We start from the raw sequence: 115343 nt of genomic DNA, 5'->3' as shown, positions 1-115343 counted from the left end.
CGCCAGATCCGCAACGCCTGTTCCGGTACTTCCTTCGCGGCGGCCTCGAGATTGTCCTCCAAGCGTTCACTCCAGTGATCGAGCGTGCGCGCGTAATGCAGGCGCAGGCTTTCCACGTCGACGATCTCCAGCCCCGCTTCGCTGATTTCGGCAGAGATCATCGACAGGTGCGGCAGCTCGCCGTTGGGGAATACATACTTCTCGATGAACTCACCGGCGCCACGACCGACCGGACGACCGTCGGTGTGCTTGGCGGTGATGCCATGGTTCATCACCAACCCGCCCTCCCGCACCGCGCCGAACAACGTCTTGCAGTACTGCTCGAGGTTGGCGTGGCCAACATGCTCGAACATGCCGACGCTGACCACTTTGTCGAAGCGACCGTCCTGGGGCAGGTCGCGGTAGTCCAGCAATTGCAACTCGACCAGATCCTCCAGGCCTTCGGCCTTGACCCGTTCCCGAGCCAGTGCCAGCTGCGCCTTGCTCAGGGTAACCCCGAAGACTTTGGCACCAAACTCCCGCGCGGCGTAACGCGCCAGACCGCCCCACCCGCAACCGACATCCAGCAAATAGTCACCCGGCTGCAATCGCAGCTTGCGGCACAAGTGGCGGAATTTTGCTTGCTGGGCCTGTTCGAGGGTTTCATTGCCCGTCTCGAAATAGGCACAGGAATAGGCCATGTCGCTGTCGAGCCACAGCTGATAGAACGCGTTGGAAAGATCGTAGTGATAGGAAATCGCCTTGGCGTCGGTTTCCTTGTCGTGGAGCGAGCGAACCGGCTGGTTGTCGGCGTCATCCTCGATCAAGGCCTGGCTCCATTCATCGCAGACACGAATGACTTCGTGAATCGAACCTTCGAGTTCCAGTTTGCCTTCGACGAAGGCCGCTCCTAGCGCATCCAGGCTGGGATGGGTGAATTGCGCGACCATTTGTGGGTCCTTGACCACGATCGTGACACTGGGGTCGTCACCCAGTGAAAATTCATGGCCATCCCAGAGCCGCAGCCGAAGCGGTAGATGCAGATTCTGTAAGGCCGGTGGAAGTTGCGCGAGCATGAAAAATCCCCCTTGTTTCAGACGTCTGAAAATGAGGGTAGACCATCATAGAAAAATAGCAGGCTATCGAATTTATAGCCTTTCTCTATCACCGTCCCAAATTCACTCCTTGTGCCGGGTACTGCCAGTATGGGTGCGCCCTCTTCAACAGAGACTGCAAGGGTGACGCACAGTTCGCCAAGGGTTATCCAACGGTTCCCTTCGCTTGGATTTTCAGGAGTGGCTCCTGGAACCGCAGCAATCGCCCTGCATTACCTAACACTAGCAGGGTACTGAGATTGTGCAGCAGCGCGGCGATCATCGCCCCCGCCGCGCCGAGCCAGCCGAAGGCGGCAAAGGCGACGATTGCCAGCGTCCAGCCCAGGCCAATGATCACGTTGACCTGCAATGTGCGCCTGCATTGGCGGCTCAAGCGCACGCAGGTGCCAAGGCGGCGCAGGTCACTGCCGATCAGCACGATGTCTGCCGACGCCAGGGCGATGTCGGCACCGCCTGCGCCCATTGCAACGCCGACCACCCCGGCCTTGAGCGCCAGGGAGTCGTTGATGCCATCGCCCACCACCATGGGGCGGAACCCATGGTCGATTTCGGCCATGACCCGTTTGAGTTTGTCTTCAGGGAGGGCCTGGGCTTGCAAGTCGCCGATGCCGACATCCCGGGCCAGCGTCGTGGCCACGCTCTGGCGGTCGCCGGTCAACAGCAACTGACGTCCCAGGCCCAGCTCGCGCAGCTCGGCCATGGCAACCCGCGCCTCCGGCTTGACGCTGTCGGCCAGCAACAGCCAGGCGAGGAACTGCCCGTCCAGGGCCAGGCCGGCAATCGGGCCGTCGTGCTCCGGGACCGCTGACGTTTGAATGCCCAGTTGTGCAAACAACTCCGGCCGCCCGAGCGCCGCTTCGCCCTGGGCGGTCATCGCGACCACCCCCAACCCCTGGCGCTCATGGATGTCCGTCAGCGCCAGGCAATCTTCCTGTTCCACCAGCCCCGCCAACGCACGACTGACCGGATGACTGCTGGCCGAACCGAGGCTGGCAGCCAAAGGCAGCAGGAACGATGCATGAGCATCCTGGGCATGTTCGATGGATTGCAGACGCAGGACGCCGTACGTCAGAGTACCGGTCTTATCGACAACCAACGACGTCAGGTCCGCCAGTTCTTCCAGGAAGGCCGAGCTGCGGATCAGGATCCCGTGGCGCGCCGCCACCGCGATCCCGGCAATGGCGGTGGCCGGCGCCGACAGCACCAACGCACAAGGGCAGGCGGCGACCAATACCGCCAGCATCGCCTGGGCATCGTTGGTCACGAACCAAGTCACCGCCGCCAGCAACAACACCAGTACCAGGTAACTGCCGGCGTAGCGTTCCAGCAGGCGAGTGATGGGTGGCTTGGAGCGTTCGGCGTTTTGCATCAGGGCGATGACTTTGCCCAGGGTTGATTCTTCGCCGGTCCGGGTCACTTCCAGGCGCAGCAGGCCATCCAGGTTGATCGCGCCACCAAAGACATCAGTACCGACCACAGCCTCCAACGGCACCGACTCACCCGTGATGGGCGCGGTGTCGAGGCTGGCCTGGCCGGATAACACCCGACCATCGGCCGGCACCCGATCGCCAGCGCGCACCTCCACGACATCGCCGGGCTGGAGTGTCGCGTTGTCGACATCGATGATCGAACCGTCGGCCTGCACCTTGCGACCTTGGCTGCGGGTCAGTTGGCCAAGGGCATGGATCGCCTCCTGGGAGCCAATGACGCTGCGCTCTTCCAGCACATGCCCGAAGATCATGATGATCGGCAACAACGCCGCCGTCAGCAGATCGCCGGTGGCCCAGGCACCGAGCATCGCCAGGGCGATGAGTTGGTCGGTAATCCCGTGCAGGCTTGGGTAACGCAAGCTGTACCAGGCCGAACGCATCACCGGCACCGCCACCAACAGCGAGGCGAACCCCAACAGCAGTTGGCTGACACCGCTCTGCTCCGGCGACCAACCGCGCCATACCAGGCCCAATGCGAGCAAGCCGAGGGCGAGCATCGCCAAGGTCAGTTGTCGGGCGGCGATGCGTTGTTCCGTCGAGGACAACATCGGTGCAGCGCTGGTTTGGGCGGTCATTGTCCGGCTCCCTGGATGATCAGGCGGGAATCGTCTTTCGGATCGACCGTGGTCACTGAACCGGCCTGGCGAAGGATGGCAGGCATGCGTTCGCGATACAGGCGCAGCAACATCTGCGGATCGCTGCCTTGGGTCTTCGCCAAGCCGAGCACCGTGGCCGTGTCGGCCGAAGCCTTGGCGAGTCGTTCGCTGGCCTGGGCATGGGCGACTTGCACTGCACGGTCGGCATCTTGGCGGGCGACCTGGCTGAGTTTTTCGGCTTCGGTGCGCGCGTTGGCCACGGCTTTATCGGCCTGCTGGCTGGCCGTCAGCACCGCGTTGAAGGCACTGACCGCCGGCCCCGGCAAACTCGATTGCACATCGACCCGCACCACTTCGATACCCAACCCCTGCCCCGTCGCCGCCAGGTCAGCCAGGCGTCGGTTAAGCCCCTGCACCAGATCGCCACGCAAGCGTTCACGGCGTTCAGCCGCCTGGCTGTCGCTGCCCATCAGTTCGGGGCGAGCCACCAGAATGGTGTCCAGGTCCCGGGCTGCAGTCAGGGCCACGGCACTGCGGGTCGCCAACCGGTCCAATGCCGGCAGGACATGTTCACCTTGCAAGACGAAGGAATAAGGGTCGGTGACTTTGTAGAACACCCGTACATCCAGTTGCACCACGCCGGCATCACCGGTCAATAAATAACCAGAGCCGGCCAACGCATCGCTGACCGGCGTGGCGAAACTGGCAACACGATCGGCTTGCAGGGCCTCATCCGAGCGCAGCAGATTTTCCACACGCCGCTCAAGCACCCGATCCGCAGCGGGCAGCAAGACCACTTGTTCCACAGGACGAGGCCACGCCAACAAGAGGCCGGCATTCTGAATGCGATCCAAGGCGCCAAAGTGCAGCACCACCGCACGATTCTGCGGATCGATCTGCCGCACGTTGGAAAAGACCCAGGCCAACGCCGCCAGCACCGTGACGGCGTAAAGCGCAAGAAATGCCAGGCGTCCGGCCTGGATCCACGGACTGGATAACTCGTTTGTTCCACGTGGAACCAAACTCATGGCTGTGTTCCACCTTTGCCGTCCACGGAAATTGGACCGTCCACCAGGACACGGAATGGCGCCGCATCGGTGCGCAAAATCAGCTTCGTACCTGGGCTGACAATGGTGCCCAAGGTGTCCAACGAACGGAGCAGGTTGTAGAGCTGCGGGGAGCCCGCGTATGCCCGGCCATAGATCTCGGCCGCTTCTACCCGCGACTGTGCTTCGATATCCGCAGCTTTCACCGTGGCATCGGCTTGCAAGACTCGCGCATCACGCTCTGCGGCGGAACGAATCTGTGCCGCTTCGCGTTTGCCGATGGCGGTGCGTTCGGTGGCGATGGTCTCACGCTCGGCACGCATGCGATCCACCGTCGCCGTCAGCGTCACCGAGGGCAAGGTCAGGCGCTCAACGCCAACTTGCAACACGCGCACGCCATAAGTGGTGAGCAACTGTTGATCGATCTGCTGACGCAGCTGAGCTTCGAAATCGGCGATGCGCACTTGGCTGGCGTCGGTGTTGACCAGGTTCGCCAGGTCAAAACTGGCGGCGGTGGTTTCCAGCGCCGAGCCGACGAAGGTGCGAATCTGCCGTGCGGCTTCGTCCGGTTGGTTCTGCACCGCGCGCATGAAACGCTGCACGTTTTCCGGGTCACCCTGCACCTGCCACGCCACGTAGGCCTGGACGATGATCCGCAGGCCATCACGGGTGCCGACATCCTGCAAGCCGCTGGACGTGGTGCGCAACCGCAGGTCCACCGGGATCGCCGCCTCGAACGGCGCCGGCCAGCGCCAACCCAAGCCAGGTTGCAGCAGCACCCGCGCCGGATTACCGAAACGAGTGATGACCGTGGCCTCCCCCGAGCGCACTTGCACCAGGCTTGCGGCCGCAATGGCAAACGCCACCAGCAACGCCGCCCAACCCATCCGCCGCCACGGGAACGGACCGGCCTGCTGCGGATCGCCATGATGGTGGTGATGATGACCATGGTGATGACCGGCGTGGTCGTGGTGATCGTGTGAAGAGGACTGGCTCAATGGGCAGCTCCTGGCGGGACAGGGTTACGCGGCGACGCGGGGTCTGCCGGCAGCGTGAAGGTACGCAAATCGATGGTCGGCGCGTTGCCGCTGCCGCCCAGGCGATGATCGAGAATCAGCAACCGGGCATTGGCGAGGCCCTGGCTGAGTTGGCCCAGATAATGCTCCAGCACAAAAGCGTGCCCCGCCGTGGCGTAGGCTTTGCGGTCGGCACTGAAGCGCAGGTCAGCGGCCTGGGCAGTCGCGTTGATTTCCCGGGCGGTGGCCGTGGCTTGGTCATGGGCGACGCTGGCTTGCAATTGCGCCTGGTTGGTCTGTTCCGCCGCCGCGCCGCGCTCTCGGGCGATCAATGCCTGCGCGCCGATCTGCGCCGCCTGCACGCCGTGGTAGGCATTGGCCGCACCAGCCGGTGGATGAATCGCCTCCACAACCGTCGCCAGGATTTCCACACCGCTATCGAGCGATTGCAAATCAGCCTGGACGGCGCGACCGATTTCGTCGGCGAGGCTGACACGGTCCGCGCCCAGCAAACCATCCAGCGTGCGCGACGCAAACTCATGCACCAGGATGCGGCTGGCGGTGCTGCGGATCAGCGTCGGCACATCGGCGCTGTTGTAGGTCGCCGCCAACGCCGCGGCGTCGGTCAGGCCGATGCGGTAGACAAAGCGCACGTCCATGTTGACGATCTGGAAGCTCTGCTGGTCGGCACGACGACTGGCAATGACCTGGGACTTGTCGTTCACATGGCTGGCGTCCCACAACCGATTGGCGATTGCCGGCGCCGGCCCCTCCGCCGGTTCAGCCTCGACCACTGCCCGACTCTCCGCGACGCTAGTCGCCAGTTCATGCACAACACCATTCTCGACGTTGAGCACCCTGCCCCACGGCCAAGGCAACGCGACATGCAAGCCAGGGCCGAACACCTCCACCGGTTTGCCAAAGCGCTCATAGATGCCACGCCCCTGCAGCGGCACTTCGTGCACGCCCGTCAACAACCAGCCCACCAGCACCACCAGTGCCAACACCGGCAAAAAAGCCCGGCGCATGTAGCTGAAGGCCCAGATCTGGCGCAGGTCGATGCCAAAACGGTTGTGCAGTTCATGTTGCAAGGCCAGCAACGGTTGCGGCGGCCAGCGCAGCAGATCGGCGATGACACTGCGGCCCAGCAGCGTCGGTTCCAGGGCGTCCCGGCGCGGGATGAATAACGACAGCACCGCACGCAGCAAAAACTCGGCCGCCACCACGCCCGGCAACAGCCCCATCAGCACGGCCAGGCGCATCGGCCAGATGGACGTTTCTGCGGCGAACAACAAACACAAGGCGCCGAGCACCAGCACGATGATCGCCACCCGCGTCAGTTGCGCCAGCGACGGCGCTTCCGGCCATTCCACCGGAGATTGCTGGGCCAATTGCCGCTCGAACACCAATAGTCCGAACGCCAACAACAACGACAACACCGCCCCCACACTGGCCGAGACACCGAGGGCTGCAGCCGGCAGTTGCAAATTCCAGGCTTGCTCCAGGCCCAGCAATACCAGCACTGACCACCCGGCCAACCACAACGCAGGCGCACCGATCTGTTTCAGCAGGCCGACTCCGCGAGCGCCAATTCGCTCCAGCAGCCGCTCATACCAACCCAGGTTATCAATAGGCTCGTTTTCCGCAGGCAGGTTATCCACAGCTGGCAGCAGCGCGCTGCTACGCCATTGCGTGACCCACCAGGCCGATTGCAAACCCGCCACCAGCACCAAGAGTCCCGCGCCTTGGCTGACCAGCAAAACCGGCCATAGCGAGTGTGGCGAAAACACCCCGATAAAAAACGCCAATACCAAGCCCAAGCCCGCCGCGCTTCCCAGGCCGAAGGCGATCTGCTTCAAACGGCGCCCCTGAAACGACGCGCGCTGAAAACGCGGCCATTCGGCCACCTGTGCCCCCTCGACATCAAGATCGACTTGCATACCACCCCAGCACTCGTGGCGATCAAAATCTGGGCCCGTGGACAGATGCCACCGACGCTTCGTTATATGCCGTTACCTTATAACGATTCCTGTGAAATTTCCGTTTTGAATTCTTCATGCCAAGGCCTGCGCCGGCCTCTTGACTTAAGCCTTGACCGAAATCTCTGGAAACGCTCATATTACGTACATAATTTTTTATCAGGCCAAGCGGGAGAACAGCAATGAGCAACTACGACGTGATCATTCTGGGCGGCGGGCCCGGCGGGTATAACGCGGCGATTCGGGCCGGGCAGTTGGGGTTGAAAGCCGCCTGTGTCGAAGGCCGAGCCACCCTGGGCGGCACCTGTCTGAACGTCGGCTGCATGCCCTCCAAGGCCTTGCTGCATGCCTCGGAGCTGTACGAAGCCGCCACGGGAGCGGAATTCGCCAACCTGGGCATTGAAGTCAGCCCCACCCTCAACCTTGCGCAAATGATGAAGCAGAAGGACGAAAGCGTGGCCGGCCTGACCAAGGGCATCGAGTTCCTGTTTCGCAAGAACAAGGTCGACTGGATCAAAGGCTGGGGCCACATCGACGGGCCCGGCAAGGTGACCGTTACCGGCGACAATGGCACCAAGACCCAACTCAGCGCCAAGGACATCGTCATCGCCACCGGCTCGGAACCCATGCCCCTGCCAGGCGTGACCATCGATAACCAGCGCATCCTCGATTCCACCGGCGCCTTGTCCCTGAGTGAGGTGCCCCGGCATCTGGTGGTGATTGGCGCCGGCGTCATCGGCCTCGAATTGGGTTCGGTCTGGCGGCGCCTGGGTGCCCAGGTGACCGTGGTGGAATACCTCGATCGCATCTGCCCGGGGGTGGACGGCGAAGCGGGCAAGACCCTGCAACGGGCCCTGGGTAAACAGGGCATCCAGTTCAAGTTGAGTTCGAAGGTCACCGGAGCCATTCCCTCGGCCAGCGGCGTGCAACTGCAGATAGAGCCGGCGGCGGGCGGCGAAGCACAGACCCTGGACGCCGATTACGTACTGGTCGCCATCGGTCGTCGGCCTTACACGCAAGGGTTGGGGCTGGAGAACGTCGGGCTGAGCACCGACAAACGCCGCATGCTCGCCAACCAGCATCACCGGACCGAAGCGCCCGGCGTCTGGGTCATCGGTGATGTGACGTCCGGACCGATGCTGGCCCACAAGGCCGAGGACGAAGCCATGGTCTGCATCGAACAGATCGCCGGCAAGGCCGCCGAGGTCAACTATGCGCTGATTCCCAGCGTCATCTACACCCGTCCGGAACTGGCCAGCGTCGGCAAGACCGAGGAACAGCTCAAGGCCGAAGGCCGTGCCTACAAGGTCGGCAAGTTCCCCTTCACCGCCAACAGCCGAGCCAAGATCAACCATGAGACCGAAGGGTTCGCCAAGGTCCTGGCCGATGAACGCACCGATGAGATCCTTGGCGTGCACCTGGTAGGCCCGAGCGTCAGTGAGATGATCGGTGAATACTGCGTGGCCATGGAGTTCAGCGCCTCAGCCGAGGACATCGCCCTGACCTGCCACCCACACCCTACCCGCTCGGAGGCTTTGCGCCAGGCGGCGATGAATGTGGAGGGGATGGCGACGCAGATGTAGGGACACGCCCCACTGGCGATAACACCCCCACCTGTGGGAGCGAGCTTGCTCACGATGGCTGCATTGCAGACGCTACAAAGGCGTATGTAATGGCCTCATCGCGAGCAAGCTCGCTCCCACAATGGGTTATTCAGCTTAGCTGGCCGATATCCGCGCCTTGCGCCGGCGCCGGCTGATCAGCCCCAACGCCACCGCTACCAGCAGCACGGCCCCGCTCACTTCCAGCCAACCCTTGTAAGGTCGCAGCGTCGAGCGTATCGGGTCCAAGGCCTGGGTCACGTAGCGTTTGTTCGCCTTGCTGAAGTCCGGTTCCTGGCATTGATGACCGAAATCCCCGGCCCAATCCACATACGGACCTTCCTTCACATAGCGTTGATACAGCGCGCTTTGCTCCTCAAGGCTGGAGTTGTAGCCCACCGCTTTGCACAACACCGCCGCAAACGCCTGGCTGGTATGCGGCAAATAATCCGCCGCCTGGCTCGCCAGCGCCGTGGCGACAAACCGATAGTGATAACGCATGTCCGGCTGCGCCGCGCTGGCCTGCTGGCGTTGCACTTCGCCTTCGGCCACCAGCGGCCCGACCTTCAGCTCAACCGGTTCCAGGCTGTAGTTGCCGCCCAGGCTGGCGTAATCCGGCGCCATCTCATAGCCGAGCAACTCCATGCCCCATTTGCGCGCCATCCAGGACGCATTGAAATAGGCCTCGGCCCGTCGGGTTGGCCACCATTTGGACTCCGCGTCCTGGCGCAATTGCCCATAGGCGCGGGCCTTGTTCTGCAGGTCCGCGTTATCGAAATAAGCCGGTGCCTCATCAAAGCGCCCTTCCCTCAACAACCGACGACCCAGCAGATTGCGCAGGCTCGCAGCCACCGGCAGCGGCACGTAGTTGTCCCGATCCTCCTGGCTCAACGCCGGTGGTGCCGGGACTTGGGCGTCGACGTACTGCTTGAGCTCATCCACCGTCAGCACACGCTCGGCGACTGCGGCGGCGTCGTACCAATAATTGCTCTGGCCGCGATAGAGCTGATCGAAGGCTTGCAGGTAATCGCCGCGCTGCAAGGCCAGGATCGCGCTTTCACCTTCGACCCGGCACTTGGGCTGCACCGACTCGAAGTTCCAATCCGGTGTCCGCCGGCTGCCCCAGGATTCATCGTTCGGGAAAGCCTGGGCAGCCTTGGCATAAGCCGCCGCTGCGGCCACTTTGTCGCCGTCGCGCAAGGCCAGCTTGGCACGCACCCACCAGGCCAGGCCGGTGTCGGCAGCCTTTTGCACAAAAGCCTGGGCACTGGCGTAATCGCCGTGCTGGTAACTCACCGCCGCCAAACGGTCGGCATCGTCCAGGTTGTCCCGGGCGTTGGCTTGCAACAGTTCGAACAGCCTTTTCTCGCCAGAGGGTTCTTCACCGTCCCACCAGCCGACGCGGCTGAGCAGGTAGGCGGTGACCAATCGCTGCACCGCCTTGGACTTGAGCAGCTCGCTCAAGCGCTCATCCGGCTGGACGCTCAAATCACCGGCCAATTGCAGCAACGAGCTGTAGCCCACCGGGGAGCCTTGCAGGTTCTGGATCGCATACAGGCCGATGGCACTGTCCCAATCGTCAGCGGTGTAGGCCACCCGGGCTTCTTCGCCAAGGCTGGCGATGCCCAGTTCCAGCGGATCGCTGAAGCCGGCAATGCTCAACTCGCGGGCCTGGCGAAACGCCGCTCGCGCCTGGTCCTGCAAGACTACAGGGTCGCCGCTGCCGGCCTCGGTGCTCACGGCGAACAACGCCCGGCCGAGGGAATACGCGGCCCATGTGCTGCGCAACCGACGTTGGTCGGCCGGTAACGCCAGCAATTGCTGGAACGCTTCCACAGCGCGCTGATGCTCACCGATGTTGAAAGCCGCCGCGCCAATCGCATACAGGCGCAGCTCATCAGGCAGGTTGGCCGCTTCGGCTGCCACCTGGTCGACATCGGTCAGGGCCCGCAGGCGCTCCACCACCGCTTGCTGCGGCGGGGTCAGGCCGATCTGCTCGGCCTGGTTGCGTTGTTCAACGTAGGACGGCGGGTCGTCATAGCTGTAGTCCGGATTGCGTGTCGCGTCGGTGGCCGGCTTGAGCCCGGCAATCGCCTGACCGAGACGGCTGACCTCGAAGCGAAAGCTGCCTTCGGGTAATTCGGCCAGTGACTGGGCGCGGTTATCCAGCAGGCGCATCGGGAAATCCGGCCCGCAGGCCAGCGCTGGGCCCAGCGGCAGGCAAAGGCTCAGACACAGTAGGTGACGAGGCCACTTACGGGTAAACATTGAAACCTCCTTGGTCAATTTTCGTACAGCGCGCCCAGCCGATTGCCCGTTGGCTGCCAGCAGCCAAGCGGCCTTCCTGAATGCGGGTGAAGGTAAGCAGTCCGGGGGTTTGTTGCAACGTATAACCGGCCAAGGCATCGACGCCGTCACACGCGCCGACAGCCAGCGTCAGGCGCTGGGGCCAGGGGCTGTCGAGATTGCCTTGGTTAACCAGGCGGATATCGTACAAACCACCCTGTTCCCCCCACTGCAACGCCAGGCGACTGTCCAGGCTGTCTCCCCGGGCGACGGCGCCGAGCGTGGTCAGGCTCCACGCCCGTCGGTCGCCGGCCAGCGGCAGGCGAAACCAGATCAACCCAGCGAGATGCTTCGGCGGATCGGCACGCAAATCTGCCGCAAGCCCGGCCACTTGTTGCGGATCGGCCAGCAACTCCCGACGCTCGCCACCGCGATCGATCGGCACTTCGCTTTCCACCACCGGCACGCCACTCTCCTGGGTCAGCAGCGCCACGCCGTACGCCGGCAGGGCCAGATAAAACGGCCGTGTGGTGACGTCGCTCCAACGTTGCGCCCAGTGCCGGGCCTGTTTCGGATCGAACAATCCCTGCCTTGGGTCGCTCACCGCGTGGACCTGCAGCACGCTGCTGTCCACCCTTTCCAGCAACCCCGGCAAGGCGGGGCTGTCGAGCCAGGCCGGTAGCGCGGTAATACTTAGCCGCACATTGGCCGGCAGGGCTTGCCGCAGTTGGCCGAGGAACTTTTCATAAGCCGGCAACCGTGCGTTACCGGCATCGTGGTCGATTTCTACCCCTACCGGGGTCAGGCCTTGGGCTTGCCAATCGCCCAGCACCTGCTGGATCTGCGCGATCACCTCGTCCTGGTCCAAAGCCTTGAGCTGCCCGTCCAGGCGAATCACAGCGATCAGCGGACGGCCATCAGCCTTGAGCAAAGCCGGATCGATCCGCGCACGGCTCCAGCCCGCTCCGGGAAAAGCCTGCAACGCCAGCACCCGCAGGCTGGAGAAATCGCCCTGGCTCTGGCGCAGCGCCGGCTCGTGGGCCTTTGTCCATTGACGCTGCCAGATATACAACTGTTGATCCAGGGCTGGGGGCGGCGGTTGTTCGCAGCCCGCCAAAAGCAACACGGCGAGGGCCAGGGAGAGCCGGAAAAGAAAAGTCATGAAGCCTTACCGCGCGCAAAAGATGTGCAGATTAACGCCGTGCACGTCATTGTGGGAGCGAGCTCGCTCGCGATAGCGGTGTATCAGTCAATCTATAGGCGGCTGAACCAATGCTATCGCGAGCAAGCTCGCTCCCTCAGGGTTGAGGTCTACCAACGTCATCAAGGCTTACGCGCAATAATCACCTGACTCTTGGCCACCACCGCGTCCAGCGCCTGCTTGATTTGCGCACCGCGCGGTGAATTCAGCACGGTTTGCCAGGTGTCGGCCCAATGATTGAGCAATGGGTGGTCGGGGTTGCTGAAATCGACCTTGGCCTCCCAGAACAACAACATCCACATCGACCAGTAGAAACCGTATTGGCTGTGGCTCAACACCGTAAGCCCGGCCTCGCTGACCATCGCCTTGAACTGCTCTTCGCTGATGATGCGAATGTGGTTGGGCTTGCGGAAGTACTCCGGCGCGGCGATGTCCTTTTGCAGGTCTTCGGAGCTGGGGTGCGGCACGCTCAACAGGTACAGCGCACCGGGCTGGCCGACCCGTACCAGTTCGGCAAGGAACTGCGCCGGGTCGTCGACATGCTCGATGACTTCGGTGGACACCACCCGCGTGGCCGTGGCGTCGGCAATGGGCAGCGGGTTGCAGTCGGTCACGTGGCACTCGACTTCGCGCGCGGGGGTGTCGCTCAAGCGCTGGCGAGTGGCCTCGACCTTGGCCGCGTCGATGTCGGCGATGATGATCTTCGCCCCGCGCATCGCACAGAAATGCACGTTGCCGCCGTCGCCGCACCCCACGTCCAGCAGCGTGTCTTCAGGGGTCACCGGGAACCCGGTGAACAGCTCGCCGGTTTGCTGGTTGAACCAGCCGCTGAGCATCGCATCGTGCAGCCCGAGCATATACGGGTCGACCTTGTCGGCGACCGGCTCAGCGGGCGCGGGCGTGCCCGTGGTGAGTTTCTTCAAAAGGCTCAGCATGACGGGGCTCCAGAGACAGGAAGGACGGTTCGGGCGGCGGCCAGGCGTTCAACCAGTTGGGCGCCACGATTGCGCATGGGCATTTCGACCCAGCGGTAGTTGAGTTCGCTCAACAGCCCGATCAGCGACAAGGCACAAGCCAGGGCCAGCCAGGGATGGCTTGCCGGGTCCGGCGAGCCCAAGGGGGCGAAACGAAACCACAACTCGCGCAACAGGAAAAACACCGGGATGTGGATCAGGTAGATCCCATAGGAACGACTGCCCATCCAGGTCAGCGCCGTTTTAAAACGGCTGCGAGGCAACAGGTAATCCCGATCATACGAGGCCACCCAGACCAGCACGGCACTGAGCACTGCAATGACCCCGAGACGGTAGAACGACAAATTGAAGTGCTCGGTCGCGATCCAGGCCATCACGCTGCCCAGGCCCACCACCAACAGCACCCCCAAGGGCGGGCGGCGCAACCATGTGGGCTCGAACCGCCAGTAGCTGGACCGCAGGCTCCAGATCGACAACAACACACCCAGCGCCAAGGCATCGGTACGGATCACCGACAGCCACAGCGCCCGCCAGGTGAAAAACTGCACCAGCACCACCGCCAATAGCACCCAGACCAGATAGCGGCGCGAGACAAACACCAGCAGCGGCAGGATCAAATAGAACTGCTCTTCCAAGGAAAGCGTCCAGTACACGAAGCTTGCGCCGTATTCATAGTGCATGAACGCATCGGCAAAACGCAGGTTGGCGAACTGCAGGAAACCGGCCAGGGTCGCCTGCAGGTTGGCCTGCACGCTGCCGAACGCCCCGGAGCGGTTCAGGAAGAACACCGCGAACAGCACCAGCAGCAGCCAGAGCCAGGCCGACGGCAACAGGCGAAACGCCCGGCGAATCCAGAAATCCCGGGTGACGATCCAGAATGGCCGAGGGCTGTCGCAGCGACGCAATTGCGGGATCAGGCTGCGTCCGATGACGAACCCGGATATCGCGAAGAACAGATCCACGCCCCACCACAGTTGGAAGCTGTCGGCCAGGGCTGCCAGGCCCGGCCATCCGCCAGGAAACGGCATGCCTTGCAGGTGATGGAACAACACGCCCATCACCGCAACGGCGCGCAGCAGCTCGATGTCCATGATCCGCTTGCTGCTCATGAAGTGCTCCCGGAGAAAGGATCGGGTTTACGCGCGATGATGACCTGGCTCTTGGGCATGAACCGGTCCAGCACCTGCTTGATCGCCAGGCCGTCAGGTTGCGTCAGCAGGTCCTGCCAGAGGCTCGCCCAACGCTCCATCAACGCAGGATACGGCGCCTGGATGCGGTCGCGCACCGCACCTTCCAGGTCCCGGCCAGCCGCCTGCTCGCTGGCCCAGAAGAAAATCATGCCCATGACCCAGAAAAATCCGCTGGCCTGGCGATGCTCGATTACCAGCCCGGCCTCCTCCACCAGCGCGGCAAATCGTTCGGCACTGAAAATCTGCACATGGTTGGGTGCTTGAAAGTAGCCCGGCGGCGCGATGCCTTGCTGCAAATGCTCGCCCACCGATGCCGGCACGCTGAGCAAATACTGCGCCCCTGGCCGGCCCATGCGCACCAGTTCAGCCATGAACGGCTCCGGCTCATGGATATGCTCGAGCACCTCCATGCAGACGATCTTGTTCGCACAGCCATCGGCCAGGGGCAGCGGCAGGCTGTTGCTGACCAGGCCCAGGAAAGGCGCACCGGCCTGGGCCTCGACCTGGCGGGCCAGGTCGCGCACCTTGTCTTGTTCGCTGTCGGTAAAGATCACGGAGGCACCCTGGCGCATTGCAAACAGGGTCGCCACGCCTTCGCCGCAGCCGACATCCAGCAAGGTGTCGTCGGCCGTGATGGCAAAGCCTTTGAGCAATTCACCGGTTTCACTGCAAAACCAGCCGTCGAGCAGCGCGTCGTAGAGGCCGGCATCCCGGGGCGAAACGGCCACCACCGGCGGTGGCGAAGGTTCCACCGCAGGCCTGAGCCCGGCCAGCCATCGGCGGATCATGACTCCTGCGCGTTCCGGCGCCGCTCAGGTATGGCTTCGAAAAAAACCCGCAAACGCTGCTCGGCGTTGGCCTGGCTGCAGAACTTCTCCAGGCTGCGCACGGCGTGGGCCGACATGCGGCGATAACGCTCGGGGTCGTTTTTGGCCACGTCATAACTGGCGCGGTAGGCCGAACACAGCGAGTCCCAATCGGTGACATAACGCAGGGTCCGGTACGCGGCACGGGGGTCGTGGGGCCAGGCGGTCAACTCCTCGGTCGACTCCACCACAAACGCATTGTCGTGGTCGATGTAGTCGGCCATCGCTGTGTTCAGCGGCGCAATCGCCGGACGGCCGCAGGACATGAACTCCATCAACGGCAGGCACTGCCCTTCGCCATAGGAACTGTTGACCACGTATCGGGTGGCTTCCACCAGCCGCTCGTAATCCGCGTCCGCCAGGTATCCATGTATCAGCACGATGCGGCAGCGGTACGACTGGTTCTTGTAAACGTGATGGAGCATGTCGGTGAGCGCGGCAGTGACGTCGTGATGCGTCAGCTTGAGCACTAGAGTCGCGTCGGAAACGTCGCGGAACGTCGCGCAAAATGCGCTGATCATGTCCTTCCAGTTCTTGCGGCCGTCATAAGGATTGAACACGGAGGTATAGATCACACCGTCCAGGAGCAACTCGCAATCCTGCGCCGGGCCGTCCAGCACCAGCGGCGTACCCGCCTGATGCACCGGCGGACCATAAGGCCGCAGGTCGGTGGTGCGGCTGTCGATCAACAGGCCACGCAATTGCAGGCGCATGTGCTCCACCGTCGGCCGCTGGGCCAGCACCGCGCCGCGCGCCGCAAAGCGGTCCCACACCGGCGCCGCGATGGCAGTGATGGGGAAGTCCTCTCCCATCACTTCACGAACGGTTTTAACGGTGAAGCTGGAGTGGGTAATCGCCATGCCGGTTGCGCCCAGGACCACCCGCCAGTCGTGCCGCGGCTCGCCCTGCCAGCTTTCGGTAGGAATGGTGCTGAACTCCCAGGCGAACACCGCAACTGTCGGGCAAGCGTAGTGGGCAGCAGTACGATGAGGGGGGGAGAACGACAGGAATACGCAATCCTCGCCACGCCCCAGGCAATCGGCGTACAGCTGATCGACCTCGTCGTCAGGCCGAGTCACTTCGACGACCCGCCCCAGCCGCTCCAACACCGGGCGAAACTCCTTGAGCACGAAGTAATAGCTGTACTCGGGCTTGCCGAGGTTTTCCAGAATGTTGCTCTGGTTGGTTTCCGAATAAATGATGATCAACATGAGGCGGTACCTGCCTGGAGCACCAGCGGCAGCCCTTCGTCACAGCCGGGCACAGCCAGGAAATCCGCCAGGCGCTGCTGCACCGGGGTGAACGCGCAATAGCGGCGCATCCGCTCGTTCGCGGCAACGGCCATGGCCTGGTAGGCCTGCGGCTGGTGCTTCGCCATGGCGTAGCTCTGCTGGTAGGCGAGTTTCAATGAGCCCCAGTCGGGCCGATGGCGCAGGGTGCGGTACAAGATGCGCGAGTCTTCCGGCCAGATGGTCGGTTCGCGGCTGGACTTGACGATGAAGGCCACCTCGGCGTCGATGTAGTCGCGCATCGCCGTGTGGTCCGGTGCGATGACTGGGCGGGCGCAGGACATGAACTCCATCAACGGCAGGCACAGGCCTTCGCAGCGGGACGCATTGACGTAGAAACTCGCCGCGCCATACAGCCGGGCGAATTGTTCGTCCTCCAGGTAACCGTGCATCACCACCACCCGGCAACTGAACGGCGACAGCTGGGACAGCAGCGTCAGCAGCTCGACGTAGTAGGTCGACAGGTCGTTCTGAGTCATTTTCAGTACCAGCGTGGCGTCCTCGACATCGCGCAGGGCCCAACAGAATGCGGTGATCAAGTGATGCCAGTTCTTGCGACCGTCATCGGGGTTGAACACGCTGACGTACACCACCCCGCTGACGTCGGTCTCCACCACCTGGCTGGTGTCCGGCAGGACGGCCTGGGGATGTTCCGGTGGCGCGGGCTCTGGAATGGGTGCAGGAACAGGCTCTGGAACGGCCTCGACGATCACCGGCGGCGGTGCCGGCCCCCTCAGGATCCTGCTGATCGCAACGCGTATCGGCACCGGTATCAAGTCGCGGACCGCTTCGCGATACCAGCACACCAGGTTGTGCTTGAACAGCCACACAGGGCCCTGCTCGTTCTTGCTGGTAAACGCGCGAATCATTTCACGCAGGTAATGGCGGGAAATGAATGCCCGCCGCCGCCAAGTCAGGGGCGGCGGCTCGATGATTGGTTCGGGTTCGGGCTCCGGTTCGGGCTCCGACGCCTCTTCGAAGATCGGCGCGATCAAGCCGTCCGCCGAAAGCCCGAGAGGCCGACTGTCGATGATGCAGCCCTTGATCTGCAAGGTCGTTCCCGGGTTCACCGGCAAGCCTGGGTGTTGCTCACGAACCGCCGCGAAACGCTCCCACAGCGGCGTGGGCAATACCAACACCGGGAAGTCTTCGCCCAAAGTTCGACGGATCGCCTCGGCCGTGTGGCTGGACAGCGTAATCACCCGACCATGACGGGCCAGCGTGCGGCTCCAGTCATGGCGCAGGTCGTCGTCCCAGTGCTCGGCCGGGATCGAATCGAACTCCCAGGCCACCACGCAGACCATCGGACAAAGCAGGCCCAGCGGCGTCTTGTGCGGAGGTGAGAACGAAAGAAACAAGCAGTCCTGCCCGGCCGCCTGCAACGTTTGGTAAAGCGGATCGACCTCGGCGACCGACGACACCACATGCACCGGCCCCAGGCTTTCCAGCACGGGACGATAGGCCTTGAGCACGAAGTAATAGCTGTACTCAGGGCGACCGAGGCTCTGGCTGATGGAGTGATCGTTTACGTCCGAGTAAAGAATGAAATTCATGGGATCCCATCATGGCACCGCCGTCCCGGCAGCCCCACTTCATGACGGTCGAGTCACGCATCGAGCCGGCCCGGGGCCGCCACGCGTCGTTCGTCTTGCTACCCGTCTCGTTCTTGTTTTTTTGTGGTCCCGCCCCTGGGCTCATCTCGAAGATCGAAACCTGGGACAGTGTGACGAGGGGCATTCTAAACACATCCACCAAGGGTTCGTGAACCGCTCGACGTGAATAAACCAGCTATAAATATGAGAACTGACCGGTCACGGTTTGCGCTGTTGAAATTGCGTTGAAATTGGCCCAGATTGGCAACCAAACAACTACAACAAATGCTTCTCCAGGCTGATCGTTGCGTGATTTTTCCCCGATCTTACGGAAATTTCCCACTCGGTTCGCACTAGACGAAGCAACCGTCAAAGGGGGCTGGTGCTTGAAAAAACGTCTGTTCGTTACGGGCCTCAGCGGTTTCGTTGGACGTCACCTCAAATCTCGACTGAACGGTCATGATTCGGCGTGGCAGGTGATGCCTGTCGCTGCCCGCTACGACCTGATGGATGCCAAGACCCTGGAAGGCCTCTGGCCCGAGATTCCCGACGCCGTGATCCACCTGGCGGGCCAGACCTTTGTCCCCGAAGCCTTCCGCGATCCGGCACGCACCCTGCACATCAACCTGCTGGGCACCTTGAACCTGCTCCAGGCCCTCAAGGCCCGGGGTTTCACCGGGACATTCCTGTATGTCAGCTCCGGTGATGTCTATGGCCAGGTCAGCGAAGACCACCTGCCGATTACCGAACTGCAACTGCCCTCCCCGCGCAACCCGTATGCGGTGAGCAAGCTGTCGGCCGAACTGCTGAGCCTGCAATGGGGCATGAGCGAAGGCTGGCCGGTGCTGGTGGCCCGCCCGTTCAATCACGTCGGTCCCGGGCAGAAGGACAGCTTCGTCATTGCCAGCGCCGCCCGGCAAATCAGCCGGATCAAGCTGGGCCTGCAACCGGCTCGGCTGCAAGTGGGCGATATCGACGTGACCCGCGACTTCCTCGATGTCGGCGATGTGATTTCGGCCTACCTGGCCCTGCTGGACAACGGTGCCCCGGGACAGGTCTACAACATCTGCTCGGGCCGCGAGCAGAGCATTCGCAGCCTGATCGAACAACTGGGCGATATCGCCCAGGTCGACGTGCAACTGATCCAGGACCCTGCGCGCCTTCGCCGCGCAGAACAGCGTCGCGTCTGTGGTAGCCCAGCCAAGCTACGACAGGCCACCGGATGGACGCCTGAAACAACAACACAACAATCCTTGCGGGCGATCCTGTCCGACTGGGAGATACGGGTACAACAAGAATGAAAAGTGCATTGATCACAGGGATCACCGGTCAAGACGGCGCGTATCTGGCCAAGTTGCTGCTCGACAAGGGTTGCAAGGTCCACGGCCTGGTGGCGCGACGAAGCAGCGACTCGCGCTGGCGGCTGCGAGAGATGGGCATCGAACAGGACATCGTTTACCTGGACGGTGACATGGCCGATGCCTGCTCGGTGCAACGGGCCGTGATCAAGTCGGCGCCGGACGAGGTGTACAACCTGGCCGCGCAAAGTTTCGTCGCGGCCTCCTGGGACCAGCCGGTGACCACCGGCATCGTCGATGGGCTGGGGGTCACCCACCTGCTCGAAGCCATTCGCCAGTTCAGCGCGCATACGCGCTTCTACCAGGCGTCCACTAGCGAAATGTTCGGCCTGATCCAGGCCGAGCAGCAGGACGAGCACACCCCGTTTTACCCACGCAGCCCCTATGGCGTGGCGAAACTGTACGGCCACTGGATCACCGTCAACTACCGGGAAAGCTTCGGCCTGCATGCCAACAGCGGCATCCTGTTCAACCACGAATCACCGCTGCGTGGCATCGAGTTCGTCACCCGCAAGGTCACCGATGCCGCTGCGCGCATCAAGCAGGGCAAGCAGCAGGAGTTGCGCCTGGGCAATATCGACACCAAGCGCGACTGGGGCTTTGCCGGCGATTACGTCGAGGCCATGTGGCTGATGTTGCAACAGGACACCCCCGACGATTACGTAGTGGCTACCGGCGTCACCACCACTGTGCGCGAGATGTGCAGGATTGCCTTCGAACACGTGGGCCTGGACTACCGTGACTTCGTCAAGATCGACCCGGCGTTTTTCCGCCCGGCCGAAGTCGAAGTGCTACTCGGCAACCCGGCCAAGGCACAACGCGTCCTGGGCTGGAAGCCCAGGACCGACCTCGACACCCTGATCCGCATGATGATGGATGCAGACATGAAACGCGTCGCCAAGGAGTAGGCCATGCTCATTCCCGTGATTCTCTCCGGCGGAGCCGGGACGAGGTTGTGGCCGGTGTCCCGCGAAGACCACCCCAAGCCCTTCATGCTCTTGCCCGATGGCCAGTCGCTGCTGGGCAAGACCTATCGGCGTGCCGCGGGGTTGTTCGACGGCCAGGGCGACATCGTCACCGTCACCAATCGCGAGTACTACTTCCAGAGCCGCGACCACTATCAAAGCGCCCACCTGGAGCGTCATCGCGGTCACTTCGTGCTCGAACCGACGGGCCGCAACACCGCGCCGGCCATTGCTAGCGCCGCGCTCGCGGTGCAGGCCCTGCACGGTGACGACGCGATCCTGGTGGTCATGCCTGCCGACCACCTGATCCAGGACGAGGCCGCCTTCCAGGCCTCCGTGGCGCACGCCGTGGAACTGGCCAAAAACGGCCACCTGGTGACCTTCGGCGTATTGCCCTCGGCGCCGGAAACCGGCTTCGGCTATATCGAACGGGGCAAGCCCCTGGATACCAAGGGTGCGGCCAAGGTTGTGCGCTTCGTCGAAAAACCCGACCTGCAGACCGCCACGCAATATCTGGAAAGCGGCCGCTTCCTGTGGAATTCGGGGATGTTCTGCTTCTCGGTCAAGACCCTGCTGGCGGAGCTGCAAGCCCACGCCCCCGAGCTGCTGGAACAGGCACGCGCCTGTGTCACGGCCAGTACGGCGGTGGAAACTTCAGGGTGTGTGCAGCAGGAACTGTCCGCGGCACATTTCGCCGAAATGCCAGACATCTCCATCGACTATGCCCTGATGGAGCGCTCCGCCAATGTCGTGGTGATTCCCGCGGCATTCGACTGGAGCGATATCGGCTCCTGGACCGCCGTCGCCGGCCTGGTGCCCGCCGACGGGCAAAACAACCGCGCCACCGGCGAGGCCCTGTTTATCGACAGCCAGAACAACTTCGTCCAGAGCGACGGCCGCCTGGTGGCCGCCCTGGGCGTGGAAAACCTGATCATTATCGACACCGCCGATGCCGTGCTGGTGGCCCATGCCGACCGCGCCCAGGATGTTCGTCGCGTCGCCCGGCAACTCAAGGACAAGGATCACGAAGCCTATCGCCTGCACCGTACGGTCAGCCGCCCATGGGGCAGTTATACCGTGCTCGAAGAGGGTCCACGCTTCAAGATCAAGCGCATCGTGGTCAAGCCTGGCGCTTCGCTGTCGCTGCAAATGCACCATCATCGCAACGAACACTGGGTGGTGGTCGAAGGCATGGCCAAGGTCACCAACAACGGCTCGGGTTCGCACCTGGTCGCCAAGAACGAATCGACTTTCATCCCCGCCGGCCACAAGCACCGCCTGGAGAATCCCGGCGTGATCGATCTGGTGATTATCGAAGTGCAAAGCGGCGAATACCTGGGGGAAGACGACATCGTCCGCTTCGAAGATCACTATGGCAGGGCCGTCTGATGCTGCTGGCCTTGCAACGCACACTGTGGAGCTATCGCGGCTTCGTCCTTGGCAGCGTCAAGCGCGAGTTCCAGGCGCGGTATCGCAACTCGTTGTTCGGCGCGCTTTGGACGGTGCTCAACCCGCTGTCGATGATCCTCGTCTACACGGTAATTTTTTCCCACATCATGCGTGCCCGCCTGCCCGGGGTGGAAGACGGCATGGCCTACAGCGTCTATCTCTGCGCCGGGCTGCTGACCTGGGGGTTGTTCGCGGAAATCACCACCCGCAGCCAGGGCATGTTCCTGGAAAACGCCAACCTACTGAAGAAGATCAGCTTCCCCCGGATCTGCCTGCCGGTGATCGTGCTGTTCAACGCCGGGATCAACTTCGCGATCATCCTCGGGCTGTTCCTCGGTTTCCTGTTGATCACCGGGCGCTGGCCGGGCATTACCTTGCTGGCATTGGTGCCGCTGCTGGCCCTGCAAGTGATGTTCGCCGCCGGGTTGGGCATGCTGCTGGGGATCCTCAATGTGTTTTTCCGTGATGTCGGGCAGTTGTTCGGCATTTGCCTGCAATTCTGGTTCTGGCTCACGCCGATCGTTTACCCGATGACGATCCTGCCGCCGCCGATCCAGCAACTGCTCGCCTTCAATCCCATGACCGCCCTGATGCAGAGCTACCAGAACCTGTTTCTCTACAACCAATGGCCGGTCTGGAGCTCGCTGGTGCCGTTGCTGGTGGTCGGCCTGCTGTTATGCACCTTGGGCTTGCGCATGTTTCGTCGGCGCGGCGGTGAAATGGTGGACGAACTCTGATGGGACATTTGCGCGTCAGTGGCCTGGGCAAGGCCTACAAACAGTATCCGAACCGCTGGAGCCGGCTGTTCGAATGGTTGATCCCCTTTTCTCGCCAGCGTCATCAGTTGCATTGGATCCTGCAAGGAGTGGATTTCGAGATCCAGCCCGGGGAAGCCGTCGGCATCGTCGGGGTCAACGGTGCCGGCAAAAGCACATTGCTCAAGATGATCACCGGTACCACCCAACCCACCTGCGGCCACATCCAGTTGCAAGGTCGTGTCGCCGCGCTGCTGGAATTGGGCATGGGCTTTCATCCGGACTTCACCGGTCGCCAGAACGCGTTCATGGCCGGTCAGTTGCTGGGCATGCAGGTGGAGGACATCGAAGCCTTGATGCCCGAGATCGAAGGGTTCGCCGAAATCGGCGAGGCCATCGACCAGCCGGTACGTACCTATTCCAGCGGCATGCAGATGCGCCTGGCCTTCAGCGTCGCCACCGCCCGGCGCCCGGACATCCTGATCGTCGACGAAGCGCTGTCGGTGGGCGACGCCTACTTCCAGCACAAGAGCTTCGAGCGCATCCGCAGCTTCCGCAAGGCCGGCACCACGCTGCTGATCGTGTCCCATGATCGCTCGGCGATCCAGTCGATCTGCGACACCGCCATCCTGCTGGAACACGGACGCATGGCCATGCGCGGCAAGCCCGAAGAAGTGATGGATTATTACAACGCGATGCTGGCCCAGCGCGAAGGCCAGGTGGTCCGCCAGGAAATGCTCGCCAACGGCCAGGTGCGCACGATTTCCGGCACCGGCGAAGCCGGCATCATCGATGTACAACTGCTCAACAGTCAGGAACAGCCGGTGGAAGTGGCCGAGATCGGCCAGCCGATGGTGTTGCAAGTGCGGGTTGAAATCCGCCAGGACATCGAGCGGCTGGTGCTGGGCTTCCTGATCAAGGACCGTCTCGGCCAGCCCATGTACGGCATCAACACTCATCGCCAGGACAAAGCCGTGACCGACCTCAAGGCCGGCGAACAGATCACCTTCCGCTTCAGCTTCGACATGCGCCTGGGCAAGGGCAATTACTCCGTTGCGCTCAGCCTGTCGCGGCTGGACTCGCACCTGGACCGTAATTTCGAATGGCGCGACTACGGGTTGGTGTTTCACGTGATCAATAATCGCCAGGAAGATTTCGTCGGCTGTTCCTGGCTCCAGGCCGAGACCTGCATCCGGCGTTCGAGCCAGCCAACCCTCGACGTGCTGCCGCAAAAGGAGTTGCAATGACCCGTCTACTGGTGGAGTGCACCTATGTCTATGAAAACCCAAAGGCAAACTCCGGGATTCAGAGGGTCGTGCGCAATGTCATCCGCGAGCTGCCGACCGAGGACCTGGAGCGCGAATACATTCCCGTGGTGATGCTGCGAGGCAAGCTCTACGAGGTTAAAAGCCTGGTTCCACCACCCGAGAAAGCATGGGACCTGGTCAGCTTGCGCGCACGGCTGGAGCAAGCGGCCAATCTGTTCTGGCTCAGGCACCGGACGCTGGAATCGCGGCGCCCTTTCAGCCAGTCGGCCTGGGCTCGCCGCCTCTTGTACGTCGGCTGTCGGCTGTTTGTCTTTGGCTGTCTGAGTATCCCGATTCGTCTGCTCAACCTGCTTCTCAGACGCCGACAGGTTGCGCCGCGCATCATGCCGCTGGAACACCGCGCCGGTGACCAATTGGTGTTGCTGGACTCCTCCTGGCATGCGGATTTCTTCCCTCTGGCTGAACAACTCAAGCGTGACGGCGTCGGGATCATCTCAGTGGTCTACGACCTGATTCCCCTGACCCATCCGCAATTCTGCGACGCCGGGCTGGTCAAGGTGTTCAACCGCTGGTTCGATTGGATTGCCCGCACCGCCGACGGCTACATCGCCATCTCCACCACCATCCGGGACCAGCTTCGCCAGGAAATGGTTCGGCGCATTGGCGAGCAGCAGGTACGAGAACGCTGGTTCGACTATTTCTACCTGGGCAGCGAACTGGACCAGATTGATCCCACCCAGGCTATCGATCCGAATTTGCTGCGGCTGTTCAAGCGTCCCGAGCCGGTGTTCCTGATGGTCAGCACCATCGAGCCGCGGAAAAACCACGCCTATCTAATCGACGCATTCGAGCGGGCCTGGGCTGCCGGTTCCCAGGCGCGGCTGTGTATCGTCGGGAAGATCGGCTGGAAATGTGAGGCGTTGATCGAACGTATCCGGCGTCATCCGCAACTCGATAGCCGCCTGTTCATGTTCAACAACCTCGCGGATCAAAGCCTGGAACACGCCTATCGAAACGCCACTGCGCTGGTGTTCCCGTCCTATGTGGAAGGTTTCGGCTTGCCGCTGGTGGAAGCCATGCAGCGCGGCTTGCCGGCAATGGGCAGCGACATTGAAGTGTTTCGGGAAATCGGCGGTGATTTCATGGCCTATTTCGATCTCGACGAACCCCAAAGCCTGGCGGACCTGGTCACCGACATGGAGCACACCGGGGTATTCCCGGCCAAGCGCAACCTGGATCACTGGCAATGGCTGAGCTGGCGCCAGGCCAGTGCGCAATTGGTGGAGCGAATCGAGGGCCACGTTAACGAAGTCATCGTCGACCGGGAAACAGCATGCGGATAGCCCTCAACGCGCGCATCCTCCAGGCCCCTCGCACTGGCATCGGCCATTACGTAGCGGAGCTGGCCACTGCCCTGGCCCGGGAGCCGGACGTGCAGTTGTCGCTGTTTCATGGCTGGGGTTGGAGTTCGCAATTGCCGCAAACGGCCGCGCCTGGCTATTCAAAGCTAAGCCCCTGGCTTCGGCGGGTTCCGGGAGCCTATCAGGCGCGGCGCTGGCTGGAGCAGAAACGCTTCGATCAAGGCCGTTCAAAGGCCATCGACCTGTATCACGAACCCAGCCTTTGGCCGCTGGCCTTCGAGGGGCCGACGGTGATCACCCTCCATGACCTCACGCACCTGCGCTACCCAGAAACGCAACCACCGGCACGCCTGAAGGAAATCGAGCGACGGCTCGACCGTGCGGTGGAGCTGGCGCAACTGATTCTGACCGACTCGCAGTTCATCGCCGATGAGGTCCAACAGCATTTCGGCCTCCCCGCCGAGCGCCTGCGGGTCGCGCCGCTGGGGGTAGCGGCGCGTTTCCATCCGCGCGAACCCGCCGCCATCGACGCCGTACTCAAGGCCCACGGCCTGGAACCCGGCCGATACTTTCTCTGTGTCGGCACTCTGGAGCCCCGCAAGAACCTGTCGCTGGCCCTGCGCGCCCATGCCGAGCTTCCTGAATCCGTACGTCAGACCTTTCCTTTGTTCATCGTAGGAATGAGCGGATGGCAACAGGCACAGCTCAATGATGAGTTGAAAGGCGCCCTGGCTGGCGGTCATGTTTGTCTGGCGGGTTACCTGCCTGACGAACAGGTCGCCCAGCTATTGGCGGGGGCACGGGCGCTGATTTTCCCGTCTTATTACGAAGGCTTTGGCCTGCCGGTGCTTGAAGCCATGGCCAGTGGCACACCGGTAATTACCACCCGCTGCTCGGCGATGCCCGAGGTGGCGGGGCCAGCCGGCAATTACTGCGAGCCGGACGATCCGCAAGGCATGCGCGAAGCCATGGGCCGGTTGATGGAAGATCCCCAGCACTGGCAAGCGTGTCGCGAAGCGGGGCTGCAACAAGCGGCGCTTTTTTCCTGGGAACGCTGTGCGAAGGTCACCGCCCAAGCGTATCGCCAGGTCTTGGGAGGTTGAATGCGAGTCCTGCACTTTTACAAAACCTATTTGCCAGACTCCATGGGTGGCATCGAACAGGTCATCTTCCAGCTGTGCGACAGCACTGACCGGTTGGGTATCGATAACACCGTGCTGGCCCTGAGCGGGCAGCCGGCGCCCGAGCCAATCAAGATCCGACAGCATGTCGTTCATCAGGCGCGATTGGACTTCCAACTGGCGTCCACCGGCTTCTCCTACAGCGTGTTCAAGAAATTCCGTGAGCTGGCCGCCGAAGCGGACGTGATCAACTACCATTTCCCCTGGCCGTTCATGGACCTGGTGCATTTTTGCACCTCCGTGAAAAAACCCTACGTCGTGACCTACCACTCGGACATCGTTCGCCAGCGGCACCTGCTCAAGCTCTATCGCCCCTTGATGCGGCGCTTTCTGAACGGCGCCGAGCGCATCGTCGCGGCGTCGCCGAACTATGTTCATACCAGCGATGTGCTCAAGGAATACCCCGCCAAGACCCGGATCATCACCTACGGCCTGAACAAGACCAGTTATCCACAGCCTGACGCCGAGCGCATGGCGGGGTGGAAGGCAAAACTGGGGGAGCGTTTCTTTTTGTTCGTGGGGGTGATGCGTTACTACAAAGGCCTGCACATTCTGCTCGACGCCCTCAAAGGCGTGGATTACCCCGTAGTCATCGTGGGCGCCGGCCCGCTGGAAAAAAAACTGCATGCCCAGGCGGCGGCACTGGGCCTGCGCAACCTGCATTTCCTCGGACGCCTGGGGGACGAGGACAAGGTCGCGCTGCTGGAATTGAGTTATGCCATCGTGTTCCCTTCGCACTTGCGCTCCGAAGCCTTTGGCATCTCGCTGCTCGAAGGCGCGATGTTCGGCAAGCCGATGATCTCCAGCGAAATCGGCACCGGCACCAGCTACATCAATGTGCACGAAGAAACCGGCCTGGTGGTGCCACCGAGCAATCCCGAAGCTTTTCGCGAGGCGATGCGCACCCTGTGGGAAAACCCGGCACAAGCCCAGGCCATGGGCGCCAGGGCCGAAGCTCGCTACCGACAGTTGTTCACGTCTGAAGAGATGGGCCGCAAGTGGGTGCGGCTATACGAGGAACTGCTGGAGGAAAAGGCGCTTTCCTACGCCTAGGTCTACTGGAACGATGCAATTGCTGTGGTAAGGGACCTATCTCTGCCATGTGGGAGCAAAGCTTGCTCGCGAAACAGGCGCCTCGATCTCTGAAAGACCGCAGTGCCTTCATCGCGGGCAAGCCTTGCTCCCACAGTGAAGATAAATCCCCTCGCCACCGAGCTCCGTTTCAGGCGTGCTTTTGCAACCCGACAACCGTACGCGGCATGCCCACAAACCCGGGCAAGGCTTCGATCCGCGCCAGCCAGGCCCGTACATTGGCATAGTCCTCCAACGACACATTGCCTTCCGGTGCGTGGGCGATGTAGCTGTAGCCGGCGATGTCCGCGACGGTCGCAGCGTCACCCGCCAGATAAGCACGGTTGCTCAATTCCTGATCAATGACTTTCAGCACGTTGTGGGAACGGGCAATCACGTCCTCAGCGTTGTAGGCCGCGCCAAACACCGTGATCAGTCGCGCCGTGGCCGGGCCCGCATGGATCGGCCCAGCCGCCGCCGACAACCAGCGCTGCACCCGGGCGGCGCCGATCGGATCGGTCGGCAGCCAGCGGCTCTTGCCATATTTGTGCGCCAGGTACACCAGGATCGCGTTGGAGTCCGCCAGCACCACGCCGTCATCGTCAATGACCGGCACCTGGCCAAACGCATTGAGCGCCAGGAAGTCCGCCTGTTTGTGCGCGCCCTTGGCCAAGTCGACGAAGACTTCTTCGACGGGTAGCCCGAGCAACGAAAGCATCAGTTGAACGCGATGGGAATGGCCGGAAAGCGGGAAATGATAGTGCTTGATAGGGTTCATGGTCGACTCCGCTGCAAGTGACGCCATCAGCACAACGGCGTCGATGGGGTCATCTTCCGCTCCAGGCAGAACCAAGAGAATCACCCAGAAATGCAATCCATTGTTTCAGCCAGCGAAACAATGCTTCAACCGCTCAAGGCCGGATGTTCGCGCAGTGCACCGACGACGAAATCGACAAAACTGCGGACCCGCGCTGGCGCATTTCGCCCGCCCTGGTACACCACATGGATCGGCAGAGGCGGCAATTCGAAATCGGCCAGGACGATTTCCAGTTCCCCGGCCGCCACGTTGCCTGCCACTTGGTAAGACAGGACCCGCGTCATCCCCAACCCCTGGCAGGCCGCCGTGATCGCGGCCTGGTTGGCCGTCACCACCAGCCGAGGCACGGGCCGGACGGCCAACGGTTGGCCTGAATTGATGAAGGTCCAGCTTTTGACCTGGCCAATGGCCGATGATGCCACCACGGGCATTCGCTCCAAGTCCTCCGGATGCCGGGGCCGCCCGTGGCGCGCGAAGAAATCAGGGGCGCCGCACACCACCCGCCGCACTTCACCGACTCGCACGGCGTGCAGGTTGCTGTCCGGCAACTCGCCAATGCGCAGGGCAACATCGATGCCCTCCTCCACCAGGCTGACCGTGCGATCCAACAACAAGGCGTTGATGCAGACCTCGGGGAACCGGTGCAAGTAATCCACCAGCAGCGGCGTGACGAATAACTGACCGAACAGCACCGGCGCGGTAATCGTCAACTGCCCACGGGGCTGGACGTGGCTGCCGGCCGCCGAATCCTCGGCTTCCTGCAAATCGCTCAGGATCCGGCGACAGTCCTCGAGAAAGCGCTGGCCGGCTTCGCTCAAGTACACGTTGCGGGTGGTGCGCACCAGCAATGGCGTGCCGATGCGTTGCTCCAACGCCGCCACCGCCCGCGTGACGCTGGCCGCCGACATCCCCAAGCGCCGCGCTGCCGCCGAAAAACCCGACTCCTGGGCCACGGCGAGGAAAACCTGCATTTCCTGGAACCTGTCCATCCATCCCCCGATGAGAAATCCTGATACAAGTTTTCTGCGCGTCTCAAAGCAGCGCTACGCGGCCATTGTAGAGGCCTGGGCCAGTGAACCACAGCGTAGCGCAGCCAGACACCGGGACATTGGCTCGGCCAGGAGCGATTGCCCTTGGTACCATCCCTCCCCATGACAATTTCATGACCGAAGGAAGAACCTTCTGTGGGAGCGAGTTTGCTCGCGATGGCGGTGTGTCAGTCGATATGAATTCAACTGATCCGACGCTATCGCGAGCAAGCTCGCTCCCACAGGGGTCGTGTCCGTTCAGTAGATTGGTTTCAACCGAAAGGCCTGCTTTTGTGAACGTTCTTTATCGCGCTTCAACCCATCCGCGCGCCGCCCTCATAGCCCTGATTGGCTGCGTACTACTCGTCCCCATGGGCCTGCGTCTCGCCCTGGGCTGGTCCGACCCGCTGGGCTATCTCTCGGACCTGGGTATCGGCGGGTTGCTGATCGTGCTGCTCCATCGTCGTCCCGGGTGGCTGGCGTTCCCGGTATTGCTGGCCTGGAGCGCGTTGACGCTGGCCAGCATCGAGTTGGTCAGCGCGGTCGGGCGGATGCCCAATCCTTCGGACGTGCATTACCTGACCGACCCGCAGTTCGTTGAAAATTCCACCAGCGGCGGCTTCGCCCATCCCTGGCTGGCCGCGCTCCAGTTGTCCGCGCTGGTGTTCTGGCTGGTTACTCAATGGACCAACCGCCCACGCCAGGCGCCACGCTTGCCGCGCCACGCCTGGGCCGTGCCCGTGTTGCTCCTGTTGGGCCACGGCGCGCTGCAAGCCTGGCGCCCCAGCGAGGCGGACCAATGGAACGTGTTCAACCTGCCTCACCAACTCGTCACCGCAGGTATCGCCGCCGGGCAGGACCAGGCCCGGCAATGGCTCGACGGCGATGCGGTGGACCCGGCCCCGCCGATGGAGGGGCTGACCCGCCTGGACCTCGATGGCAACAGACTGCTGGCCGAACCGGGCCGTGCGCGCAACGTCCTGGTCATCGCCCTGGAGGGCATTCCCGGTGCCTACGTGGGCGCCAACCGCCAGGCCTTGAAAAGCAGCTATCAGGAGAACCTGATGCCGCACCTCAGTGCCTGGGCCAAGCGCGGCATGAACACCCCCGATTACGTGCTGCACAGCCACCAGACCATTCGTGGCCTCTACGCGATGCTGTGTGGCGACTACGACAAGCTCGACAACGGCACGCCCAAAGGCGTCGAAATGCTCAACCAGACCCAGCGCAACCAGGCCTGCCTGCCGGCCCAGCTGCGCCAGAACGGCTTTTCCACGCATTTCCTGCAGGGCGCGGGCCTGCGGTTCATGGCCAAGGACCGGATCATGCCGCACATCGGCTTCGACACGACCTTGGGCATGGAGTGGTTCACTCGCCCCGCCTACCTGGAATTCCCTTGGGGCATGGACGACAAGACTTTCTTCGAAGGCGCGCTGGACTACGTCGGGCAACTGCAACAAGCGGACAAACCCTGGATGCTGACCCTGCTGACCGTCGGCACGCACCAGCCCTACTCGGCACCGGATGACTACCTGCAACGCTACGACACCGCCAAGCAGGCAGCGGTGGGTTACCTGGACGACGCCCTGGAAAACTTCCTCGCGGGCCTGGAACGCCAGGGCATCCTGGACAACACCCTGGTGGTCATCACCTCGGACGAATCCCATGGCATCGACGACGTGCGACTGGCCTCCTCCTGGGGGTTCAACCTGACGCTGGCGCCGGAGCCGTTGCCCAGGATCAAGTCAGGCACCTACGGCCACGTCGACTTGACCGCCTCGATCCTCGATTACTTCGGCTTTGCGGTGCCCACGTCATTGTCCGGCCGCTCGATGTTCAGGGACTACCCGACGGGTCGGGAAATCATGTCGTTCACCAACGGCAAGCTGCGCTATCACGATGGCAAGGGCACCTTTACCGAGTGCGACTTCCTCCAGCATTGCCGTGACTACGCCAGCGACGGCTTCATCGCCGACCGCGCCACCTATGGCGGGCAATACAGCGGCCAGCGCGCCAGGCTGATTGGCGCCCGGGCCACGGCCCTGGACCAGACCCTGTTGCGCACGCCCTTGAACCAGCATTATCAATTCGGCAGCGCGGATAAGATCCCGCTGCCGGCCCAGGTCGCCAACGACTGGACCGACAACCTGATCGGTGCCCAATACCTGGAAATGCCCAAGGGTTCACAGACCCGCGTCAGCCTGACCATCCGCGCCGTGGAGGCTGACCACGCCGCCTACATTTCCCTCAAGGCCAAGGAGTTCGAACAGGATGTGTCGATGGACCTGCCGACAGACGTGGCGGTGACACCCGACCAGCCGCTGGTGATGAACCTCCGTTTCGACAACCCGCAGCAGCGCAAGGCGTTTTCCTTCCATCTGCTCGGTCATGGGGTCGGCGCCATCGAGATCAGCGACTTCAGCGTCGTGACCGAACTGCCGGACCAGACCGACCAGCCGGAATATCTGGACGATATGCAGGACGACAGCGAGGCCCAATCCAGCTGAACGAAAAACGCGGCTAATCCAGCAACCGATGCAGCTTGGCGTACTGCAACAGCATGATGGTCTTGCCGTCGCAAATCTCCCCGGTCTCGATCATGCCCAAGGCCTGGTCGAGGGGTAGCTCCAGCACTTCGATCTCTTCGCCCTCGGCTTCCAGGCCGCCGCCTGCGTGCTGCTTGTCTTCATCGAAGTACTCGCCGACGAAAAAATGCACCCGTTCCGTCACCGAGCCCGGGCTCATGAAGGCGTCGAACACCTTGCGCACGTCCTGGATGATATAGCCGGTTTCTTCCTGGGTTTCCTTGCGGATGCAGGTGTGCGGGTCGTCGTTGTCCAGCAGGCCAGCGCAGGTTTCTATCAACAAGTCGTCGTGCCCGTTGACGAAGGCCGGGAAGCGGAATTGCCGGGTCAACACCACGGTCTGCTTGGCCTTGCTGTACAGCAGGATCGTGGCACCGTTGCCACGGTCGTAGGTCTCGCGCGTCAGCTCGCGCCATTGGCCGTTGCGACCGAGGTAGTCGTAGGTGGTCTTGCGCAGCACGTACCAATCATCCGAGAGGACTTCGACGTGCTTGATGCGTACGCGATCCTTGATGCCGATTGCCTGTGTCATTTGCCCACTCCGTTCGGGACCCGAGGTCCCCTTTGAAAACTCCATTCGCACCTCTTCCATGCCCACAAGAAAACTCACGATGGCCCATCGTTTTTTCTAGTTCGACAAAATCTGCCCGCTCATTAAATCTTCGACCAGCCCTGAGCCTGCGGGGATTCGATCAATAAAAAAGAAACCAGACGAGCATTCCTCATGGGCATCAATCTGAAATTCGGCCACAAGATTCTTCTGGGTGCCTGCCTCATCGTGATGGCGGTATTTCTGTCTTTCTCGTTGTTCAACGACCATCGCCAGCAAGCCAGCACCCGCGAAGCACTGCACCGCAACCTACAGGCCACCGGCCAGTTGCTGGGCGCGAACCTCGACAGCTGGCTGGCCGGCCGGATCCTGTTGATCGAAGGTGCCGCCGAAACCATCGCCGCCAATCCCACCCCGCAGACCATCGGTGCAATTCTCTCCCAGGACATCATTACAAGGACCTTCATCGCCAGCTACGTCGGCCTTGAAGACAGTCGTTTCTTTATCCATCCCGAACGGGTAATGCCCGACGGGTATGATGTTCGCCAGCGCGCCTGGTACAAAGACGCGGCTCGCAGCCTTGAACCCGTGCTGACCGAACCCTACATCGGTGCCGGTATTGATTACCTGATCATGACCCAAGCGGCGCCGATCAAGGTCGATGGCAAGGCCGTGGGTGTGCTGGGTGCGAGCCTGAGCCTGGAGCAACTCGCGAAAATCATCAATGCCGTGGACCTCAACGGCATAGGCTACGCCTTCCTGGTCAGCGACGACGGCAAGATCCTGGTGCACCCGGACAACACACGAATGACCAAGACTCTCGCCCAAGCGTTCCCCGAAGGCCCGCCGAGCATCAACAGCGCCTTGAATGAAGTGCAGGAAAACGGCCGGACGCGGATCGTCACGTTTACCCCGATCAACGGCCTACCCTCGCTGCACTGGTCCATCGGACTTTCAGTGGATAAAGACAAGGCCTACGCCGCACTCCACGAGTTTCGCACTTCGGCGTTGGTCGCCACATTGATCGCCATGCTGGTGACGGTCGGTTTGCTCGGCCTGTTGATCAATGCCCTGATGCGACCACTACGCAGCATGGGCTCGGCCATGCAATCCATCGCCGATGGCGAAGGCGACCTGACCCAGCGCCTGCACAGCCTGTCCCGGGACGAGTTCGGCATGATGGCCGGCGGGTTCAACCGCTTCGTCGAACGTATCCAGCAGTCGATCCGGGAAGTCCTGGCGTCCAGTGTCCAACTCACCCACTTGGCGGCACAGGTCAGCCAGGCGTCAAACGCATCCCTGAAAAGCTCTGACACTCAAGCGGCGCTGACCCATAACGTCGCCACGGCTATCAACGAGCTTGGGGCCGCAGCCCAGGAAATCGCCCGCAGCGCCGCTCATGCCTCAAGCCGCGCCTCTGATACCAGGGATCAGACCCAAGAAGGCCAGGCGGTGGTGCAGCGCAGTATCAGCGCCATGTCGCAACTCTCGTCGCAGGTGGTCAATACCCGCCAGGACATCGAAAGCCTGAATGAGAAAACGCTGAAAATCGGACGTATTCTCGACGTCATCAAAGGCATCTCCGACCAGACCAACTTGCTGGCCCTTAACGCTGCCATCGAGGCCGCCCGCGCCGGAGATGCCGGGCGCGGTTTTGCTGTGGTCTCGGACGAAGTCCGTACGCTCGCCCATCGCACCCAACAGTCCGCTCAGGAAATCCACAGCATGATCGAGGAACTGCAAGCAGGTGCCGGCAGCGCCGTGAGCGCCATGCTCGAAAGCCAGCGTCACAGCGACGACAACGTCACTACCGCCAGGCTCGCGGGCGAGCGACTCAACCGTGTGCTGCTGGGCATCGGCGAGATCGACGAGATCAACCTGTCGGTAGCCACCGCCACCGAAGAACAAACCTCAGTGGTGGACAATCTGGATCGCGACATCAGCCACATCAATGACCTGAACCAGGAAATGGTCGGCAATTTGCAATCCACCTTGCAGGCCTGCACAGAACTGGAAAACCAGTCACGCCGCCTGCAACAAATGGTCAACACTTTCAAGATCTGAGGGTCATTACAACCGGGTAGGCGGGACGCGGGGCAGTGCTCGTTTGTGGGCCGTCTTGAGGTAGGCGCGCTCAATGATCTGTCGCGCCTGCGGCGACACCGCTTCGCCCATCAGATACCCATCAATTTGCTCGTAGCTGCAGCCATACGCCACTTCATCGAGCTTACCGGGTGCCAGGTCTTCCAAATCGGCGGTCGGTGCCTTGCGCACCAGGTACGCGGGGGCGCCTATCGCATCGGCCAACAATCTCACCTGAGTCTTCGTCAACCCGGACAGCGGGGCCAGGTCGCACGCGCCGTCGCCGAACTTGGTGAAAAACCCCATGACCGCCTCCGCCCCATGATCGGTGCCAACCACCAACCCATTGCTCAGATTGGCAATGGCATATTGCGCCAGCATCCGCGCCCGGGCCTTGGCATTGCCTTTGGCAAAGTCGATGAGCTCGGCGCCAGGCTGCAAGCCGTCGATGGCGATACTGCCCATCAGCCCGTCGACACAAGCGGCGATGTTGCTGGTGGTGATCACGTCCGGCCGGATGAAGTCCAGGGACGCCTGGGCGTCTTGCTCATCTGCCTGAGCCTTGTAGGGCAACCGGACGGCGATAAAGCGCGCCTCGTAGTCTGCCTCGCGCAATTGCTCCACCGCCAACTGGCATAGGCGGCCGGCGGTGAGCGAGTCGACACCGCCACTGATCCCCAGGACCAGGGACTTGCAACCGGACTCGCGCAAGATCTGCTTGATGAATTCGATGCGGCGGGCAATCTCGGTGGCTTCGCCACCCCGTGTGAGTTGACGGTCGATGCCCAGTTCCCGGGCAATGCGTTCTTGCACAAGCGAAGTCATATCAGGCTCCCAGCTGTGGATTGATCAGGGCAACGTTGAACACTTGGGCGGCGTACCGCAGAAACGAGGCATCCTCGCAGACGTTCTTGATCGGGTCGTCGGAGAATTTCACGACCGGCTCGCCGTGGACCCGCACCAGCTTCATGACGATGCTCAGCGGTTCGACACCGTCGACATCGCAGGCCAGGCTGGTGCCCATGCCGAAACCGAATTTGGCCTTGCCGCGAACATGCCGCAGGATCGGCAGGCATTTTTCGAAATTGAGGCCATCGGAGAACATCAGGTCCTTGGTGCGCGGGTCGATGCCCAGCTCCTGATAACGCCCCAGCACCTTGTCGGCCCAGACGATCGGGTCACCGGAATCCTGGCGCAGGCCGTCATAGAGCTTGGCAAAGTACAGGTCGAAATCCTTGAGGAAGAAATCGGTGCTGATGCAGTCCGTCAGGGCGATACCGAGGCGGCCGCGATACTCGCGCACCCAGTTTTCCAACGCCGCGTTCTGGCTCTCGCGCAAGCGCCCGAGTTGTTGATGCACCATCAGCCATTGGTGAGCCATGGTGCCGATCAGGGGCAGATCGAACTCGTAAGCCAAGTGAGCGTTACTGGTGCCGACAAAGACCCCAGGAAAATCGCTGCGCATGATATTCACCACTTCACGCTGGGCCCTGAACGACAGCCGCCGCCGGGTGGAGAAGTCTGAAACGCGAAACTCGGCGAGTTCTTCACGGCTGGCGTTTTTCTCCAGCCATTCGAACTTCTGGTACAGCTTGCGGGTGACGTCGGCCAACTCGACTTCGGGGTACTTCTCGCGGTTGCGCAGTTCACTGACCATGGCCAATACCGGTTGCTCGAACATGATGCAGTGCAGCATCGGCCCCCGGACGCGGATGTGCAGTTGGCCGTCGACTTCCGAAACGTGTATGTAGCGCAAATTGAAGCGAAACAAGCCGAGAAACTGTTCGAAGTCCGGTGTCAGGTATTCGCGGAAACGCTTGTTGAACAGAAACCGCTGCTCCCCTTCGCGCAGCTGCAACCCCGCGAGCCTCTCCAGCTCCACACGAATATCCGGGATCAGGTGACCGAGCCGCTCCTTGGAGCGCACGATGAACTGGTATTCCACCTCGACATTCGGGTGCTGGTGCAAGACCGCCTGCATCATGGTGAAGGTGTAGTAGTCGGTATCCAGAAGACTCTGGATGGTGCCGCTGTTTGAATCGAATGCACTGTCCATGGCTCTTCCTTATGCGTTCGCCAGCTGGAGGGTTTCTTCGCGCGTCGCGGCAACCGAGACGCCCGCTTGCCGCATGTCTTGAATGGCTTGAATGGCCCCCTCTTCACTGATGGCCCGGCAAGCCGGGAGGTGAATGATCACCTTGAAGCCGGCGGCGGCCAGTTGCAGAGCGGTGGTCTTGACGCAGAAATCCAGCGCCAGCCCGCCAACAATCACCTGCTGCACACCCAGGCCGTTCAGGTACTCGATCACCCCGGTGGACAGCTTGCCGTGCAGGTCGTGGTAGCAGGCGCCGTACGGGTGCAAATCCGGCTCGACGCCCTTCCAGACGAAATAGTCGTAGTCGTAGGGAGTCGGCAGTTGATCCAGCAGGGCGAAACCTTCGGTGCCGGGAACGCAGTGGCTGACCCAGGTGATGTCGGCATGCTCGAGCCCGGTCGGCACGAACATCTGTGCGTGATCGGCGACCACCCACGGAGCCAGGGGCGAATGGGCGTCCTTGCTGCCGATGCGGAGGCTGGCCAGCGACGCGATGAAATTCAGCTCACCGCCAATCTGGTCACCGCCCGGCACCGGAAGCTCATCGGGGCATAGCGGCGTAAAGCTCTTTTGCGCATCGACATCGAAGGAAGCTGTTTTCCGGGTCAGGCTGTTCATGCTGGGTTTCTCCTCTTCATGGTCACGAGAGTACATAAGGTGTACTTTCATAACAAGCCACTCGCAGAAAATATTTTTGATGATCCATCTTTAATTAGTGGCTATGAATCAGCACAAAGCAGGTTTTCACTAAAAAGATTTTGCTGATAGAGTACATGTCATGTACCAAAAGAGGATGTGCCATGTTCGAGATTGCCCTTTATGGCGGCGCCTTCAATCCCCCGCACGCCGGTCACGCCCAGGTGATGATCGAGGCCTCACGCCTGGCCAGACGCGTGCTGGTGGTCCCCAGCTTGCGGCATCCCTACGGCAAGCAAATGGTCGACTATGAGGTTCGCCTGAACTGGCTGGAATCGATCGTCGAAAAGGTGCAGCCACTGTGCTGCGCCGAAGTGCGTGCAAGCCGGGCGGAACAGGTCGTGGCCCGTGGCGTTGAAGGCGCAATCTACAGCTACACCCTGCTCGCCCACCTCGCCGACAGCCTGGCCCTGGACGGCAAGCGGATTGCGTTGGTGGTGGGCCAGGATGTTGCGGATCGGCTGCCGACCTTCTACCGCGGCCAGGAATTGCTGGAGCGTTTTTCCATCCTTTGCGTGGAGGAAAAGATCCACGTGCGCAGCACGGTGATTCGCGACCGGCTGGCTTTGGGCGAGCCGCTTCCCAGCGACTGGATGGCACCCGGCATGAACCCGTTAAACTATGGTCTTTACGCTCCCCACGGAAATCGACATGCCCACTAGCACAGCCCCCGCGCGCGGTTATCTGCACACCATCGACCTCTGTGTGCTGCGCTTCTGCCGGGAAACCCACGCACTGGAAATCCTCCTGAACCGACGGGAAGCCGAGCCGTTCGCCGGCCATTGGGCGCTGCCCGGGATCGTGGTCAATGGTGACGTCGAAGATCTCACGCTGAACGACGCCGTGGAGCGCCTGCGCAATTCAAACAAGGTGGGCATGCCGCTGGCCTGGATCGAACAGGTCGGCACCGTCGGCGACGCGTTCCGCGATCCGCGCTGCTGGTCGTCCTCGACGTTCTACCTGGCGATTGTCAGCGAGGCGGTCCAGCTCGCCGAACACCAGCGATTTTTTCCCCTCAAGGACGTCGCTGACGCCTCGATCAAACTCCCTTTCGACCACAACAGCCTGGTGGCTGCGGTCCAGGAGCGATTGCTGTCCAAGGCCCTCTATAGCAGCCTGCCGCTGATGTTCCTGGGCCCGGAATTCAGCGCGCCGGAAGCGGTGGGCATTTTCTCCGTGGTGCTCGATCGCCCGGTGCTCAAGACCAGCATGCGCCAGCGTTTGCTGAAGATGACCGAAGCGGGTTATTTGCAGGAAACCGGTCGCAAAAAAAGCGGCGACGGCGGCCGCCCACAACGCACGGTGGAGAATCTCAAACCGGACAGCGTTTATCTTTTTGATCGGTGTTTTCTGGAGTGATTTGTGCGTACGGCCAGCACACCTTCCTCGCCCCGATATCAAAGGCCATGGGGTCTCTGCTAGATCAAAGAACAGCTTAGGAGAGTCCTTCGAGCAATCCGGCTTCGCCCAGCAAGTCCACGATGACATGCTCGTCAACCGCGTAGACACCACGAGAGGCTTTCCAGACCAGCTTCTTTTCCTGAAGGGCGATGAGCGCTTGCTGAACACCCGGCACTTCGACCTTTATATCGTGCTCTGCGATACCGGCCTGCTCCATCGCTTTCGCATAGAGCTCCATGGTGGGTGCCTCGAAAGGCGCATAATTATCGCCTTTGGCACTCATGACGCGGATAACGGCGGACTGGATAGGGGTCAGGCTATGAATAACTTTCTTGAGGTTTGCGTTGAGCTCGTCAGCTTGCGCCCGAACCAACGTTGCGAATCGCTCGGGGATGGTTGCAGGATCCAGCGCAAAATCGAACCTGATCTCATCGGCGGCGGCACCTAGCAACTCAGGGCGATAACCACTCTCCTTGAACAACTCGAACACATTAGAGGGATCGAGCGGATAGGCAAGATCGATATTCGCGCAGAACCAGTTTATGAAATTCTGATCCAGGGTTGGAAATTGAACCATGGAGGCCCCAAAGAAAGCTTGGTCCTTACTATTGCGGAGCATGGCGAGCTTGTCCCGGTTAGATCCGGTGCAGACGATGCGAAGACCGTGGTGCTTCGAACTGTTTAGCTCGTCCCTTGCCGCTTTCAGTGCGAAAAGCGCCGCAACGCCTTCATCCGTGGTGATCGCATGTTGAGCTTCGTCGATCATCAGGACGATGATCTTCTTCGACTCATCCGAAAGCGCCGCGAGCGCGGTGGTCAAGTCGATATCCCTGCCCAGCGCCAGTCTTTTATGATTCTAAAGCTGTTGACACTTGCAGCGCTGTTACTTCATTCATGTAATTGCTCTTGCAAGGCCTCGTAACGCTGCCAGCCATCGGCCACCAGTTGCAATGAATGCTGTTGTTTTCTAGCGCTTTCCAGCTCTCGGTGAATGTCGGTCAGATCATCATATGAAAGTATTTTTTCATAATTGCGGGAATAATCGAGAAATCCCTTCAGTCACTCCAGCCCGCAGTAAAGACCTTGCCAGGATTCATCTGCCCCGCCGGGTCCAGCGCGCGCGCTGATCCAAATCGCCAGAGCGTTTAGCTGCGCCCATAAAAAACCCCCTGGATTCAGGGGGTTAGTTTGGCCAGGAAGCTAGCCACAAACCGTCGAGCTGGGAGGCTGTTCCTACGCGCGACGTCCTTACTCAACCGTTACCGATTTTGCCAGGTTACGCGGCTGGTCCACATCGGTACCCTTGAGCACAGCGACGTAGTACGACAGCAGCTGCAGCGGGATGGTGTAGAGGATCGGCGACAGGATGTCGTGGATGTGCGGCATGTGCACCACGTGGGTGCCTTCGCCATTGGTCATGCCAGCCTTTTCGTCAGCAAAGACAATCAACTGGCCGCCACGGGCGCGCACTTCCTGCAGGTTGGACTTGAGCTTTTCCAGCAGCTCGTTGTTCGGCGCGACGGTGACCACCGGCATGTCGTTATCCACAAGCGCGAGCGGGCCGTGCTTGAGCTCGCCAGCCGGGTAGGCCTCGGCGTGAATGTAGGAGATTTCCTTGAGCTTCAAGGCCCCTTCCATCGCCACCGGGAATTGCGCGCCACGGCCCAGGAACAGGGTGTGGTTCTTCTCGGCGAACAGCTCGGCGATTTTTTCCACAGTACCGTCCATGGCCAGGGCTTCGCCCAGGCGGGCCGGCAGGCGGCGCAGCTCTTCGACCAATGTTGCCTCGACCCCTTTGCCCAGGGTACCGCGCACCTGGCCCAGGGACAGGGTCAGCAACAGCAGGCCCACCAGCTGCGTGGTAAACGCCTTGGTCGACGCCACGCCGATTTCGCGGCCGGCCTGGGTCAGCAGGGTCAGGTCGGATTCGCGCACCAGCGAGCTGATGCCGACGTTGCAGATCGCCAGGCTGGCGAGGAAACCCAGTTCCTTGGCGTTGCGCAGGGCGGCCAGGGTGTCGGCGGTTTCGCCAGACTGGGAGATGGTGACGAACAGCGAATCGGGTTGCACCACCACTTTGCGATAGCGGAACTCGCTGGCCACTTCGACCTGGCACGGAATACCGGCCAGTTCTTCCAGCCAGTAACGGGCGACCATGCCGGCGTGATAACTGGTGCCGCAGGCCACGATCTGTACGTTGCGGACCTTGGCGAACAACTCGGCCGCCTGTGGACCGAACGCCTGGACCAGCACCTGGCTCTGGCTCATGCGGCCTTCCAGGGTGCGTTGGACCACGGCCGGTTGTTCGTGGATTTCCTTGAGCATGAAGTGGCGGAACTCGCCCTTGTCGGCGGCTTCGGCACCGTCGCGGTACTGGACGGTTTCACGTACCACGTCTTTGCCGTCGAGGTCCCAGATCTGCACGCTGTCGCGGCGAATTTCGGCGATATCGCCTTCTTCCAGGTACATGAAGCGGTCGGTGACCTGGCGCAGCGCCAACTGATCGGACGCCAGGAAGTTTTCCCCCAGGCCCAGGCCGATAACCAATGGGCTGCCGCTGCGGGCCGCCACCAGGCGATCAGGTTGTTTCGCGCTGATGACCGCCAGGCCATAGGCACCGTGCAGTTCCTTGACGGTGGCCTTGAGGGCGACGGTCAGGTCCACCAGGTCCTTGAGCTTGTGGTTGAGCAGATGGGCGATGACTTCGGTGTCGGTGTCCGAGGTGAACACATAGCCGAGCGCCTTGAGCTGTTCACGCAGGGCTTCGTGGTTTTCGATGATGCCGTTGTGCACCACCGCCAGGTCGCCGGAAAAATGCGGGTGAGCGTTACGCTCGCACGGCGCGCCATGGGTGGCCCAACGCGTGTGGGCGATGCCCAGGCGACCGAGCAGCGGTTCGGCTTCCAGCGCCTGCGCAAGCTCGCTGACCTTGCCCGGACGACGCATGCGTTCGAGCTTCTCGTCGTTGGTAAACACCGCCACACCGGCGCTGTCATAACCGCGGTATTCCAGGCGCTTGAGGCCTTCGAGCAAGATTGCTGTGATGTTGCGTTCAGCAACGGCGCCGACAATTCCACACATGCTATTTCTCCTGGCTGACAGGCGCGCAGATCACGGTGATGCCGCGGGCCTGAATCTGATCGCGGGCCTCTACGGGCAGGCGATCATCGGTAATGAGGGTATGGACGCTGCTCCACGGCAGTTCCAGGTTAGGGATCTTGCGGCCGATCTTGTCGGCCTCCACCATTACGATCACTTCCCGGGCAACCTCAGCCATCACACGGCTCAAGCCCAGCAGTTCGTTGAAGGTGGTGGTACCTCGAACCAGATCGATGCCGTCGGCGCCGATGAACAGCTGGTCGAAGTCATAGGAACGCAGGACCTGCTCGGCCACCTGGCCCTGGAACGACTCGGAGTGAGGATCCCAGGTACCGCCGGTCATCAACAGCACCGGCTCGTGCTCCAGTTCGCTCAAGGCGTTGGCGACGTGCAGGGAATTGGTCATCACCACCAGGCCCGGCTGTTGGCCGAGTTGCGGAATCATGGCCGCCGTGGTGCTGCCGCTGTCGATGATGATGCGCGCGTGCTCGCGGATCCGCTTCACGGCGGCCCGGGCAATGGCCAGTTTGTACTTGGAGACGGTTTGCCCGTTATCGGCCACCAACTCCTGCGGCATCGGGACCGCGCCACCGTAGCGACGCAGCAGCAGGCCGTTGGTTTCCAGGGCGGCGAGATCCTTGCGAATCGTAACTTCCGAGGTTTCGAAGCGCTTGGCCAACTCATCCACACTGACCTCACCCTGCTCCTGGAGCAAGGCAAGGATGTTGTGACGGCGTTGTGGTGTGTTGCGTTTCGACATGGCGGTATAAGTTTCGATTCGAAAGATAACGTAAGCAATCAAAACCTATTGAAGCGATATCGTCAAGACAGCAGAAGAAAAATTCAGAAAGTCCCTAAATCACTGTGGGAGCGAGCTTGCTCGCGAAGGGGCCGGGTCAGGCAATGCTGCTTTACCTGATATACCGCTATCGCGAGCAAGCTCGCTCCCACAGGGGGGGTTGTGGATAACTTTAGGGCTTCTTGATTTTCTCCGGCCGCTTCCAGCCGTCGATATTGCGTTGGCGGGCGCGTCCGACTGCCAATTGGCCTTTATCCACATTCTGGGTAAGGGTCGAACCGGCTGCCGTGGTCGCACCGCTGGAGATATCCACAGGTGCTACCAAGGAGTTGTTCGAGCCGATGAACACATCTTCGCCCAACACGGTTTTCCACTTGTTGGCGCCATCGTAGTTGCAGGTGATGGTCCCAGCACCGATATTGGTGCGGGCGCCGACTTCAGCGTCACCGAGGTAGGTCAGGTGCCCGGCCTTGGCGCCTTCGCCCAGGTGAGCATTCTTCAGTTCAACAAAGTTACCCACATGGGCACGGGCTTCCAGCACAGAGCCTGGGCGCAGGCGGGCAAACGGGCCAGCATCGCTGCCCTCCCCCATGACCGCACCGTCGAGATGGCTGTTGGCCTTGATCACCACGCCTTTGCGCAGGGTGCTGTCCTTGATCACGCAGTTCGGGCCGATGACCACGTCGTCTTCGATGACAACCTTGCCTTCGAGGATGACGTTGATATCGATGACCACATCGCGACCCACGCTGACTTCACCGCGCACGTCGAAACGGGCCGGATCGCGCAGGGTCACGCCTTGGGCCATCAAGCGGCGGGCGGCGCGCAATTGATAGTGGCGCTCCAGTTCGGCCAATTGCCGGCGATCATTGGCGCCCTGCACTTCCATGGCGTCCAGCGGCTGCTCGGTGGCGACCACCAGCCCGTCGCTGACCGCCATGGCGATCACGTCGGTCAGGTAGTACTCGCCCTGGGCGTTGTTGTTCGACAGACGACTCATCCAGTCACCCAGGCGCTCAGCCGGTACGGCCAGAATCCCGGTGTTGCCTTCAGTGATCGCGCGCTGGGCTTCGTTGGCGTCCTTCTGCTCGACGATGGCGGTCACCTGGCCGTCGACGTTACGCACGATGCGGCCATAACCGATGGGGTCGTCCAGCTCGACGGTCAACAGGCCCAACTGTTGTGGCGCGACATGCTTGAGCAGGCGTTGCAAGGTGTCGACTTCGATCAGCGGCACATCGCCGTAGAGAATCAGCACCGTATCCGCCGTGATGAACGGCACAGCCTGGGCCACCGCATGGCCGGTGCCCAGTTGTTTGTCCTGCAGGACGAAATTCAGGTCATCGGCGGCCAGGCGTTCGCGCACTGCATCGGCACCGTGGCCGATCACCACGTGAATGCGCTGTGGATCAAGTTGCCGGGCGCTGTGGATAACATGGCCGAGCATGGAATTGCCGGCTACAGGGTGCAAGACCTTGGGCAGCGCCGAACGCATGCGGGTGCCTTGACCGGCCGCGAGAATAACGATTTCGAGAGACATGACTGGCTACCAATCCTGGGTGGTCAGCGGCTGCGACCAGATGATGAGTGTCGGGAAAAGAAAAAAGGGTAGCCGAGGCTACCCTTTTTAATCAATCGCACAGAAAGCAGACGGCTTAGCCGCCGAACTTCTTGCGGATCTGCTGGACGGTGCGCAGCTGGGCTGCGGCCTCGGCCAGACGTGCAGCAGCAGAACCGTAATCGAACTCCGCGCCTCGCTCGTGCAGGGCCTTCTCGGCAGCCTTGACGGCTTCCTGAGCGGAGGCTTCGTCCAGGTCGGCAGCACGTTGCACAGTGTCGGCAAGGACCTTGACCATGTTCGGCTGAACCTCGAGGAAACCACCGGAGATGTAATACACCTCGGCTTCCCCGCCCTGCTTGATCAAGCGGATCGGACCCGGTTTCAGATTAGTGATCAGCGGTGCGTGACCCAGAGCGATACCAAGATCACCCAGCTCACCATGCGCAATCACCATCTCGACCAGACCGGAGAAGATTTCCCCTTCCGCACTGACGATATCGCAATGGACTGTCATAGCCATCTGATTGCCTCAACCTAAATTAGCGCCCGTTGCCGGGCGCCGGGATTACAGTTTCTTGGCTTTCTCGATCGCTTCTTCGATGCCGCCGACCATGTAGAACGCTTGTTCTGGCAGGTGGTCGTAGTCACCGTTGAGGATGCCTTTGAAGCCAGCAATGGTGTCTTTCAGGGAAACGTATTTACCCGAGGCACCGGTGAAGACTTCAGCCACGAAGAACGGCTGCGACAAGAAGCGCTGGATCTTACGAGCGCGGGATACCAACTGCTTGTCGGCTTCCGACAGCTCGTCCATACCCAGGATCGCAATGATGTCCTTCAGCTCTTTGTAGCGCTGCAGCACGTACTGGACGCCGCGAGCGGTGTCGTAGTGCTCCTGGCCGATCACGTTCGGGTCCAGCTGGCGCGAAGTCGAGTCCAGTGGGTCAACCGCTGGGTAGATACCCAGGGAAGCGATGTCACGGGACAGAACGACGGTGGCGTCCAAGTGGGCGAAGGTGGTCGCTGGCGACGGGTCGGTCAAGTCATCCGCAGGTACGTATACCGCTTGGATCGAAGTGATCGAACCTTCCTTGGTCGAAGTGATACGTTCTTGCAGAACGCCCATCTCTTCAGCCAGGGTCGGCTGGTAACCTACTGCCGAAGGCATACGGCCCAGCAGTGCGGATACTTCGGTACCGGCCAGGGTGTAACGGTAGATGTTGTCGACGAACAGCAGAACGTCGTTACCTTCGTCACGGAACTTCTCGGCCATGGTCAGGCCGGTCAGGGCTACGCGCAGACGGTTTCCCGGCGGCTCGTTCATCTGGCCATAGACCAGTGCCACTTTGTCCAGAACGTTGGAATCCTTCATCTCGTGGTAGAAGTCGTTACCCTCACGAGTACGCTCACCCACACCGGCGAACACGGAATAACCGCTGTGCTCGATGGCGATGTTACGGATCAGTTCCATCATGTTTACGGTCTTGCCTACACCGGCACCACCGAACAGACCCACTTTACCGCCCTTGGCGAACGGGCAAACCAGGTCGATAACCTTGATGCCGGTTTCCAGCAGGTCGTTGCCGCCTGCCTGTTCAGCGAAGGATGGCGCAGGACGGTGAATGCCCCAGCGCTCTTCGGTGTCGATCGGACCCGCTTCGTCGATCGGGTTACCCAGTACGTCCATGATCCGGCCCAGGGTCGCTTTACCGACCGGTACGGAGATGGCAGCGCCAGAGTCGATAACGTCCAGACCGCGCTTCAAGCCTTCGGTAGAACCCATCGCAATGGTACGAACGATGCCGTCGCCCAGCTGCTGCTGAACTTCCAGGGTAGTTTCCGCGCCTTGTACTTTCAGCGCGTTGTAGATGCTCGGTACGCTGTCGCGTGGAAATTCCACGTCGATAACGGCGCCGATGATTTGAACGATACGTCCGCTACTCATAGCTGGATCCTCTGAATATTTGAACCGTTAAACCGCGGCAGCGCCGCCGACGATTTCCGAGATCTCTTGGGTGATCGCAGCCTGACGCGCCTTGTTGTAGATCAGCTGCAAATCGCTGATCAAATCACCGGCGTTGTCGGTAGCGTTCTTCATCGCGATCATCCGCGCTGCTTGTTCAGCTGCGTTGTTCTCGACCACCGCCTGGTAGACCTGCGACTCCACGTAGCGGACCATCAAGCCGTCAAGCAGCTCCTTGGCATCCGGTTCGTAGAGATAGTCCCAGTGGTGCTTGAGTTCCTGTTCCGGGGTCGCCACCAGTGGGATCAATTGCTCCACGGTTGGCTGTTGCGTCATGGTGTTGATGAACTTGTTGGATACCACGGACAGGCGGTCAATCCGGCCTTCCAGGTAAGCATCCAGCATCACCTTGACGCTGCCGATCAGGTCATTGATCGACGGTTCTTCACCCAGGTGGCTGATAGCAGCGACGACGTTGCCGCCGAAGTTGCGGAAGAAAGCCGCACCCTTGCTACCAATCACGCACAGATCGATCTCGACGCCTTGTTCGCGGTTTACAGCCATGTCCTTGACCAGGGCCTTGAACAGGTTGGTGTTCAAGCCACCACACAGACCACGGTCACTGCTCACCACGACGTAACCGACGCGCTTGATAGCACGGTCGATCATGAACGGGTGGCGATATTCCGGGTTGGCGTTGGCCAGATGACCAATAACCTGGCGGATGCGCTCCGCATAAGGGCGGCTAGCAGCCATGCGCATTTGTGCCTTGCGCATTTTGCTGACCGCCACTTTTTCCATGGCGCTGGTAATTTTTTGCGTGCTTTTGATGCTCGCAATCTTACTGCGAATCTCTTTTGCGCCTGCCATGTAACACCTATCAGGTTAGCAAGCGGGAGCCTTGCGACTCCCGCTGCGGCTTACCAGGTTTGGGTGGCCTTGAACTTCTCGATACCGGCTTTCATGCCAGCGTCGATTTCGTCATTGAAGTCACCCTTCACGTTGATCTTGGCCAACAAGTCGGCGTGATCGCGGTTGAAGTAAGCAATCAGCGCTTGTTCAAAGCTGCCGACCTTGGCGATTTCAACGTCAGTCAGGAACCCACGCTCAGCGGCATACAGCGACAGCGCCATGTCAGCGATCGACATTGGTGCGTATTGCTTCTGCTTCATCAGCTCGGTAACGCGCTGACCATGCTCAAGTTGCTTACGGGTCGCTTCGTCCAGGTCAGAAGCGAACTGGGCGAATGCCGCCAGTTCACGGTACTGGGCCAGGGCGGTACGGATACCACCGGACAGCTTCTTGATGATCTTGGTCTGAGCGGCACCACCCACACGGGATACCGAAACACCGGCGTTCACAGCAGGACGGATCCCGGAGTTGAACATGGCCGATTCCAGGAAGATCTGACCGTCGGTGATGGAAATCACGTTGGTCGGAACGAACGCGGAAACGTCGCCAGCCTGGGTTTCGATGATCGGCAGAGCGGTCAGGGAGCCGGTCTTGCCGGTCACTGCGCCGTTGGTGAACTTCTCTACGTACTCTTCCGAAACGCGGGATGCGCGCTCCAGCAGACGGGAGTGGAGATAGAACACGTCGCCTGGGTAGGCTTCACGGCCTGGTGGACGGCGCAGCAGCAGGGAGATCTGGCGGTAAGCCACTGCCTGCTTGGACAGATCGTCATAAACGATCAGCGCGTCTTCACCGCGGTCGCGGAAGTATTCGCCCATGGTGCAACCGGAGTACGGTGCCAGGAACTGCAGCGCAGGAGATTCCGATGCGCTCGCCGCCACGATGATCGTGTTGGCCAGGGCGCCGTTTTCTTCCAGCTTGCGAACCACGTTGGCGATGGTCGATTGCTTCTGACCGATGGCTACGTAGACGCAGAAAATGCCGCTGTTCTTCTGGTTGATGATCGCGTCGATCGCCAGAGCGGTCTTACCGATCTGACGGTCACCGATGATCAGCTCACGCTGGCCACGGCCGACAGGGATCATGGCATCGACAGCCTTGTAGCCAGTCTGTACAGGCTGGTCTACCGACTTACGCCAGATCACGCCAGGAGCAACTTTCTCGACCGCGTCGGTCTCGGTGTTGTTCAGCGGACCTTTACCGTCGACAGGGTTGCCCAGTGCGTCGACGACGCGACCCAGCAGTTCCTTACCAACCGGAACTTCGAGGATGCGGCCGGTGCACTTGGCGCTCATGCCTTCGGCCAGCGACTGGTAGGAACCCAGTACAACGGCACCTACGGAGTCTTGCTCCAGGTTGAGGGCCATACCGTAGACGCCGCCCGGAAACTCGATCATCTCGCCGTACATGACGTCGGCCAGACCGTGAATCCGCACGATACCGTCAGATACGCTGACGACAGTGCCTTCGTTACGGGCTTGGGAGGTCACATCGAGCTTGTCGATGCGGCCCTTGATAATTTCACTTATTTCGGAAGGATTGAGTTGCTGCATTGCTCTGCTGCCCCTTCAAACTCAAGATTTCAATGCTTCGGCAAGTTTCGCGATTTTGCCGCGAATCGAGCCATCGATAACCAGGTCGCCGGCGCGGATTACAACGCCCCCTATCAGGGACTTGTCTTCCTCGACTTGCAGGCGCACTTCCCGGTTGAGTCGTGCACTGAGAACCTTGGCGAGTTTGTCTTGCTGTTCTTGGTTCAATGCGAAAGCACTGGTCACTTCCACGTCTACCGACTTCTCTTGCTCGGCCTTGTACAGGTCGAAAAGAGTGGCGATCTCCGGCAGAAGCAGGAGACGGTCGTTTTCGGCAACGACGTGAATGAAATTCTGTGCCTTGGCATCGAACTTGTCGCCGCACACGTCAATGAACGTGGCGGCCTTTTCTGCGCTCGTCAGTCGCGGGGCCTTGAGCACGCGCTGCATGGTGTCGTCTTGCGACACCGCTGCAGCCAGGCCGAGCATGGCTGACCAATTGGCCAGTTGCTGGTGGGCCTGAGCGTGCTCGAAGGCCGCCTTAGCGTAAGGTCGGGCCAACGTGGTCAGTTCTGCCATGATCGCCCTCGCTTAGATTTCAGCAGCCAGTTGGTTAACCAGCTCTGCGTGCGCGTTTTGATCGATTGTGGCACCCAGGATCTTCGAAGCACCGCCAACGGCCAGGGCACCCACTTGGGCACGCAGCGCGTCTTTGACACTATTGAGTTCCTGTTCGATCTCGGCTTGAGCCTGAGCCTTCACACGGTCAGCTTCGACGCGAGCCTGTTCACGGGCTTCGTCGACAATCTGGGTACCGCGTTTCTTGGCTTGCTCGATGATTTCAGCTGCCTGAGCCTTCGCTTCGCGCAGTTGCTGACCCACTTTCTCATGGGCCAACTCCAGGTCGCGAGCTGCACGGCTGGCAGCGTCCAGACCATCAGCGATCTTCTTTTGACGTTCGTGCAATGCCGCAATGACCGGAGGCCATACGAACTTCATGCAGAACAGTACAAAAATCAGGAACGCAACGGACTGGCCAATCAGGGTCGCATTAATGTTCACGCCAACACCTCGCAGTTACGTTGTCCATCACACCAATCTACTCGAGACATCCGAGTAATTAGCCAGCGATTTGACCAACGAACGGGTTCGCAAAGGTGAAGAACAGCGCGATACCAACACCGATCATGGTCACGGCGTCGAGCAGACCGGCCACGATGAACATTTTGACTTGCAGCATTGGAACCATTTCTGGCTGACGCGCTGCGCCTTCCAGGAACTTGCCGCCCAACAGGCCGAAACCAATTGCGGTACCCAGTGCGCCCAGGCCGATCAACAGTGCAACAGCGATAGCGGTTAGACCAACTACAGTTTCCATCTTTCCTCCCGACTTTTACGTCGTATGGTTTAGGTTTTTTAGATTAAAGCGGTAAAACAAATCGTTTCTCAGCCCGGTTCGGGCTCCTTCCCGTTTGACCGGGAAGGACATCAGACTAGTCGAGACTGGCCTTAATGGTTTTCTTCGTGCGCCATCGACAGGTAGACGATGGTCAGCATCATGAAGATGAACGCCTGCAGGGTGATGATCAGGATGTGGAACACAGCCCACGCCCATTGCAGGACTACACCCAGGCCGCTGAGCCACAGCAGGCCGCTGCCGAACATCACAGCGATCAGGATGAACACCAGTTCGCCGGCATACATGTTGCCGAACAGACGCAGTGCCAGAGAAATCGGTTTGGCGATCAGGGTCACGAATTCGAGCAGGAAGTTCACCGGGATCAGCAGGGCTTGAACCAGGATGTTCTTGCTGCCGAACGGGTGCAGGGTCAGTTCGCCGATGAAGCCGCCGATGCCCTTGACCTTGATGCTATAGAAAATGATCAGTGCGAAGACCGAGAAGGCCATGCCCAGGGTTGCGTTCGGGTCGGTGGTCGACACGGCGCGGAATGGGATGTGGTGGTCGCCGGTGATCAGGATGGCCAGCTGAGGAATCCAGTCGACCGGTACCAGGTCGACGGCGTTCATCAGGAACACCCAGACGAAGATGGTCAGTGCCAGCGGTGCGATCACCGGGCTACGGCCATGGAAGCTGTCTTTCACGCTGCCATCGACGAATTCGACCAGTACTTCAACGAAGTTCTGCAGTGCACCAGGCTGACCGGAAGTCGCCTTCTTTGCCGCCATGCGGAAAAGAAGAACGAAGATCAGGCCCAATGCGACCGACCAGCCGAGGGTATCGACGTGGAAAGCCCAGAAGCCCATTTCCTTGGCTTCTGCTGCGGAGTGGGCAAAGCCCCAGCCGCCGTTGGGTAGCTGACCGAAGGTCAGGTTCTGCAAGTGGTGCTGGATATAGCCCGAAGCGGTTGTCTCTGCCATGGTTGCCTCAAACGCCCTAAGGTCTCGAAAGTCTTGTTCTCATTAGCAGGGGAGCGAACCAGCTAACCAGTTGGGTCAGCACGAAGACGCTGAATACAGCCAGCGGCGCCAGTGGCTTCACACCTGCGAACGTCAATGCAAACAGCACTGCCGTCAAAATCAGTTTCCCCGCCTCGCCGGCATAAAAAGACCGGACGATAGCCTGGGCTGCTCGGGCGCCGGAAAACCGAAAGGCCCTGTGAGCGAAGTAAATATTGGGAAGCAAGGCTATCAGGCCTCCGCAAAGCCCTGAGTATCCGGCGACGACTCCTTTCCATTGCCAAAGCGCCAATGCGGCGATCAGTACAACGGTGAATTGGGCCATCAAAACCGGGAAAACTGCCAGACGATGGAACGGCAAGCGGTTTGGCGTGCGGGTTTCCATCGCTTTTGCTCTCCAATAGTCGGCCGCCATAATTCAATAACTTGGCATAATTTGTGCCGACAAAATGCGCGCAGAGTATAGGGGCGGTTCTGCCCCTATTCAACTGTCGGGTAGTGATTTCCGACTGCGCGCTACAAGAGCAATTGTTTCAGCGAATGTGTGCAAGGACACCTTGCAGCTCATCGAGGGAGTTGTAACCAATCACCAATTGCCCCTTGCCCTTCTTTCCGTGGCGGATCTGCACCGCAGAGCCCAGGCGCTCGGCCAGGCGTTGTTCCAGGCGAGCGATATCAGGATCGGTTTTGGGTGCCTCGACAGGGGCCGGTTTGCCGCTCAGCCACTGGCGAACCAGTGCCTCGGTTTGGCGCACAGTCAGACCGCGTGCGACAACATGTCGCGCCCCTTCAACCTGTTGATTTTCCGGCAAACCGAGCAACGCCCGGGCATGACCCATTTCCAGGTCGCCATGGGACAGCATGGTCTTGATGACTTCCGGCAACGCAATCAGGCGCAGCAGGTTGGCCACGGTCACGCGGGACTTGCCCACCGCCTCGGCAACTTGTTGCTGGGTCAGCTGGAATTCCTGCTGCAAGCGCTGCAGGGCCACGGCTTCCTCGATCGGGTTGAGGTCTTCACGCTGGATGTTCTCGATCAGCGCCATGGCGATGGCCGTTTCATCCGGTACATCGCGGACCATCGCCGGGATGGTTTCCTGGCCGGCCTGCTGGCTGGCGCGCCAGCGACGTTCGCCGGCAATGATCTCGAAGCGCCCATTGGCGATCGGCCGGACCACGATCGGCTGCATCACGCCCTGGCTCTTGATCGACTGGGCCAATTCTTCCAGCGCCTGCGGATCCATGTCCCGACGCGGCTGATATTTACCGCGCTGGATCAGGTCCAGCGGCAAATGCTGCAACTCACGCTGATCGACCTGGACGGCCTGTTCTTCCAGCGAGCTGACAGTGGGACCGCTGAGCAGTGCATCCAGTCCACGTCCGAGACCTCGTTTCTTGACGGCCATGGGGTTTCCTTAAGTTGGCTGGGCTGCAGCGGTGCGTGGATTGCGGCGCTGACGGCGAACCATCTCGCCCGCCAGGGCCAGGTAAGCCAGCGCACCACGGGATTGTTTGTCGTAGGCCAGGGCCGGCATGCCGTAGCTCGGCGCTTCGGCCAGACGGATGTTACGCGGGATGACCGTGTCGTAGAGCTGCTCGCCGAAGTGTTCCTTGAGCTGGGCCGAAACATCGTTCATCAGGCTCAGGCGCGGGTCGTACATGGTCCGCAGCAGGCCTTCGACCTTCAGGTCCGGGTTCAGCAGTTCGGCGATGCGCTTGATGTTATCCACAAGGTCGCTCAAGCCTTCCAATGCGAAGTATTCGCACTGCATGGGGATAATAACCCCATCGGCCGCCACCAGGGCGTTGAGGGTCAGCATCGACAGCGACGGCGGGCAGTCGATCAGGATGTAATCGTAGTTTTCCCGGATCGGCGCCAAGGCGCTGCGCAGACGGCTTTCCTTCATCTGCATTTCCAGCAGCACCACTTCGGCCGCCGTCAGGTCACGGTTGGCCGGCAGCAGTTGATAACCGCCGTGTTCGGAGAAGTGCATGGCCTGGCCCAGATCGCATTCGCCGATCAGGACGTCGTAGATGGAGTTTTCCAGGCCATGCTTATCCACACCGCTACCCATGGTGGCGTTGCCCTGTGGATCGAGATCGATCAACAGCACCCGGCGCTTGGTCGCGACCAGGGATGCTGCGAGGTTGATACAGGTGGTGGTCTTGCCCACACCACCCTTCTGGTTCGCTATCGCGAATACCTTAGCCATTCTTGCTTGTGTTCCCAATCATGCCGTGCGGCGCAGTATCAGCAGATGGCGTTGGCCTTGGCAACCGGGTACGGCCAAGGCGTGTTCGCTATCGAGGTGGAAGTCTGCCGGCAATGCTACCAGCTCATCGGCTGGATGAACGCCCTTCATTGCCAGCCAGCGCGTATCGGCGTCGCCCAGGTGGCGAGTCCAGTTGCTGAAGTTCTCCATGCTGCTGAACGCCCGGGAGATGATCCCGTTGAACGGCTCGGCAGGCTGGAACGCTTCGACGCGGCTGTGGATAACTTGCAGGTTATCCAGTTTGAGTTCGAGTTTGACCTGGGTCAGGAAGCGGGTTTTCTTGCCGTTGCTGTCCAGGCAGGTCACTTGCGAGTCGGGAAACAGGATCGCCAGCGGGATTCCCGGCATGCCCCCGCCACTGCCGACATCCAGCCAGCGACCGTTTTCGATGAAGGACATGACGCTGAGGCTGTCGAGCAAATGGCGCGAGACCATTTCATCCGGATCGCGCACGGCGGTCAGGTTGTAGGCCTTGTTCCATTTGATCAACAACGCCAGATAACCCAGCAATTGCGCGTGCTGGGCTTCGGTCAAGTTGACGCCGAGCTGACGGGCACCTGTGGATAACTCTTCAGCGTGTTGCGAGGTGACCATCGAACTCAAGCGCTTTGCTCCAACTGGCGGCCGGCGCCGCGTTTTTTCAAATGAATCATCAACAGGGAAATCGCCGCTGGCGTAACGCCTGGAATACGCGAGGCCTGGCCCAGGGTTTCTGGACGGGTCGCACCGAGCTTGCTCTGGATTTCTTTCGACAGCCCGGAAATGCCGGTGTAATCGATATCCACAGGCAGCTTGGTGTCTTCACTGGCGCGCAGACGGGCGATTTCGTCTTGCTGGCGGTCGATGTAACCGGCGTATTTGGTCTTGATCTCGACCTGTTCGGCCACTTGCGGATCTTCCGCACCCTGGCCGGTCACTTCCACCAGCCCGGCATAATCGATTTCCGGACGGCTCAAGAGGTTCAACAGGTTGTATTCGTGGGTCAGTGGCGTGCCGAATTTCGCAGCAATGGCATCGCCCTGCTCGGTACCGGGACGAACCCAGGTGCTTTTCAGGCGCTGCTCTTCCAGCTCGATGCACTCGCGTTTCTTGCAGAACGCGGCCCAACGCACGTCGTCCACCAACCCCAGTTCGCGACCTTTCTCGGTCAAGCGCAGGTCGGCGTTGTCTTCACGCAGGATCAGGCGGTATTCGGCGCGGGATGTGAACATCCGATACGGTTCCTGGGTGCCCAGGGTAATCAGGTCATCCACCAGCACACCGATGTACGCCTCGTCACGACGCGGGCACCAGGCTTCTTTGCCCTTGGCGAGCAGTGCGGCGTTGGCTCCGGCGAGCAAACCCTGGGCACCCGCTTCTTCGTAGCCGGTGGTGCCGTTGATCTGCCCGGCGAAGAACAGACCGCCGATAGCTTTGGTTTCCAGGCTGTACTTCAGATCACGCGGATCGAAGTAGTCGTACTCGATCGCATAACCCGGACGCACGATGTGCGCGTTCTCCATGCCACGGATCGATTGCACGATCTGCAATTGCACGTCGAACGGCAGACTTGTGGATATCCCGTTCGGATACAACTCATGGGTGGTCAAACCTTCCGGTTCGATGAACACCTGATGGCTTTCCTTGTCGGCAAAGCGATGGATCTTGTCTTCGATCGACGGGCAATAGCGCGGGCCGACACCTTCGATTTCACCGGCAGCGGAATACATCGGCGAACGATCGAGGTTCGCCGCGATGATTTCGTGGGTGCGGGCGTTGGTGTGGGTGATCCAGCAACTGACTTGCCGTGGATGCTGTTCCTTGTTGCCCATGAACGACATCACCGGGATCGGCGTATCGCCAGGCTGCTCGGTCATCACCGAGAAATCCACGGACTTGCCGTCGATGCGAGGTGGCGTACCGGTTTTCAGGCGCCCGACACGCAATGGCAACTCACGCAGACGGCGAGCCAGAGCAATCGACGGCGGATCACCGGCGCGACCGCCGGAAAAATTCTGTAAACCGATGTGGATAAGTCCGCCAAGGAAGGTCCCGGTGGTCAACACCACGGAATCGGCGAAGAACCGCAGGCCCATTTGCGTGACGACACCGCGTACCTGGTCCTGCTCGACGATCAGGTCATCGGCCGCTTGTTGAAATATCCACAGGTTCGGCTGGTTTTCCAGGATTTCACGGACAGCGGCCTTGTACAGGACTCGGTCGGCCTGGGCGCGAGTAGCGCGCACGGCTGGGCCTTTGCGGCTGTTCAATACGCGAAACTGGATACCACCCTTATCGGTGGCCATGGCCATCGCGCCGCCTAGGGCATCGATTTCCTTGACCAGGTGGCTTTTGCCGATCCCACCAATGGCAGGGTTGCAACTCATGGCACCGAGGGTTTCCACGTTATGCGTCAGCAACAGGGTTTTTGCCCCCATGCGTGCTGATGCAAGTGCTGCCTCGGTACCGGCATGACCGCCGCCGATGACGATCACTTCAAAACGGGAAGGGAAATCCACCACGCACCTCGTGCCTGCTTAATTCAGGTAATTCGGAAATAGGTCTTGAGCCTGGCCAGAGCGTTTTTCGAGCCAGGTCGGCAAGTATAGGGACTTCCCCTTTCCTAAAGAACCCTTTGCACAAAATTTAACCAGCTGTGGAAAAGTCGCGGTTAAAGAAATTAAAAAGAAAGAAATTTATAAAACCTTTGTTTTTATGTTTATTCTTACTGAGCCACTTATCTGTGGATAACGTTACACAGGCCTTTATTTACAGTGTGTACAGAGATTCAAAACCCTGTGATCAGGTGGCAATGAGGGGCTTGGATAACCGGTGTAAGCCTGTGGATGAATGGGCCTGTTATCCACAGAGGCGGTTATCTTCAGTTTTGAAGGGGGTTTATCAACCGACCTCAATGGCAGTTATTCACAGGGCTTAATCCACAGAAAACCGCCGCAATGGACCGTCGCAGCGTCCACAGGCAAGCCGCCATCAAGGGCAATCGTTTCAAAAATAGAGGGGAGGAACCGGGTTTGTGTTGGACTCGAGAGGCTTCGAGGACAAACCCGGTTTGAAAGTCGGGGTTATTTACCGATGCAGAAGCTGGAAAAGATCCGCCCCAACAGGTCATCGGAGCTGAAGGCGCCGGTAATTTCCCCAAGGGAATGTTGGGCCTGGCGAAGGTCTTCGGCCAACAACTCACCCGCCCCCGCCAAGGTCAGCTGCGCACGACCGTGTTCCAGGGCGGCGCTGGCATGGCGCAAGGCTTCAAGATGCCGCCGGCGGGCGCTGAAGCTGCTTTCCGAGGTCTGCTCATAGCCCATGCAGGCCTTGAGGTGTTCACGCAGCAACTCCAGGCCTTCACCCGCCGCCTTCGCGCTCAGGCTGATGGTCACATGGCCGTCGTTGCTGACCTCAAGGACAATTGCTTCCCCGGTCAGGTCGGCCTTGTTGCGGATCAAGGTGACTTTCGCTGGATCCGGGCGGACTTCGAGGAATTCAGGCCACAAGGCAAATGGATCGTCCGCTTCCGGTGCGGTGGCATCCACCACCAGCAGGACCCGATCGGCTTCACCGATGGCCTTGAGCGCCCGCTCAACGCCGATTTTTTCCACCTGGTCATCAGTGTCGCGCAAACCTGCGGTATCCACTACGTGCAGTGGCATGCCATCGATGTGGATATGTTCACGCAATATGTCCCGGGTGGTGCCGGCGATCTCGGTGACAATCGCCGCCTCGCGCCCGGCCAGGGCATTCAACAGGCTCGACTTGCCGGCATTCGGCCGCCCAGCGATCACCACGGTCATCCCATCGCGCAGCAAGGCGCCCTGCCCGGCTTCGCGCAGTACTGTGGATAACTCATCGCGCACTTTATCCAGCATGCTCAGCACGTGACCATCGGCCAGGAAGTCGATTTCCTCTTCCGGGAAATCAATCGCCGCCTCGACGTAAATCCGCAGGCCAATCAATTGTTCGGTGAGGTTATGCACACGCAGGGAAAACGCACCCTGCAAGGACCGCAATGCGTTGCGTGCCGCTTGTGCCGAACTGGCTTCGATCAAATCGGCGATCGCCTCGGCCTGGGCCAGGTCGAGCTTGTCGTTGAGGAATGCCCGTTCACTGAACTCACCCGGCCGGGCCAGGCGACAGCCCAGTTCCAGGCAACGCTTGAGCAGCATGTCCAGCACGATGGGGCCGCCATGCCCTTGCAGTTCCAGTACGTCTTCGCCGGTGAACGAATTCGGCCCCGGGAAATATAACGCCAGCCCCTCGTCGAGGACCTGCTGGTCATCACTGAAAAACGGGCCGTAATGAGCAAACCGCGGTTTGAGTTCACGACCGCTGATAGCCTTGGCCGCGACACTGGCCAAGGGCCCCGAAATACGGACGATGCCGACACCGCCGCGACCTTGGGCGGTGGCAACGGCGGCGATGGTTTCACGCGGAGCGCTCATAAACCGGTATCCAGACAAAAGTGACAGATAGCAAAACGCCCCACTAGGGGGCGTTTTGTGTGGTTATCCACAGAGCAAGTTACGCCTCGGCTTTTTTCGTAGCCGCTTCGATCTTACGCGTGATGTACCACTGCTGAGTGATGGACAACACGTTGTTCACAACCCAGTACAGCACAAGACCAGCCGGGAACCACAGGAAGAAGAAGGTGAAGATGATTGGCATCATTTTCATGACCTTCGCCTGCATCGGATCCGGAGGCGTTGGGTTCAGCTGCTGCTGGATGAACATGGTCGCACCCATGATGATCGGCAGGATGAAGAACGGATCCTTGATCGACAGGTCGGTAATCCACAGCATGAACGGTGCCTGACGCATCTCCACGCTTTCCAGCAAGACCCAGTACAGCGACAGGAACACGGGCATCTGTACAAGAATCGGCAAGCATCCACCCAGCGGGTTGATCTTCTCTTTCTTGTACAACTCCATCATGGCCTGGGACATTTTCTGCCGGTCATCGCCATGTTGCTCTTTCAGCGCGGCCAGTTTCGGCGCCACAGCGCGCATGCGAGCCATGGATTTGTAGCTGGCGGCCGACAATGGGAAGAACAGACCCTTGATCAGCATGGTCAGGAAAATGATCGACCAGCCCCAGTTACCGACGATGCTGTGGATATGTTGCAGCAGCCAGAAGATCGGCTGGGCAATGAACCACAGGAAACCGTAGTCCACGGTCAGTTCCAGGCCTGGGGACAACTCTTTCAGCACGGCCTGGCTTTTAGGGCCGGCATACAGAATGGCGCTGGTTTCGGCTTTCGCACCTGGTGCGGCAGTCAATGTCGGGCCGGTGTAGCCGATGATGAAGTTGCCTTTGCTGTCTTTACGCGTCTGGACGACGTTGCTGTCGCCTTTCTGCGGGATCCAGGCTGTTACAAAGTAGTGCTGCAGCCAGGCAACCCAGCCACCTTGGACGGTTTCCTTGAGCGGGCCCTTGTCCATGTCCTTCATGGAGACTTTCTTGTACGGCTCCGAACTTGTCCACAGGGCGGCGCCCAGGTAAGTCGCGGTGCCGGTGGCAGTGCTCGAAGACGGATCGGAGCTGGCGTCACGCTTCAATTGCGCGAACATCGCACCGGACCAGGGCTGTGCGCTCTGGTTGTCGATCAGGTAAGAGACGGTTACGTCATACAAGCCACGTTTCAAGGTGAAACGCTTGATGTAGTTGACGCCATCCTTGCTGAACTTCAGGTCCACGACCAGTTGGTCCTGACCGTCAGCCAGTTGATAAGTCTTCTTCTCGGCGGAGTAGACCGGGCGACCGGCCGGGCTCGAATCCGGGCCGTTGGTACCGATCAGGCCACTTTGGGCCAGATAGGTGCGCTCGTTACCGTTGTCGAACAACTGGAACGGGATTTCCGGATGATCCTGGCGACGCGGATACAGCGGCAGCTTCAGCTGGGCGACGTCACCACCTTGTGGATCGATTGCCAGCTCGAGCACGTCCGTCTTGATCTGGATGAGATCTTTGCTTACGGCCACGGGGGCTTCGGCGGGAGCGCTGGTATCGCTTGCCGCGCGCGGGATGTCGTCATTGCTGGCAGCATTGTTGCCAACTGGGGCATCCGGCAGGCTCGGTGCGGTATTGCTGGCTGCAACATTCTGAGTCGGCAGGGCAGCCTGGCCATAGTCCTGGTTCCATTTAAGGACCATGACGTAGGACACGATTGCCAGGGCGACGATCAGGATCGTGCGTTTGATATCCATGATTACTCGGCCATCGAAGAAGAACGGGAGGTAGGGATAGGCGGAACCGGGTCATAACCGCCGGGATTCCACGGATGACAGCGACCTAAACGACGAAAGGTCAGCCAGCCACCGCGCAGTAGGCCATGATTTTCTATGGCTTCGTACGCGTAGCAGGAACAACTGGGGTAGAAACGACAGTGACTGGCCATCAAAGGACTAATGGCATAGCGGTAAAACTGGATCGGAACGAGTGCCAGTTTACGCATCGGGACTGTCTACCCCTACAGTTTCGGTGTTGACTGCTGGTACTGGCTTGTTGCGGGCCAGACGCTTCCAGAGCTTGCCGAAATGCTGAATCAATTCGGGGTTTTCTACGTCACCCAAACCTTTGCGCGCGACGATAACAATGTCCCATCCAACCAGTGAATCCTGGTTCAGGCGAAACGATTCGCGCATCAGACGTTTGAGGCGATTGCGCTGAACAGAGAGCTTGACGCTCTTTTTCCCGATAACCAGCCCTAGTCGGGGGTGATCGAGATCGTTACTGCGCGCAAGGAGCAGGAGATTTTTCCCCGGAACCTTGCCGGTAGGGGAGTCAAAGACTGCCTTGAAATGCCGGGGTGTAAGCAGACGCTTTTCCCGACTGAAGTCCTGACTCACCTCCAGTGCCGGATTATCAAACTGCCAGACGCGCACGACCTTTGGCGCGACGACGCGACAGGACGGCACGACCGTTCTTGGTAGCCATGCGAGCACGGAAACCGTGGGTACGAGCGCGTTTGATAGTGCTTGGTTGGAAAGTACGTTTCATGTCGTGTTACCTGGTTCGTCCACAACGGGCCGGAATGGCCCCCGTTTTAAGAGACCGGGGATTCTAGAGAAAGCAAGCCTCTAGGTCAATTTCCAACCAGCGTTTCCTTTAAATAGATATCCGGACGCTTGGGCGGATTCATCACACGACGCTAGATATAGAAATAAAGAAGGGAATTATTTAAGGCTTTTCTGTAAAGCTTATAAAAGCAAGGCCGCCACCTGTCTGTGGATAACCATGCGTAGGCCTTGTAATCCGCCATGTACAGAGAATGACAACTACAGGGGAAAGCAGTGGCCAGCCTGTGCTGCGCTGTCGGATAAGCTGTGTGTGGAATGCCATGTTATCCACAGGGCGGTTATCCACCGACTTTCGCCCCCACTTGTGCAACGACCTCAGGCCCGGTTATCCACAGAGCTTATCCACTGACCGCCCGTCGTCTTTCTTGCGGTTAACGCATTGATAAATCATGGGCGATCAGCAAGCTGCATGTGGATAAGTGGGCGTCTGCTCGCTACAATGGCCGCTTGTTTTTGCCTCACCGGCTTTCAACTTAGGGGATATCCGTGTCAGTGGAACTTTGGCAGCAGTGCGTGGAGCTTTTGCGCGATGAGCTGCCTGCCCAACAATTCAACACTTGGATCCGTCCACTACAGGTCGAAGCCGAAGGCGACGAGTTGCGTGTCTATGCACCGAACCGTTTCGTTCTCGACTGGGTCAACGAAAAGTACCTGGGCCGGGTCATGGAACTGCTCGACGAGCATGGCAATGGCATGGCGCCTGCGTTGTCCTTATTAATAGGCAGCAAGCGCAGCTCGGCACCGCGCGCCGCACCCAACGCGCCGCTGGCCGCCGCAGCGTCACAGGCCCAGCAGGCTGCAACGGCACCGGTTAACAACCATACTGCCCCGGCACCCGCGCCTGCCCCGAGCAAACGCAACGCACAAAAGGTCGCCGAGGTCAGCGAAGAGCCCTCCCGGGACAGCTTCGACCCGATGGCCGGTGCCAGCTCCCAGCAGGCTCCGGTGCGTGCCGAACAGCGCACCGTCCAGGTCGAAGGTGCGCTCAAGCACACCAGCTACCTGAACCGGACCTTTACCTTCGAGAATTTCGTCGAAGGTAAATCCAACCAACTGGCTCGCGCTGCGGCCTGGCAGGTCGCGGACAACCCCAAGCATGGCTACAACCCGCTGTTCCTTTATGGCGGCGTAGGCTTGGGTAAGACCCACTTGATGCATGCGGTGGGCAACCACCTATTAAAGAAGAACCCGAATGCCAAGGTCGTGTACCTGCATTCCGAGCGTTTCGTGGCCGACATGGTCAAGGCGCTGCAACTGAACGCGATCAACGAGTTCAAGCGTTTCTACCGTTCGGTGGACGCTTTGCTGATCGACGATATTCAGTTCTTCGCCCGCAAGGAACGTTCCCAGGAAGAGTTTTTCCACACCTTCAACGCATTGCTTGAAGGCGGGCAGCAGGTCATTCTCACCAGTGACCGCTACCCGAAAGAAATCGAAGGCCTTGAAGAGCGCCTAAAGTCGCGTTTCGGCTGGGGCCTGACGGTGGCCGTCGAGCCGCCCGAGCTGGAAACCCGGGTCGCGATCCTGATGAAGAAAGCCGACCAGGCCAAGGTCGAGCTGCCTCACGATGCCGCGTTCTTCATCGCCCAGCGTATCCGCTCCAACGTGCGTGAGCTCGAAGGTGCCCTCAAGCGGGTGATCGCTCACTCGCACTTCATGGGCCGTGACATCACCATCGAGTTGATTCGCGAATCCTTGAAGGACCTGTTGGCGCTTCAGGACAAACTGGTTTCTGTGGATAACATTCAGCGAACCGTTGCGGAATACTACAAAATCAAGATTTCCGACCTGCTGTCCAAACGCCGTTCGCGTTCGGTAGCACGTCCGCGTCAGGTGGCCATGGCCTTGTCCAAGGAATTGACCAACCACAGCCTGCCGGAAATCGGCGATGTGTTTGGCGGACGCGACCATACCACCGTGCTGCACGCCTGCCGCAAGATCAACGAACTTAAGGAATCCGACGCGGACATCCGCGAGGACTACAAGAACCTGCTGCGTACACTGACCACTTGATGACCACCAGCGCAGCTTATTAAGGCAAGGGACTAGACCATGCATTTCACCATTCAACGCGAAGCCCTGTTGAAACCCCTGCAACTGGTCGCAGGCGTCGTCGAACGCCGCCAGACCTTGCCGGTACTTTCCAACGTGCTGCTGGTTGTCGAAGGCCAGCAATTGTCGCTGACCGGTACCGACCTGGAAGTCGAGCTGGTCGGTCGTGTGCAACTTGAAGAACCGGCCGATCCGGGTTCCATCACCGTGCCGGCGCGCAAGCTGATGGACATCTGCAAGAGCCTGCCCAACGACGCGCTGATCGACATCAAGGTCGATGAGCAAAAGCTCGTGGTCAAGGCCGGCCGCAGCCGCTTCACCTTGTCCACGCTGCCAGCCAACGATTTCCCGACCGTTGAAGAAGGCCCGGGTTCGCTGACCTGCAGCCTGGACCAGAGCAAATTGCGTCGCCTGATCGAACGCACCAGTTTCGCCATGGCCCAGCAGGACGTGCGTTATTACCTCAACGGCATGCTCCTGGAAGTGTCGGCCGGCGTCATCCGCGCCGTCGCCACCGACGGCCACCGCCTGGCCATGTGCTCGATGCAGGCCGATATCGGTCAGCCGGATCGCCACCAGGTGATCGTGCCGCGCAAAGGTATCCTGGAGTTGGCCCGCCTGCTGACCGAGCCGGACGGCAACGTCAGCATCGTGCTGGGCCAGCACCACATCCGCGCCACCACTGGCGAGTTCACCTTCACGTCGAAGCTGGTGGACGGCAAGTTCCCTGACTACGAGCGCGTGCTACCAAAAGGTGGCGACAAGCTGGTCCTGGGCGATCGCCAGGCGCTGCGCGAAGCTTTCAGCCGTACCGCGATCCTGTCCAACGAGAAGTACCGTGGCATCCGCCTGCAACTGGCCAATGGTCAGCTGAAGATCCAGGCGAACAACCCGGAGCAGGAAGAAGCGGAAGAAGAAGTAGGCGTTGAGTACAACGGCGGCTCCCTGGAAATCGGCTTCAACGTCAGCTACCTGCTCGACGTGCTGGGCGTGATGACCACCGAGCAAGTGCGTCTGATCCTGTCCGACTCCAACAGCAGTGCGCTGGTGCAGGAGTCCGATAACGACGATTCGGCTTACGTTGTCATGCCGATGCGTCTGTAACCAGCTAGATGTCCTTAAGTCGCGTCTCGGTCACCGCGGTGCGCAATCTGCACCCGGTGACCTTCTCCCCTTCCCCCCGCATCAATATCCTTTACGGCGCCAACGGCAGCGGCAAAACCAGCGTCCTGGAAGCCGTGCACCTGCTAGGGCTTGCCCGTTCGTTTCGCAGCACCCGCCTGTTACCGGTCATCCAGTACGATCAACTGGCATGCACGGTGTTCGGGCAGGTGGAACTGGCTGAAGGTGGCCATAGCGCCCTGGGGATATCGCGGGACAGGCAAGGCGAGTTCCAGATCCGCATCGATGGGCAGAACGCTCGCAGCGCTGCTCAGCTGGCAGAGATCCTGCCATTGCAGTTGATCAACCCGGACAGCTTCCGTCTGCTGGAGGGCGCACCGAAGATTCGCCGGCAATTTCTCGACTGGGGCGTGTTCCACGTGGAACCGCGCTTCATGACCACTTGGCAACGCCTGCAGAAGGCGCTGCGCCAGCGAAACTCTTGGCTGCGACATGGTACACTTGACGCCGTTTCGCAAGCGGTTTGGGACAGGGAACTGTGCCAGGCCAGCGCTGAAATCGATGAATACCGCCGCGCTTACATCAAAGCCTTGAAACCGGTCTTCGAGCAGACCTTGAGCGAACTGGTTGAGCTTGAGGGCCTGACGCTCAGCTATTACCGAGGCTGGGACAAGGACCGGGAACTGAGCACCGTGTTGGCTGGCTCGCTGCAGCGCGACCAGCAGATGGGCCATACCCAGGCCGGACCACAACGTGCTGACTTGCGTCTCAGATTGGGCGCACATAACGCCGCGGACATCTTGTCCCGGGGGCAGCAGAAGTTGGTGGTGTGTGCCTTGCGCATAGCCCAGGGGCATCTGGTCAGCCAGGCCCGCCGCGGTCAGTGTATTTATCTGGTGGATGACTTGCCGTCCGAGCTGGACGAAGCCCACCGCCGCGCACTATGCCGCTTGCTGGAAGACTTACGCTGCCAGGTTTTCATCACCTGTGTAGATCACGAATTATTGAGGGAAGGCTGGCAGACGGAAACGCCAGTCGCTCTGTTCCACGTGGAACAGGGCCGTATCACCCAGACCCACGACCATCGGGAGTGAAGGCATTGAGCGAAGAAAATACGTACGACTCAACGAGCATTAAAGTGCTGAAAGGCCTGGATGCCGTACGCAAACGTCCCGGTATGTACATTGGTGACACCGACGATGGTAGCGGCCTGCACCACATGGTGTTCGAGGTGGTCGACAACTCCATCGACGAAGCCCTCGCCGGCCATTGCGACGACATCAGCATCATCATCCACCCGGATGAGTCCATCACCGTTCGCGACAACGGCCGTGGCATCCCGGTAGACGTGCATAAAGAGGAAGGCGTTTCCGCCGCCGAGGTCATCATGACCGTCCTCCACGCAGGCGGTAAGTTCGACGACAACTCCTACAAGGTCTCTGGCGGCCTGCACGGCGTAGGTGTTTCGGTAGTGAACGCACTGTCGGAAGAGCTGGTCCTGACCGTTCGCCGCAGCGGCAAGATCTGGGAGCAGACCTACATCCACGGCGTGCCCCAGGCACCCATGGCGATCGTTGGCGACAGCGAAAGCACCGGCACCCAGATTCACTTCAAGGCCTCGAGCGAAACCTTCAAGAACATCCACTTCAGCTGGGACATCCTGGCCAAGAGGATTCGTGAACTGTCCTTCCTCAACTCCGGTGTCGGCATCGTCCTCAAGGACGAGCGCAGTGGCAAGGAAGAGCTGTTCAAGTACGAAGGTGGCCTGCGTGCGTTCGTTGAGTACCTGAACACCAACAAGACCCCGGTCAACCAGGTGTTCCACTTCAACGTCCAGCGTGAAGACGGCATCGGCGTGGAAATCGCCCTGCAGTGGAACGACAGCTTCAACGAGAACCTGTTGTGCTTCACCAACAACATCCCGCAGCGCGACGGCGGTACTCACCTGGTGGGCTTCCGTTCGGCGCTGACCCGCAACCTGAACACCTACATCGAACAGGAAGGCCTGGCGAAGAAGCACAAAGTCGCCACCACCGGTGACGATGCCCGTGAAGGCCTGACCGCGATCATCTCGGTGAAAGTGCCGGATCCGAAGTTCAGCTCCCAGACCAAGGACAAGTTGGTGTCTTCCGAAGTGAAGACCGCGGTCGAACAGGAGATGGGCAAGTACTTCTCCGACTTCCTGCTGGAAAACCCGAACGAAGCCAAGCTGGTGGTCGGCAAGATGATCGACGCCGCTCGTGCCCGTGAAGCGGCGCGCAAGGCCCGTGAGATGACCCGCCGCAAAGGCGCGCTGGACATCGCCGGCCTGCCGGGCAAACTGGCTGACTGCCAGGAAAAGGACCCTGCCCTGTCCGAGCTGTACCTGGTGGAAGGTGACTCTGCTGGCGGTTCCGCCAAGCAGGGCCGCAACCGCCGTACCCAGGCCATCCTGCCGCTCAAGGGCAAGATTCTCAACGTCGAGAAGGCGCGCTTCGACAAGATGATTTCCTCCCAGGAAGTCGGCACCTTGATCACGGCGTTGGGCTGCGGCATTGGCCGCGAAGAGTACAACATCGACAAGCTGCGCTATCACAACATCATCATCATGACCGATGCTGACGTCGACGGTTCGCACATCCGTACCCTGCTGCTGACGTTCTTCTTCCGTCAGTTGCCGGAGCTGATCGAGCGCGGCTACATCTACATCGCCCAGCCGCCGCTGTACAAGGTCAAGAAAGGCAAGCAAGAGCAATACATCAAAGACGACGACGCCATGGAAGAGTACATGACGCAGTCGGCCCTGGAAGACGCGAGCCTGCACCTGAACGAAGATGCCCCAGGCATTTCCGGTGAAGCCCTCGAGCGCCTGGTGAATGACTTCCGCCTGGTGATGAAGACCCTCAAGCGTCTGTCGCGCCTGTACCCACAGGAACTGACCGAGCACTTCATCTACCTGCCCGCCGTAAGCCTGGAGCAACTGTCCGATCACGCAGCGATGCAGGATTGGCTGGCCCAGTACGAAGTACGCCTGCGCACCGTGGAAAAATCCGGCCTGGTCTACAAAGCCAGCCTGCGTGAAGACCGTGAACGTAACGTCTGGCTGCCGGAGGTCGAGCTGATCTCCCACGGCCTGTCGAACTACGTCACCTTCAACCGCGACTTCTTCGGCAGCAACGACTACAAGACCGTCGTATCCCTCGGCGCGCAACTGAGCACGCTGCTGGACGACGGTGCGTACATCCAACGGGGTGAGCGCAAGAAAGCCGTGACCGAGTTCAAGGAAGCCCTTGAATGGCTGATGGCCGAAAGCACCAAGCGCCACACCATCCAGCGATACAAAGGTCTGGGTGAGATGAACCCGGATCAGCTGTGGGAAACCACCATGGACCCAGGCTCGCGCCGGATGCTGAAAGTCACCATCGAAGACGCCATTGGCGCGGACCAGATCTTCAACACCCTGATGGGTGATGCGGTCGAGCCTCGTCGTGACTTCATCGAGAGCAATGCGCTGGCGGTATCCAACCTGGATTTCTGATCCCTTCAGCAGCACCGCTCCAAAAAAAAGCCAACGCTTATGCGTTGGCTTTTTTTTACGTTTGAAAAACGTGCACCCTTTTCAGGCCTGTGGATAAAAAACGGGGTAACTCGGTAACACCTTGGCACAAAGCCTTCACGCTCAATAGGTTAGGAATTGAGTGAGAGCCCCGGATAACGGGGCCTCAGATTTTCTGGCGCAGAACTTGCGTGTTGAATAAATTACACATCGTTTCTTTAAATTGACAGGGGAGCGGTGGGTACGAGGTGACACGAATAAATCCAACACCAAGGGTAGTCTCAATGAGCGGTACGCAAACTTCCAATCATCTGGAGCAAGGGCTCAAACCCCGGCATGTGACGATGCTATCCATCGCCGGCGTCATCGGCGCTGGCCTTTTCGTTGGCTCCGGCCACGCCATCGCGGCGGCCGGTCCAGCCGTGCTGCTGGCTTACGCTGCCGCGGGTGCCCTGGTGGTGCTGGTGATGCGGATGCTGGGCGAAATGGCGGTGGCCTCGCCCGACACCGGTTCCTTCTCCACCTATGCTGACCGTGCGATTGGTCATTGGGCCGGTTTCACCATCGGCTGGCTCTACTGGTGGTTCTGGGTGCTGGTGATTCCGCTGGAGGCCAACGCCGCCGCGACTATCCTGCATGCCTGGTTTCCGAACGTGGCGATCTGGGCCTTCACCTTGGTCATCACCCTGCTGCTGACGGTCACCAACCTGTTCAGCGTGAAGAATTACGGGGAATTTGAATTCTGGTTCGCCTTGGTCAAGGTAGTGGCGATCATTGGCTTCATCGGTCTTGGTGTGATGGCGATCTTCGGCGTGCTGCCCACCAGCCAGGTCAGCGGTGTTTCGCACCTGTTCGACACCCAGGGCTTCCTGCCCAACGGTATGGGCGCGGTGTTGGGGGCAATCCTGACCACCATGTTTTCGTTCATGGGCACCGAGATTGTGACCATCGCGGCGGCCGAATCGAAGAACCCTGGCCAGCAGATTTCCAAGGCGACCAACTCGGTTATCTGGCGGATTGGCTTGTTCTATCTTGTGTCCATCTTCATCGTTGTCGCCCTGGTGCCGTGGAACGATCCGCTCCTGGCCAGCGTCGGTTCCTACCAGACGGTGTTGGAGCGCATGGGCATCCCCAATGCCAAACTGATCGTCGATATCGTCGTTCTGGTGGCAGTTACGAGCTGCCTGAACTCGGCGCTGTATACGGCTTCGCGGATGATGTTCTCGTTGGGCAAGCGTGGTGATGCGCCGGCCGTTTCCCAGCGCACCAACAAGAGCGGTACACCTTACTGGGCGGTGATGCTGTCGACCGGGGCGGCCTTCCTGGCGGTATTCGCCAACTACGTGGCGCCGGCTGCTGTGTTTGATTTCCTCCTGGCCAGCTCCGGCGCCATTGCGTTGCTGGTGTACCTGGTCATCGCGATTTCGCAGCTGCGCATGCGCAAACAACGCATGGCGCGTGGTGAAAAAGTCGCCTTCAGCATGTGGCTGTTCCCCGGCCTGACCTACGCGGTGATTGTCTTCATCGTCGGGGCCTTGACCATCATGCTGTTCCAGGAAGCCCATCGTGTGGAGATCCTGGCGACGGGGCTGCTGAGTGTTTTGGTGGTGGTGTCCGGTTTGCTGATACAGCGCCGCCGGATCGCAAAGGCAGGAAGCCTGGTGCAGACGATCGGTTGATATCCATTGTGGCGAGGGGATTTATCCCCTCGCCACGGATGTAATCAAATAACTAACTCGCGACAGACGCTTCGCTCCCCGCCGTCACACTCTCCAACCGATACCCATACCCATAAATCGTCAGCAATTGCCAACCCCGGTCTGCCGTCAGGCCGAGCTTGTTGCGCAGGCGATAGATGTGGGTGTCGAGCGGGCGGGACGAGGTCATTTCCTCGTGGGTCCAGAAGCGTTCATAGAAATACTCCCGAGACAGCGGCCGGCCCAGGTTGGCGAACAGGCACCGGGCCAGGCGGTATTCTCGCTCGGTCAGGCTGATGGGTATGCCGGCGCGGGTAATGGTCAGCTCGGCGTCGTCGAACGCCAGGTCGTTGAACACCAGCACGTCGCTGGCGGGCGCGCGTTGCAGGTTGTGACGGCGCAACACAGCGGTGACCCGGGCCTTGAGCTCGTTGGGTCGGAAGGGTTTGCTCACATAGTCGTCAGCACCGGCGTTGAGGGCCTGGACGATGTCGTGTTCGCCGTCGCGGCTGGTCAGCATGATGGCGGCCGGTGGCGAATCCATGTGCTCGCGGGTCCAGCGCAGCAATGAAAGCCCGCTGATGTCCGGCAGTTGCCAGTCGAGGATCAACAGGTCGAAGGTTTCCCGGCGCAGTTGCCGCAACAAGTCCTCGCCTCGCTCAAAGCTGTGCAGGGTCCAGGCTTGCTCGCCCCTGCCGGGGATTTGTTGCAGGGTCTGTTCTACCCGGCGTAGCTCGGCCGGTTCATCGTCCAGTATGGCGACACGCATGGAATGCGATTCCTTGATCTCGAGAGTAACGGACATCTTCAGGTGGCAATGAAACGCAGCCGGTGGCTGATTCGTTGTCATTGACCTGTCGCTGGCTGCGACAATACCGGCTCGCGGCACAGAGGGAAAGGCAGCAGCGCGTCACCCATCGAGTCCCGTTATAGTCACGGGCTTTGCAGGCCCGTAAAGAAATCCCCAGTGCTTGAGGTTGGCCAGGAGGCCTATGAGTAACCAGCGTCGCCGTGAAAGTCGTGAGCCAACCCAGGTCCAGCGGTTGTTTCGTCAGTTGGTGCGGGAGTGGTTGTGGATAAGTTTGTTGCTGTTGCCGCTGACGGCCTTGCTGTCATTGAGCAGCCAATCGACGGGTAACCATCCAGGCGCTGTGTTGTTGTCGGTGTGTCTGGTGGCCTGTGTATTGGGCTTGCTGCTGTTGCGCCCGCGCCTGGCCTTGTGGACAACAGTGGGCGGCATGAGCCTGGCCCTGTTGATCAGTGCAGTGCTGGGCGCGCGAGGCTGGTGGTGGTCGCCCATGGCAAGTGTGCTGGGCATGCTGTTCGGCTACCTGATCTGGAATTGGCGGCGCCTGAGCGTGGTGCTGGCCTATTTCGGCTGGGAGCTGGCACGCCTGGACGCGGAGCCCAAGGTTTTCCCGGAGCGTCGCCGCGCCTCCTACACCGGCAGCGACCGCTTGCAGGGTCAGATCATGGCCCTGGAACAAGCCATGAGTCGAACCCGCGACACCCGGCGCTTCATTGCCGACGGCCTGGAATACCTGCCGGTGGCGACCATGATCAGTGATCCTCAAGGCAAGCTGTTGCTTGGCAATCGCAAGGCGCGCGAGCTGTTCGGCTATGGCCTGGCGGGCGGCGACGTGCTGGAGCATCTCGGGCAATTGGGTTATCCAGGGTTGGAGCATGGGGCGCATCATCGGTTATCCACATTGCCCTTGGTGGAGTTTCGCGACATTCGCGAGCGCAGCTTGCGCCTGGAACGGGCGGCGTTATTGCCGGTTGATGGCGATGCGCCGATTGGCTGGTTGTTGAGCCTCACGGACCTGAGTGCCGAACGTGAGGCTGAAGAACAGCGCAGCGTCATGCTGCGTTTTCTCTCCCACGACTTGCGCGCCCCGCACTCGGCGATCCTTGCATTGCTCGATGTGCAGCGGCATCAGGTCGGTGGGGATAATCCGCTGTTCGACCAGATCGAGCGCCAGGTACGTCGCGCCCTGGACCTGACCGAGGGCTTCGTGCAATTGGCCAAGGCCGAATCCGAGGCGTATCAATTCCAGCCGACGCTGTTCGCCATGCTGGTGCTGGATGTGCTCGACCAGGCGCTGCCCATCGCCCAGGCAAAACGCATCCAGTTGATTCATGAAATAGAGGATGAAGAGGCGATGGTGAGGGCGGATCAACCGTTGCTGACCCGTGCCCTGTTCAATCTGCTGGAAAACGCCATCAAGTACAGTGCGCCCGACGCCTGCATTTCGCTGCAGGTTCATTGCACCCCGGGCTGGTTGATCTGCAATGTCGCCGACCAGGGCAAAGGCATCAGCGCCGAAGAACTACCCGACCTGTTCAGTCAGTACCGACGGTTTTCCTCGGCTCACGGGGTCGATGGAATTGGCTTGGGGCTGTCGATGGTCAAGGCCGTGGTTGACCATCACGAGGGGAAAATCGAGTGCCGTAGCGTGGTGGGTAAAGGCACGACGTTCAGCCTGCGTTTCCCGTTATTGGAAGATTGAAAAAGATCGCGGCTTTCGGCTGTAGGAGCTGCCGAAGGCCGCGATTTTTTGGTGCTATAAAAAACTTATGCACCTAACCGCGGGTTTTATGTGTTTAGGAAATATGTATTAAAAACATAGACCTACAGCATAAAAACAACGGATTTCGAAAAAACGGTACACAGGTTATCCACAGATCTCAAACAGCGAGCTGGTCGGTGGTGGCCGGTGTTGTCGGGGTCGGAGGCAGCGAGCCCATTTCCCGTTGTGTCTGTTCATTCCAGGCTTGGACTCGGTCATTGAGCTCGGCGATGGCGCGCGGCCCAGTGCCTTCGGCATACATCGGCGCGCCGATCACCACAGTGATGACGCCTGGTTTCCTGATCCAGCCAGCCTTGGGCCAGAATTTGCCGGCATTGTGTGCAATCGGCAGCACGGGTAGATCAGCGTTCACGGCCAATGCCGAACCGCTGCGGGAGAATTTGCCGACGGTTCCATAAGGAACACGGGTGCCCTCGGGGAAGATCAGCACCCAAACGTTATCCTTGAGCAGTTCGTCGCCCTTTTTCGCGACCTGCTTGAGGGCTGCCTTGGGGTTGTCGCGATCGATAGCGATCGGGCGCAGCATCGCCATGGCCCAGCCGAAGAACGGCACGAACAACAGTTCACGCTTGAGCACTTGGCTCAACGGTTCGAAATAGGCCGAGAGAAAGAACGTTTCCCAGGTGCTCTGGTGGTTGGACTGGATCACGCAGGGCCGGTCAGGCACGTTCTCGGCACCTTTGATTTCATAGCTGATGCCCAGGAACACCTTGCTCAACCACAGTGCGCAGCGGCACCAGTACACGTTGATGAAGCGGTAGCGCGCCTTGAACGGCAAGAAAGGCGCGATAAAAAAACTCAAGGAACACCACAGCAAGGAACTGGTGCCCAACAGCAGGTAAAAGAGAAAGGCGCTGATGGCCTGCAATATAGACATAGCGGCATTTACCGTTGCGGGCAATGCCCGCCTGTTCAAGCGCTTCCCGAACAATCCTTGATCAGGTTGTCTTGGGAGCTCTAATTGTGGATAAGTTCAGCGGCAATCGCCGCCAAGTCGTCAAAAATCAAGGTGCCCACCGGTAGGGTCTTGCCCAGAGTCTTCTCGCCTTTCCCGGTCTTTACCAAAACTGGCTGACAATCGACGGCTTTGGCCGCCTCCAGGTCACCGAGGCTGTCGCCGGCGAACCACACACCCGCCAGCGCCACGCCGTAATGCGCGGCAATGGTTTTCAACATGCCCGGCTTGGGCTTGCGGCAATCGCAACCTTCGTCCGGCCCGTGCGGGCAATAGACGATCAGCCCGACTTCCCCGCCCTGCTCCGCCACCAATGCACGCAGGTGCTCGTGCATGGCTTCGAGCATGGCGAGGTCATAATAACCGCGGGCAATGCCCGACTGGTTGGTGGCAACCGCCACCGTCCAGCCGGCCTTGCTCAACTGCGCGATGGCTTCGATTGAACCGGGTAGCGGCAACCACTCCTCCACCGATTTGATGTAAGCGTCGGAGTCGTGATTGATCACCCCGTCCCGATCGAGAATCAGCAGTTTCAACAGCAGCTCCTCAACCCAGCACGGAAATATCGGCAATATTGAGGAACAGGCTGCGCAGGCGTGCCAGCAATGCATAACGATTCTTGCGAACGTCTTCGTTGTCCGCATTCACCATCACGGCTTCAAAGAACGCATCGACCGGCTCGCGCAATGCCGCCAGGCGCGCCAGTGCCTCGGCATAATCACGTTTTTCCATGAGCGGTTGCACCGACGCATACGCCTGTTGAATCGCCGAATTGAGCGAAAACTCGGCGGCATTATCAAAGTAACGTGCTTCAACGGCTTTGACGGAAGGCTCGGCCTTGCTCAGCAGGTTCGACACACGCTTGTTCACCGACGCCAGCGCTGCCGCTTCCGGCAATTTACGGAACGCTTGCACCGCTTGTACACGCTGGTCGAAGTCCAGGGCCGAACCTGGTTTCAGGGCACGCACCGACAGGTAGGTCGCGACTTCGACACCTTCGTCTTCATAACGCGCACGCAGGCGGTCGAAGATGAATTCCAGCACGGCATCGGCCAGGCCGGCAGCCTTGACCTTGCTGCCGAACGCATTGACGGCGAATGCCACGGCGTCGTTCAGGTCCAGGTCCAGCTGCTTGTCGATCAGGATCCGCAACACGCCCAGCGCCGCACGACGCAAGGCATAAGGGTCTTTGCTGCCGGTGGGCAGCATGCCGATACCGAAGATGCCGACCAGGGTGTCGAGCTTGTCAGCGATCGCCACGGCCGCACCGGTCAGGGTGGTCGGCAGCTCAGCACCAGCACCGCGGGGCATGTACTGCTCGTTCAGTGCCAGGGCCACGTCTTGCGGCTCGCCATCGTTGAGGGCGTAGTAGTAACCGGCGACGCCTTGCATCTCCGGGAACTCACCGACCATCTCGGTGGACAGGTCGCACTTGGACAGGATGCCAGCACGGGCCGCGCGCTGGGCGTCGCCGCCGATGCGTGGGGCGATGAACGCCGCCAGTTTCGACACGCGCTCGGCCTTGTCGTAGACGCTGCCGAGTTTTTCCTGGAACACCACGTTGCGCAGGCGCTCGTTGAAGCTTTCCAGCGACTGCTTCTTGTCTTGCTTGAAGAAGAACTCGGCATCGGTCAGGCGCGGGCGAACGACTTTTTCGTTACCGGCGATGATCTGCTGCGGGTCCTTGCTTTCGATGTTGGCGACCGTGATGAAGCGCGGCAGCAACTTGCCTTCGGCGTCCAGCAGGCAGAAATACTTCTGGTTGTCCTGCATGGTGGTGATCAGCGCTTCCTGCGGCACTTCAAGGAAACGTTCCTCGAACGAGCACACCAGCGGCACCGGCCATTCCACCAACGCGGTCACTTCGTCCAGCAGGTTGGCCGGCACGATGGCGGTGCCTTCCTGCAGGGTGGCCAGCTCTTCGGTGCGCTTGCTGATCAGTTCGCGGCGCTCGTTGGCGTCGGCCAGCACGTAGGCGGCACGCAGGTCGGCCAGGTAGTTGGCCGGCGAGGTGATGCGCACGCTCTGTGGGTGATGGAAGCGGTGACCGCGGGAATCGCGACCGGCCTTCTGGGCCAGGATCGTGCAATCGATGACCTGGTCACCGAGCAACATCACCAGCCATTGGGTTGGACGCACGAACTCTTCCTTGCGCGCGGCCCAGCGCATGCGCTTGGGGATCGGCAAGTCATTGAGGGAGTCTTCGACGATGGTCGGCAACAGGCTGGCGGTCGGCTTGCCCTTGATGCTCTGGCTGTAGCGCAGCTTCGGGCCGCTCTGGTCGATTTCGCTCAGGTCCACGCCGCACTTCTTGGCGAAGCCCAGGGCGGCTTGGGTCGGGTTGCCGTCGGCATCGAACGCGGCCTGGCGTGGCGGGCCGTCGAGGTTGATGCTGCGGTCTGGCTGCTGGGTCGCCAGGGCGGTGATCAGCACGGCCAGGCGGCGCGGTGCGGCGTACACCTGTTTGGCTTCGTAGCCCAGGCCGGCGGCTTGCAGGCCTTTGTCGATACCGGCCAGGAACGCATCGGCCAGGGTGTTCAGGGCTTTGGGTGGCAGTTCTTCGGTGCCCAGTTCAACCAGAAAATCTTGAGCACTCATTGTGCAGCCTCCAGCTTAGCCAACACTTCATCACGCAGGTCCGGGGTCGCCATCGGGAAGCCCAGCTTGGCACGGGCCAGCAGGTAGGCTTGCGCAACGGAACGCGCCAGGGTGCGCACACGCAGGATGTATTGCTGGCGCGCGGTCACGGAAATCGCCCGGCGTGCATCCAGCAGGTTGAAGGTATGGGACGCCTTCAACACCATTTCATAGCTCGGCAACGGCAGCGGCTGGTCCAGCTCGATCAGGCGCTTGGCTTCGCTTTCGTAGAAATCGAACAGCTCGAACAGCTTCTCGACGTTGGCGTGTTCGAAGTTGTAGGTCGACTGTTCCACTTCGTTCTGGTGGAACACGTCGCCGTAGGTCACCTTGCCGAACGGACCGTCGGCCCACACCAGGTCGTAGACCGAGTCCACACCCTGCAGGTACATGGCCAGGCGTTCCAGGCCGTAGGTGATTTCGCCGGTGACCGGGTAGCACTCGATGCCGCCCGCCTGCTGGAAGTAGGTGAACTGGGTCACTTCCATGCCGTTGAGCCAGACTTCCCAGCCCAGGCCCCAGGCGCCCAGGGTTGGCGACTCCCAGTTGTCTTCGACGAAACGAATGTCGTGCACCAGCGGGTCGAGGCCCACGTGCTTGAGCGAGCCCAGGTACAGCTCCTGGAAGTTTTCCGGGTTCGGCTTCAGCACGACCTGGAACTGGTAGTAGTGCTGCAGACGGTTCGGGTTTTCGCCGTAGCGGCCGTCAGTCGGGCGGCGGCTGGGCTGCACATAAGCGGCGTTCCAGGTTTCCGGGCCGATGGCACGCAGAAACGTGGCAGTGTGGAAAGTGCCGGCGCCTACTTCCATATCGTAGGGCTGAAGTACCACGCAACCTTGCTCGGCCCAGTATTGCTGGAGGGCGAGGATCAAGTCTTGGAAGGTACGCACGGCTGGCGTAGGCTGGCTCACGAAATTCACCTGTTTCTTGGGCTGCGATTTAAAGAGCGGGAGTATACCCGATTCGTTCGTGCGCACGCCCCCTGGAGCCTTATGCCACGCTGCTTTTGGTGTTCTGACGATCCGTTGTACATGGCTTATCACGATCAGGAGTGGGGCACGCCGCTGCGCGATGCGCAGGGTTTGTTCGAGTTGCTTTTGCTCGAAGGGTTCCAGGCCGGGTTGTCCTGGATCACCGTTTTGCGCAAACGCGAGCACTACCGGGAGGTGCTGTACGGCTTCGATGTGCAGCGGGTGGCGCAGATGAGCGACGCCGAAATCGATGAACTGATGCTCGACCCCGGCATCATTCGCAACCGCCTCAAGCTCAAGGCCGCCCGCCGCAATGCCCAGGCCTGGCTGGCGTTGGAAGACCCGGTGGCATTTCTCTGGTCGTTCGTGGGCGACAAACCCATCATCAATCATTTCAAGGACCGCACCGAAGTGCCGGCCATCACGCCCGAGGCGCTGGCGATGAGCAAAGGCTTGAAAAAAGCCGGGTTCACCTTCGTCGGGCCGACCATTTGCTATGCCTTGATGCAAGCCTCGGGCATGGTCATGGACCACACCCAGGATTGCGACCGCTACGCCGAGTTGGTAAACGGCGGTTAGAATAGCCGGCTCGCAACACGGCCCATACATTCAGGAGTGACCTGTGGATAAGTTGAAAGGCGCCTTGCTGGTCGGCGCTCTGCGGTTGTTTGCGTTGCTGCCCTGGCGGGCGGTGCAAGCGGTGGGCTCGGCCATTGGCTGGTTCATGTGGAAGCTGCCCAACCGCTCCCGCGACGTGGTGCGGATCAACCTCGCCAAATGTTTTCCCGAGATGGACCCGGCCGAGCGCGAACGCCTGGTGGGCCAGAGCCTCAAGGACATCGGCAAGTCCCTGACCGAAAGCGCCTGCGCCTGGATCTGGCCGGCCCAGCGTTCCATCGATTTGGTACGTGAAGTCGAAGGCCTGGAGGTGCTGAAAGAAGCGCTGGCCTCCGGCAAAGGCGTGGTCGGCATCACCAGCCACCTGGGCAACTGGGAAGTGCTCAACCACTTCTATTGCAGCCAGTGCAAACCGATCATTTTCTACCGTCCGCCCAAGCTCAAGGCGGTGGATGAATTGCTGCGCAAACAGCGCGTGCAACTGGGCAACAAAGTCGCCGCATCGACCAAGGAAGGCATCCTCAGTGTCATCAAGGAAGTACGCAAGGGCGGCCAGGTGGGCATCCCCGCCGACCCGGAACCGGCCGAATCCGCCGGTATCTTCGTGCCCTTCTTCGCCACCCAGGCCCTGACCAGCAAGTTCGTGCCGAACATGCTCGCCGGCGGCAAAGCGGTCGGCGTCTTCCTTCACGCCCTGCGCCTACCGGATGGCTCCGGCTACAAAGTCATCCTCGAAGCCGCCCCGGACGCGATGTACAGCACCGACACCGAAACTTCGTGCGCCGCCATGAGCCAAGTGGTGGAACGCTACGTGCGGGCCTACCCGAGCCAATACATGTGGAGCATGAAACGCTTCAAGAAACGCCCGCCGGGTGAGGCGCGGTGGTACTGAAAGCCTGTTGCCATCCCCAACCCCTGTGGGAGCCGAGCTTGCTCGCGATGGCGGCGGCACATCCAACATCGATGCAAGCAGACCCACCGCTATCGCGAGCAAGCTCAGCTCCCACAGTTTTCGGGTTTGCTCACAGCCATCGCATCCATCCCCCAACCCCTGTGGGAGCCGAGCTTGCTCGCGATGACCGCGGCACATCCAACATCGATGCAAGCAGACCCACCGCCATCGCGAGCAAGCTCAGCTCCCACAGTTTTTCCGGGTCTGTTCACAGCCATCGCATCCATCCCCCAATCCCTGTGGGAGCCGAGCCTGCTCGCGATAGCGGCGGCACATCCAACATCGATGCAAGCAGGCCCACCGCTATCGCGAGCAAGCTCAGCTCCCACAGTTTTTCCGGGTCTGTTCACAGCCATCGCATCCATCCCCCAATTCCTGTGGGAGCGAGCTTGCTCGCGATGGCGCCCTGACAGCCGCAGCCTAACTAACTGACCCGACCCTCCAGTGGCGAGGGAGCTTGCTCCCGCTGGGCTGCGCAGCAGCCCCAACCGAGCTAACGTATTCCCCCAGGCAAACCCAACGGAGGCCGAATGGATAGCGGTCCAGGCAAACGCGTTATCGTCATTGGTGCGGGCATCGTAGGCGCATCCCTGGCCTACCATCTGGCGACCCAAGGCGCGAAAGTCACGGTAGTCGAGGCCGAAGGCATCGCGTCAGGCGTGACCGGCAGCTCATTCGCCTGGATCAACACCTCCCATGACGAACCCGACCCCATTGCGCCATTGCGCGGTGCTGCCATCCAGGAATACCGCCGACTCGAAACACAGCTGCCCGGCCTGAAGATCCAATGGACTGGCGCCCTCTCTTACGGCGCGAGTTCAACAGCTACGGCAAACCGAATATCCCAATCACAGATCCGTGAACTTGAGCCAAACCTCAAGAACCCTCCTCAACAGGCTTCGTATGCGGCAGATCAAGGAGCACTGGACGCGGTAGCGGCAACCCATGCGCTGATCGCCGGTGCTCAAGCGAATGGCGCGAAAGTGCTCACTCAAACGCCGGTTCTCGGCTTTAAAACCCGGGGTTCCACCGTATTGGGCGTCGAAACCGCCGCGGGCGTCATCGAAGCCGATATCGTCGTATTGGCAGCCGGTACAGGCATCACGAAGCTGACCGACCTGCTTGAAGTTTGCCTGCCCATAGACGCCTCCCCGGCAATTTTCATCCGCTACACCTCGCCACCCAACCTGGTACGCACCCTCATCTCCAGCCCTGAAATGGAAGTGAGGCAAACCCCGGAGGGTGCGTTGCTGGCGGCCGAAGATTACCTGGACGACGCCCTGGAGAACCAACCATCGGGGATCGCGCTGCGCACCGCCAACGCCATCAAAAGCGAGCTCCACGGTGTTGTCTCCCTGGATCTGCAATCGGTTCGTGTCGGATACAGACCAATGCCTGCCGATGACATCCCCATCATTGGTTATCTTCCGCAGGTTGGCGGCGTATACGTGTGCGTCATGCACCCCGGCGTAACCCTGGCCGCGATCGTGGGTCGTCTGGCCAGTGAAGAGATCGTCGGCGACAAGGCTTGCCCTGCCCTCAACCCCTGCCGCCCAAGTCGTTTTTTCCAAGCTTAGTGAGGGTTGAATGGCCTAAGCTCGCTTACTCCCAAATCAGCCAAGGAAGCGTCAATGGGCATTCAAGGTAAAGACCGTCAGATCGATAACATCGAGTTCAATGTCAGCGACATCGCCCGCAGCAAAGCCTTCTATGCAAGCGTGTTCGGCTGGAGTTTCGTCGACTACGGCCCGACCTATACCGAGTTCAGCGACGGTCGCCTGACCGGTGGCTTCACGACCGGTGAACCGGTGCGCCCGGGCGGCCCGTTGATCATCTTGTACGCGGATGACCTTGAGGCTACCCAACTCAGGCTCAAGGCCACAGGAGCGACCATCAGCCGTGAAGTGTTCGCTTTCCCGGGTGGCCGACGTTTCCACTTTATCGATCCGGATGGCTATGAGCTGGCGGTGTGGTCGCCTTCCTGATGGTTGATTGATCACGAGGAGGCGCAAAGCCTCAATCGTGTCCATGATTAAGGGCCTGCGATATCGGCGATGTTGGGATGCAAAGCCATCTCTAAATCCGTCGGACTACCGTCCAGTCAGCAATATCGCACTTCCTCTGGTTCATTAATCAAGGAGTCCCCCTCATGAACATCGACTTCACCGGCCGTCACGTGTTGGTCACTGGATCCACCAGCGGTATCGGTTTCGCGACAGCCAAAGGCTTCCTGGAAGCCGGCGCCCACGTCGTTATCAACGGTCGCAGCGGGAGCAGCGTGGAGGACGCGCTGCAGCGCTTGGGCGCCCTCGCTTCAAGGGCTGATGGCTTCGTTGGCGATCTGAGCAACGCGCCGGGCTGCCAGGCACTGATCGCCAAATACCCACGCTTCGACATCGTCATCAACAACCTGGGCATTTTCAAACTGGAAGACTTTTTCGAGACGCCGGACAGCGAATGGCAGCGCTTCTTCGAAACCAACGTGATGTCCGGCGTGCGTGTTTCCAGGGCCTACGCGCCCGGGATGGTCGAGCGCGGTTGGGGGCGGATCGTGTTTGTCTCGTCGGAATCCGGCGTAAACATTCCCGCTGACATGATCCACTACGGCTTCACCAAAACCGCCCAACTCTCAATTGCTCGCGGCCTGGCCAAGCGCCTCGCCGGCACCGGCGTGACGGTAAACTCGGTGCTGCCTGGGCCCACACTTTCCGAGGGCGTTGCCCAGATGCTCCAGGCAGACGTCGAGCGCACCGGGGACAGCCTGGAAAAGGTCGCGGCAGACTTCGTCAATCAGCACCGCAGCACCTCGATCATCCAGCGCGCGGCACGCGTCGAGGAAGTCGCCAACATGATCATCTACGCCAGCTCGGAACAGGCCTCGGCCACCACTGGCGCGGCGCTGCGGGTTGATGGTGGGGTGGTGGATAGCATCATTTAGCGGAGTGCATTGCTACAAGTGGGAGCCTGCTTCCGGGAAAACCGCGCCGGCCGATTGACGACGGCTGCGCCGCCGAGCGGGAGCAAGCTCCCTCGCCACAAATCGCATGCGTCTTCAGGCTATGGCTTACTCACGTTGGAACTCCACATGGAAGACTTGGAATGACTCGAATTATTGAAATCCTGATGTACACCTTAAAGCCAGGATCGGGATTGGACTTTCATCAAATAATGCAGAGCGTAAGTGTTCCGCTTCACCTGGAAGCGGGCATAGACGTTGTTTCGTATGGCTGCTCATTACACGATAGTGACAGCTATCACCTGATTCGCTCCTATGAAAGCGAGAGCCATCGCCAAGTATCTCAAGAGGCTTTTTACGCAAGCGCTGCCTGGAAACAGGGCCCGAGAGAAGACATTATCAATCGGATTGAAATCAGTACAACGACAGTTCTGGCGCTCGCTCAAGACGCAATTGATGCCATCAGAGCTTGCGTAGATCTATCTAGAGCCGAAGTTCGATCCGCGTAGCTGAGATCGACAAAGGCAGGCCTTGTAGCAAACTCGGGATCAGGGAAAAGTACTAAAGACCGCCAAATTGGCGGTTTTTTGGTTTCGCTCTGGGCAAAGCCAACCCGACTAAGCAACAGCCACTCGATTACGCCCCAACGCCTTCGCCCGATACAGGGCTTTATCCGCATCGTTCATCAAGCTGTGAAGATCCTTGTTACAGGCCTCCGTCGATGCCACGCCAAGGCTGGCGGTTATGCAGTGAACAGGCTCGATCATCAAACCCGCAATCGTATCGACGAGCAGTTCTGCAATCTGGGTGGCAACCTCAATGGACGTGTCCGGAAGCAAAATAGCGAACTCTTCGCCACCGAGCCGACCGTGGATATCCGTTGCCCGAAACGACGAACTGATGACCGCCCCCATCTGGCGCAAAACCTGATCGCCGACCTGATGGCCGTAGGTGTCGTTGATGTGCTTGAAGTGATCCATGTCCAACATGACCGCGCACAACCCCAACCGGTTGGCCTTACATTCGTTGTAAAGCTGCTGGGCATGCTCGAAAAACGCCCGTCGACTCTTCAGGCCGGTCAGTTCATCGGTTTGAGCGGCGCGGGTTGAAATGCTGTTCGCCTGTTCCATTTCACGGGTGAGTCGAAAGGCGATTTCCAGTGCCTGGGACATTTTGTTCGTGGCGCGGGCCGCAAATGCCGCGAACACCAGAATCGAAAGGGCCATGCCGACTTGAGTCGGGGACGGTTGAAACAGCAGCCAGATCGTGCACGGCAACAGCACCACGCCAATGGAGACCAGTGTCATATCGCGATAGGCCGAGTAGCAGGACACCGCGCTGACCGACATGCCGACCGTAAAGAGCATGACCAACGCCTGCGACAACAGATCGTCCGCTGGCATGAGAACGAACGCGCCGCCGCCCCAGATGCTGGCGGATAGCACCAGGGTGACCCAGTATTTGCGCTCCCACCGTTGAGGCGTGCGCTGACTTTCGTCGCTGCGGAAATAGGCAACGAACATCGCGATACGCAACAGCGTCGATGCGGTCAGGATGGCCATCCACCAAAAAATAGCGCCGTGCTCAAAACGATCCCAACACAGCCAACTCAGCATGATGGCGGCAAGGTAGCTACCAAAAACCGCAGAAACGGATTGGCGAAACAGCTGCTGCAATCGGTCGGTGCGCACCTGCTCGGCTATTACAAAATCCTGGCCATTGCGCAATCTTGGGCCATACATTTGAACCACCTGGTTATGACGCGACAAAAAACGATTGTGGCACCCTGCCATTACCGTAAACAACTGAATTACTGTGACGAGGGGATTTATCCCCAAACGTTATGCAGGAACACAACCCCCGTGGCGAGGGAGCTTGCTCCCGCTGGGCTGCGAAGCGTCGAGCTGCGGTAGCGGGTGAACCCGCCAAAGAAAAACCCGACGCGTTACGTCGGGTTTTTCAGCGAGGGCAAGTTGTTACGGGTTACTCGACTTGCGACAGCTTGGCGTCATCGCAACCGGCAGCACGGCACTCGCGCTCGACAGCTTTGAGTATGACGATACGCGCCTCGGTCTTCTCGTTGGCACAGTCCAGGTAGAGCAGGCCATCGTTGGAACAGGCGCTGTCACGATTTTTGATCCACTGGATTTGAGCGGCTTTCACTTTTTTCTTTTGATCCGGGTTCAGCGCACTCATCGTCTTCTTGTATTGATCATTGATGTCCTGATCCGACTGAACCATTTTCAGCGACGCGCAATAGGTTCTGTCATAGGCGTTTCTAGGGTTATCGCAACTCATCGCAGATGCCGATGCTGATGCCATTGCCAGCAATGCCCCAACCAACAAAGACTTGATCACTTACTTCTCTCCCTGAATGCCCTCTATTGATTAGAGGTCGCGGCTGGGAATTTATCATGGGGGTTGTAGAACAATGAAGCACAACTGCAACGCCCTCGACCGCCGCGCTGCCGGCGACGGCCTTTCGTTACAACTTTGACTTTCTCGACCAAAGATCGAGGTCGCTGCCGCACGCCGCAACGATGTAGTTCCCACACCAGGAGAATCCGAACGCCCGCACGTGGTCCCTGTAGATCACCGTGCAATCTGCTTGGTGACCCTTAATCAGCGCATTTTTGAAGGGTTTGCTCAGGATAAGGCTGTTTTCAGGCCAATCCGGGGAAACCAACTCCAGTCCTTCTCCGGCGATGTTGCCGGTTGGCAAGCCACCGCCCTGTATGCCACACAGCGATATGACTTCATCGGCGATCACGCCAATGCCCTGGCAATGCAACCCAAGCTCGCTCAAGCCCGCATATTCTTCATAGTCGCGCTCAATTTTTTCGCCTGTGTCGCAGTGCACCACACTCCGACCCGAGCTTGAGACGACCAGCAAGTAGGGACCTTTTTGCGAAAACCCTACCGATAGCAGCCCGCCGACGGCTATCGAAGCAACATGGGTCCAACCCTCGGGGTTCTCATCAACAGGGATCTGGTCGATGAGTCGTATCAAGCGCTTTCGATTGTCTTCGCGTAATGAATTCATGAGTGCATTCGGATAGAAAAGGGGCAAGTTTATTCTGCCCTCCGCCCCCCTGTTCGGATCGAAAGACAGCAACCATCACGTATCGAGCGAGGCATCCCCAAGCCGGCCAACATTCGTGGCGAGGGAGCTTGCTCCCGCTGGGTTGCGAAGCAGCCCCACCCACTTCAAAACCCAGCCGCAAACCCGTCTAGCCCCAATTTACGGGCCAAAACCAAGCCCTGTTTATTCCGCTGACGTGATCCTTCCCTCAAGCTACACATCCTTGCGCCATTACCTACAACTACGCCAGAATCCGCCCGCTTGTGCGCCTTGTCCCTGGGTTCTATCGTTTCCCTGCCACTGCCCATCAGTGGTCGGGTTTAGTAGCTCGGTTAGTCATCTACGGTTGCATGAGTGTCATCCAGTCAGGCGTTTGCCTGCACTTGATGGTGGCTGTGCGCAAGGCGCCTTCGGGCGCGCCGGGTTTGGTGACTTTACCGGTCTACTAACTTGCGCACAGCTGCCTCCTTTCGTTTAGTAGCGAGATGGTGGCGGCCCTACTATAGGAAAGTCCCAATGTTCAAACCTACTCCGAACCCACCAGAGACAGGCCACGCCAAATCCAAGGCCAAAAAGCACGACGAAGCCACCAATCGCGCCTTGGATTACTACCTTCTACCAAAACCGGAAAAGTCCGAAGATGCGTCCCAACCGGGCCAGCTCTTCACCGTCGCAAAAAACGCCGACAACGAATCCCTCCTCGCCAACCTCAGCGAAACCCTGGTGGCAGCCGACGCGATGGTCAGCAACCTGGCCTTCGACCTGGAAGGTCCTCGCCGTCACATCCTCCTCGGCATCCAGCAGTTGATTGAATTGAGTTCATTGCTGGCGAACCGGGTGTTGGATAACGTTGATCCGCGATAGCAGATAAACATCCTTCCCAAAAGCGAACCCAACATATTTGATCGTTCCCACGCTCTGCGTGGGAATGCATCCCGTGACGCTCTGCGTCACCTTCCAGAAGCGGAACGCGGAGCGTCCCTGGCGACATTCCCAGGCAGGAGCGTGGGAACGATCGATATGTATTTTCAGCCTTAAAAACCACATGGTTGCAATTTGTTCCGTGAGAGCTTGCTCCCGCTGGGCTGCAAAGCAGCCCCCATCCACCCCGAAAAATGCCTACAGACAAAACCGCATCACCCACTTCAAACCCCAACCGCAAACCCGTCTAGCCCCAATTTACGGGCCAAAACCAAGCCCTGTTTATTCCGCTGGCGTGATCCTTCCCTCAAGCTACACATCCTTGCGCCATTACCTACAACTACGCCAGAATCCGCCCGCTTGTGCGCCTTGTTCCTGGGTTCTATCGTTTCCCTGCCACTGCCCATCAGTGGTCGGGTTTAGTAGCCCGAGGTATTTAGTAAGGTGCAAAGCTCTATCAGTCAGGTATCTCCATGCCTGTATTTGATGGCGGTTGTGCGCAGGGCGCTCTCGGGCGCGCCGGCTTGCTAAGTCCCCGGTCTACTAACCTGCGTACAGCTGCCACCCCTTGTTTAGTAGCTAGAGGGTTGCGGCTTCACCTATAAGACTTAGTACATGTTCAAACCTACACCGAATCCGCCAGAGGCGGACCAAGCTTCCCCGCGAACCAAATCCAAAGCCAAGAAACACGACGAAGCCACCAAACGCGTCTTGGATCACTACCTGCTACCAAAACCGGAAAAGTCCGAAGATGCGTCCCAACCGGGCCAGCTCTTCACCGTCGCAAAAAACGCCGACAACGAATCCCTCCTCGCCAACCTCAGCGAAACCCTGGCGGCAGCCGACGCGATGGTCAGCAACCTGGCCTTCGACCTGGAAGGACCGCGTCGTCACATCCTTCTCGGTATCCAGCAATTGATCGAATTGAGTTCATTGCTGGCGAATCGGGTGTTGGATAACGTTGATCCGCGTTAGCCCGTGATCTTGCGGGCCTTTCCGTGACGCCGCACATTTCCGAGCATAAAAAAACGGGCCTGCATTCCCACGCAGCCCCGTTTTTTTCACCACCCGATCAGATCAAAACGCCGGCAAAACCGCGCCTTTGTACTTCTCAAGAATAAAAGCCTTCACTTCCGGGCTATGCAACGCCGCCACCAGCTTCTTCATCGCCTCACTGTCCTTATCATCCTCACGAGCCACCAGGATGTTCACATAAGGCGAGTCGTTACCTTCGATGACCAGCGCATCCTTGGAAGGATCAAGCTTGGCTTCCAACGCATAGTTGGTATTGATCAACGCCAGGTCCACCTGGGTCAGCACCCGCGGAATGGTCGCTGCTTCCAGTTCACGGAATTTCAGATCCTTCGGGTTCTCAACAATGTCCTTGGTCGTCGACAGGATGTTGTTCGAATCCTTCAGCTTGATCACCCCAGCCTTCGCCAGCAGCAACAGCGCACGGCCGCCGTTGGTGGCGTCGTTCGGGATCACCACGTTGGCGCCGCCCGGCAGTTCTGTCAGTGCCTTGTACTTGCTGGAGTACGCGCCCAGTGGTTCCAGGTGCACACCGGCCACGCTCACCAGGTGCGTGCCCTTGGCTTTGTTGAACTCATCCAGGTACGGCTGGTGTTGGAAGAAGTTGGCGTCCAGGCGCTTTTCCGCAACTTGTACGTTCGGCTGGATGTAGTCGGTGAAGACTTTGACCTTGAGGTCCACGCCTTCTTTGGCCAATGCCGGTTTGACGAATTCGAGGATTTCCGCGTGCGGGACTGGGGTGGCCGCGACGGTCAGGGTGTCGGCGGCGTGGGCGGAAAACGCTGCGGCGGCAGCGAAGGCAACCAGTAGTTTCTTCATTCAGCTAACTCCTTGTGGGGCGCCTGCTCTTGGCGCCTGCCAGCGAATGGCCGGCTCATGGTTTATTGGCCGCGAGGCCTTATTTTCTAGAGAAATGCACAACCAGTTTGTCGCCCACGGTTTGCAGGACCTGCACCAGCACCAGCAGCAACACCACCGTGACCACCATGACGTCGGTCTGGAAACGCTGGTAACCGAAGCGGATCGCCAGGTCGCCCAAACCACCAGCGCCGACTACACCGGCCATGGCCGTGTAGGACACAAGCGTAATCGCTGTCACCGTAATCGCTGCAAAAATGCCCGGACGGGCTTCCGGCAGCAAGGCGTTGACGATGATCTGCCGCGTCGTTGCGCCCATGGCTTGGGTCGCTTCGATGATGCCGCGGTCGACTTCGCGCAGGGCGGTTTCCACCAGGCGGGCGAAGAACGGTGTGGCGCCGACCACCAGCGGTGGGATCGCGCCGGCTACGCCCAACGAGGTGCCAGTAATCAATACCGTGAACGGGATCATCACGATCAACAGGATGATGAACGGCAGCGAGCGCAGGATGTTCACGATCAGCGACAGCAGCGCATAAACGCCCCGGGCTTCGAGCAACTGGCGCGGGCTGCACAGGAACAGCAGCACGCCCAGGGGCAGGCCGAGCAGCACGGTGAACAACAGCGAACCGAACAGCATCAGGAAGGTGTCGCCCGTCGCCAGCCAGATTTCCAGCCAGTCGATGTTGGAGAAGAACGAACTCAACAGTTCCATTAGCGCAGCACCTCCATGTGGACATCGGCCGCGGTGAAGCGGGCAAACGCCGCCTCCATGTCACCGCCGGTGATGGCGAGGGTCAGTTGCCCGTAGGGGGTGTCTTTGATGCGGTCGATACGACCGGCCAGGATGCTGTAGTCCACGCCGGTTTCCCGGGCGATGGTGCCGAGCAACGGCGCGTAGGTCGCGTCGCCCTGGAACGTCAGACGCACGATGCGGCCTGGGACGTGAGCGAAATCGTCGCGCTGTTCGCTTTCGTCGATCTGCTCGTCTTCCTGGACGAAACGCTTGGTGGTCGGGTGCTTGGGGTGCAGGAACACCTGGGCCACCGGGCCTTGCTCGACGATCACGCCGGCGTCCATCACGGCCACTTGATCGCAAACGCGGCGGATCACGTCCATTTCATGGGTAATCAGCACGATGGTCAGCTTCAACTCGCGGTTGATTTCCGCCAGCAGTTGCAGCACCGAGGCGGTGGTCTGTGGGTCGAGGGCGCTGGTGGCCTCGTCGCACAGCAAAATCTTGGGTTTGGTCGCCAGGGCGCGGGCGATGCCGACGCGCTGCTTCTGTCCGCCGGACAATTGCGCCGGGTATTTCTTGGCGTGGTCGGACAGGCCCACCCGCGCCAGCAACTCGGCGACGCGCTGGTCGATTTCGCTGCGGGACAATTCGCCGGCCAGCGTCAGTGGCAGCGCCACGTTGTCGGCCACGGTCTTGGACGCCAGCAGGTTGAAGTGCTGGAAAATCATCCCGACTTGCTGGCGGAAGCGGCGCAGGCCGCTGGCGTCCAGGGCGGTGACTTCCTCGCCGTCGACGATGATCTTGCCGCCCGTGGAGTCTTCCAGGCGATTGATCAGGCGCAGCAGGGTACTTTTTCCCGCACCGGAATGGCCAATCAGGCCGAAGACCTGACCGTTCTCAATCGTCAGACTGGTCGGATGCAGGGCGGGGATATCCCTACCGGCGACCCGGTAGGTTTTATGGACGTCTTGAAACTCGATCACGTAGCGAACCTTGTGGGGCGCGTTGGAAAAGGATCAGCGGTTAGCCGGGCGCGCATTTTAGCCTGTCCGTATAGAGGTTCTTAGCATTTATTTGCGATCAGACCTTTCATTTGGCAATAACGCGATCAAAGGCCATAAAAAAGGAACACGGCCAAACGGCATCGGTCACTCATTAAGCCACTCGAAAATGCCCAGGTGCCGAACCTGCGGTATCGAACTCAAGAGTCCCGGCCATGGCGGGGATTGCAAAGAGGAGTCATGCCTGATGAGTACCAACAAGCCCACGGTCAACAAGAGCCAACTGGCCGGGACCGACACGCTGGATCGCGGCAACACCAACGCCAAGCTCGAGAGCCTGGAACAGTTCCGCTCCGACGCCACCGAACAGGCGTTGCGCACCAACCAGGGCGTGAAGATCGCTGATAACCAGAACACCCTGCGCGCCGGCCCCCGGGGCCCTTCGTTGCTGGAAGACTTCATCATGCGTGAAAAAATCACGCACTTTGACCATGAACGCATTCCGGAACGCATCGTCCACGCCCGCGGGACCGGCGCCCATGGCTATTTTCAGAGCTATGACGCGCATTCGGCATTGACCAAGGCCGGTTTCCTACAAGATCCGAGCAAGAAAACTCCGGTGTTCGTGCGTTTTTCCACTGTGCAAGGCCCACGCGGCTCCGGCGACACCGTGCGGGACGTGCGCGGTTTTGCGGTGAAATTCTTCACCGACGAAGGCAACTTCGACCTGGTGGGCAATAACATGCCGGTGTTTTTCATTCAGGACGCGGTGAAGTTTCCGGACTTTGTCCACGCGGTAAAACCCGAGCCCCATAACGAAATTCCTACAGGCGGCTCGGCCCACGACACGTTCTGGGATTTTGTCTCGCTGGTGCCGGAATCGGCCCACATGGTGATCTGGGCGATGTCTGATCGGGCCATTCCAAAAAGCCTACGCACGATGCAGGGTTTTGGTGTGCACACCTTCCGCATGATCAACGCCGAAGGCAAAAGCAGCTTCGTCAAATTCCACTGGCGCCCTACCGTCGGCACCTGCTCGTTGGTGTGGGACGAAGCCCAGAAACTGGCGGGTAAAGATACGGACTACCACCGTCGCGATCTCTGGGAGTCGATCGAGATGGGCGATTACCCGGAATGGGAGTTCGGCGTGCAGGTTGTCGCCGAGGAAGACGAGCACAAGTTTGACTTCGACCTGCTCGACCCGACCAAGATCATCCCTGAAGAGCTGGTGCCCATCACGCCCCTGGGCAAGATGGTGCTGAACCGCAACCCGGACAATTTCTTCGCCGAGGTCGAGCAAGTTGCGTTCTGCCCAGGGCACATCGTGCCGGGCATCGACTTTTCCAATGACCCGTTGCTGCAAGGACGGCTGTTTTCCTACACCGATACGCAGATCAGCCGACTTGGTGGGCCGAATTTTCATGAGCTGCCGATCAACCGGGCGATCACCCCGGTACACAACGGCCAGCGTGATGCGATGCACCGCACCACCATCGACAAGGGGCGTGCGTCCTACGAGCCGAACTCCATCGACGGTGGCTGGCCGAAGGAAACCCCGCCCGGCCCGGAAGACGGCGGCTTCGAAAGTTATCCAGAGCGCATCGACGCCTACAAGATCCGCCAACGCAGCGATTCGTTCGCCGATCATTTCTCCCAGGCGCGGTTGTTCTACAAGAGCATGAGCCCTCATGAGCAGGAGCACATCATTGCTGCCTACAGCTTCGAGCTGGGCAAGGTGGAGCGTGAGTTCATCCGGGCGCGGCAGGTCAATGAGATCCTCGCCAATATCGACCTGGAACTGGCCGGGCGAGTGGCGAAAAACCTCGGGTTGCCGGCGCCTACCGCGGGCACCGTCGATGTGCCAACGCCATCGCTGCAGCAGTCACCGGCTTTGAGCCAGGCGAACCTGCTGTCCGGCGACATCAAGACGCGAAAAGTGGCGGTGTTGGTGGCTAACGGTGTCGATGGTGCGATCATCGATGCGCTCAAGAAGGCCCTGGAGGCCGAGGGCGCTCACGCCAAAGTGCTGGGGCCGACCTCCGCACCGGTGACCACGGCCAATGGGAAAACGCTGGCGGTGGATGCGTCCATGGAAGGGTTGCCGTCGATTGCCTTTGACGCGGTGTTCGTGCCCGGTGGCGCGGAGTCGATCAAGGCTTTGAGTCGCGACGGCGTGGCGTTGCATTACGTGCTGGAGGCCTACAAGCATCTGAAAGCCATTGGGCTTCATGGTGAGGCCCGGCAGCTGTTGGTGGAGTTGAAGCTGGAGGTGGATGCGGGGTTGATCGAAGACGCGGATGCGAGCGGTTTTTCGCGGTTTTTTGCGGCGATTGCCCAGCATCGGGTTTGGGCGCGGGAGCCGAGGGCCAAGGCGGTTCCGGCCTAAAGAGATTTGTTGTCTGGTAGGGCGCTATCGCGGGCAAGCCTTGCTCCCACAGATCAGCTCCACAGGATCAACTCTCACAGGTGTTAGCTCTCACAGGGTCAATTCTCACAGAGAACACATTGACCTATGGGAATTGCCCTGTGGGAGCAAGGCTTGCCCGCGATGCTTTTAGGGTTTGCGAGGTGTCAGCACGACCTGCGCCGGCACACTGCGCAAGATCTGCTTCTGCAGTTTCAAATCAAACCCCGGGTCCAGTTTCTTGACCCGCTTGGTCAGCAACGTCGCCAGCCACGGATAATCATCGGTGCGCGGCGCCTGGATGCTGACGTCACACTGATAATTCACCACGTCGGCGGCGATGGCATCCAGTTGTCGACGCATTTGCTGTATATCGGCGAGGTTGAGCGCAACTGTGGTGCTGGGGGCGCTCGGGTCGATCACTTTGGCGACCGGTTTGGCTTCGGCAGCCTTGAGGTCGGCCTCGGCTTTATCCAGGTCGGCCTTGCGGGCTTCGGCAATGGCGCTGTTGACCTCGCCGGTGAGCGCTGGGGCCTTGGGCATCAAGGCTCGGGCACGGCTCAGGGCGGTGGCGGCGGCGTTTACATCGCCTTTTTGCAGATCGATCTGGCTGCGGCGCAAATACGCCTCGGCCAGTTGCCGCTGATAGGGTTCCAGCGACCGGTCTTCGGGCGACTGGGCTTGCAAGGCGGCCAACTGGTCTTCGGCGGTGGCCAGCTCATTGCTGGCAAGGCTTTGCTCGAGCTGCGCGATGGCCGGGCCCCGCGTATCGGGGGCCTGGGTGACCGGCGGTGTACTCTGGCAGGCGCCCAGTAGCAGGGAAAATGCGACAAGGAGCAGATAACGGGAGGCGAACGGCTTCATTCCTGCGACTCTCTATTTGCGCAAAAAGCGAGCAAGTCTACACCCCTCGACGAGGCAGGACAAAACTCAGCAGAAACAGCGCGGCGGCGCTGACCACGATCGACGGGCCGGCCGGGGTGTCCTTGAACCAGGAAAGTGCCAGGCCGCCACACACCGCGAGCATGCCCAGCAGGCTCGCGCCCAGGGCCATCTGCTCGGGTGAGCGGGCGTGACGCTGTGCCGCAGCCGCCGGGATGATCAGCAATGAAGTAATCAGCAACACCCCGACGATTTTCATCGCCACCGCGATGACCACCGCAATCAGCAGCATCAGCGCCAGGCGCAAGCCCAGCACGGGCAGGCCTTCGACCCGGGCCAACTCCTCGTGCACGGTGACGGCCAGCAAGGGCCGCCACAGCGCCACCAGCAACACCAGCACCGCGGCGCTACCGCCGAGGATCCACGACAGGTCTGTAGGACTGATCGCCAACAGGTCGCCGAACAGATAGGCCATCAGGTCAATCCGCACGTCATGCATGAAGCTTAGTACCACCAGCCCGAGGGACAGGGTGCTCGGCGCCAAAATACCCAGCAGCGTGTCGGACGCCAGCGGTTGGCGGTGTTGCAAGGTCACCAGTACCACCGCCAGCAACAGGCAGCCAACGGTCACCGCGACCGCCGGGCTGACGTCCAGCAGAAACCCCAAGGCCACGCCGAGCAACGCTGCGTGGGACAAGGTGTCGCCGAAATAGGCCATGCGCCGCCAGACCACGAACGAACCCAGGGGGCCGGCTACCAGGGCGAGTGCCAAGCCTGCGAGCAGGGCGTACAACAGAAAATCAGCCATGCTTGCAGCCATCTCCATGAACATGATTGGAAGCAGAAGGGGCGCTGACCACCGAACCATGCAGGTCATGGGCGTGGTCATGGTGGTGGTGATAAATCGCCAGGCTTTGTGCGTTTTTTCCGAACAGCTCGACGAAAGCCGGATCGCCGCTGACTTGCTCGGGATGCCCGGAACAGCAGACATGGCGATTGAGGCAGACCACCTGGTCGGTGGTGCTCATCACCAGGTGCAAATCGTGGGAGACCATCAGCACGCCGCAGCCGTGGCGGTCGCGCAGGCGCGTGATCAGGCTGTACAGCTCGGCCTGCCCCGCCACATCGACCCCTTGCACCGGCTCGTCGAGCACCAGCAGCTCAGGCTCACGCAGCAGGGCGCGAGCCAGCAATACGCGCTGCATCTCGCCACCGGACACGCTTTGCACCGGGCTGTCGATCACCTGTTCGGCGCCGACTTCCTTGAGCGCGGCCAAGGCGCGTGCGCGGTCCACGCCTGGCACCAGGCGCAGGAAACGCAGCACCGACAGTGGCAGCGTCGGGTCTACGTGGAGTTTTTGCGGCATGTAGCCGACGCGCAACCTGGGCTTGCGCCAGACGCTGCCACTGTCGGGCTTGAGCAAACCCAGCACGGCGCGCACCAAGGTGGTCTTGCCGGCGCCGTTGGGGCCGATCAAGGTCACGATCTGCCCCGGTTCGACGCTCAGGTGGATGTTGTCCAGCACGCTCTGCCCGGCGAACGTCACGGCCACCTGTTCGAGGCGGATCAACGCATTGCTCATCAGGCCCCCTGGCAGCCGGAGCAGAGACCGACCACTTCGACGGTCTGGGTATCGACCACGAAGCCGACGTCCTTGGCGCTGGCGATGATGGCATCGCTGATGGACTTCTGTTCCAGCTCGATGGCGGCGTGGCATTCGCGGCAGATCAGGAACTGGCCTTGGTGGGCGTGCTCCGGGTGGTTGCAGCCGACGAAGGCGTTCAGCGACGAAATGCGATGCACCAGGCCGTTTTCCAAGAGGAAATCCAGCGCCCGGTAGACCGTCGGCGGTGCGGCGCGGCGGCCGTCCTGCTCGCTGAGCACCGCGAGGATGTCGTAGGCGCCCAGTGGCTTGTGGCTTTGCCAGACCAATTCCAGCACGCGCCGACGCAGGGCGGTCAGGCGCAACCCTTGGCGCGCGCAGATGGCGTCGGCCTCGGACAGCGCGCTGTGCACGCAGTGGGAGTGATCGTGGGGGCGACTGGCAAGGGGTGTAATAGGCATGGGCAGCGACGAGTTTAGTGAGAGACGTTATTATGTTACCCGTTCTCGCCTCTACGAGTGGTCATCGTGTCCCGATTTTTTTCGCTCTTTGTCGCTTTTGTCGCAAGTTTTCTACTGATTGGCTCGGCCCAGGCCGACGTCAAGGTGCTCACCAGCATCAAGCCGCTGCAACTGATTGCCGCCGCCGTGCAGGACGGCGTGGCCGTTCCAGAGGTGTTGCTGCCGCCAGGGGCTTCGCCGCATCACTATGCGTTGCGGCCATCGGATGTACGCAAGGTCCAGTCGGTGGACCTGCTGTATTGGATCGGCCCCGATATGGAAGGCTTTCTGCCGCGGGTGCTCAACGGTCGCACGTTGCCCTCCGTTGCCATCCAGGATTTGCCGGGGCTCAAGTTGCGTCACTTCGCCCAGGACAGCGCGTCCCACGAGGATGATGACCATGACGCCGATGAACACGATCACGACCATCGCCCCGGCACCGTGGATGCCCACCTGTGGCTCTCGCCGCTCAATGCGCGGGTGATCGCCGCCAAGATGGCGGCTGACCTGAGTGCGGCGGATCCGGCCAATGCGGCCCGCTATCAAAGCAACCTCAAGGGCTTCAACCAGCGTCTCGATGCCTTGGACATACGCCTCAAGGCGCGTCTGGCCGGGGTCGCGGGCAAGCCGTATTTCGTCTTCCACGAGGCGTTCGACTATTTCGAAGACCACTACGGCCTCAAGCACGCCGGGGTGTTCGCCGTGGCCGCCGAAGTCCAGCCCGGTGCCCAGCATGTGGCGGCAATGCGCACGCGCTTGCAGGCCGTGGGCAAAACCTGCGTCTTCAGCGAACCGCCCCTGCGCCCGCGCCTGGCCGAAACCCTGGTGGCCGGGTTGCCGGTGAAGCTGGCGGAGCTCGATGCACTGGGCGGCTATACCCCGGCGACGGCGCAGGGGTATGAGCAGTTGTTGGAGAAGTTGGGCAATGATCTGGCGGGGTGCCTGGAGTCGTTGTAACCCCGGCTGCTCTTGTGGCGAGGGAGCTTGCTCCCGCTGGGCCGCGAAGCGACCCTGAAATCTTGCGGTCGCTGCGCAACCGAGCGGGAGCAAGCTCCCTCGCCACAAAAGCCTTCGCGCCCCTGTCGGTTATCAGAGGGCGAAAGGCAACACCGTGTGAACCGTCTGCCGCTGCGCCAAGCGCTGCTGGAATTCCATCGGATCGTGAATCAACACATCCTGCCCGGCAAAGGATTCAGCGGCGATCAACCGCGACAGCCAGAACCGCACGCACGCCACGCGCAGCATGGTTGGCCATAACTCGGCTTCGGCGGCAGTGAACGGTCGCAGCGCCGCATAGGCGCCCAGCAACGCCCGCGCCCTGGCGCCATCGAGCACGCCGTCGTCGTCCGAGCACCAGTCGTTCAAGGCAATGGCGACGTCATACAGCATCGGCCCGGAGCAGGCGTTGTAGAAGTCGATCAGCCCGGTCAGGTGCGTGCCTTCGAACATCGCATTGTCGCGGAACAGATCGGCATGGATGTTGGCGCGCGGCAGCGCCAGGATGCCGACTTTCTGCAACGAGATCTCATCCAGCGCCGCCTCGAGCAGCCGACGCGGCTCGGCGTCGAGGTGCGAGAGCAGCTTGGCGCCCTCCTCCTGCATCCAGTCCAGGCCGCGATCGGTCTTGCGCTTGATCATGTTGTCGCGGGTTGCCAGATGCAGATGCGCCAGCAACTCGCCGACCTGGGCGCAGTGCTGGGCGTTGGCCTGCTTGATGTGCTTGCCGGCCAGGCGCGGTTGCAGCAGCGCCGGCTTGCCCGCCAGTTCCCGCAGCGCGACGCCGTCGGTGGTGCGCAAGGCATAAGGCACCGGCAGATCGGCGTCATGCAGCACGTCCAGCAGTTCGATGAAGAACGGCATTTCCTGCACCGGGCCGCGCTCGACCAGGGTCAGGACGAATTCGCCCTGCTCCAGGCTGATAAAGAAATTGGTGTTTTCGCTGCCGGCGGCGATCCCCTGGAAATCAAGCAGGCGGCCAAGCCCATAAGGGGCGAGAAAGGTTTCCAGCTCGGGCCGAGCCAGGGGCGTGAACACAGACATGGTTAAAACTGCCAGTACGGGCGCCCTTCAGCGGGCGCCGGTTGAAGTGCAGAGCGGTACTACCACTCAAAGATTTTCCACGAAGGGATCAGCATATCCGGCTGGTCCGAGCGGATGAAGTTTGCATCGGTACCGTCGGCGCGTACCAGGAAATAAGGCTTGCCATTCTTGGGCGTGACCTTGATCGCGTACAAAAATCCGTTTTGCCGATACTCCTGAATGGTTTTATCTCCTTCGGTCCGGATGGTGACGTCCGGGTCCGCCGAGGGGGCGTCATCCGCCGCCATGACGGCCAACGGGGTGATTGCAAACAAGCCAGCCAGTAACAGGCGATTTAGTGTACGCATGATAACCTTGTCCCTTTGTCGTCAACGGTCCCGCTATTCTAGCCCCGGACCCGCCGAAAAGGTTGATCCTGCTCATGAGCCAAGCCCCCCTCGTCCTGGTGGACGGTTCTTCTTATCTGTACCGCGCCTTTCATGCGCTGCCACCGCTGACCACGTCCAAAGGCCTGCCGACCGGTGCGGTCAAGGGCGTGCTGAACATGCTCAAGAGCCTGCGCAAGCAGTATCCAGACAGCCCGTTTGCCGTGGTCTTCGACGCCAAGGGTGGGACGTTTCGCGATGAGCTGTACGCCGAATACAAGGCCAACCGTCCGAGCATGCCCGACGACATGCGCGTGCAGATCGAGCCGTTGCATGCCAGCGTCAAGGCCCTGGGCTTCCCGCTGCTGTGCGTGGACAACGTCGAGGCCGATGACGTGATCGGCACCCTGGCCCGCAGCAGCGCGGCGGCCGACCGTCCGGTGGTGATCTCCACCGGCGACAAAGACATGGCGCAATTGGTCGATGGGCACATTACCTTGGTCAATACCATGACCGGTAGCGCCCTGGACGTGGCTGGCGTGAAGGAGAAGTTTGGCGTCGCTCCCGAGCAGATCATCGATTACCTGGCGTTGATGGGCGATTCGTCCGACAACATCCCGGGCGTCCCGGGTATCGGACCGAAGACTGCTTCCGGCCTGCTGGTGGGCGTCAATGGCGGCCTGACCGAGCTGTATGCGCAACTGGACATCGTCGCCACCTTGCCGATCCGTGGCGCCAAGACCCTGGCCGCCAAGCTCGAAGAGCACAAGGAAATGGCGTTGCTTTCCTACGAGCTGGCGACCATCAAGACCGACGTACCGCTGGATGTCGGCCTCGACGACCTGCAAATGGGCCAACCGGATCACGAGAAACTCGCCGAGCTGTACACGCTGTTGGAATTCAAGAGCTGGTTCGAAGACAACCAGCGGGACGCCAAGCGTGCCGGCCAGGAGATCGTCGAAGTTACCGAAGAACAGCCCGGCGCTGCCGAGGCCAAGTACGAGGTCATCCTCGATCAGGCGCGCTTCGACGCGTGGCTGGCCAAGCTGGACAAGGCGCCGTTGTTTGCCTTCGTCACCGAAACCAATGGCGGCGATGCCCAGCATTCGCAACTCGTCGGCTTGTCGTTCGCCGTGGCCCCTTTCGAGGCGGCCTACATCCCGCTGACCCACTCCTACATGGGCGTGCCGGAGCAACTGGACCGCGACACGGTGCTCAAGGCACTCAAGCCGCTGCTGGAAAACCCGAACAAGCTCAAGGTCGGCCAGCACGCCAAGTTCGAAACCAACATCCTGGCCAACTGCGCCATTGGTGGCGATCAGAACAATGGCATCCTGGTCCAGGGCATCGCCTTCGACACCATGCTTGAATCCTACGTGCTGGACTCCACCGCGACCCGCCACGACATGGACAGCCTGGCGCTCAAGTACCTGGGCCAGAGCAAGACCGATTTCCAGGACATCGCGGGCAAAGGGGTCAAGCAACTGACCTTCGACCAGATCTCCCTGGAACTGGCCGGCCCCTACGCCGCCGAAGACGCCGACGTGACCTTCCGCCTGCATCAGGCACTGCAGGAAAAACTGGCCGCCACGCCAAGCCTGGGCACGGTGCTCAACGACATCGAAATGCCGCTGATGCCGGTCCTGGCGCGCATCGAGCGCCAAGGGGCGTTGGTCGATGCCAACCTGCTGGGCGTACAAAGTGTCGAGTTGGGCGAGAAGCTGGTGGCGCTGGAGCGTGAGGCGTTTGCCATCGCCGGCGAGGAATTCAACCTGGGCTCGCCGAAGCAATTGGGCGTGATCTTGTACGAAAAGCTCGGCTTGCCGGTGCTCAGCAAAACCGCCAAGGGCCAGGCGTCTACCGCCGAAGCGGTGCTCGCCGAGCTGGCGGAGCAGGATTACCCGCTGCCCAAGGTGCTGATGCAGTACCGCTCGCTGAGCAAGCTCAAGAGCACCTACACCGATCGCCTGCCGGAACAGATCAACAGCCGCACGGGCCGCGTCCATACCAATTATCAACAGGCCGTCGCCGCGACCGGGCGCCTGTCGTCCATCGACCCGAACCTGCAGAACATTCCGATCCGCACGGCCGAAGGCCGACGCATCCGCCAAGCGTTTGTCGCGCCGAAAGGCTACAAGCTGCTGGCGGCGGACTACTCGCAGATCGAACTGCGGATCATGGCGCACCTGGCCAAGGACGAAGGCTTGCTCTATGCGTTTCGCCATAACCTGGACGTGCACCGGGCCACCGCTGCCGAGGTTTTCGGCGTCGAGCTGGAAGCCGTCACCCAGGACCAGCGCCGCAGCGCCAAGGCGATCAACTTCGGTTTGATCTATGGCATGAGCGCGTTCGGCCTGGCCAAGCAGATCGGCGTCGATCGCAAACAATCCCAGGCTTATATCGACCGCTACTTCGCCCGCTACCCGGGTGTGCTGGCGTATATGGAACGCACCCGCGCCCAGGCGGCCGAGCAAGGTTTTGTCGAAACCATTTTCGGTCGCCGGCTGTACCTGCCGGACATCAACGCGAAAAACCCGGCCCTGCGCAAAGGTGCCGAGCGCACCGCCATCAACGCGCCGATGCAGGGCACGGCGGCTGACATCATCAAGAAAGCCATGGTGGCTGTGGATGGCTGGCTGACGGCGTCCGGGCTGGATGCGAAGGTCATCCTGCAGGTACACGACGAACTGGTGCTGGAAGTGCGTGAAGACCTGGTCGATCAAGTCCGTGAGGAAATCCGCCAGCACATGAGCGCCGCCGCCACCCTGGACGTGCCGCTGCTGGTGGAAGTGGGCGTGGGTAATAACTGGGACGAGGCGCACTGATCCTTTCGTCCTGAGGCTTCGAGCTTTTGTGGCGAGGGAGCTTGCTCCCGCTGGCCTGCGCCCTGTAGGAGCTGCCGAAGGCTGCGATCTTTTGATCTTGATCCTTCACTTGAGATTCAAGCGTCAGGGGAAAGATCGCAGCCTCGTTGCACTCGACAGCTCCTACGGGGCCGCTTTGAGCCTCAGCAGGAGCAAGCGTCCTCACCACATCGACTCACAGAAAACCCAGGCGCAGCCTCATTAGCTCTGAAGATTCCTACGGTTATTTCCAAAAATAATCTGAACTAAACCCGTGAATCGCCACTCAGAGATTTTGAATGGCTGGTGAAGCCCTTCAATGCTCCTATGTTGTGTTAAGTGTTGGCAGATATCTGGACCCCGCCCTAGCGGTCCGGAACTTGGACCCCGAACTTCCCCCTCCCCATAAGAAGTCCGGGGTTTTTTTTGCCTGCGATTTGGCTTATTCGGCCTCTTCGCTACCCTTGTCCGCCAATTCCATCCAATCGGCCAGCACCGTGTAGGCTTCTTCCAGGCCCATGCGCTTGGGCGCCGAGAACAGCTGGATGGTGATCGCGTCACCCCAGCCCTTGCGAATTTCCGACTGCACTTTGAGCAAGGTATTTTTCGCCGCGCCGTAGGTGAGCTTGTCAGCCTTGGTCAACAGGATGTGCATCGGCATACCGCTGGCGACCGCCCAATCAAGCATCAACAGGTCGAAGTCGGTCATCGGATGGCGAATGTCCATCATCAGGATCAGGCCTTTCAAACTCTCGCGGCTGCCCAGGTAGGCTTCCAGGTGACGCTGCCAGTGTTGCTTGAGCGGGATCGGTACCTTGGCGTAGCCGTAGCCGGGCAGGTCGACCAAACGCCGTTCATCGTCTAGCTTGAAGAAGTTCAAGAGCTGCGTGCGACCCGGGGTTTTCGAGGTGCGTGCCAGGCTCGCATGGGTCAAGGTGTTCAGTGCGCTGGATTTGCCGGCATTGGAACGCCCGGCAAAAGCCACTTCGAAGCCTTCGTCGTCTGGGCATTGATCGACTTTGGCGGCGCTGAGCATGAAGGTGGACTGTTGGCACAGGCCGAGGATGGGGTTCTTCAGTTGCATGGGATTTCCGATGTGGGCGGCGTCGGGAATGGACGCGGCAAGCTGTGTCGTTTCCGTTTCAGTGACGCCAGTATATAATGCCGCAGATTTTGTGTGCGCTTTGTCCCAGCGTAGGATGAAGTTCACGGGAGCGACCGACCGAAATTGCGCGTTAGAACGCAGCTCGTTCCCAACCCTGAAAAGGTCGTTTTATGACGAAATGGCTGCTAGCTGCCGGTGTCTTGATGCCGCTTTACAGCGCTCAGGCTACACAGGATCCGGAAGCTGTGTACAACCGTGTTTGTGGTGCCTGTCATTCCGGCCAACTCCCCACGGCGCCCCGCAAGGGCGATCAGGAAGCTTGGACGCCGAGGTTGGCGAAAGGTATGGAGACGCTGGTGCAACACGTGACCCAGGGTTTCAAGGCGATGCCGCCGCGTGGTTTGTGCATGGACTGCAGTGCCGAGGATTACCGAGCCATCATCCAGTGGATGAGCGAGTGAACCCGGTCCATAACTCTTTAACCCTTAGCCGTAGTTGGATTAGCTGATGAACAAACTGATCGTGAGTCTGCTGTTGACCTTGGGGATATCCGGCGTAGCCCACGCCGCTGGCAATGCCACTGCCGGTCAGGCGAAGGCGGCCGTATGCGGAGCCTGCCACGGCCCGGATGGCAATAGCATGGCGCCCAACTTTCCGAAACTGGCGGGCCAGGGCGAACGTTACCTGACCAAGCAACTGCACGACATCAAGTCCGGCAAGCGCACGGTGCTGGAAATGACCGGCCTGCTGACCAACCTGAGCGATCAGGACCTGGAGGACATCGCGGCATATTTCGCCAGCCAGAAGGGCAGCGTCGGCGCCGCCGATCCGAAGCTCGTGGCCCGTGGTGAAGCGCTCTTTCGCGGTGGCAACCTGGACAAAGGGCTTCCAGCCTGCACCGGCTGCCACTCGCCTGACGGCAAAGGCAACGCCGCAGCCGGCTTCCCGCACTTGGGCGGCCAGCATGCCCAGTACGTAGGCAAGCAGCTGACCGACTTCCGCAAAGAAGACGGTGGCCGGACCAACGACGGCGATACCAAGCCGATGCAGAGCATTGCGAAGAAGCTGAGCGACGAAGATATCGCCGCGGTATCCAGCTACATCCAGGGCCTGCACTGAGGCCTTTGGCTGGCGTTGCAAGGGGCGTACATCCCTTGCAACGTTAACGCTCGATTAATCTGTCGATGCGAGCATCAAAAGGGTGGCTTTGGCCGCCCTTTTTTGTGGCCGCTGCCGTTACACTAGAGAACTTGAACCCGCCACGGCCTGTCTTAGAAACAGGCCTCGCGAGGCCCCCTCATTGTCCAGGAGTAAAGCATGCGTAATCTGATCATCAGCGCCGCGCTCGTCGCCGCCAGCCTGTTCGGCGTCACTGCCCAAGCGGCTGAAAAGCCAGCCGCACCTTATGTCGAATTGACCAACCCCGTTCCGGTGGCGGCGCCTGGCAAGATCGAAGTCGTGGAGCTGTTCTGGTACGGCTGCCCGCATTGCTACGCTTTTGAACCGGTTATCAACCCATGGGTCGAGAAACTGCCTTCGGACGTTAACTTCGTGCGCATTCCTGCCATGTTCGGCGGCCCATGGGACGCCCACGGCCAGATGTTCCTGACCCTCGAAGCCATGGGCGTCGAGCACCAGGTTCACGCCGCGGTATTCAACGCGATCCAGAAAGAAGGCAAGAAGCTGGTCAAGAAAGAAGAGATGGCCGATTTCCTCGCCACCCAGGGCGTCGACAAGGACAAGTTCCTCGCCACGTTCGACTCCTTTGCCATCCAGGGCCAGATCAAGAAGGCCCGCGAGCTGGCGAAGAAATACGAGATCACGGGCGTACCGACCATGATCGTCAACGGCAAATACCGCTTTGACATCGGCTCCGCCGGTGGCGCAAATGAAGCGCTGCAACTGGCCGACCAGCTGATCGCCAAAGAGCGAGCGGCCACCAAGGCTGCTGCCAACTAAGCGCGGCCCACGCCCATGGCCCGCTGGAGCACCGAACGCATCGTTGGCCTGCATGAACCGCGGGTCAACGAGCATCATGTCATGTCCACGGGCCTGCCTGGCGACAGCCGCTTGCGGCTGCTCAGCTTCAATATCCAGGTGGGCATCAGCACCGAGCGCTACCGGCATTACCTGACTCGCGGCTGGCAACATTTGCTGCCGCACACCGGGCGTGCCGGTAACCTGCAGAAAATCGGCGACCTGCTCAAGGACTTCGACCTGGTGGCCCTGCAAGAGGCCGACGGCGGAAGCTTGCGCTCAGGCTACGTCAACCAGGTGGAACACCTGGCCCAATTGGGCGCCTTTCCCTACTGGTACCAGCAACTCAATCGCAACCTCGGCCGTCTCGGCCAGCACAGCAATGGTGTGTTGAGTCGCTTGCGCCCGTGGGCGATCGAAGACCATCCGTTGCCAGGACCCAAGGGTCGCGGGGCGATCCTCGCGCGTTTCGGCGAAGGTCCCGAGGCGCTGGTCGTGGTCATGATGCACCTGGCGCTCGGGGCGCGTACCCGGACGATGCAGCTGGCGTACATTCGCGAGTTGATCGGTGGCTACAAGCACCAGGTGCTGATGGGCGACATGAACACCCATGCCACCGATTTGCTGCAGACTTCGCCCCTGCGCGATCTCGGTCTGCTTGCGCCACAACTGGAAGCGACATTCCCCAGCTGGCGCCCCCAGCGCTGCCTGGACCATATCCTGTTGAGCCCGACCCTGACCCTCGAACGCGTCGAGGTGCTGGCCCAACCCATTTCCGATCACCTGCCGGTCGCGGTAGAAATTCGTTTGCCTGGTTCGCTCACGGCCGATGCATTCCCCGCGCTGAGTCCTGCCCCTCGCGGATCCGATGAATGAGCGACGACGCCGAACGCTGGAGAGAAAAGTACCTCAAGAGTATCGAACAGCAGGAAAAGCTTGAGCGCCGTTGGGAGGCTCGGCTCGACTTGCTGCGTCGTGGCCTGGTGCGCAGCACCCTGGCCGCCGAGGGCACTGACAGGGCTGTCGATCAATGCATGAAAGAGATGCGCGATGTGGTGCGCACCGATGACATGGATGCCGGCCTCGCCGCCCTGCTGCCGCGCCTGGAGAAAGCCGTACTCGATTCCGAGCAGCGCCGCGAGACCCGGGTCGAGCAGACGAGCGCCGCGTTGGCCGCCCTGGTTGCCCAGTTGCAGAGCCTGCCGCTGCCCAAGGAAGTCAGTCGGCCGCTGAAGAAGTTTGCCAAGCAACTGGAGGATCGGGCCGGCCAGGCTCGGGAGATTCCGCTGCTGCTCAGCGAGTTGAGCGGCTTGCAAGGCAAGGCCCTCAATGCCCTGGATGCCCCTGTCGAACCGAATCGCCCCGGTCTGCTGCAACGGCTGTTTGGTGGCCAAGGCCATGAGGACGCGACGCCCCAGCCCCACGAGCCTACCCAGGCCAGCGTGGCACCTGCGTCGGAAATGGCCCTGCCCGTAGCCGTGGCGCCGGCAACGACCGCAGAATCCGTCGCACCAGCACCAGCACCAGCACCAGCACCAGCACCAGCACCAGCACCGCAGCCCTCGGTGGCGGAGCAAGCGCCAGCGTTGGAGACGACGCCCGAACCGGTTGCCCTGACTGCGCCGCAGCTCGAGATCGCTCCAGCGCCCGCTCCAACACCTGCAGCCGAAGTGGTTCAGCCCGCCAGTGAACCGGACGACCAAGCAGCCGAGCCCGCGCCGCTGCCGACGCCGGTCGCTGAAGAACCCCCGGTTGTGGCGCCCGCACTCGAGAATCCCGACGAGCTGATGCCCGAGGAGCCTAGCCAGGCCCTGCCCACCCCCTCGCTGCCGACTGCGGAGCTCGACGAGCCTCTGGAAGGCGCCGATGTGGCTGACGCCCAGTACGCCCTGCCCGACTCGCCGGAGCCGTCCTACAGCTCGGTCGCCAAGCATATCGAAGACACGCTGTTGGGCCTCTTGGGCGACCTGACCTTGCCCGAGCGTCATCGACCCCAAGCCGAAGCCATGTGTGAGCGTCTGCGCAATGGCTTGAACTGGTATGAATTGCTGCCGATCCTCGATGACCTGGCTGTGCTGATGCTGGCCATCACGGACACCGGCCAGCATGAATTCGAAGCGTACCTGCAGCGCCTCAACGATCGGCTCGAGTCATTCCAGAGCAGCCTGCAGGCCGCCAGTGAAGACCACGCCGAAAACCTGTCGGCCTCCAGGGAAATGGACACCCAGATTCGTGAGCAGGTGGACGGCCTGCAAAGCAGCGTGAAGGAAGCCGATGACCTGGAGGGCCTCAAGCAGGTGCTCGAGAATCACCTCGAAGGCTTGCTCGGGACGATGGACCACCACCGCCAGCAACGTGATCAACGCGAGCAGGAGGTCTCGGTTCGCCTGAAAAGCCTGGCCGATCGCGTCGCGCTGATGGAGCAGGATGCCCAGGTCGTGCGGGAGAATCTCGAGGAGCAGCGGCAAAAAGCCCTGATCGATCCGCTCACCGGGCTGCCCAACCGCGCCGCCTGGTCCGAGCGCCTGGAGCATGAAGTCGCCCAGTGGCAACAACACGGCAACAGCTTGCTGCTGGCCATGCTCGATCTCGATCATTTCAAGCGCATCAATGACAACTATGGCCATCTGGCCGGTGACCGGGTGTTGAAACTCATTGCCTCGGTCCTGCGTAAACGCCTGCGTGGCGGCGATTTCATTGCGCGTTTTGGTGGCGAGGAGTTTGTGCTGCTGGTGCCCAACACCTCCCTGACGGCCGGCGCCAAGCTGGCCGAGGCGCTGCGCCTGGCCATCGAAGCCTGTCCGTTTCATTTCAAGGGCGAGCCGGTGACGGTGACGGTATCCATTGGCCTGACGGCCTTCAAACCTGGCGAACACAGCGACTTGGTGCTTAAAAGAGCCGATAAGGCGCTTTATCGGGCAAAAAACTCCGGGCGCAACCATGTGGAATTGGGCTAGGGGCCTAATTGTTCCAATTTGTTTAATATCGCCCCGCGCACCGGATCATCGCGAGGCGATACGTTACACTGTTGCATTACTCCCAGTGCGTATTGCCTTCCGCCATGAAATTTTTCTCGCTCATTGTTTCTTTATTTATCTTGGCCGGCTGCGCCAGCGGCCCGCGGCTCGACACCAGTCATCCTTCCGTCAACCATGACAACCGTATCCAATTCGTGGTGGTGCATTACACCTCGGCCTCCCTGGAGCGCTCACTGGCCCTGCTGACCCACGGCGAAGTCAGTTCCCATTACCTGATCGGCGACGATAAAGGCGCGACCATCTACAAACTGGTGGATGAAAGCCGACGCGCCTGGCACGCCGGGGAAAGTGAATGGGAAGGCCGGACCTGGCTCAACTCCAGTTCCATTGGCATCGAAATCGTCAACCCGGGTTTTGTCGACACGCCCACCGGCCGCCTCTGGTATCCCTACAGCGAAGCCCAGGTCCAGGCCTTGATCGTATTGCTCAAGGACATCATCCAGCGCAACGGCATCAACCCGCGCAGCATCATCGGCCACAGCGACATCGCGCCCCTGCGCAAACTCGACCCAGGCCCGCTGTTCCCTTGGAAGCGCCTGGCGCAAGCTGGTTTAGGAGTCTGGCCAGACGAACAGGCCGTCGCCCGTCAGCAGGCCGTCTTCGCGCCGCAGCTGCCCCCTGCCAGTTGGTTCCAGGCCGAGCTGGCCCGCCTGGGCTACCCGACGCCGCAGACCGGCGAGTGGGACGTGGCCACCCACCATGTGCTGGCCGCCTTCCAGATGCACTACCGACCGACCCGCTTCGATGGCATGCCGGATGCGCAAAGCGCGGCGATCCTGCAGGTGCTCAACCAGACAAAATAATGACGCCCGTCCGACGAATCGGGCCAAATCCAAATCAGAAGCTATAACTCATTGGTAACTTTCGGATTACCCATGATGACGGCTGCCCGCGAAACCCTACACAGCTGGCTCCATCGCCCCGTTTTCCTGGCGCTGGTGGCAACTGCCCTAAGCACCGTCCTGTTGCTGGCGGGGAGTCTGCTCGTGGTCGTGCAGCAGATCCAGCAGCGCGAAAGCGACCAGATGAACGCCCAGGGCGAACGCTTCCTGCAGCGCCTGGAACAGCTTTTCGGGCAGCTGCGTGAAAGCCTCGACGACCTGCAAAACCAGCCGTTGCGCGGATGCAACGACGACATGATCGCCACATTGCGGCAGGTCAGCTTCAACTACCGTTTTGTCTACGAGGCGGCGTATATCGATGGCAGCGGCGTCTGCTCCAATCGTCCACGCCAGGGCGGCTTGTCAGTGACCCGCCCGCCCGACATCCGCGGGCCGACCTACAATTACTGGCTCAACACCACCACAGAGCCCGACGAAGACCGCGCCGCATTGATGCTGGGCCGCGGCAACTTTCGGGTGGCCACGTCCCGCGGGCATTTGACCGATGTGGTCGATTTACCACCGGGCAGCAGCCTGCTGGTCGTCCTGGATAACGGTAAACGGGCCATTCCCGTGCTCGGGACGGACCAACACTGGCCGCCGGTCGAGCCTTGGCCACCGAAAAGCCACAATGCCTTGCAAGTGACGCAGAATCGGTTGATCTATCGAATGCCGACCGATAGCCCGGTCTATCAACTGGTGCTGATCGCCCAGCGCAACGGTTTCAAGGTTCCGGCCAATGCCTGGTGGATGCTGCCCATCAGCCTGATGCTGGGCCTGGGGATTGGTTTCCAGGTGTTTCTGCTGGCGCGTCAGCGCCAGTCCATGGACGCCGAACTGCACGGGGCCATCCGGCGTGGTGAATTGCAGGTGCTTTACCAGCCGATTTTCGACCTGAGCAGCCGCAACTGTGTCGGGGCGGAGGCCTTGCTGCGCTGGCGACGACCGGACGGCACCCTGACCAGCCCGGACCTGTTTATCCCGATGGCCGAGAACACCGGGCAGATCCGCCAGATCACCGATTTCGTGCTGCAGCGGCTGTTCGATCAATTGGGCCAAGTGTTGCGGGCCAATCCGCAGCTGTATATCTCGGTGAATCTGGCGGCCTGCGATGTGATGGTGCCGCGTATTGGCGAAGTGATCGCCCGCCTGCTGGCGTTGCATCGTGTGTCGGCGCACCAGATTGCCTTCGAAGTGACCGAGCGTGGGTTGGTCGATGTGTTGGTCGCCCGGGATAACCTGCAATCGCTGCGCGACGTCGGGCACCAGGTGTTGATCGACGATTTCGGCACCGGTTATTGCAGCCTGGCCTACCTGCAAACCCTGCCGGTGGACTGCTTGAAAATCGACAAGGCCTTCATCGACGCCTTGGGCCACGATGCCGCCAGCAGCGGCGTGGCCCCGCATATCATTCGCATGGCCCATGCGCTGGAACTCAAGGTGATCGCCGAAGGCATCGAGCATGAAGCCCAGGCTTCCTATTTGAGCAGCGAAGGGGTGAAGTTCGGCCAGGGTTGGCTGTTCGCCCATGCCCTCAGCGCGGTGCAGCTCATTGAACTGATTACCCGTGGCCGGCGCCTGCGTGGCCGGCGCCTCGATGACGAAGCCTGAGTCTCCTCAGGCCATGAGCTCAGACCGCCAGCGCCATGTAGAACTGCGTGCCCTGCCCCGGCCTTGAATAAACGCCCATGCGCCCGCCGTGGAGCTGGACGATCTCCTTGCACAGCGCCAGGCCGAGGCCAGCACCACCCTTCTTGCGTCCGACCTGGACGAAAGGTTCGAAGATCCGTCCCTGCTGGCCGTAGGCAATGCCTTCACCGTTGTCTTCGACGCTGATGATCACCCGCTCGCCATGGCGCCGGGCCTGCAGGCGAATCTGGCCGTTTTCGCCGGTGTGACGCATGGCGTTGTCGATCAGGTTATCGAGCACGCGATCCAGTTGCGCAGCATCGGCATGCAGGCGCGGGAGCGGGCCCTGGATCGCCACGAGCAGCTCGATACCCTTGGTTTGGGCCTGCTCGGCAAACCGCAGCCGGGCCGCTTCCAGTAGATCGTCGATGGAACAAGGCGCCAAGGTCAGCTTCTGCAGGCCGTTCTGGTAGCGAGAGAAGTTCAGCAGGTCATTGATGAGCTGCATCAGCCGCTGCATTTCTTCCGTGACGGTGTTGAGCAGGTCGGCTTCGCGCGACTCTTCTGAAAAATGCAGGCGCTCCTGTAACAGGCCGAAGGCCATGTGCATGCCCGTCACGGGCGTGCGCAGCTCATGGGAGGCACGCAAGACGAACTCGCTGCGCACCCGTTCGAAGGCGCGTTGTTCGGTGACGTCATGCAGCACCATGACCGCGCCGAGAATGTGGCCCTGGGTATGGCTGACCGGGGTGAGGCTGTAGGTGAGCACCCGCGACTCGCCATCCACTTCGATGCTCAGGTCTTCCGGCGCGCGCTCCAGGCTTCCACCGCGCAGGACCAGGTGCAATTCTTCATCCAGTTCAAGGCGTCCCAGCGCCTCGCCCAGACCTTGGCCGAGGCGTTCCTCATCCCAACCCAATTGACGCTGGGCCACCGGGTTGAGGTGCTCCAGCTGGCCTTGGCGGTCGATCATCAGCAAGCCGTCGTCGATGCTGTCGAGCACCGCTTGCAAACGTTGCTGGCCGGCGAGCAGCTCATCGACGTTGGTGGCCTGATGCTCACGCAGCGCCTCGGCCATGACCCCGAAACGACGGGTCAGGAGATTCAACTCAGCGGCCGAGGAAACGGGTAGCGTGACCTCGAAATTGCCTTGGCCGATGTCGTCCGCCGCTGCGGCCAGTGCCTCGATCGGCGCGCCGAAACGTCGGGCAATGCTATGGGCCGTGATAAACCCGATGATCAGCACCGCAAACCCCACCAACCCCAGCAGTCCGGAAATCCACATCGCGCGTTCACGGGCGCGGTCCTGGGTTTCACTGATGTTGGTCAGGGCCTGGCGATAGCCCTCGATCAGTCCATTGCGCAGCGCGTTGAATTTTTCGGTGAGGTCCTTGAGGTTCGTGAGCTGGCTCGGCTGCTGGCGAGATGCAGTGAAGGCTTCAAAAAACTCAATGTAATCGGTCTTGGCCCTGCTGAAGCTGACTGCCGCTTCGTCCAGCCCCTGTTCGTGGGCGATGCCCTCGTCGATCAGCGCCAGGTATTGCTGCTTGGAGGCCTCCAGCGCCGCCAGGTCGGGCTTGTCGTCGAGCATGATCATCAACTGATCGCCGAGGGTCTGGCGCAGCTTGAGGCCCAGGTCCAGCAGGATGAAGTTGTCGCGTACCGATTGTTCCTGGGTATTGGCCATCTGCATCACGCTGACCAGGCCAAGCACCAATCCCAGCAAGGCCACGGTGATCAGGGCCGAGATGCTGAGAAACAGTCGTGTGCGCAGCTTCATCGCCAGTTTCATAAGGTGTCGCTCACAGGTTGTACTGCTTGCGTTTGCGGTACAGCGTGGAGGCATCGATACCCAGGGTCTTGGCCGCCTGGTCGAGGGTGTCGGCCGTGGCCAGCACCGCGCCGATGTGGGCTTTTTCTAATTCGTCGAGGCTCAGTGCGGCGCCGATGCGCGGCGCATTGTTGACCGGTTGCTCGGCCATGCCCAAGTGACTGATTTCGACTTTTTCCTGAGGGCAGATAATGCTGGCGCGCTCGACCACGTTGCGCAGTTCCCGGATGTTGCCTGGCCAGCGATAGCCTAGCAGCGCTTCGCGCGCTTCGTCGCTGAAGCCCCGGGCCGGACGCGCGTATTCCTTGACGAAGCGAGCCAGGAAGCGGTCGGCCAGGGTCAGGATGTCTTCGGCGCGCTCTCGCAATGGCGGCAGGTGCAGGGTGATGACGTTCAGGCGATACAGCAGGTCTTCGCGAAAGCGTCCGTCGCGCACCATGTCTTCGAGGTTGAGGTTGGTCGCTGCGAGAATCCGCACGTCGGCGCGACGGGTGACTGGGTCCCCTACCCGCTCATATTCCTTGTCTTGGATAAAACGCAATAACTTTGGCTGTAACGTCAGGGGAAAATCGCCGATCTCGTCGAGAAACAGCGTACCGCCGTCGGCCTGGTTGACCCGACCCAAGGTACTCTCGCTGGCGCCGGTGAAAGCCCCACGGCTATGGCCGAACAATTCGCTTTCCATCAGTTCAGCGGTCAGCGACGGGCAATTGATGGTGACGCAGGACTTTTTCGCCCGCTTGCTCCAGGCATGGATCGCCCGGGCCAACTCGCCTTTACCGGTGCCGGACTCGCCGAGGATCAGGATGTTGGCGTCGGTACTGGCGACCTGGCGCGCGGTTTCCAGGACGACTTTCATTGCCGGGCTGTGGGAGTCGAGGCCGTCCTTGGGTTTGCGCACTTCCCCTTCAAGGGCTTCGAGCCTGGCCGACAGCTGGCGTACTTCCAATTGCTTGGCGGTCGCCAGGCGCAATTGATCGGGGCTGCACGGTTTGACCAGATAGTCGGCCGCCCCGGCCTGGATCGCATCGACCGCGGTATCGACTGCCGAGTGGGCGGTGACGATGACCACGCGCATCCAGGGTGCCTGGATCCGCATTTGTGCCAGGACATCCAGGCCGTTGTCCTCCCCCAGGCGCAGGTCGAGGAAACACAGGTCGAACACCTGGCGTTGCAGCAGTGCGTCGGCCTGGGCGGCGCTGTTGGCGGTGGCGACGCTATAGCCTTCGTCTTCCAGGCAGTATCGGAACGTACGCAGGATGGCGGACTCGTCGTCTACCAGCAGAATGCGGCCTTGGTGCTCAGTGGCGGATTCCATTTTTCCTACGCTCCTTTAATGAATGATGTTGGTTAGTGTCAGAAAAATCGGGCAAGTTGCATGGTCGATTCTGAGGGGATATTACCCACCGAGAATGGCCCTGTGGACGTGTGACTCCTAAAAGCCTGATTTGAGTTCCTTTTTTTATGATTCGTCCGGTTCGGACGGTCCACATCGCTCATTCCGACAGCTGTGTCTGACAGCCAATTCAAAAACAATCTAACGTCTTTTCCTCCTGATTCGTGCAATACGCACGACCGGCGCCTGCGCCATCGTGCAGGATGCGCTCCCGGTACGTTGCATTTATTTATTAACTTATTGATTTTAAAGGTGTTTACCCAGCAAAAAATCCTGGCACGGCGACTGCAATGCTCTGATCAACGTGGCGTTAGTGCGCCTCAACCAGATCACCGCACCTCGGGTGGGGAGGAATTCCAGGATGAATCGTCAAAGTGTCGCTCAGTTCGGCCCCACCCACTTTAAAAGTGCCGCCCAATTGCGCCTCTCGTCCCTGCACGTCCAGCAGGGCGCATGGGCTGCCTTGGCGCTGCTGGTCACCCTCGTAACGGGCCAGCAATGGTTGTTCTGGCAGGAAAGCCAGCAGCCCGAAGCGCCACAGGTGTCGATTCACCGTGCCCCACAAACCCATTTCAGCGCCGTCAGCAGCCTTGAAGAAGCGTCCGCTCCAATGCGCATGATGGATGTCGACCAGACCCAGCCATTGAGCGCCATGCCGCGTGAAGAGCGCTGGGTGTTTTAACCCGATGAACCGGTCGTCCATTGCGCCGGAACCATCACCGCAAGACCTTCACTAAATAGAAAAGCGTAAGGAGAATCACCATGTTGAGCTGGGCAATTACCTTCCTGATCATTGCCATCATCGCCGCCGTACTGGGCTTCGGTGGTATCGCAGGCACCGCCACGGGCATCGCCAAGATTCTCTTTGTTGTGTTCCTGGTGATGTTCATCGCTTCCTTCTTCTTTGGCCGTCGTGGCCGAGGCTGACCATGAGCGTTTCATTCAAAGGACTGGCCGCCGCCCTGTTGCTGGGCGGCAGTGCCATGGCAATGGCTGCCAATGACGGGCAGATGCGCGTCAACCAGTTGCTGGAGTCCGACCCGCAATACCGCCAGACCTGGCAGCACGTCGTGAAAAAAGAAGAACGTCTGCCCGAATGGGTGATGAACCTGTCGGGCGATTCGGACCAGATGAATGCTGTCGAGGAAGATGGCGACAAGTATTTGGTGGGACCGCTGTGTGAAACCCAGGCAACGTGTCGCAGCAAGCGCCTGATCGTTGCCTTCAGTTTCGACAAGGACGAAGCCTATGCCATGTTGGTGGAAGTCCCTGCGGGGCTGCCGGCCGACAAGTCCCCGACGCGGCATGCCGACTACCGATTCCTCGGCAAGCCCGATGAAGGTATGCAGAAACTGTTAATGGAACAACTCAAGAAAGATCCGAACTGGTACTGATTCTGAAAATGGGAAAAGCAGCCCTGCTTTTCTCTGCTGCACAGCCCGAGGAGGGCCGGTGCATGACCAGGGGGCTGGGACGTTCTGACGGATGAGCGTCGGAGTGACCTACGGGCACAAGGGGTGCCTGCGAAAGGGCCGGGTCAGGTAAAAGCTGCGACGCAAGTTCGCAAAGCCATCACGGCTTGGCGAACTTGCGTAGAGCTTCGTGACGCACAATGCTTGGGCCAGAGCGGTTGGTGGATTGGCCGCGGCCATTCGCTCCGCGATGCGGCATTTTGTCTCCTCCCGCCGATTTATCCCCCACTTGCTGACCGTATATCGGAGAATGCCGAGGCAATTTCTCCCATGGGCCGCGTCTTGATTCGCTGCCGTTTCATCGGTTCCCCACACTTGCGAGAGAAAGCCCAGCTACGCTGAAATGGCCGGTTCACGGCACTTATGCCTGCATAAATGTCGTATTCGAGCCGCTTGGAAGGCGGGTTTCGTTTGAAAAATCTCATGCCGATTCGGCATAGGGTAGGCGTTTACGGCATTAGACGAGCCCCCCTTGCATCGCAATAGTTGCGCCTTTTTTCGCCTGCCAGTAAGCCGCTAACGCGCTCGGGGTGACCTTATACGGGGGCAGGGGCGCGAATGTTTTTCGTCATCGACGATCTGTTCGCGCCACTGCCCGAGTCCAACTGAAGTAAGGGTAACGATATGAAGAAGGCACGACTAAGCCTCGCCTGGCAGATCCTCATCGGTCTGGTGCTCGGGATTGCATTGGGCGCGCTGCTCAACCATTTCAGTGCCGAGAAGGCCTGGTGGATCAGCAATGTGCTGCAACCGGCGGGCGATATCTTTATCCGTCTGATCAAGATGATCGTGATCCCGATCGTGATTTCCTCGCTGATCGTCGGCATTGCCGGGGTTGGGGATGCCAAGAAGCTCGGGCGCATCGGTCTCAAGACCATCCTTTACTTCGAAGTCGTCACCACCATCGCCATCGTSGTCGGYCTGCTGCTGGCCAACYTCTTCCAKCCGGGSRSCGGCATCGACATGAGTACCCTGGGTACGGTGGATATTTCCAAGTACCAGGCCACGGCGGCGGAAGTCCGGCATGAACACGCGTTCATCGAGACCATCCTCAACCTGATCCCGTCGAACATCTTTGCCGCCGTCGCCCGTGGCGAGATGCTGCCGATCATTTTCTTCTCCGTCTTGTTCGGCCTGGGCCTGTCCAGCCTGCAATCGGACCTGCGCGAGCCGCTGGTGAAGATGTTCCAGGGCGTGTCGGAAAGCATGTTCAAGGTCACCCACATGATCATGCAATACGCCCCGATCGGCGTGTTCGCCCTGATCGCGGTGACCGTCGCCAACTTCGGTTTCGCGTCGCTGCTGCCGCTGGCGAAACTGGTGATCCTGGTTTACGTCGCCATCGCTTTCTTCGCCTTTGTGGTGATGGGCCTGATCGCCCGCCTGTTCGGCTTCTCGGTGCTCAAGCTGATGCGCATCTTCAAGGATGAGCTGGTGCTGGCCTATTCCACCGCCAGTTCCGAAACCGTGCTGCCGCGCGTGATCGAGAAGATGGAAGCCTACGGCGCGCCGAAAGCCATCTGCAGCTTCGTGGTGCCCACCGGTTATTCGTTCAACCTCGACGGTTCGACCCTGTACCAGAGCATCGCGGCGATTTTCATCGCCCAGCTGTACGGCATCGACCTGTCCATCAGCCAGCAATTGCTGCTGGTGCTGACCTTGATGGTCACCTCCAAAGGCATCGCCGGTGTGCCGGGCGTGTCGTTCGTGGTGTTGCTGGCAACCTTGGGCAGCGTGGGCATTCCGCTGGAAGGCCTGGCCTTCATCGCCGGCGCCGACCGCATCATGGACATGGCTCGTACCGCGCTGAACGTCATCGGCAACGCCCTGGCCGTACTGGTCATCTCCCGCTGGGAAGGCATGTACGACGATGCCAAGGGCCAGCGCTACTGGAACTCCCTGCCGCACTGGCGCAGCAAAGAGCCGCTACCGGCGGGGGAAACTTCCAGCCGTTGAGATCCATTGTGGGAGTTTGGGCCAGCAGCAAAGAGCCTGAACCACCCCGGTCATTGTGGGAGCGAGCTTGCTCGCGATAGCGGTGTGTCAGCCAACATCAATGCTGACTGATCCGACGCCATCGCGAGCAAGCTCGGCTCCCACAGGAATTTGTGCCGGTCGCAAAGATTCTGAACAAGCCGGCTCCCACAGGATCTGCCATAGGACTTTTTGTAGGCCCTGCGCAGTGCCAAGCAAACCCCGGAGAAATCCGGGGTTTGTCGTTTCTGCCAGCCCCGCTATCATTCGCGGCATCTTCCGGGGGATTTGACTGATGCTCAATGGCCTGTGGCTTGGCTTCTTTATCGTGGCTGCCGTGTCGGCGCTGGCGCAGTGGTTGGTCGGCGGCAACGCCGGGATCTTCGCGGCCATGGTGGAAAGTATTTTCGCCATGGCCAAGCTGTCGGTGGAGGTGATGGTCCTGCTGTTCGGCACCTTGACCCTGTGGCTGGGCTTCCTGCGCATCGCTGAAAAGGCCGGCATCGTCGACTGGCTGGCCAAGGCCCTCGGGCCGCTGTTCTTGCGCTTGATGCCGGAAGTGCCTGCCGGCCACCCGGCGATCGGCCTGATCACCCTCAACTTCGCCGCCAACGGCCTGGGACTGGACAACGCCGCCACCCCCATCGGCCTCAAGGCCATGCGCGCCCTGCAGGATCTCAACCCCAGCCCGACTATCGCCAGCAATGCGCAGATCCTGTTCCTGGTGCTCAACGCCTCGTCGCTGACGCTGCTGCCGGTGACGATCTTCATGTACCGCGCCCAGCAAGGCGCGCCGGACCCGACCCTGGTGTTCCTGCCGATCCTGCTCGCCACCAGCGCCTCGACGCTGATGGGGCTGCTGTCGGTGGCGTTCATGCAGCGCCTGCGGTTGTGGGACCCGGTGGTGCTGGCTTATCTGATCCCAGGCGCGCTGGTGCTGGGCGGTTTCATGGCGCTGCTGGCAACGCTCTCGGCCACGGCGCTGGCGGGGCTGTCGTCGATCCTCGGTAACCTGACGCTGTTTGGCCTGATCATCCTGTTCCTGGTGGTGGGTGCCCTGCGCAAGGTCAAGGTGTACGAAGCCTTCATCGAAGGCGCCAAGGAGGGCTTCGACGTCGCCAAGACGTTGCTGCCATATCTGGTAGCGATGCTCTGCGCCGTCGGCGTGCTGCGGGCTTC

General features: G+C 60.5%; 102 protein-coding genes (2 of these 102 only partly in view). 42 read left to right on the top strand and 60 right to left on the bottom strand.

Annotation, left to right across the window (positions count from 1 at the left end; all coding sequences use genetic code 11):
* From cfaB to AB4Z20_RS01035, 5 genes are all read right to left on the bottom strand, one after another.
* Positions 1–1055, bottom strand: partial view of a C17 cyclopropane fatty acid synthase CfaB gene (gene cfaB / locus AB4Z20_RS01055; protein ID WP_442089159.1) — the 5' portion only. The gene continues 133 nt to the left of window position 1, outside the view; the window shows 1055 of its 1188 coding nt (coding positions 1–1055); it begins with the start codon at positions 1053–1055; its stop codon lies beyond the left edge, outside the window.
* Positions 1056–1239: 184 nt separating this feature from the next.
* Entirely contained in the window at positions 1240–3159 is a 1920-nt protein-coding gene (locus tag AB4Z20_RS01050) for a heavy metal translocating P-type ATPase (RefSeq protein WP_320389654.1), read from the bottom strand.
* Positions 3156–4208, bottom strand: coding sequence for a protease modulator HflK (gene hflK / locus AB4Z20_RS01045; RefSeq protein ID WP_442089158.1), 1053 nt, complete (start codon positions 4206–4208; stop codon positions 3156–3158). The genes AB4Z20_RS01050 and hflK overlap by 4 nt, the downstream gene beginning before the upstream one ends.
* Positions 4205–5224 carry a protease modulator HflC gene (hflC, locus tag AB4Z20_RS01040; protein WP_253470512.1) on the bottom strand — a complete coding sequence of 340 codons (1020 nt, stop codon included), beginning with the start codon at positions 5222–5224 and terminating at the stop codon, positions 4205–4207. The genes hflK and hflC overlap by 4 nt, the downstream gene beginning before the upstream one ends.
* Complete coding sequence (locus tag AB4Z20_RS01035; protein ID WP_442089157.1) at positions 5221–7182, bottom strand: SPFH domain-containing protein; 1962 nt, start codon at positions 7180–7182, stop codon at positions 5221–5223. The genes hflC and AB4Z20_RS01035 overlap by 4 nt, the downstream gene beginning before the upstream one ends.
* Positions 7183–7403: 221 nt before the next feature.
* On the opposite strand from AB4Z20_RS01035, the gene lpdA reads away from it, so the two are divergent.
* Positions 7404–8804, top strand: a complete 1401-nt coding sequence (lpdA, locus tag AB4Z20_RS01030) for a dihydrolipoyl dehydrogenase (RefSeq protein WP_442089156.1) — start codon at positions 7404–7406, stop codon at positions 8802–8804.
* 135 nt (positions 8805–8939) lie between these two features.
* Here the strand turns inward: lpdA and AB4Z20_RS01025 are convergent, their stop codons facing one another.
* From AB4Z20_RS01025 to AB4Z20_RS00995, 7 genes are all read right to left on the bottom strand, one after another.
* Positions 8940–11090, bottom strand: coding sequence for a hypothetical protein (locus AB4Z20_RS01025; RefSeq protein ID WP_442089155.1), 2151 nt, complete (start codon positions 11088–11090; stop codon positions 8940–8942).
* A complete protein-coding gene (locus AB4Z20_RS01020) occupies positions 11077–12270 on the bottom strand; it encodes a DUF3142 domain-containing protein (RefSeq protein WP_253470519.1) in 1194 nt (397 codons plus the stop codon). Before AB4Z20_RS01020 ends, AB4Z20_RS01025 begins: the two co-directional genes overlap by 14 nt.
* A 161-nt stretch (positions 12271–12431) precedes the next feature.
* The gene (locus AB4Z20_RS01015) at positions 12432–13244 is read right to left on the bottom strand and encodes a class I SAM-dependent methyltransferase (RefSeq protein WP_253470521.1); all 813 of its coding nucleotides are present in this window, start codon (positions 13242–13244) and stop codon (positions 12432–12434) included.
* Entirely contained in the window at positions 13238–14392 is a 1155-nt protein-coding gene (locus AB4Z20_RS01010) for an acyltransferase family protein (RefSeq protein ID WP_442089154.1), read from the bottom strand. Before AB4Z20_RS01010 ends, AB4Z20_RS01015 begins: the two co-directional genes overlap by 7 nt.
* Positions 14389–15261: a class I SAM-dependent methyltransferase gene (locus tag AB4Z20_RS01005; RefSeq protein ID WP_253470525.1), complete on the bottom strand. Its 873-nt coding sequence runs from the start codon at positions 15259–15261 to the stop codon at positions 14389–14391. Before AB4Z20_RS01005 ends, AB4Z20_RS01010 begins: the two co-directional genes overlap by 4 nt.
* Positions 15258–16550, bottom strand: coding sequence for a glycosyltransferase (locus tag AB4Z20_RS01000; protein WP_442089153.1), 1293 nt, complete (start codon positions 16548–16550; stop codon positions 15258–15260). Before AB4Z20_RS01000 ends, AB4Z20_RS01005 begins: the two co-directional genes overlap by 4 nt.
* Positions 16544–18181: a glycosyltransferase gene (locus tag AB4Z20_RS00995; RefSeq protein WP_442089152.1), complete on the bottom strand. Its 1638-nt coding sequence runs from the start codon at positions 18179–18181 to the stop codon at positions 16544–16546. Before AB4Z20_RS00995 ends, AB4Z20_RS01000 begins: the two co-directional genes overlap by 7 nt.
* A gap of 425 nt (positions 18182–18606) precedes the next feature.
* On the opposite strand from AB4Z20_RS00995, the gene AB4Z20_RS00990 reads away from it, so the two are divergent.
* Genes AB4Z20_RS00990 through AB4Z20_RS00955 form a run of 8 tightly spaced genes read left to right on the top strand, consistent with a single transcriptional unit; the run spans position 18607 to position 27610 of the window.
* Positions 18607–19521 carry a GDP-mannose 4,6-dehydratase gene (locus AB4Z20_RS00990; RefSeq protein WP_253470531.1) on the top strand — a complete coding sequence of 305 codons (915 nt, stop codon included), beginning with the start codon at positions 18607–18609 and terminating at the stop codon, positions 19519–19521.
* A complete protein-coding gene (gmd, locus tag AB4Z20_RS00985; RefSeq protein ID WP_442089151.1) occupies positions 19518–20486 on the top strand; it encodes a GDP-mannose 4,6-dehydratase in 969 nt (322 codons plus the stop codon). The genes AB4Z20_RS00990 and gmd overlap by 4 nt, the downstream gene beginning before the upstream one ends.
* A gap of 3 nt (positions 20487–20489) precedes the next feature.
* Positions 20490–21932 carry a mannose-1-phosphate guanylyltransferase/mannose-6-phosphate isomerase gene (locus tag AB4Z20_RS00980; protein WP_442089150.1) on the top strand — a complete coding sequence of 481 codons (1443 nt, stop codon included), beginning with the start codon at positions 20490–20492 and terminating at the stop codon, positions 21930–21932.
* Positions 21932–22729 carry an ABC transporter permease gene (locus tag AB4Z20_RS00975; RefSeq protein WP_253470537.1) on the top strand — a complete coding sequence of 266 codons (798 nt, stop codon included), beginning with the start codon at positions 21932–21934 and terminating at the stop codon, positions 22727–22729. Before AB4Z20_RS00980 ends, AB4Z20_RS00975 begins: the two co-directional genes overlap by 1 nt.
* Positions 22729–23994, top strand: a complete 1266-nt coding sequence (locus AB4Z20_RS00970; RefSeq protein ID WP_253470539.1) for an ABC transporter ATP-binding protein — start codon at positions 22729–22731, stop codon at positions 23992–23994. Before AB4Z20_RS00975 ends, AB4Z20_RS00970 begins: the two co-directional genes overlap by 1 nt.
* A complete protein-coding gene (locus AB4Z20_RS00965; protein WP_253470541.1) occupies positions 23991–25358 on the top strand; it encodes a glycosyltransferase family 4 protein in 1368 nt (455 codons plus the stop codon). Before AB4Z20_RS00970 ends, AB4Z20_RS00965 begins: the two co-directional genes overlap by 4 nt.
* A complete protein-coding gene (locus AB4Z20_RS00960; protein WP_442089149.1) occupies positions 25349–26479 on the top strand; it encodes a glycosyltransferase family 4 protein in 1131 nt (376 codons plus the stop codon). Before AB4Z20_RS00965 ends, AB4Z20_RS00960 begins: the two co-directional genes overlap by 10 nt.
* Positions 26480–27610: a glycosyltransferase family 4 protein gene (locus AB4Z20_RS00955; protein WP_214511111.1), complete on the top strand. Its 1131-nt coding sequence runs from the start codon at positions 26480–26482 to the stop codon at positions 27608–27610. It abuts the gene before it with no gap.
* 169 nt (positions 27611–27779) lie between these two features.
* Here AB4Z20_RS00955 and AB4Z20_RS00950 read toward each other — a convergent pair whose 3' ends face one another.
* Both AB4Z20_RS00950 and AB4Z20_RS00945 read right to left on the bottom strand, forming a co-directional pair.
* A complete protein-coding gene (locus AB4Z20_RS00950; RefSeq protein WP_442089148.1) occupies positions 27780–28406 on the bottom strand; it encodes a glutathione S-transferase family protein in 627 nt (208 codons plus the stop codon).
* A 125-nt stretch (positions 28407–28531) separates the two neighbouring features.
* The gene (locus AB4Z20_RS00945) at positions 28532–29434 is read right to left on the bottom strand and encodes a LysR family transcriptional regulator (protein WP_442089147.1); all 903 of its coding nucleotides are present in this window, start codon (positions 29432–29434) and stop codon (positions 28532–28534) included.
* A 332-nt stretch (positions 29435–29766) separates the two neighbouring features.
* Here AB4Z20_RS00945 and AB4Z20_RS00940 point away from each other — a divergent pair, with 332 nt between their 5' ends.
* The gene (locus tag AB4Z20_RS00940; RefSeq protein ID WP_442089146.1) at positions 29767–31980 is read left to right on the top strand and encodes an LTA synthase family protein; all 2214 of its coding nucleotides are present in this window, start codon (positions 29767–29769) and stop codon (positions 31978–31980) included.
* A 13-nt stretch (positions 31981–31993) separates the two neighbouring features.
* Here the strand turns inward: AB4Z20_RS00940 and nudK are convergent, their stop codons facing one another.
* Positions 31994–32590: a GDP-mannose pyrophosphatase NudK gene (nudK, locus tag AB4Z20_RS00935; RefSeq protein WP_253470554.1), complete on the bottom strand. Its 597-nt coding sequence runs from the start codon at positions 32588–32590 to the stop codon at positions 31994–31996.
* A 192-nt stretch (positions 32591–32782) separates the two neighbouring features.
* Here nudK and AB4Z20_RS00930 point away from each other — a divergent pair, with 192 nt between their 5' ends.
* Positions 32783–34672, top strand: coding sequence for a methyl-accepting chemotaxis protein (locus AB4Z20_RS00930; RefSeq protein WP_442089145.1), 1890 nt, complete (start codon positions 32783–32785; stop codon positions 34670–34672).
* 6 nt (positions 34673–34678) lie between these two features.
* Here the strand turns inward: AB4Z20_RS00930 and nadE are convergent, their stop codons facing one another.
* The 3 genes from nadE to AB4Z20_RS00915 are packed head-to-tail and all read right to left on the bottom strand — an operon-like array spanning position 34679 to position 37403.
* A complete protein-coding gene (nadE, locus tag AB4Z20_RS00925) occupies positions 34679–35515 on the bottom strand; it encodes an ammonia-dependent NAD(+) synthetase (RefSeq protein WP_442089144.1) in 837 nt (278 codons plus the stop codon).
* Between the two features lies 1 nt (position 35516).
* On the bottom strand, positions 35517–36746 hold the full coding sequence (gene pncB / locus AB4Z20_RS00920; protein WP_214511118.1) for a nicotinate phosphoribosyltransferase: 1230 nt from the start codon (positions 36744–36746) through the stop codon (positions 35517–35519).
* Between the two features lie 9 nt (positions 36747–36755).
* Positions 36756–37403: a nicotinamidase gene (locus tag AB4Z20_RS00915; protein WP_320389662.1), complete on the bottom strand. Its 648-nt coding sequence runs from the start codon at positions 37401–37403 to the stop codon at positions 36756–36758.
* Positions 37404–37585: 182 nt separating this feature from the next.
* Here AB4Z20_RS00915 and AB4Z20_RS00910 point away from each other — a divergent pair, with 182 nt between their 5' ends.
* On the top strand, positions 37586–38143 hold the full coding sequence (locus AB4Z20_RS00910) for an adenylyltransferase/cytidyltransferase family protein (protein ID WP_258690087.1): 558 nt from the start codon (positions 37586–37588) through the stop codon (positions 38141–38143).
* A complete protein-coding gene (locus AB4Z20_RS00905; RefSeq protein WP_258690088.1) occupies positions 38133–38840 on the top strand; it encodes an NUDIX hydrolase in 708 nt (235 codons plus the stop codon). The genes AB4Z20_RS00910 and AB4Z20_RS00905 overlap by 11 nt, the downstream gene beginning before the upstream one ends.
* Positions 38841–38916: 76 nt before the next feature.
* On the opposite strand, the gene AB4Z20_RS00900 is transcribed toward AB4Z20_RS00905, so the two are convergent.
* The 22 genes from AB4Z20_RS00900 to rpmH form a co-directional block, all read right to left on the bottom strand.
* A complete protein-coding gene (locus AB4Z20_RS00900) occupies positions 38917–39702 on the bottom strand; it encodes a hypothetical protein (RefSeq protein WP_442089143.1) in 786 nt (261 codons plus the stop codon).
* Positions 39703–40130: 428 nt separating this feature from the next.
* Positions 40131–41963, bottom strand: a complete 1833-nt coding sequence (gene glmS / locus AB4Z20_RS00895; RefSeq protein ID WP_214511122.1) for a glutamine--fructose-6-phosphate transaminase (isomerizing) — start codon at positions 41961–41963, stop codon at positions 40131–40133.
* 1 nt (position 41964) lies between these two features.
* Positions 41965–42741 carry a DeoR/GlpR family DNA-binding transcription regulator gene (locus tag AB4Z20_RS00890; protein WP_060739917.1) on the bottom strand — a complete coding sequence of 259 codons (777 nt, stop codon included), beginning with the start codon at positions 42739–42741 and terminating at the stop codon, positions 41965–41967.
* A gap of 211 nt (positions 42742–42952) precedes the next feature.
* Complete coding sequence (gene glmU, locus AB4Z20_RS00885) at positions 42953–44320, bottom strand: bifunctional UDP-N-acetylglucosamine diphosphorylase/glucosamine-1-phosphate N-acetyltransferase GlmU (protein WP_253470569.1); 1368 nt, start codon at positions 44318–44320, stop codon at positions 42953–42955.
* Between the two features lie 115 nt (positions 44321–44435).
* Complete coding sequence (locus AB4Z20_RS00880) at positions 44436–44861, bottom strand: F0F1 ATP synthase subunit epsilon (protein WP_003207087.1); 426 nt, start codon at positions 44859–44861, stop codon at positions 44436–44438.
* 45 nt (positions 44862–44906) lie between these two features.
* Positions 44907–46283 carry a F0F1 ATP synthase subunit beta gene (atpD, locus tag AB4Z20_RS00875; RefSeq protein ID WP_003207089.1) on the bottom strand — a complete coding sequence of 459 codons (1377 nt, stop codon included), beginning with the start codon at positions 46281–46283 and terminating at the stop codon, positions 44907–44909.
* Positions 46284–46310: 27 nt separating this feature from the next.
* The gene (gene atpG / locus AB4Z20_RS00870; RefSeq protein ID WP_003207090.1) at positions 46311–47171 is read right to left on the bottom strand and encodes a F0F1 ATP synthase subunit gamma; all 861 of its coding nucleotides are present in this window, start codon (positions 47169–47171) and stop codon (positions 46311–46313) included.
* Between the two features lie 50 nt (positions 47172–47221).
* Positions 47222–48766, bottom strand: coding sequence for a F0F1 ATP synthase subunit alpha (atpA, locus tag AB4Z20_RS00865; RefSeq protein ID WP_003207093.1), 1545 nt, complete (start codon positions 48764–48766; stop codon positions 47222–47224).
* A 21-nt stretch (positions 48767–48787) separates the two neighbouring features.
* Positions 48788–49324, bottom strand: a complete 537-nt coding sequence (locus tag AB4Z20_RS00860) for a F0F1 ATP synthase subunit delta (RefSeq protein ID WP_003207094.1) — start codon at positions 49322–49324, stop codon at positions 48788–48790.
* Between the two features lie 12 nt (positions 49325–49336).
* Complete coding sequence (locus tag AB4Z20_RS00855; RefSeq protein WP_003187193.1) at positions 49337–49807, bottom strand: F0F1 ATP synthase subunit B; 471 nt, start codon at positions 49805–49807, stop codon at positions 49337–49339.
* Positions 49808–49865: 58 nt separating this feature from the next.
* A complete protein-coding gene (gene atpE / locus AB4Z20_RS00850) occupies positions 49866–50123 on the bottom strand; it encodes a F0F1 ATP synthase subunit C (RefSeq protein WP_003097235.1) in 258 nt (85 codons plus the stop codon).
* A gap of 131 nt (positions 50124–50254) precedes the next feature.
* On the bottom strand, positions 50255–51124 hold the full coding sequence (atpB, locus tag AB4Z20_RS00845; RefSeq protein WP_214511126.1) for a F0F1 ATP synthase subunit A: 870 nt from the start codon (positions 51122–51124) through the stop codon (positions 50255–50257).
* A 16-nt stretch (positions 51125–51140) separates the two neighbouring features.
* Positions 51141–51548 (bottom strand): F0F1 ATP synthase subunit I, encoded by a 408-nt coding sequence (locus tag AB4Z20_RS00840; protein WP_013694636.1) that lies wholly within the window; start codon positions 51546–51548, stop codon positions 51141–51143.
* Between the two features lie 148 nt (positions 51549–51696).
* Positions 51697–52569, bottom strand: coding sequence for a ParB/RepB/Spo0J family partition protein (locus tag AB4Z20_RS00835; protein WP_003207098.1), 873 nt, complete (start codon positions 52567–52569; stop codon positions 51697–51699).
* Between the two features lie 9 nt (positions 52570–52578).
* Positions 52579–53376, bottom strand: coding sequence for a ParA family protein (locus tag AB4Z20_RS00830; protein ID WP_003207100.1), 798 nt, complete (start codon positions 53374–53376; stop codon positions 52579–52581).
* Positions 53377–53394: 18 nt separating this feature from the next.
* Positions 53395–54030 carry a 16S rRNA (guanine(527)-N(7))-methyltransferase RsmG gene (rsmG, locus tag AB4Z20_RS00825; protein ID WP_249877389.1) on the bottom strand — a complete coding sequence of 212 codons (636 nt, stop codon included), beginning with the start codon at positions 54028–54030 and terminating at the stop codon, positions 53395–53397.
* A gap of 5 nt (positions 54031–54035) precedes the next feature.
* Complete coding sequence (mnmG, locus tag AB4Z20_RS00820) at positions 54036–55934, bottom strand: tRNA uridine-5-carboxymethylaminomethyl(34) synthesis enzyme MnmG (RefSeq protein WP_442089142.1); 1899 nt, start codon at positions 55932–55934, stop codon at positions 54036–54038.
* Positions 55935–56498: 564 nt separating this feature from the next.
* Positions 56499–57869: a tRNA uridine-5-carboxymethylaminomethyl(34) synthesis GTPase MnmE gene (gene mnmE / locus AB4Z20_RS00815; protein ID WP_253470571.1), complete on the bottom strand. Its 1371-nt coding sequence runs from the start codon at positions 57867–57869 to the stop codon at positions 56499–56501.
* A gap of 79 nt (positions 57870–57948) precedes the next feature.
* Complete coding sequence (yidC, locus tag AB4Z20_RS00810) at positions 57949–59631, bottom strand: membrane protein insertase YidC (protein WP_258690090.1); 1683 nt, start codon at positions 59629–59631, stop codon at positions 57949–57951.
* 2 nt (positions 59632–59633) lie between these two features.
* Complete coding sequence (gene yidD / locus AB4Z20_RS00805; RefSeq protein WP_010465488.1) at positions 59634–59879, bottom strand: membrane protein insertion efficiency factor YidD; 246 nt, start codon at positions 59877–59879, stop codon at positions 59634–59636.
* On the bottom strand, positions 59872–60273 hold the full coding sequence (rnpA, locus tag AB4Z20_RS00800) for a ribonuclease P protein component (RefSeq protein WP_003207107.1): 402 nt from the start codon (positions 60271–60273) through the stop codon (positions 59872–59874). The genes yidD and rnpA overlap by 8 nt, the downstream gene beginning before the upstream one ends.
* Before the next feature lie 16 nt (positions 60274–60289).
* Complete coding sequence (gene rpmH, locus AB4Z20_RS00795; protein WP_003213577.1) at positions 60290–60424, bottom strand: 50S ribosomal protein L34; 135 nt, start codon at positions 60422–60424, stop codon at positions 60290–60292.
* A 566-nt stretch (positions 60425–60990) separates the two neighbouring features.
* Here rpmH and dnaA point away from each other — a divergent pair.
* The 5 genes from dnaA to gabP all read left to right on the top strand — a co-directional run bounded on the left by dnaA (position 60991) and on the right by gabP (position 68892).
* Positions 60991–62517, top strand: a complete 1527-nt coding sequence (gene dnaA / locus AB4Z20_RS00790) for a chromosomal replication initiator protein DnaA (protein WP_253470575.1) — start codon at positions 60991–60993, stop codon at positions 62515–62517.
* A gap of 39 nt (positions 62518–62556) precedes the next feature.
* Positions 62557–63660 (top strand): DNA polymerase III subunit beta, encoded by a 1104-nt coding sequence (gene dnaN / locus AB4Z20_RS00785; protein WP_003196145.1) that lies wholly within the window; start codon positions 62557–62559, stop codon positions 63658–63660.
* An 8-nt stretch (positions 63661–63668) separates the two neighbouring features.
* On the top strand, positions 63669–64772 hold the full coding sequence (recF, locus tag AB4Z20_RS00780) for a DNA replication/repair protein RecF (RefSeq protein WP_003196148.1): 1104 nt from the start codon (positions 63669–63671) through the stop codon (positions 64770–64772).
* A 5-nt stretch (positions 64773–64777) separates the two neighbouring features.
* On the top strand, positions 64778–67195 hold the full coding sequence (gyrB, locus tag AB4Z20_RS00775) for a DNA topoisomerase (ATP-hydrolyzing) subunit B (RefSeq protein WP_253470577.1): 2418 nt from the start codon (positions 64778–64780) through the stop codon (positions 67193–67195).
* 302 nt (positions 67196–67497) lie between these two features.
* The gene (gene gabP, locus AB4Z20_RS00770) at positions 67498–68892 is read left to right on the top strand and encodes a GABA permease (protein ID WP_214511131.1); all 1395 of its coding nucleotides are present in this window, start codon (positions 67498–67500) and stop codon (positions 68890–68892) included.
* Positions 68893–68944: 52 nt separating this feature from the next.
* On the opposite strand, the gene AB4Z20_RS00765 is transcribed toward gabP, so the two are convergent.
* Entirely contained in the window at positions 68945–69679 is a 735-nt protein-coding gene (locus tag AB4Z20_RS00765) for a response regulator transcription factor (protein WP_253470579.1), read from the bottom strand.
* A gap of 223 nt (positions 69680–69902) precedes the next feature.
* On the opposite strand from AB4Z20_RS00765, the gene AB4Z20_RS00760 reads away from it, so the two are divergent.
* A complete protein-coding gene (locus tag AB4Z20_RS00760) occupies positions 69903–71420 on the top strand; it encodes an ATP-binding protein (protein ID WP_442089141.1) in 1518 nt (505 codons plus the stop codon).
* Between the two features lie 178 nt (positions 71421–71598).
* On the opposite strand, the gene AB4Z20_RS00755 is transcribed toward AB4Z20_RS00760, so the two are convergent.
* The 4 genes from AB4Z20_RS00755 to glyQ all read right to left on the bottom strand — a co-directional run bounded on the left by AB4Z20_RS00755 (position 71599) and on the right by glyQ (position 76004).
* The gene (locus tag AB4Z20_RS00755; RefSeq protein WP_214511134.1) at positions 71599–72378 is read right to left on the bottom strand and encodes a lysophospholipid acyltransferase family protein; all 780 of its coding nucleotides are present in this window, start codon (positions 72376–72378) and stop codon (positions 71599–71601) included.
* A gap of 80 nt (positions 72379–72458) precedes the next feature.
* A complete protein-coding gene (gmhB, locus tag AB4Z20_RS00750; RefSeq protein ID WP_442089168.1) occupies positions 72459–72998 on the bottom strand; it encodes a D-glycero-beta-D-manno-heptose 1,7-bisphosphate 7-phosphatase in 540 nt (179 codons plus the stop codon).
* Positions 72999–73002: 4 nt separating this feature from the next.
* Entirely contained in the window at positions 73003–75054 is a 2052-nt protein-coding gene (gene glyS / locus AB4Z20_RS00745) for a glycine--tRNA ligase subunit beta (protein ID WP_253470581.1), read from the bottom strand.
* The gene (gene glyQ / locus AB4Z20_RS00740; RefSeq protein WP_003177094.1) at positions 75051–76004 is read right to left on the bottom strand and encodes a glycine--tRNA ligase subunit alpha; all 954 of its coding nucleotides are present in this window, start codon (positions 76002–76004) and stop codon (positions 75051–75053) included. The genes glyS and glyQ overlap by 4 nt, the downstream gene beginning before the upstream one ends.
* Before the next feature lie 81 nt (positions 76005–76085).
* On the opposite strand from glyQ, the gene AB4Z20_RS00735 reads away from it, so the two are divergent.
* The 6 genes from AB4Z20_RS00735 (at position 76086) to AB4Z20_RS00710 (ending at position 81099) form a co-directional block, all read left to right on the top strand.
* Positions 76086–76643 carry a DNA-3-methyladenine glycosylase I gene (locus AB4Z20_RS00735; protein ID WP_442089140.1) on the top strand — a complete coding sequence of 186 codons (558 nt, stop codon included), beginning with the start codon at positions 76086–76088 and terminating at the stop codon, positions 76641–76643.
* Positions 76644–76686: 43 nt separating this feature from the next.
* Complete coding sequence (locus AB4Z20_RS00730; protein WP_442089139.1) at positions 76687–77574, top strand: lysophospholipid acyltransferase; 888 nt, start codon at positions 76687–76689, stop codon at positions 77572–77574.
* 590 nt (positions 77575–78164) lie between these two features.
* A complete protein-coding gene (locus AB4Z20_RS00725; protein ID WP_442089138.1) occupies positions 78165–79211 on the top strand; it encodes an NAD(P)/FAD-dependent oxidoreductase in 1047 nt (348 codons plus the stop codon).
* Between the two features lie 54 nt (positions 79212–79265).
* Positions 79266–79619 carry a VOC family protein gene (locus tag AB4Z20_RS00720; protein ID WP_442089137.1) on the top strand — a complete coding sequence of 118 codons (354 nt, stop codon included), beginning with the start codon at positions 79266–79268 and terminating at the stop codon, positions 79617–79619.
* A gap of 164 nt (positions 79620–79783) precedes the next feature.
* Positions 79784–80572 carry an SDR family NAD(P)-dependent oxidoreductase gene (locus tag AB4Z20_RS00715; protein ID WP_214511140.1) on the top strand — a complete coding sequence of 263 codons (789 nt, stop codon included), beginning with the start codon at positions 79784–79786 and terminating at the stop codon, positions 80570–80572.
* Between the two features lie 161 nt (positions 80573–80733).
* Positions 80734–81099, top strand: coding sequence for an NIPSNAP family protein (locus tag AB4Z20_RS00710; RefSeq protein WP_442089136.1), 366 nt, complete (start codon positions 80734–80736; stop codon positions 81097–81099).
* Between the two features lie 108 nt (positions 81100–81207).
* Here AB4Z20_RS00710 and AB4Z20_RS00705 read toward each other — a convergent pair whose 3' ends face one another.
* The 3 genes from AB4Z20_RS00705 to AB4Z20_RS00695 form a co-directional block, all read right to left on the bottom strand.
* Positions 81208–82332, bottom strand: a complete 1125-nt coding sequence (locus AB4Z20_RS00705) for a diguanylate cyclase (protein ID WP_442089135.1) — start codon at positions 82330–82332, stop codon at positions 81208–81210.
* A gap of 241 nt (positions 82333–82573) precedes the next feature.
* Complete coding sequence (locus tag AB4Z20_RS00700; protein ID WP_033062452.1) at positions 82574–82948, bottom strand: lysozyme inhibitor LprI family protein; 375 nt, start codon at positions 82946–82948, stop codon at positions 82574–82576.
* 127 nt (positions 82949–83075) lie between these two features.
* Positions 83076–83633, bottom strand: a complete 558-nt coding sequence (locus AB4Z20_RS00695; RefSeq protein ID WP_442089134.1) for a hypothetical protein — start codon at positions 83631–83633, stop codon at positions 83076–83078.
* A gap of 555 nt (positions 83634–84188) precedes the next feature.
* Here AB4Z20_RS00695 and AB4Z20_RS00690 point away from each other — a divergent pair.
* Both AB4Z20_RS00690 and AB4Z20_RS00685 read left to right on the top strand, forming a co-directional pair.
* Entirely contained in the window at positions 84189–84536 is a 348-nt protein-coding gene (locus AB4Z20_RS00690; protein WP_442089133.1) for a DUF6124 family protein, read from the top strand.
* Positions 84537–85208: 672 nt separating this feature from the next.
* On the top strand, positions 85209–85568 hold the full coding sequence (locus AB4Z20_RS00685) for a DUF6124 family protein (RefSeq protein WP_442089132.1): 360 nt from the start codon (positions 85209–85211) through the stop codon (positions 85566–85568).
* A gap of 102 nt (positions 85569–85670) precedes the next feature.
* Here AB4Z20_RS00685 and AB4Z20_RS00680 read toward each other — a convergent pair whose 3' ends face one another.
* From AB4Z20_RS00680 to AB4Z20_RS00670, 3 genes are all read right to left on the bottom strand, one after another.
* A complete protein-coding gene (locus AB4Z20_RS00680) occupies positions 85671–86444 on the bottom strand; it encodes a MetQ/NlpA family ABC transporter substrate-binding protein (protein ID WP_253470597.1) in 774 nt (257 codons plus the stop codon).
* Positions 86445–86523: 79 nt separating this feature from the next.
* On the bottom strand, positions 86524–87198 hold the full coding sequence (locus tag AB4Z20_RS00675; protein ID WP_003196204.1) for a methionine ABC transporter permease: 675 nt from the start codon (positions 87196–87198) through the stop codon (positions 86524–86526).
* Complete coding sequence (locus tag AB4Z20_RS00670; protein WP_024617176.1) at positions 87198–88205, bottom strand: methionine ABC transporter ATP-binding protein; 1008 nt, start codon at positions 88203–88205, stop codon at positions 87198–87200. Before AB4Z20_RS00670 ends, AB4Z20_RS00675 begins: the two co-directional genes overlap by 1 nt.
* A 187-nt stretch (positions 88206–88392) precedes the next feature.
* On the opposite strand from AB4Z20_RS00670, the gene katE reads away from it, so the two are divergent.
* A complete protein-coding gene (gene katE / locus AB4Z20_RS00665) occupies positions 88393–90609 on the top strand; it encodes a catalase HPII (RefSeq protein WP_442089131.1) in 2217 nt (738 codons plus the stop codon).
* A gap of 168 nt (positions 90610–90777) precedes the next feature.
* On the opposite strand, the gene AB4Z20_RS00660 is transcribed toward katE, so the two are convergent.
* Genes AB4Z20_RS00660 through zur form a run of 4 tightly spaced genes read right to left on the bottom strand, consistent with a single transcriptional unit; the run spans position 90778 to position 93574 of the window.
* Positions 90778–91491, bottom strand: coding sequence for a PA5502 family lipoprotein (locus tag AB4Z20_RS00660; protein ID WP_367860968.1), 714 nt, complete (start codon positions 91489–91491; stop codon positions 90778–90780).
* Positions 91492–91528: 37 nt separating this feature from the next.
* On the bottom strand, positions 91529–92317 hold the full coding sequence (znuB, locus tag AB4Z20_RS00655; RefSeq protein WP_442089130.1) for a zinc ABC transporter permease subunit ZnuB: 789 nt from the start codon (positions 92315–92317) through the stop codon (positions 91529–91531).
* Positions 92310–93092, bottom strand: a complete 783-nt coding sequence (gene znuC, locus AB4Z20_RS00650) for a zinc ABC transporter ATP-binding protein ZnuC (protein ID WP_018602784.1) — start codon at positions 93090–93092, stop codon at positions 92310–92312. Before znuC ends, znuB begins: the two co-directional genes overlap by 8 nt.
* Positions 93092–93574, bottom strand: a complete 483-nt coding sequence (gene zur / locus AB4Z20_RS00645; protein ID WP_018602776.1) for a zinc uptake transcriptional repressor Zur — start codon at positions 93572–93574, stop codon at positions 93092–93094. The genes znuC and zur overlap by 1 nt, the downstream gene beginning before the upstream one ends.
* A gap of 66 nt (positions 93575–93640) precedes the next feature.
* Between zur and znuA the strand changes: the two genes are divergently transcribed.
* A complete protein-coding gene (znuA, locus tag AB4Z20_RS00640; protein ID WP_258690101.1) occupies positions 93641–94570 on the top strand; it encodes a zinc ABC transporter substrate-binding protein ZnuA in 930 nt (309 codons plus the stop codon).
* Between the two features lie 132 nt (positions 94571–94702).
* On the opposite strand, the gene AB4Z20_RS00635 is transcribed toward znuA, so the two are convergent.
* Positions 94703–95653, bottom strand: coding sequence for a homoserine kinase (locus AB4Z20_RS00635; protein ID WP_253470607.1), 951 nt, complete (start codon positions 95651–95653; stop codon positions 94703–94705).
* 59 nt (positions 95654–95712) lie between these two features.
* A complete protein-coding gene (locus AB4Z20_RS00630) occupies positions 95713–96000 on the bottom strand; it encodes a DUF2782 domain-containing protein (RefSeq protein ID WP_018602771.1) in 288 nt (95 codons plus the stop codon).
* 74 nt (positions 96001–96074) lie between these two features.
* On the opposite strand from AB4Z20_RS00630, the gene polA reads away from it, so the two are divergent.
* Entirely contained in the window at positions 96075–98843 is a 2769-nt protein-coding gene (gene polA, locus AB4Z20_RS00625) for a DNA polymerase I (RefSeq protein WP_442089129.1), read from the top strand.
* A 460-nt stretch (positions 98844–99303) separates the two neighbouring features.
* Here the strand turns inward: polA and yihA are convergent, their stop codons facing one another.
* Entirely contained in the window at positions 99304–99945 is a 642-nt protein-coding gene (gene yihA, locus AB4Z20_RS00620; protein WP_003196227.1) for a ribosome biogenesis GTP-binding protein YihA/YsxC, read from the bottom strand.
* Between the two features lie 191 nt (positions 99946–100136).
* Between yihA and AB4Z20_RS00615 the strand changes: the two genes are divergently transcribed.
* The 7 genes from AB4Z20_RS00615 (at position 100137) to AB4Z20_RS00585 (ending at position 107473) form a co-directional block, all read left to right on the top strand.
* Positions 100137–100427 carry a c-type cytochrome gene (locus AB4Z20_RS00615; RefSeq protein ID WP_003177141.1) on the top strand — a complete coding sequence of 97 codons (291 nt, stop codon included), beginning with the start codon at positions 100137–100139 and terminating at the stop codon, positions 100425–100427.
* Between the two features lie 46 nt (positions 100428–100473).
* Positions 100474–101085: a c-type cytochrome gene (locus AB4Z20_RS00610; protein ID WP_214511152.1), complete on the top strand. Its 612-nt coding sequence runs from the start codon at positions 100474–100476 to the stop codon at positions 101083–101085.
* A gap of 198 nt (positions 101086–101283) precedes the next feature.
* Positions 101284–101925 (top strand): thiol:disulfide interchange protein DsbA/DsbL, encoded by a 642-nt coding sequence (locus tag AB4Z20_RS00605; RefSeq protein ID WP_214511153.1) that lies wholly within the window; start codon positions 101284–101286, stop codon positions 101923–101925.
* Positions 101926–101940: 15 nt separating this feature from the next.
* A complete protein-coding gene (locus tag AB4Z20_RS00600; RefSeq protein WP_003196237.1) occupies positions 101941–102819 on the top strand; it encodes an endonuclease/exonuclease/phosphatase family protein in 879 nt (292 codons plus the stop codon).
* A complete protein-coding gene (locus AB4Z20_RS00595) occupies positions 102816–104900 on the top strand; it encodes a diguanylate cyclase (protein WP_214511154.1) in 2085 nt (694 codons plus the stop codon). Before AB4Z20_RS00600 ends, AB4Z20_RS00595 begins: the two co-directional genes overlap by 4 nt.
* 104 nt (positions 104901–105004) lie before the next feature.
* On the top strand, positions 105005–105784 hold the full coding sequence (locus tag AB4Z20_RS00590; protein WP_214511155.1) for an N-acetylmuramoyl-L-alanine amidase: 780 nt from the start codon (positions 105005–105007) through the stop codon (positions 105782–105784).
* Positions 105785–105859: 75 nt separating this feature from the next.
* Positions 105860–107473, top strand: a complete 1614-nt coding sequence (locus AB4Z20_RS00585; RefSeq protein WP_214511227.1) for an EAL domain-containing protein — start codon at positions 105860–105862, stop codon at positions 107471–107473.
* Between the two features lie 19 nt (positions 107474–107492).
* On the opposite strand, the gene AB4Z20_RS00580 is transcribed toward AB4Z20_RS00585, so the two are convergent.
* Positions 107493–109283 (bottom strand): ATP-binding protein, encoded by a 1791-nt coding sequence (locus tag AB4Z20_RS00580; protein ID WP_442089128.1) that lies wholly within the window; start codon positions 109281–109283, stop codon positions 107493–107495.
* Between the two features lie 10 nt (positions 109284–109293).
* Positions 109294–110640, bottom strand: coding sequence for a sigma-54-dependent response regulator transcription factor AlgB (gene algB / locus AB4Z20_RS00575; RefSeq protein ID WP_018602742.1), 1347 nt, complete (start codon positions 110638–110640; stop codon positions 109294–109296).
* A gap of 439 nt (positions 110641–111079) precedes the next feature.
* Between algB and AB4Z20_RS00570 the strand changes: the two genes are divergently transcribed.
* The 5 genes from AB4Z20_RS00570 to AB4Z20_RS00550 all read left to right on the top strand — a co-directional run.
* The gene (locus AB4Z20_RS00570) at positions 111080–111400 is read left to right on the top strand and encodes a hypothetical protein (protein WP_258690106.1); all 321 of its coding nucleotides are present in this window, start codon (positions 111080–111082) and stop codon (positions 111398–111400) included.
* Between the two features lie 80 nt (positions 111401–111480).
* Positions 111481–111645, top strand: a complete 165-nt coding sequence (locus AB4Z20_RS00565) for a DUF1328 domain-containing protein (RefSeq protein WP_003177151.1) — start codon at positions 111481–111483, stop codon at positions 111643–111645.
* Positions 111646–111647: 2 nt separating this feature from the next.
* A complete protein-coding gene (locus AB4Z20_RS00560) occupies positions 111648–112112 on the top strand; it encodes an inhibitor of vertebrate lysozyme family protein (protein WP_258690107.1) in 465 nt (154 codons plus the stop codon).
* Between the two features lie 702 nt (positions 112113–112814).
* Positions 112815–114146, top strand: coding sequence for a glutamate/aspartate:proton symporter GltP (gene gltP / locus AB4Z20_RS00555; protein ID WP_442089127.1), 1332 nt, complete (start codon positions 112815–112817; stop codon positions 114144–114146).
* Positions 114147–114459: 313 nt separating this feature from the next.
* On the top strand, positions 114460–115343 hold the 5' portion of the coding sequence (locus tag AB4Z20_RS00550; RefSeq protein WP_253470621.1) for a nucleoside recognition domain-containing protein. 346 nt of this gene lie beyond the right edge of the window; the window shows 884 of its 1230 coding nt (coding positions 1–884); its start codon is at positions 114460–114462; the stop codon falls past the right edge of the window.

Source organism: Pseudomonas sp. KB_12, from assembly GCF_052114545.1.
Classification (GTDB): Bacteria; Pseudomonadota; Gammaproteobacteria; order Pseudomonadales; family Pseudomonadaceae; genus Aquipseudomonas; species Aquipseudomonas brassicacearum.
Note: the sequence above shows the minus strand (reverse complement) of the source record. Positions and strands in the feature narration are given on the sequence as shown.

Excerpts from the sequence above, each read along its gene's own strand:
- AB4Z20_RS00930 (WP_442089145.1), top strand. The coding sequence starts at position 32,783 with ATGGGCATCAATCTGAAATTCGGCCACAAGATTCTTCTGGGTGCCTGC.
- AB4Z20_RS01000 (WP_442089153.1), bottom strand. The coding sequence starts at position 16,550 with ATGTTGATCATCATTTATTCGGAAACCAACCAGAGCAACATTCTGGAA.
- atpE (WP_003097235.1), bottom strand. The coding sequence starts at position 50,123 with ATGGAAACTGTAGTTGGTCTAACCGCTATCGCTGTTGCACTGTTGATC.
- AB4Z20_RS00995 (WP_442089152.1), bottom strand. The coding sequence starts at position 18,181 with ATGAATTTCATTCTTTACTCGGACGTAAACGATCACTCCATCAGCCAG.
- glmS (WP_214511122.1), bottom strand. The coding sequence starts at position 41,963 with ATGTGTGGAATTGTCGGCGCCGTTGCTGAACGCAACATCACAGCAATC.
- AB4Z20_RS00680 (WP_253470597.1), bottom strand. The coding sequence starts at position 86,444 with ATGAAGAAACTACTGGTTGCCTTCGCTGCCGCCGCAGCGTTTTCCGCC.
- AB4Z20_RS00890 (WP_060739917.1), bottom strand. The coding sequence starts at position 42,741 with ATGTCGAAACGCAACACACCACAACGCCGTCACAACATCCTTGCCTTG.
- nadE (WP_442089144.1), bottom strand. The coding sequence starts at position 35,515 with ATGACTTCGCTTGTGCAAGAACGCATTGCCCGGGAACTGGGCATCGAC.
- AB4Z20_RS00945 (WP_442089147.1), bottom strand. The coding sequence starts at position 29,434 with ATGGACAGGTTCCAGGAAATGCAGGTTTTCCTCGCCGTGGCCCAGGAG.
- AB4Z20_RS00630 (WP_018602771.1), bottom strand. The coding sequence starts at position 96,000 with ATGCGTACACTAAATCGCCTGTTACTGGCTGGCTTGTTTGCAATCACC.
- AB4Z20_RS00830 (WP_003207100.1), bottom strand. The coding sequence starts at position 53,376 with ATGGCTAAGGTATTCGCGATAGCGAACCAGAAGGGTGGTGTGGGCAAG.
- AB4Z20_RS01050 (WP_320389654.1), bottom strand. The coding sequence starts at position 3,159 with ATGACCGCCCAAACCAGCGCTGCACCGATGTTGTCCTCGACGGAACAA.
- AB4Z20_RS00915 (WP_320389662.1), bottom strand. The coding sequence starts at position 37,403 with ATGAACAGCCTGACCCGGAAAACAGCTTCCTTCGATGTCGATGCGCAA.
- AB4Z20_RS00675 (WP_003196204.1), bottom strand. The coding sequence starts at position 87,198 with ATGGAACTGTTGAGTTCGTTCTTCTCCAACATCGACTGGCTGGAAATC.
- AB4Z20_RS01015 (WP_253470521.1), bottom strand. The coding sequence starts at position 13,244 with ATGCTGAGCCTTTTGAAGAAACTCACCACGGGCACGCCCGCGCCCGCT.
- atpG (WP_003207090.1), bottom strand. The coding sequence starts at position 47,171 with ATGGCAGGCGCAAAAGAGATTCGCAGTAAGATTGCGAGCATCAAAAGC.
- AB4Z20_RS01035 (WP_442089157.1), bottom strand. The coding sequence starts at position 7,182 with ATGCAAGTCGATCTTGATGTCGAGGGGGCACAGGTGGCCGAATGGCCG.
- AB4Z20_RS00970 (WP_253470539.1), top strand. The coding sequence starts at position 22,729 with ATGGGACATTTGCGCGTCAGTGGCCTGGGCAAGGCCTACAAACAGTAT.
- dnaN (WP_003196145.1), top strand. The coding sequence starts at position 62,557 with ATGCATTTCACCATTCAACGCGAAGCCCTGTTGAAACCCCTGCAACTG.
- pncB (WP_214511118.1), bottom strand. The coding sequence starts at position 36,746 with ATGGACAGTGCATTCGATTCAAACAGCGGCACCATCCAGAGTCTTCTG.
- katE (WP_442089131.1), top strand. The coding sequence starts at position 88,393 with ATGCCCAGGTGCCGAACCTGCGGTATCGAACTCAAGAGTCCCGGCCAT.
- AB4Z20_RS00905 (WP_258690088.1), top strand. The coding sequence starts at position 38,133 with ATGCCCACTAGCACAGCCCCCGCGCGCGGTTATCTGCACACCATCGAC.
- AB4Z20_RS00835 (WP_003207098.1), bottom strand. The coding sequence starts at position 52,569 with ATGGCCGTCAAGAAACGAGGTCTCGGACGTGGACTGGATGCACTGCTC.
- AB4Z20_RS00725 (WP_442089138.1), top strand. The coding sequence starts at position 78,165 with ATGGATAGCGGTCCAGGCAAACGCGTTATCGTCATTGGTGCGGGCATC.
- algB (WP_018602742.1), bottom strand. The coding sequence starts at position 110,640 with ATGGAATCCGCCACTGAGCACCAAGGCCGCATTCTGCTGGTAGACGAC.
- AB4Z20_RS00710 (WP_442089136.1), top strand. The coding sequence starts at position 80,734 with ATGACTCGAATTATTGAAATCCTGATGTACACCTTAAAGCCAGGATCG.
- AB4Z20_RS00720 (WP_442089137.1), top strand. The coding sequence starts at position 79,266 with ATGGGCATTCAAGGTAAAGACCGTCAGATCGATAACATCGAGTTCAAT.
- AB4Z20_RS00685 (WP_442089132.1), top strand. The coding sequence starts at position 85,209 with ATGTTCAAACCTACACCGAATCCGCCAGAGGCGGACCAAGCTTCCCCG.
- gmd (WP_442089151.1), top strand. The coding sequence starts at position 19,518 with ATGAAAAGTGCATTGATCACAGGGATCACCGGTCAAGACGGCGCGTAT.
- AB4Z20_RS00765 (WP_253470579.1), bottom strand. The coding sequence starts at position 69,679 with ATGCGTGTCGCCATACTGGACGATGAACCGGCCGAGCTACGCCGGGTA.
- AB4Z20_RS00860 (WP_003207094.1), bottom strand. The coding sequence starts at position 49,324 with ATGGCAGAACTGACCACGTTGGCCCGACCTTACGCTAAGGCGGCCTTC.
- znuC (WP_018602784.1), bottom strand. The coding sequence starts at position 93,092 with ATGAGCAATGCGTTGATCCGCCTCGAACAGGTGGCCGTGACGTTCGCC.
- AB4Z20_RS00975 (WP_253470537.1), top strand. The coding sequence starts at position 21,932 with ATGCTGCTGGCCTTGCAACGCACACTGTGGAGCTATCGCGGCTTCGTC.
- yidD (WP_010465488.1), bottom strand. The coding sequence starts at position 59,879 with ATGCGTAAACTGGCACTCGTTCCGATCCAGTTTTACCGCTATGCCATT.
- AB4Z20_RS00690 (WP_442089133.1), top strand. The coding sequence starts at position 84,189 with ATGTTCAAACCTACTCCGAACCCACCAGAGACAGGCCACGCCAAATCC.
- yidC (WP_258690090.1), bottom strand. The coding sequence starts at position 59,631 with ATGGATATCAAACGCACGATCCTGATCGTCGCCCTGGCAATCGTGTCC.
- AB4Z20_RS00705 (WP_442089135.1), bottom strand. The coding sequence starts at position 82,332 with ATGTATGGCCCAAGATTGCGCAATGGCCAGGATTTTGTAATAGCCGAG.
- AB4Z20_RS00695 (WP_442089134.1), bottom strand. The coding sequence starts at position 83,633 with ATGAATTCATTACGCGAAGACAATCGAAAGCGCTTGATACGACTCATC.
- AB4Z20_RS01005 (WP_253470525.1), bottom strand. The coding sequence starts at position 15,261 with ATGATCCGCCGATGGCTGGCCGGGCTCAGGCCTGCGGTGGAACCTTCG.
- atpB (WP_214511126.1), bottom strand. The coding sequence starts at position 51,124 with ATGGCAGAGACAACCGCTTCGGGCTATATCCAGCACCACTTGCAGAAC.
- rpmH (WP_003213577.1), bottom strand. The coding sequence starts at position 60,424 with ATGAAACGTACTTTCCAACCAAGCACTATCAAACGCGCTCGTACCCAC.
- AB4Z20_RS00635 (WP_253470607.1), bottom strand. The coding sequence starts at position 95,653 with ATGTCTGTGTTCACGCCCCTGGCTCGGCCCGAGCTGGAAACCTTTCTC.
- AB4Z20_RS00560 (WP_258690107.1), top strand. The coding sequence starts at position 111,648 with ATGAGCGTTTCATTCAAAGGACTGGCCGCCGCCCTGTTGCTGGGCGGC.
- AB4Z20_RS00580 (WP_442089128.1), bottom strand. The coding sequence starts at position 109,283 with ATGAAACTGGCGATGAAGCTGCGCACACGACTGTTTCTCAGCATCTCG.
- AB4Z20_RS00955 (WP_214511111.1), top strand. The coding sequence starts at position 26,480 with ATGCGAGTCCTGCACTTTTACAAAACCTATTTGCCAGACTCCATGGGT.
- atpA (WP_003207093.1), bottom strand. The coding sequence starts at position 48,766 with ATGCAGCAACTCAATCCTTCCGAAATAAGTGAAATTATCAAGGGCCGC.
- recF (WP_003196148.1), top strand. The coding sequence starts at position 63,669 with ATGTCCTTAAGTCGCGTCTCGGTCACCGCGGTGCGCAATCTGCACCCG.
- AB4Z20_RS00880 (WP_003207087.1), bottom strand. The coding sequence starts at position 44,861 with ATGGCTATGACAGTCCATTGCGATATCGTCAGTGCGGAAGGGGAAATC.
- AB4Z20_RS00590 (WP_214511155.1), top strand. The coding sequence starts at position 105,005 with ATGAAATTTTTCTCGCTCATTGTTTCTTTATTTATCTTGGCCGGCTGC.
- AB4Z20_RS01025 (WP_442089155.1), bottom strand. The coding sequence starts at position 11,090 with ATGTTTACCCGTAAGTGGCCTCGTCACCTACTGTGTCTGAGCCTTTGC.
- gabP (WP_214511131.1), top strand. The coding sequence starts at position 67,498 with ATGAGCGGTACGCAAACTTCCAATCATCTGGAGCAAGGGCTCAAACCC.
- AB4Z20_RS00600 (WP_003196237.1), top strand. The coding sequence starts at position 101,941 with ATGGCCCGCTGGAGCACCGAACGCATCGTTGGCCTGCATGAACCGCGG.
- nudK (WP_253470554.1), bottom strand. The coding sequence starts at position 32,590 with ATGACACAGGCAATCGGCATCAAGGATCGCGTACGCATCAAGCACGTC.
- rsmG (WP_249877389.1), bottom strand. The coding sequence starts at position 54,030 with ATGGTCACCTCGCAACACGCTGAAGAGTTATCCACAGGTGCCCGTCAG.
- znuB (WP_442089130.1), bottom strand. The coding sequence starts at position 92,317 with ATGGCTGATTTTCTGTTGTACGCCCTGCTCGCAGGCTTGGCACTCGCC.
- AB4Z20_RS00610 (WP_214511152.1), top strand. The coding sequence starts at position 100,474 with ATGAACAAACTGATCGTGAGTCTGCTGTTGACCTTGGGGATATCCGGC.
- polA (WP_442089129.1), top strand. The coding sequence starts at position 96,075 with ATGAGCCAAGCCCCCCTCGTCCTGGTGGACGGTTCTTCTTATCTGTAC.
- AB4Z20_RS00755 (WP_214511134.1), bottom strand. The coding sequence starts at position 72,378 with ATGTCTATATTGCAGGCCATCAGCGCCTTTCTCTTTTACCTGCTGTTG.
- AB4Z20_RS00715 (WP_214511140.1), top strand. The coding sequence starts at position 79,784 with ATGAACATCGACTTCACCGGCCGTCACGTGTTGGTCACTGGATCCACC.
- zur (WP_018602776.1), bottom strand. The coding sequence starts at position 93,574 with ATGCCTATTACACCCCTTGCCAGTCGCCCCCACGATCACTCCCACTGC.
- lpdA (WP_442089156.1), top strand. The coding sequence starts at position 7,404 with ATGAGCAACTACGACGTGATCATTCTGGGCGGCGGGCCCGGCGGGTAT.
- AB4Z20_RS00595 (WP_214511154.1), top strand. The coding sequence starts at position 102,816 with ATGAGCGACGACGCCGAACGCTGGAGAGAAAAGTACCTCAAGAGTATC.
- atpD (WP_003207089.1), bottom strand. The coding sequence starts at position 46,283 with ATGAGTAGCGGACGTATCGTTCAAATCATCGGCGCCGTTATCGACGTG.
- AB4Z20_RS00615 (WP_003177141.1), top strand. The coding sequence starts at position 100,137 with ATGACGAAATGGCTGCTAGCTGCCGGTGTCTTGATGCCGCTTTACAGC.
- AB4Z20_RS00960 (WP_442089149.1), top strand. The coding sequence starts at position 25,349 with ATGCGGATAGCCCTCAACGCGCGCATCCTCCAGGCCCCTCGCACTGGC.
- AB4Z20_RS00660 (WP_367860968.1), bottom strand. The coding sequence starts at position 91,491 with ATGAAGCCGTTCGCCTCCCGTTATCTGCTCCTTGTCGCATTTTCCCTG.
- hflK (WP_442089158.1), bottom strand. The coding sequence starts at position 4,208 with ATGAGTTTGGTTCCACGTGGAACAAACGAGTTATCCAGTCCGTGGATC.
- AB4Z20_RS00760 (WP_442089141.1), top strand. The coding sequence starts at position 69,903 with ATGAGTAACCAGCGTCGCCGTGAAAGTCGTGAGCCAACCCAGGTCCAG.
- AB4Z20_RS00840 (WP_013694636.1), bottom strand. The coding sequence starts at position 51,548 with ATGGAAACCCGCACGCCAAACCGCTTGCCGTTCCATCGTCTGGCAGTT.
- AB4Z20_RS00910 (WP_258690087.1), top strand. The coding sequence starts at position 37,586 with ATGTTCGAGATTGCCCTTTATGGCGGCGCCTTCAATCCCCCGCACGCC.
- yihA (WP_003196227.1), bottom strand. The coding sequence starts at position 99,945 with ATGCAACTGAAGAACCCCATCCTCGGCCTGTGCCAACAGTCCACCTTC.
- glyS (WP_253470581.1), bottom strand. The coding sequence starts at position 75,054 with ATGAGTGCTCAAGATTTTCTGGTTGAACTGGGCACCGAAGAACTGCCA.
- AB4Z20_RS00570 (WP_258690106.1), top strand. The coding sequence starts at position 111,080 with ATGAATCGTCAAAGTGTCGCTCAGTTCGGCCCCACCCACTTTAAAAGT.
- AB4Z20_RS01020 (WP_253470519.1), bottom strand. The coding sequence starts at position 12,270 with ATGACTTTTCTTTTCCGGCTCTCCCTGGCCCTCGCCGTGTTGCTTTTG.
- AB4Z20_RS01010 (WP_442089154.1), bottom strand. The coding sequence starts at position 14,392 with ATGAGCAGCAAGCGGATCATGGACATCGAGCTGCTGCGCGCCGTTGCG.
- glmU (WP_253470569.1), bottom strand. The coding sequence starts at position 44,320 with ATGTCTCTCGAAATCGTTATTCTCGCGGCCGGTCAAGGCACCCGCATG.
- AB4Z20_RS00950 (WP_442089148.1), bottom strand. The coding sequence starts at position 28,406 with ATGAACCCTATCAAGCACTATCATTTCCCGCTTTCCGGCCATTCCCAT.
- AB4Z20_RS00585 (WP_214511227.1), top strand. The coding sequence starts at position 105,860 with ATGACGGCTGCCCGCGAAACCCTACACAGCTGGCTCCATCGCCCCGTT.
- AB4Z20_RS00965 (WP_253470541.1), top strand. The coding sequence starts at position 23,991 with ATGACCCGTCTACTGGTGGAGTGCACCTATGTCTATGAAAACCCAAAG.
- AB4Z20_RS00980 (WP_442089150.1), top strand. The coding sequence starts at position 20,490 with ATGCTCATTCCCGTGATTCTCTCCGGCGGAGCCGGGACGAGGTTGTGG.
- mnmE (WP_253470571.1), bottom strand. The coding sequence starts at position 57,869 with ATGAGCGCTCCGCGTGAAACCATCGCCGCCGTTGCCACCGCCCAAGGT.
- AB4Z20_RS00565 (WP_003177151.1), top strand. The coding sequence starts at position 111,481 with ATGTTGAGCTGGGCAATTACCTTCCTGATCATTGCCATCATCGCCGCC.
- AB4Z20_RS00605 (WP_214511153.1), top strand. The coding sequence starts at position 101,284 with ATGCGTAATCTGATCATCAGCGCCGCGCTCGTCGCCGCCAGCCTGTTC.
- AB4Z20_RS00735 (WP_442089140.1), top strand. The coding sequence starts at position 76,086 with ATGCCACGCTGCTTTTGGTGTTCTGACGATCCGTTGTACATGGCTTAT.